At 59.0% G+C, this 113810-nt stretch carries 108 protein-coding genes, 2 tRNA genes, 3 rRNA genes and 3 pseudogenes (1 of these 116 cut by a window edge); 70 read left to right on the forward strand and 46 right to left on the reverse strand.

Annotated features, from left to right (window positions below):
• Positions 1-9 carry the 5' end (the start) of a hypothetical protein gene (locus LIX15_RS07090; RefSeq protein ID WP_227776789.1) on the reverse strand. 390 nt of this gene lie to the left of the window's left edge, so only the first 9 of its 399 coding nucleotides appear in the window; it begins with the start codon at positions 7-9; its stop codon lies off the left edge, out of view.
• A gap of 71 nt (positions 10-80) precedes the next feature.
• Between LIX15_RS07090 and LIX15_RS07095 the strand changes: the two genes are divergently transcribed.
• Positions 81-1139, forward strand: coding sequence for an ATPase domain-containing protein (locus tag LIX15_RS07095; protein WP_227776790.1), 1059 nt, complete (start codon positions 81-83; stop codon positions 1137-1139).
• A gap of 542 nt (positions 1140-1681) precedes the next feature.
• On the opposite strand, the gene LIX15_RS07100 is transcribed toward LIX15_RS07095, so the two are convergent.
• Positions 1682-3511 (reverse strand): hypothetical protein, encoded by a 1830-nt coding sequence (locus tag LIX15_RS07100; protein WP_227776791.1) that lies wholly within the window; start codon positions 3509-3511, stop codon positions 1682-1684.
• A gap of 227 nt (positions 3512-3738) precedes the next feature.
• Between LIX15_RS07100 and LIX15_RS07105 the strand changes: the two genes are divergently transcribed.
• Positions 3739-5415, forward strand: coding sequence for an outer membrane protein assembly factor BamB family protein (locus LIX15_RS07105; RefSeq protein ID WP_227776792.1), 1677 nt, complete (start codon positions 3739-3741; stop codon positions 5413-5415).
• 157 nt (positions 5416-5572) lie between these two features.
• Positions 5573-6757 carry an aspartate kinase gene (locus tag LIX15_RS07110; RefSeq protein ID WP_227776985.1) on the forward strand — a complete coding sequence of 395 codons (1185 nt, stop codon included), beginning with the start codon at positions 5573-5575 and terminating at the stop codon, positions 6755-6757.
• Between the two features lie 42 nt (positions 6758-6799).
• On the opposite strand, the gene LIX15_RS07115 is transcribed toward LIX15_RS07110, so the two are convergent.
• The gene (locus LIX15_RS07115) at positions 6800-7033 is read right to left on the reverse strand and encodes a hypothetical protein (protein ID WP_227776793.1); all 234 of its coding nucleotides are present in this window, start codon (positions 7031-7033) and stop codon (positions 6800-6802) included.
• Between the two features lie 112 nt (positions 7034-7145).
• Between LIX15_RS07115 and hemL the strand changes: the two genes are divergently transcribed.
• The 6 genes from hemL to recJ all read left to right on the forward strand — a co-directional run bounded on the left by hemL (position 7146) and on the right by recJ (position 13459).
• Entirely contained in the window at positions 7146-8486 is a 1341-nt protein-coding gene (gene hemL / locus LIX15_RS07120) for a glutamate-1-semialdehyde 2,1-aminomutase (protein WP_227776794.1), read from the forward strand.
• Between the two features lie 95 nt (positions 8487-8581).
• Positions 8582-9394, forward strand: a complete 813-nt coding sequence (locus LIX15_RS07125) for a DUF7847 domain-containing protein (protein ID WP_227776795.1) — start codon at positions 8582-8584, stop codon at positions 9392-9394.
• 55 nt (positions 9395-9449) lie between these two features.
• Positions 9450-9905 (forward strand): hypothetical protein, encoded by a 456-nt coding sequence (locus LIX15_RS07130; protein WP_227776796.1) that lies wholly within the window; start codon positions 9450-9452, stop codon positions 9903-9905.
• A gap of 222 nt (positions 9906-10127) precedes the next feature.
• Positions 10128-11273 (forward strand): hydroxymethylbilane synthase, encoded by a 1146-nt coding sequence (hemC, locus tag LIX15_RS07135; protein ID WP_227776797.1) that lies wholly within the window; start codon positions 10128-10130, stop codon positions 11271-11273.
• The gene (locus LIX15_RS07140) at positions 11270-12010 is read left to right on the forward strand and encodes a uroporphyrinogen-III synthase (RefSeq protein ID WP_227776798.1); all 741 of its coding nucleotides are present in this window, start codon (positions 11270-11272) and stop codon (positions 12008-12010) included. Before hemC ends, LIX15_RS07140 begins: the two co-directional genes overlap by 4 nt.
• A gap of 27 nt (positions 12011-12037) precedes the next feature.
• Positions 12038-13459: a RecJ family nuclease gene (recJ, locus tag LIX15_RS07145; RefSeq protein WP_227776799.1), complete on the forward strand. Its 1422-nt coding sequence runs from the start codon at positions 12038-12040 to the stop codon at positions 13457-13459.
• A 44-nt stretch (positions 13460-13503) separates the two neighbouring features.
• Here the strand turns inward: recJ and LIX15_RS07150 are convergent, their stop codons facing one another.
• Both LIX15_RS07150 and LIX15_RS32725 read right to left on the reverse strand, forming a co-directional pair.
• Positions 13504-14499 (reverse strand): YeiH family protein, encoded by a 996-nt coding sequence (locus tag LIX15_RS07150; protein ID WP_227776800.1) that lies wholly within the window; start codon positions 14497-14499, stop codon positions 13504-13506.
• Positions 14500-14503: 4 nt separating this feature from the next.
• Positions 14504-14626: a hypothetical protein gene (locus LIX15_RS32725; protein WP_265338416.1), complete on the reverse strand. Its 123-nt coding sequence runs from the start codon at positions 14624-14626 to the stop codon at positions 14504-14506.
• 170 nt (positions 14627-14796) lie between these two features.
• Between LIX15_RS32725 and LIX15_RS07155 the strand changes: the two genes are divergently transcribed.
• From LIX15_RS07155 to LIX15_RS07170, 4 genes are all read left to right on the forward strand, one after another.
• Complete coding sequence (locus LIX15_RS07155) at positions 14797-15123, forward strand: DUF5783 family protein (protein WP_227776801.1); 327 nt, start codon at positions 14797-14799, stop codon at positions 15121-15123.
• A 106-nt stretch (positions 15124-15229) separates the two neighbouring features.
• Positions 15230-15586, forward strand: coding sequence for a NifU family protein (locus LIX15_RS07160; RefSeq protein ID WP_227776802.1), 357 nt, complete (start codon positions 15230-15232; stop codon positions 15584-15586).
• A gap of 81 nt (positions 15587-15667) precedes the next feature.
• The gene (locus LIX15_RS07165; RefSeq protein WP_227776803.1) at positions 15668-17170 is read left to right on the forward strand and encodes a sulfatase; all 1503 of its coding nucleotides are present in this window, start codon (positions 15668-15670) and stop codon (positions 17168-17170) included.
• A 1-nt stretch (position 17171) separates the two neighbouring features.
• On the forward strand, positions 17172-18218 hold the full coding sequence (locus LIX15_RS07170; protein WP_227776804.1) for a lysylphosphatidylglycerol synthase transmembrane domain-containing protein: 1047 nt from the start codon (positions 17172-17174) through the stop codon (positions 18216-18218).
• Between the two features lie 12 nt (positions 18219-18230).
• On the opposite strand, the gene LIX15_RS07175 is transcribed toward LIX15_RS07170, so the two are convergent.
• Both LIX15_RS07175 and LIX15_RS07180 read right to left on the reverse strand, forming a co-directional pair.
• Entirely contained in the window at positions 18231-19124 is an 894-nt protein-coding gene (locus LIX15_RS07175) for a ketopantoate reductase family protein (RefSeq protein ID WP_227776805.1), read from the reverse strand.
• 64 nt (positions 19125-19188) lie between these two features.
• Positions 19189-19509, reverse strand: a complete 321-nt coding sequence (locus LIX15_RS07180) for a DUF7130 family rubredoxin-like protein (RefSeq protein WP_425556734.1) — start codon at positions 19507-19509, stop codon at positions 19189-19191.
• Between the two features lie 222 nt (positions 19510-19731).
• On the opposite strand from LIX15_RS07180, the gene LIX15_RS07185 reads away from it, so the two are divergent.
• The 4 genes from LIX15_RS07185 (at position 19732) to LIX15_RS07200 (ending at position 22006) form a co-directional block, all read left to right on the forward strand.
• Complete coding sequence (locus LIX15_RS07185) at positions 19732-20073, forward strand: PC4/YdbC family ssDNA-binding protein (protein WP_227776807.1); 342 nt, start codon at positions 19732-19734, stop codon at positions 20071-20073.
• A gap of 48 nt (positions 20074-20121) precedes the next feature.
• Positions 20122-20934: a prephenate dehydratase gene (gene pheA, locus LIX15_RS07190; protein ID WP_227776808.1), complete on the forward strand. Its 813-nt coding sequence runs from the start codon at positions 20122-20124 to the stop codon at positions 20932-20934.
• Between the two features lie 93 nt (positions 20935-21027).
• On the forward strand, positions 21028-21462 hold the full coding sequence (gene hsp14, locus LIX15_RS07195) for an archaeal heat shock protein Hsp14 (RefSeq protein WP_227776809.1): 435 nt from the start codon (positions 21028-21030) through the stop codon (positions 21460-21462).
• A gap of 91 nt (positions 21463-21553) precedes the next feature.
• Complete coding sequence (locus LIX15_RS07200; RefSeq protein ID WP_227776810.1) at positions 21554-22006, forward strand: peroxiredoxin; 453 nt, start codon at positions 21554-21556, stop codon at positions 22004-22006.
• Positions 22007-22174: 168 nt separating this feature from the next.
• Here the strand turns inward: LIX15_RS07200 and LIX15_RS07205 are convergent, their stop codons facing one another.
• On the reverse strand, positions 22175-22654 hold the full coding sequence (locus LIX15_RS07205) for a hypothetical protein (protein WP_345410619.1): 480 nt from the start codon (positions 22652-22654) through the stop codon (positions 22175-22177).
• 109 nt (positions 22655-22763) lie between these two features.
• On the opposite strand from LIX15_RS07205, the gene leuS reads away from it, so the two are divergent.
• The 6 genes from leuS to LIX15_RS07235 all read left to right on the forward strand — a co-directional run bounded on the left by leuS (position 22764) and on the right by LIX15_RS07235 (position 28203).
• The gene (leuS, locus tag LIX15_RS07210; RefSeq protein WP_227776811.1) at positions 22764-25610 is read left to right on the forward strand and encodes a leucine--tRNA ligase; all 2847 of its coding nucleotides are present in this window, start codon (positions 22764-22766) and stop codon (positions 25608-25610) included.
• 103 nt (positions 25611-25713) lie between these two features.
• Complete coding sequence (locus LIX15_RS07215) at positions 25714-25977, forward strand: hypothetical protein (RefSeq protein WP_227776812.1); 264 nt, start codon at positions 25714-25716, stop codon at positions 25975-25977.
• Between the two features lie 197 nt (positions 25978-26174).
• Positions 26175-27386, forward strand: a complete 1212-nt coding sequence (gene ilvA / locus LIX15_RS07220) for a threonine ammonia-lyase (protein ID WP_227776813.1) — start codon at positions 26175-26177, stop codon at positions 27384-27386.
• A 120-nt stretch (positions 27387-27506) separates the two neighbouring features.
• Positions 27507-27887 (forward strand): Rid family detoxifying hydrolase, encoded by a 381-nt coding sequence (locus tag LIX15_RS07225; protein WP_227776814.1) that lies wholly within the window; start codon positions 27507-27509, stop codon positions 27885-27887.
• A gap of 3 nt (positions 27888-27890) precedes the next feature.
• On the forward strand, positions 27891-28079 hold the full coding sequence (locus tag LIX15_RS07230) for a DUF7981 family protein (protein WP_227776815.1): 189 nt from the start codon (positions 27891-27893) through the stop codon (positions 28077-28079).
• Positions 28080-28121: 42 nt separating this feature from the next.
• Positions 28122-28203 (forward strand) — tRNA-Ser (locus LIX15_RS07235).
• Positions 28204-28285: 82 nt separating this feature from the next.
• Here the strand turns inward: LIX15_RS07235 and LIX15_RS07240 are convergent.
• The 3 genes from LIX15_RS07240 to LIX15_RS07250 all read right to left on the reverse strand — a co-directional run bounded on the left by LIX15_RS07240 (position 28286) and on the right by LIX15_RS07250 (position 29348).
• Entirely contained in the window at positions 28286-28489 is a 204-nt protein-coding gene (locus LIX15_RS07240) for a hypothetical protein (RefSeq protein ID WP_227776816.1), read from the reverse strand.
• 101 nt (positions 28490-28590) lie between these two features.
• Positions 28591-28821 (reverse strand): Lrp/AsnC ligand binding domain-containing protein, encoded by a 231-nt coding sequence (locus tag LIX15_RS07245; RefSeq protein WP_227776817.1) that lies wholly within the window; start codon positions 28819-28821, stop codon positions 28591-28593.
• Positions 28822-29162: 341 nt separating this feature from the next.
• A complete protein-coding gene (locus LIX15_RS07250; protein ID WP_227776818.1) occupies positions 29163-29348 on the reverse strand; it encodes an HVO_2922 family protein in 186 nt (61 codons plus the stop codon).
• 191 nt (positions 29349-29539) lie between these two features.
• Between LIX15_RS07250 and LIX15_RS07255 the strand changes: the two genes are divergently transcribed.
• Both LIX15_RS07255 and LIX15_RS07260 read left to right on the forward strand, forming a co-directional pair.
• Entirely contained in the window at positions 29540-30157 is a 618-nt protein-coding gene (locus tag LIX15_RS07255) for a CAP domain-containing protein (RefSeq protein WP_227776819.1), read from the forward strand.
• Between the two features lie 72 nt (positions 30158-30229).
• Positions 30230-30796, forward strand: a complete 567-nt coding sequence (locus tag LIX15_RS07260; RefSeq protein ID WP_227776820.1) for a DUF7344 domain-containing protein — start codon at positions 30230-30232, stop codon at positions 30794-30796.
• A 24-nt stretch (positions 30797-30820) separates the two neighbouring features.
• Here the strand turns inward: LIX15_RS07260 and rtcA are convergent, their stop codons facing one another.
• On the reverse strand, positions 30821-31837 hold the full coding sequence (rtcA, locus tag LIX15_RS07265; protein WP_227776821.1) for an RNA 3'-terminal phosphate cyclase: 1017 nt from the start codon (positions 31835-31837) through the stop codon (positions 30821-30823).
• 237 nt (positions 31838-32074) lie between these two features.
• On the opposite strand from rtcA, the gene thsB reads away from it, so the two are divergent.
• The 3 genes from thsB to LIX15_RS07280 all read left to right on the forward strand — a co-directional run bounded on the left by thsB (position 32075) and on the right by LIX15_RS07280 (position 35940).
• Entirely contained in the window at positions 32075-33724 is a 1650-nt protein-coding gene (thsB, locus tag LIX15_RS07270; RefSeq protein WP_345410629.1) for a thermosome subunit beta, read from the forward strand.
• Between the two features lie 180 nt (positions 33725-33904).
• A complete protein-coding gene (locus LIX15_RS07275) occupies positions 33905-34504 on the forward strand; it encodes a twin-arginine translocation signal domain-containing protein (RefSeq protein WP_227776822.1) in 600 nt (199 codons plus the stop codon).
• Positions 34505-34950: 446 nt separating this feature from the next.
• Complete coding sequence (locus LIX15_RS07280) at positions 34951-35940, forward strand: ornithine cyclodeaminase family protein (protein ID WP_227776823.1); 990 nt, start codon at positions 34951-34953, stop codon at positions 35938-35940.
• Positions 35941-35974: 34 nt separating this feature from the next.
• Here LIX15_RS07280 and LIX15_RS07285 read toward each other — a convergent pair whose 3' ends face one another.
• Positions 35975-36202: a DUF7535 family protein gene (locus LIX15_RS07285; protein WP_227776824.1), complete on the reverse strand. Its 228-nt coding sequence runs from the start codon at positions 36200-36202 to the stop codon at positions 35975-35977.
• Between the two features lie 155 nt (positions 36203-36357).
• Here LIX15_RS07285 and LIX15_RS07290 point away from each other — a divergent pair, with 155 nt between their 5' ends.
• Positions 36358-38700, forward strand: a complete 2343-nt coding sequence (locus LIX15_RS07290; RefSeq protein ID WP_227776825.1) for a DEAD/DEAH box helicase — start codon at positions 36358-36360, stop codon at positions 38698-38700.
• Between the two features lie 30 nt (positions 38701-38730).
• Here the strand turns inward: LIX15_RS07290 and LIX15_RS07295 are convergent, their stop codons facing one another.
• On the reverse strand, positions 38731-39390 hold the full coding sequence (locus LIX15_RS07295; protein WP_227776826.1) for an HAD family hydrolase: 660 nt from the start codon (positions 39388-39390) through the stop codon (positions 38731-38733).
• Positions 39391-39466: 76 nt separating this feature from the next.
• Between LIX15_RS07295 and LIX15_RS07300 the strand changes: the two are divergent.
• A pseudogene (locus tag LIX15_RS07300) lies at positions 39467-40215 on the forward strand (DUF91 domain-containing protein).
• A 392-nt stretch (positions 40216-40607) separates the two neighbouring features.
• On the opposite strand, the gene LIX15_RS07305 reads toward LIX15_RS07300, so the two are convergent.
• From LIX15_RS07305 to pheS, 3 genes are read right to left on the reverse strand one after another with little or no spacing between them, the layout of a single operon-like run.
• On the reverse strand, positions 40608-41078 hold the full coding sequence (locus LIX15_RS07305; protein WP_227776827.1) for a GNAT family N-acetyltransferase: 471 nt from the start codon (positions 41076-41078) through the stop codon (positions 40608-40610).
• Between the two features lie 48 nt (positions 41079-41126).
• Positions 41127-42839: a phenylalanine--tRNA ligase subunit beta gene (pheT, locus tag LIX15_RS07310; protein ID WP_227776828.1), complete on the reverse strand. Its 1713-nt coding sequence runs from the start codon at positions 42837-42839 to the stop codon at positions 41127-41129.
• On the reverse strand, positions 42839-44347 hold the full coding sequence (pheS, locus tag LIX15_RS07315; RefSeq protein ID WP_227776829.1) for a phenylalanine--tRNA ligase subunit alpha: 1509 nt from the start codon (positions 44345-44347) through the stop codon (positions 42839-42841). Before pheS ends, pheT begins: the two co-directional genes overlap by 1 nt.
• A gap of 1260 nt (positions 44348-45607) precedes the next feature.
• Between pheS and LIX15_RS07320 the strand changes: the two genes are divergently transcribed.
• Positions 45608-46237 carry a class I SAM-dependent methyltransferase gene (locus tag LIX15_RS07320; RefSeq protein ID WP_227776830.1) on the forward strand — a complete coding sequence of 210 codons (630 nt, stop codon included), beginning with the start codon at positions 45608-45610 and terminating at the stop codon, positions 46235-46237.
• 54 nt (positions 46238-46291) lie between these two features.
• The gene (locus LIX15_RS07325) at positions 46292-46765 is read left to right on the forward strand and encodes a hypothetical protein (protein ID WP_227776831.1); all 474 of its coding nucleotides are present in this window, start codon (positions 46292-46294) and stop codon (positions 46763-46765) included.
• 58 nt (positions 46766-46823) lie between these two features.
• Here the strand turns inward: LIX15_RS07325 and LIX15_RS07330 are convergent, their stop codons facing one another.
• The 4 genes from LIX15_RS07330 to LIX15_RS07345 form a co-directional block, all read right to left on the reverse strand.
• A complete protein-coding gene (locus LIX15_RS07330; RefSeq protein ID WP_227776832.1) occupies positions 46824-48422 on the reverse strand; it encodes a tryptophan--tRNA ligase in 1599 nt (532 codons plus the stop codon).
• The gene (endA, locus tag LIX15_RS07335) at positions 48419-49450 is read right to left on the reverse strand and encodes a tRNA-intron lyase (RefSeq protein ID WP_227776833.1); all 1032 of its coding nucleotides are present in this window, start codon (positions 49448-49450) and stop codon (positions 48419-48421) included. Before endA ends, LIX15_RS07330 begins: the two co-directional genes overlap by 4 nt.
• A 452-nt stretch (positions 49451-49902) precedes the next feature.
• Positions 49903-50961, reverse strand: a complete 1059-nt coding sequence (locus LIX15_RS07340; protein ID WP_227776834.1) for a quinone-dependent dihydroorotate dehydrogenase — start codon at positions 50959-50961, stop codon at positions 49903-49905.
• Positions 50962-51009: 48 nt separating this feature from the next.
• Positions 51010-51207: a hypothetical protein gene (locus tag LIX15_RS07345; protein ID WP_007982308.1), complete on the reverse strand. Its 198-nt coding sequence runs from the start codon at positions 51205-51207 to the stop codon at positions 51010-51012.
• 244 nt (positions 51208-51451) lie between these two features.
• Here LIX15_RS07345 and LIX15_RS07350 point away from each other — a divergent pair, with 244 nt between their 5' ends.
• The 8 genes from LIX15_RS07350 to LIX15_RS07385 all read left to right on the forward strand — a co-directional run bounded on the left by LIX15_RS07350 (position 51452) and on the right by LIX15_RS07385 (position 59861).
• The gene (locus LIX15_RS07350; protein ID WP_227776835.1) at positions 51452-51760 is read left to right on the forward strand and encodes a non-histone chromosomal MC1 family protein; all 309 of its coding nucleotides are present in this window, start codon (positions 51452-51454) and stop codon (positions 51758-51760) included.
• A gap of 882 nt (positions 51761-52642) precedes the next feature.
• Positions 52643-54114, forward strand: a 16S ribosomal RNA gene (locus LIX15_RS07355).
• Positions 54115-54237: 123 nt separating this feature from the next.
• Positions 54238-54309, forward strand: a tRNA-Ala gene (locus LIX15_RS07360).
• 222 nt (positions 54310-54531) lie between these two features.
• Positions 54532-57449, forward strand: a 23S ribosomal RNA gene (locus LIX15_RS07365).
• 134 nt (positions 57450-57583) lie between these two features.
• Positions 57584-57705 (forward strand): 5S ribosomal RNA (rrf, locus tag LIX15_RS07370).
• The 16S, 23S and 5S rRNA genes sit together here with 1 tRNA gene alongside, the layout of an rRNA operon.
• A gap of 524 nt (positions 57706-58229) precedes the next feature.
• Entirely contained in the window at positions 58230-58874 is a 645-nt protein-coding gene (locus tag LIX15_RS07375; RefSeq protein ID WP_227776836.1) for an outer membrane protein assembly factor BamB family protein, read from the forward strand.
• Positions 58875-58947: 73 nt separating this feature from the next.
• The gene (locus LIX15_RS07380) at positions 58948-59136 is read left to right on the forward strand and encodes a hypothetical protein (RefSeq protein ID WP_227776837.1); all 189 of its coding nucleotides are present in this window, start codon (positions 58948-58950) and stop codon (positions 59134-59136) included.
• Between the two features lie 104 nt (positions 59137-59240).
• The gene (locus LIX15_RS07385; protein WP_227776838.1) at positions 59241-59861 is read left to right on the forward strand and encodes a right-handed parallel beta-helix repeat-containing protein; all 621 of its coding nucleotides are present in this window, start codon (positions 59241-59243) and stop codon (positions 59859-59861) included.
• Positions 59862-59923: 62 nt separating this feature from the next.
• On the opposite strand, the gene LIX15_RS07390 is transcribed toward LIX15_RS07385, so the two are convergent.
• On the reverse strand, positions 59924-61132 hold the full coding sequence (locus tag LIX15_RS07390) for a glycoside hydrolase 5 family protein (RefSeq protein ID WP_227776839.1): 1209 nt from the start codon (positions 61130-61132) through the stop codon (positions 59924-59926).
• A gap of 216 nt (positions 61133-61348) precedes the next feature.
• On the opposite strand from LIX15_RS07390, the pseudogene LIX15_RS33130 reads away from it, so the two are divergent.
• From LIX15_RS33130 to LIX15_RS07415, 4 genes and pseudogenes are all read left to right on the forward strand, one after another.
• Positions 61349-61930 (forward strand): annotated as a pseudogene (locus tag LIX15_RS33130) (metal-dependent hydrolase).
• A 375-nt stretch (positions 61931-62305) separates the two neighbouring features.
• Positions 62306-62470: a hypothetical protein gene (locus LIX15_RS07405; RefSeq protein WP_227776842.1), complete on the forward strand. Its 165-nt coding sequence runs from the start codon at positions 62306-62308 to the stop codon at positions 62468-62470.
• Positions 62471-62583: 113 nt separating this feature from the next.
• Positions 62584-64947 (forward strand): cation:proton antiporter domain-containing protein, encoded by a 2364-nt coding sequence (locus tag LIX15_RS07410; protein WP_227776843.1) that lies wholly within the window; start codon positions 62584-62586, stop codon positions 64945-64947.
• 138 nt (positions 64948-65085) lie between these two features.
• Positions 65086-65850 carry a cytochrome b family protein gene (locus LIX15_RS07415; protein ID WP_227776844.1) on the forward strand — a complete coding sequence of 255 codons (765 nt, stop codon included), beginning with the start codon at positions 65086-65088 and terminating at the stop codon, positions 65848-65850.
• Between the two features lie 49 nt (positions 65851-65899).
• Here the strand turns inward: LIX15_RS07415 and LIX15_RS07420 are convergent, their stop codons facing one another.
• From LIX15_RS07420 to LIX15_RS07440, 5 genes are all read right to left on the reverse strand, one after another.
• On the reverse strand, positions 65900-66721 hold the full coding sequence (locus LIX15_RS07420) for a maleate cis-trans isomerase family protein (protein WP_227776845.1): 822 nt from the start codon (positions 66719-66721) through the stop codon (positions 65900-65902).
• Positions 66722-66749: 28 nt separating this feature from the next.
• Positions 66750-68378 (reverse strand): hydantoinase B/oxoprolinase family protein, encoded by a 1629-nt coding sequence (locus LIX15_RS07425; RefSeq protein ID WP_227776846.1) that lies wholly within the window; start codon positions 68376-68378, stop codon positions 66750-66752.
• On the reverse strand, positions 68375-70381 hold the full coding sequence (locus LIX15_RS07430) for a hydantoinase/oxoprolinase family protein (protein ID WP_227776847.1): 2007 nt from the start codon (positions 70379-70381) through the stop codon (positions 68375-68377). The genes LIX15_RS07425 and LIX15_RS07430 overlap by 4 nt, the downstream gene beginning before the upstream one ends.
• Positions 70382-71599, reverse strand: coding sequence for an Nramp family divalent metal transporter (locus LIX15_RS07435; protein ID WP_227776848.1), 1218 nt, complete (start codon positions 71597-71599; stop codon positions 70382-70384).
• A 177-nt stretch (positions 71600-71776) separates the two neighbouring features.
• The gene (locus LIX15_RS07440) at positions 71777-72325 is read right to left on the reverse strand and encodes a ribbon-helix-helix protein, CopG family (RefSeq protein ID WP_227776849.1); all 549 of its coding nucleotides are present in this window, start codon (positions 72323-72325) and stop codon (positions 71777-71779) included.
• Between the two features lie 299 nt (positions 72326-72624).
• Between LIX15_RS07440 and LIX15_RS33135 the strand changes: the two genes are divergently transcribed.
• Together LIX15_RS33135 and LIX15_RS07450 are read left to right on the forward strand one after the other, a co-directional pair.
• Positions 72625-73875 (forward strand): DUF2238 domain-containing protein, encoded by a 1251-nt coding sequence (locus LIX15_RS33135; protein ID WP_345410776.1) that lies wholly within the window; start codon positions 72625-72627, stop codon positions 73873-73875.
• Between the two features lie 90 nt (positions 73876-73965).
• Positions 73966-74565 carry an HdeD family acid-resistance protein gene (locus LIX15_RS07450; RefSeq protein WP_227776850.1) on the forward strand — a complete coding sequence of 200 codons (600 nt, stop codon included), beginning with the start codon at positions 73966-73968 and terminating at the stop codon, positions 74563-74565.
• A gap of 29 nt (positions 74566-74594) precedes the next feature.
• Here the strand turns inward: LIX15_RS07450 and LIX15_RS07455 are convergent, their stop codons facing one another.
• Both LIX15_RS07455 and LIX15_RS07460 read right to left on the reverse strand, forming a co-directional pair.
• Complete coding sequence (locus LIX15_RS07455) at positions 74595-76136, reverse strand: flippase (RefSeq protein WP_227776851.1); 1542 nt, start codon at positions 76134-76136, stop codon at positions 74595-74597.
• A 146-nt stretch (positions 76137-76282) separates the two neighbouring features.
• Entirely contained in the window at positions 76283-77713 is a 1431-nt protein-coding gene (locus LIX15_RS07460) for a sulfatase-like hydrolase/transferase (protein WP_227776852.1), read from the reverse strand.
• A 220-nt stretch (positions 77714-77933) separates the two neighbouring features.
• Here LIX15_RS07460 and LIX15_RS07465 point away from each other — a divergent pair.
• The 3 genes and pseudogenes from LIX15_RS07465 to LIX15_RS07475 all read left to right on the forward strand — a co-directional run bounded on the left by LIX15_RS07465 (position 77934) and on the right by LIX15_RS07475 (position 81688).
• A pseudogene (locus LIX15_RS07465) lies at positions 77934-80006 on the forward strand (heavy metal translocating P-type ATPase).
• Positions 80007-80079: 73 nt separating this feature from the next.
• Positions 80080-81366, forward strand: coding sequence for an MFS transporter (locus LIX15_RS07470; RefSeq protein ID WP_227776853.1), 1287 nt, complete (start codon positions 80080-80082; stop codon positions 81364-81366).
• Positions 81367-81478: 112 nt separating this feature from the next.
• Entirely contained in the window at positions 81479-81688 is a 210-nt protein-coding gene (locus LIX15_RS07475; RefSeq protein WP_227776854.1) for a hypothetical protein, read from the forward strand.
• A gap of 72 nt (positions 81689-81760) precedes the next feature.
• Here the strand turns inward: LIX15_RS07475 and LIX15_RS07480 are convergent, their stop codons facing one another.
• On the reverse strand, positions 81761-81991 hold the full coding sequence (locus tag LIX15_RS07480; protein ID WP_227776855.1) for a hypothetical protein: 231 nt from the start codon (positions 81989-81991) through the stop codon (positions 81761-81763).
• 266 nt (positions 81992-82257) lie between these two features.
• Between LIX15_RS07480 and trpS the strand changes: the two genes are divergently transcribed.
• From trpS to LIX15_RS07505, 5 genes are all read left to right on the forward strand, one after another.
• Positions 82258-83361, forward strand: a complete 1104-nt coding sequence (gene trpS, locus LIX15_RS07485) for a tryptophan--tRNA ligase (protein ID WP_227776856.1) — start codon at positions 82258-82260, stop codon at positions 83359-83361.
• Complete coding sequence (locus LIX15_RS07490) at positions 83361-83672, forward strand: hypothetical protein (protein WP_227776857.1); 312 nt, start codon at positions 83361-83363, stop codon at positions 83670-83672. Before trpS ends, LIX15_RS07490 begins: the two co-directional genes overlap by 1 nt.
• Before the next feature lie 242 nt (positions 83673-83914).
• The gene (locus LIX15_RS07495; RefSeq protein ID WP_227776858.1) at positions 83915-84712 is read left to right on the forward strand and encodes a creatininase family protein; all 798 of its coding nucleotides are present in this window, start codon (positions 83915-83917) and stop codon (positions 84710-84712) included.
• Positions 84713-84903: 191 nt separating this feature from the next.
• A complete protein-coding gene (locus tag LIX15_RS07500; protein ID WP_345410781.1) occupies positions 84904-86184 on the forward strand; it encodes an Nramp family divalent metal transporter in 1281 nt (426 codons plus the stop codon).
• 12 nt (positions 86185-86196) lie between these two features.
• Entirely contained in the window at positions 86197-86970 is a 774-nt protein-coding gene (locus LIX15_RS07505; RefSeq protein WP_227776860.1) for a sulfite exporter TauE/SafE family protein, read from the forward strand.
• 18 nt (positions 86971-86988) lie between these two features.
• On the opposite strand, the gene LIX15_RS07510 is transcribed toward LIX15_RS07505, so the two are convergent.
• The 3 genes from LIX15_RS07510 to LIX15_RS07520 form a co-directional block, all read right to left on the reverse strand.
• Complete coding sequence (locus tag LIX15_RS07510; RefSeq protein ID WP_227776861.1) at positions 86989-88026, reverse strand: DHH family phosphoesterase; 1038 nt, start codon at positions 88024-88026, stop codon at positions 86989-86991.
• 197 nt (positions 88027-88223) lie between these two features.
• Positions 88224-88880, reverse strand: a complete 657-nt coding sequence (locus LIX15_RS07515; protein ID WP_227776862.1) for an O-methyltransferase — start codon at positions 88878-88880, stop codon at positions 88224-88226.
• Positions 88881-88977: 97 nt separating this feature from the next.
• Positions 88978-89124, reverse strand: coding sequence for a hypothetical protein (locus LIX15_RS07520; protein ID WP_227776863.1), 147 nt, complete (start codon positions 89122-89124; stop codon positions 88978-88980).
• Between the two features lie 271 nt (positions 89125-89395).
• On the opposite strand from LIX15_RS07520, the gene LIX15_RS07525 reads away from it, so the two are divergent.
• Entirely contained in the window at positions 89396-89950 is a 555-nt protein-coding gene (locus LIX15_RS07525) for an HAD family hydrolase (protein WP_227776864.1), read from the forward strand.
• A 106-nt stretch (positions 89951-90056) separates the two neighbouring features.
• Here LIX15_RS07525 and LIX15_RS07530 read toward each other — a convergent pair whose 3' ends face one another.
• Positions 90057-90323 carry a hypothetical protein gene (locus LIX15_RS07530; protein WP_227773128.1) on the reverse strand — a complete coding sequence of 89 codons (267 nt, stop codon included), beginning with the start codon at positions 90321-90323 and terminating at the stop codon, positions 90057-90059.
• Between the two features lie 225 nt (positions 90324-90548).
• Here LIX15_RS07530 and LIX15_RS32730 point away from each other — a divergent pair, with 225 nt between their 5' ends.
• Both LIX15_RS32730 and LIX15_RS07535 read left to right on the forward strand, forming a co-directional pair.
• Positions 90549-90671 (forward strand): hypothetical protein, encoded by a 123-nt coding sequence (locus LIX15_RS32730; protein ID WP_265338363.1) that lies wholly within the window; start codon positions 90549-90551, stop codon positions 90669-90671.
• 194 nt (positions 90672-90865) lie between these two features.
• Positions 90866-91156 (forward strand): hypothetical protein, encoded by a 291-nt coding sequence (locus tag LIX15_RS07535; RefSeq protein WP_227773129.1) that lies wholly within the window; start codon positions 90866-90868, stop codon positions 91154-91156.
• A 59-nt stretch (positions 91157-91215) separates the two neighbouring features.
• Here the strand turns inward: LIX15_RS07535 and LIX15_RS07540 are convergent, their stop codons facing one another.
• Both LIX15_RS07540 and LIX15_RS07545 read right to left on the reverse strand, forming a co-directional pair.
• A complete protein-coding gene (locus LIX15_RS07540) occupies positions 91216-91590 on the reverse strand; it encodes a hypothetical protein (protein WP_227773130.1) in 375 nt (124 codons plus the stop codon).
• A gap of 222 nt (positions 91591-91812) precedes the next feature.
• Positions 91813-92082: a hypothetical protein gene (locus tag LIX15_RS07545; protein WP_227773131.1), complete on the reverse strand. Its 270-nt coding sequence runs from the start codon at positions 92080-92082 to the stop codon at positions 91813-91815.
• Between the two features lie 219 nt (positions 92083-92301).
• Between LIX15_RS07545 and LIX15_RS07550 the strand changes: the two genes are divergently transcribed.
• Both LIX15_RS07550 and LIX15_RS07555 read left to right on the forward strand, forming a co-directional pair.
• Positions 92302-92676 (forward strand): winged helix-turn-helix transcriptional regulator, encoded by a 375-nt coding sequence (locus LIX15_RS07550; RefSeq protein WP_227773132.1) that lies wholly within the window; start codon positions 92302-92304, stop codon positions 92674-92676.
• A gap of 63 nt (positions 92677-92739) precedes the next feature.
• A complete protein-coding gene (locus LIX15_RS07555) occupies positions 92740-93945 on the forward strand; it encodes an AI-2E family transporter (protein ID WP_227773133.1) in 1206 nt (401 codons plus the stop codon).
• Positions 93946-93993: 48 nt separating this feature from the next.
• Here LIX15_RS07555 and LIX15_RS07560 read toward each other — a convergent pair whose 3' ends face one another.
• A complete protein-coding gene (locus tag LIX15_RS07560) occupies positions 93994-94662 on the reverse strand; it encodes a helix-turn-helix domain-containing protein (protein ID WP_227773134.1) in 669 nt (222 codons plus the stop codon).
• Between the two features lie 127 nt (positions 94663-94789).
• On the opposite strand from LIX15_RS07560, the gene LIX15_RS07565 reads away from it, so the two are divergent.
• Positions 94790-95491 (forward strand): DUF502 domain-containing protein, encoded by a 702-nt coding sequence (locus LIX15_RS07565; protein WP_227773135.1) that lies wholly within the window; start codon positions 94790-94792, stop codon positions 95489-95491.
• A 20-nt stretch (positions 95492-95511) separates the two neighbouring features.
• Here LIX15_RS07565 and LIX15_RS07570 read toward each other — a convergent pair whose 3' ends face one another.
• Positions 95512-96741, reverse strand: coding sequence for a M20 family metallo-hydrolase (locus LIX15_RS07570; RefSeq protein ID WP_227773136.1), 1230 nt, complete (start codon positions 96739-96741; stop codon positions 95512-95514).
• A 187-nt stretch (positions 96742-96928) separates the two neighbouring features.
• On the opposite strand from LIX15_RS07570, the gene LIX15_RS07575 reads away from it, so the two are divergent.
• From LIX15_RS07575 to LIX15_RS07595, 5 genes are all read left to right on the forward strand, one after another.
• Positions 96929-97675, forward strand: coding sequence for an ABC transporter ATP-binding protein (locus LIX15_RS07575; RefSeq protein ID WP_227773137.1), 747 nt, complete (start codon positions 96929-96931; stop codon positions 97673-97675).
• Positions 97676-97735: 60 nt separating this feature from the next.
• Entirely contained in the window at positions 97736-98287 is a 552-nt protein-coding gene (locus LIX15_RS07580; protein WP_227773138.1) for a DJ-1/PfpI family protein, read from the forward strand.
• 95 nt (positions 98288-98382) lie between these two features.
• Positions 98383-99714: a tryptophanase gene (locus LIX15_RS07585; protein WP_227773139.1), complete on the forward strand. Its 1332-nt coding sequence runs from the start codon at positions 98383-98385 to the stop codon at positions 99712-99714.
• Positions 99715-99770: 56 nt separating this feature from the next.
• On the forward strand, positions 99771-100019 hold the full coding sequence (locus LIX15_RS07590) for a hypothetical protein (RefSeq protein ID WP_227773140.1): 249 nt from the start codon (positions 99771-99773) through the stop codon (positions 100017-100019).
• A 219-nt stretch (positions 100020-100238) separates the two neighbouring features.
• Positions 100239-101723, forward strand: a complete 1485-nt coding sequence (locus LIX15_RS07595) for a sulfatase family protein (RefSeq protein ID WP_227773141.1) — start codon at positions 100239-100241, stop codon at positions 101721-101723.
• Between the two features lie 54 nt (positions 101724-101777).
• On the opposite strand, the gene LIX15_RS07600 is transcribed toward LIX15_RS07595, so the two are convergent.
• Positions 101778-101990: a hypothetical protein gene (locus LIX15_RS07600; protein ID WP_227773142.1), complete on the reverse strand. Its 213-nt coding sequence runs from the start codon at positions 101988-101990 to the stop codon at positions 101778-101780.
• Between LIX15_RS07600 and LIX15_RS07605 the strand changes: the two genes are divergently transcribed.
• Positions 101970-102386 (forward strand): flavodoxin domain-containing protein, encoded by a 417-nt coding sequence (locus LIX15_RS07605; RefSeq protein ID WP_265338364.1) that lies wholly within the window; start codon positions 101970-101972, stop codon positions 102384-102386. The two genes, LIX15_RS07600 and LIX15_RS07605, sit on opposite strands and share 21 nt — an antisense overlap.
• Positions 102387-102501: 115 nt before the next feature.
• Here LIX15_RS07605 and LIX15_RS07610 read toward each other — a convergent pair whose 3' ends face one another.
• The 3 genes from LIX15_RS07610 to LIX15_RS07620 all read right to left on the reverse strand — a co-directional run bounded on the left by LIX15_RS07610 (position 102502) and on the right by LIX15_RS07620 (position 105036).
• Positions 102502-102981, reverse strand: coding sequence for a hypothetical protein (locus tag LIX15_RS07610; protein ID WP_227773143.1), 480 nt, complete (start codon positions 102979-102981; stop codon positions 102502-102504).
• A gap of 126 nt (positions 102982-103107) precedes the next feature.
• Positions 103108-103503, reverse strand: coding sequence for a DUF302 domain-containing protein (locus tag LIX15_RS07615; protein WP_227773144.1), 396 nt, complete (start codon positions 103501-103503; stop codon positions 103108-103110).
• A 300-nt stretch (positions 103504-103803) separates the two neighbouring features.
• A complete protein-coding gene (locus LIX15_RS07620; RefSeq protein ID WP_227773145.1) occupies positions 103804-105036 on the reverse strand; it encodes a permease in 1233 nt (410 codons plus the stop codon).
• A gap of 373 nt (positions 105037-105409) precedes the next feature.
• On the opposite strand from LIX15_RS07620, the gene LIX15_RS07625 reads away from it, so the two are divergent.
• Complete coding sequence (locus LIX15_RS07625) at positions 105410-107233, forward strand: S9 family peptidase (protein ID WP_227773146.1); 1824 nt, start codon at positions 105410-105412, stop codon at positions 107231-107233.
• A gap of 384 nt (positions 107234-107617) precedes the next feature.
• Here the strand turns inward: LIX15_RS07625 and LIX15_RS07630 are convergent, their stop codons facing one another.
• Positions 107618-108301, reverse strand: a complete 684-nt coding sequence (locus tag LIX15_RS07630; RefSeq protein ID WP_227773147.1) for a haloacid dehalogenase type II — start codon at positions 108299-108301, stop codon at positions 107618-107620.
• Positions 108302-108407: 106 nt separating this feature from the next.
• On the opposite strand from LIX15_RS07630, the gene LIX15_RS07635 reads away from it, so the two are divergent.
• Positions 108408-108740 (forward strand): SHOCT domain-containing protein, encoded by a 333-nt coding sequence (locus LIX15_RS07635; protein ID WP_227773148.1) that lies wholly within the window; start codon positions 108408-108410, stop codon positions 108738-108740.
• A 50-nt stretch (positions 108741-108790) separates the two neighbouring features.
• Here the strand turns inward: LIX15_RS07635 and LIX15_RS07640 are convergent, their stop codons facing one another.
• Positions 108791-109426, reverse strand: coding sequence for a hypothetical protein (locus tag LIX15_RS07640; protein WP_227773149.1), 636 nt, complete (start codon positions 109424-109426; stop codon positions 108791-108793).
• Positions 109427-109544: 118 nt separating this feature from the next.
• A complete protein-coding gene (locus LIX15_RS07645) occupies positions 109545-110519 on the reverse strand; it encodes an aldo/keto reductase (protein WP_227773150.1) in 975 nt (324 codons plus the stop codon).
• Between the two features lie 103 nt (positions 110520-110622).
• Between LIX15_RS07645 and LIX15_RS07650 the strand changes: the two genes are divergently transcribed.
• Positions 110623-112407, forward strand: coding sequence for a PAS domain S-box protein (locus LIX15_RS07650; protein ID WP_227773151.1), 1785 nt, complete (start codon positions 110623-110625; stop codon positions 112405-112407).
• 9 nt (positions 112408-112416) lie between these two features.
• Positions 112417-112728 (forward strand): sensor histidine kinase, encoded by a 312-nt coding sequence (locus LIX15_RS07655; RefSeq protein WP_265338417.1) that lies wholly within the window; start codon positions 112417-112419, stop codon positions 112726-112728.
• A gap of 8 nt (positions 112729-112736) precedes the next feature.
• On the opposite strand, the gene LIX15_RS07660 is transcribed toward LIX15_RS07655, so the two are convergent.
• Positions 112737-113771 carry an enolase-like domain-containing protein gene (locus LIX15_RS07660; RefSeq protein ID WP_227773152.1) on the reverse strand — a complete coding sequence of 345 codons (1035 nt, stop codon included), beginning with the start codon at positions 113769-113771 and terminating at the stop codon, positions 112737-112739.
• Between the last annotated feature and the right edge of the window lie 39 nt (positions 113772-113810).

A 113810-nucleotide genomic window follows, 5' to 3' on the forward strand; every position in this document is an offset into this window, starting at 1 on the left:
GACGCGCATAGGTGGAGTTCTCGTTCCCGCGCATTAAAACCGGGAGTAGCTTCATTTCGTTCGCGTTCTAATGCTTGTGTATGGATGGCACACCCGAGGAAACAGAGCAAAATTGGTGTGATTTCTGTCGTCTCCCGTGTCCGCAGGATCCAGTACTGTCGAAGTACGATTCGGATACCTACGAATTTTGTTCGGAGACATGTCGAGACGAGATGGCGGAAAACGATCGAGTGTTCACCGAATATCACGGATTTCGACAGGTCGCTACGGGCGTTTCGGGATTGGACGACCATCTTCCACAGGGGTTGCCGCGGAATTCTTTCGTCCTCGTGTCGGGCGAAGGCGGCACGCGGAACAGTGCGATTCAGGCCGAACTCGTCTGGCGAACCCTCGGCCGCGACGAATCCGCAGTCATCCTCAGTTTCACCGAACCGCCTGTGTCCGTGGTCGAGCAGTTTCTCTCGTTGGAGTGGAACGTTCTGCCGTATCTCGAAGCGGGCCAACTGCACATCATCGACTGCTTTACCTACCGGGTCAACGACCGTAAGCGGATGTTTGCCCGAATGGATGACTGGAACCAGTTTCTCCATCGCATCACCAGTTCCGCGACGACCACGGTGCGCGACCCGAGCGACACGAGCGAACTCCAGAACAAACTCGACAACTGCCTCGAATCGTTGTCGATGAGCGACTCCGGAGTCGTCGTCATAGACTCGTTGACGGAGTTCGGAACGCTGGTACAACCGGTGCAAGCGTACGATTTCGTGAAGGACGTGCGAGCGGACGTGTGCAAAGGCCGCTTCGTCCCGGTGTTTGCGGGTGCCACCTTCGCCGGGGACGAGGCCGTTTTCCCGCACGATATGGCTTACGTCATGGACGACCTCATCGACTTGCAGTTGAACGGGTCGGTCATCGAGGACGTGCTCGTCAAACGGATTCGAATCCGGAAGATGAACGGCGTCCTCACCATTCCCGAGTGGGTCGCTTACGAGTACACCGGCGGGGATGGGTTGGTTTCGTTCGACCCGCTCGAAGAGCTCGAAAAGTCGGAAGAGATGCTCGGAACACGGTCCGAATCCCCGCCCGACGACGGCCGCCCTGCCGCGGACGAGTCCTCGAAGATCGATGCGCCTGAGTGACTGACCCGACGGAATGGGCGATGCTGTGGCCGTCTGTTTAGGTGGAGCCTTCGAAGACACCATACCCAACCACTTCCGTGGTGTGGGCGGTTTCCGTATCGGCGCTTTGCTCCTCTGCACTTGGATGTCGACGCCGGTACTGGTCAGGTTTCGGTACCGGAGGCTTGCCGTATCATCACCGTTGAACGTTTGCATATCCGCAACGAACTGTGGGTCGTCGTACTGTTGTTCGAACGTGAGACGAGTCCACTCGTCGGTAATCGAGTTTCCGGTTTGCTGTACTTCGAACGGTTGCCCGTTGAGTTCTCCCGTTGCTTGTTGGAGCGCGATGTAACCGACCGATTCAGTCACGTGTTCACTGTTCGCCTCTTCCTCCTGAAGCAGCACGTCGAACAACTGGGTCGAGACGTTCGACACTCGCGTGACGATTGGGTCGTTGCCGTTGTACGTCTGAGATTGTGCCATAACCACCGGCTGGTTTCCGAAGAAGGAATCCAACGAAACGGTCGTTCCAGCGGTGGACGTCGATACCTGCCCGGATTTCACCTGATACGGAGACCCATCTCCGAGCCGTAGCTGGCGTTCACCCGGTTTCGCGGCGAGCGTATGATAGTTCTCGCTGACGTGCAGACCGTCCAGATACTCCCATTCTTCGAGTTGATACTCGAAGCCACCGTCGGTGACGTCTCTGATGCGAACGTGCACGGGCTGGTTGCCGTCCCAGTTCGGGGGCTTTGCAACGACGACGCCGTTCGGTGGCACGACCGACTCGGCTCGTCTCCACGTTCCTTGGTTGGCTGTGAGCTACTGTCGATGCTGTTCACCAGTAGTGCTTGCTCGCTTCCCGGTTCGTATACCTCCCCATCGACCGTCCATGTCGCCGGTCCGCTCCCCGATGTTTCGATGATTCCGCCGCTTACGTAGAAGACGTGAGATTGCCCCGCCGGAACCGTTCCGCTGGCGCGCGTCGAGTTCGGCGGTCGTCTCGCCGAAATCGTCAGTGCCCAACCCATGGCGATGGTTGCCCCGTCGTCTCCGCCGGGGAGAACGTGCGTTCCTCCCCTGATCGTGTAACTAGACGCCGAACTGTTGCCGGTGTTGTCGATACGAACGACCTGCGCGGATTGCATCGGGACGGTACCGAGCGACGGAGGACTCGGTAGCGGCGGCGTCGTAATCGGCGCGGTTGGATTTCCATTGGTGGTCATTCTGTTGCTGACGTACGAGGAGTTGGTTTGGGGCCCGCTCCCGCCGAGGACGCCCGAGACTGGCCCCCACGTGTCCGGTTCCTGTCCGATGAACACGGCGTACTCCGAATTGTGGTCGTTGCGGACGTGGACACCGTCAAGACGCAGTGTTTCGAGATTCACGGGAGTACCATCGTTCATCGTCCCTTCATAGGTGTAGATTGCGTCGTGATTCTTCGTGGAGGTGTAGCTGATACGGGTGTTCGCCACAATTATGTGGCGACAGGGAGCCGGTGCCGTAATCGCTCCGCCACAGCTCGAATCGTTGTATCGGTGATAGAAGTCGCTGTTTGTGACGGTCAACGTTCCGTTGTAACTGTCGATTTCTTGCTCAATATTCGTCGGCGCGTTGGCTTCCACGTTCACGCCCCGCTGGAGCGATCCGTTCGACCACGTTTGTCGCGGATGTTGGGCGTTCTTTATCGAGACGCAGTTGTTCACCTCGGAATTGCCGCCGAGACGCATGCCGTTTTGCGTATTGCGGAAGAAGCAGTTGTATAGTTTCATCGCTCCCTGCGGTTTCTTCGCGTATATCGTGTTCTCTCCCCACAGCTCGAACCAACAGCGATTGAAATAGAGCTGTCCGCTTCCGGATTCGACCAGTATCGCGCGGCGGTTGCTCGCTTCGCTCGGGGCGCATGACCCTTCGTGGAAGTAGCAGTCCTGTAAGAGCCCGCGCGTACCCTCGGCAGAGGACAACCGGAAATACGTTCGTGCCTCTCCCGAGCTGTTCGACCCGACGTTGCCATCCGTGGCCGCCCGAACCTTGCCGCGGGTGAAGAGTCGTTTGAGTTCCCAGTTCCCCGAACTGGTGTTCATCCGCACGAACGGCGGCACCGCCGTATTTCGCATGTCGAGCTCAAAGCCGTCCAACACGAATCCTCTCGAATACACGTCTATCCATCGGATGCTGTCACCCGACTGTCCGGGGACAAGGCGCGCGCTGTCCGGTGCGATGAGTTCGAGGTCGTTCGTCCCCGACGGAACGACGAGTTCGTTAAGTCTGTAGGTTCCCGACGGGAAAATAATGGTCGTGTTGCTGCCGACGAGGTCGCCGAGGACGGGATCAATGGCAGTTTCTCCGGTGTTGTTCGCACCTTCCTCGACGATGTTGTAGGTGGGCATTCAGATACCCCCTTTCGGTTGACGTTGTACGTCGGCCAATTCGTTGACATCGGTGTTTGCGCCGATAAGGCGCTTGGTTCGTTCCCGCTGCTTCGTTAATTTCTCTCGCCGCATACTTCTTGCAAACACCGTTTCGACCATTGTTATTCATAGCCTGGATGTAAAATAATATATTCGGGCGCACCATAACAATACTCTTGGATGGTGATTTTATCGACGAGGCATGAGTGAAAAACCATCGCACATCGAAGGAGGGGAACTCCCGGCGAACGTTCTTGAAAACCATCGGTATCGCAATGGGTGCGACGAGCTACGGCAGCAGCATTTCCATCGCCCGAAATGCGAACGGTCTCGACTGGAAACGACCGGGCGGCTGGATCGCCCCCCGGGCGGGGCCGAGTAGAACAGGCGTCACCGACCAAAACGGCCCGACGCCGTACGCCGTGACCGACTGGCGGATTGACTTGGACGGAAGCATGTACGACACCGACCCCGTGGTCGCGGATGAGACGCTCTACCTTTCCGTCACGACGAACAACACTCCGGGAGAGTACGGCGGATACATCGGGGCGTACGACGCCGAAACCGGTGACGAGCAGTGGAAGCGTCCCGACCTCCCCGCTCCGAAAACGCCCGCAATCGACGACCAAACGATTTATTTTTCCACACAGGTTCCTGAAACCCCTGACTCCGACGATATCGGATTTCATGCACTCGACGCCGATAGCGGCGACACAGTGTGGAACCGAACGGATCACAACCATTGGTCTCACCCGATCGTCACGGAAAACAAAATATACACGTCGAATCGTGACGCGACGTTCGCGCTCCACCGCGAGACCGGGGACACGATCTGGAAAGCGGGCGGCGTCAGCGGGTTCTCGGACGATGTCGGCGACGCGTTGAGTTACACCGACGGAACGCTCTTCGTCAGCGACGGAACCGCACTGGACGCAGAAGACGGTTCGACGAAGTGGGCGGTGTCCTCCGACGAGTGCACGCTTGGAAATCCGGCGGTTCACAACGGGATGATCTACTACACCCAAACCGAGCACATCGTCGGGGATGACGACCGAGTCAAGGTGCAGGCGCGGTCGGCGGAAACCGGGGAGGTCGAGTGGGTGCATCGAGAGGACGGAAACGCGTGGGACGGGCGACCGGCGATCACCGAAAACCACGTCCTTTTCGTCAATTCGAGCGACGGAGAGTCGATCGTAACGGCTCTCGATTCGACGACGGGAGAGACGGTGTGGGCGACGATGATACGAGGAACGTCTTTCAGCAGTCCAGTCGTGGGTAACGGGACGGTGTACCTCGGTGGTCAGTACGTTCCGGAATCCGATCCTTCGGCGGGTCGAGCCCTCATCCACGCGCTCGACGATGCGACCGGCGATCAACTGTGGTCGTACTTGCTCGGCAGCAGCGGCCTCGAAACGTCGCCGGAGGACCCCCCTGCCGCCGGAGCGCCCGTCGTGGCGGACGGAAAGATGTACGTCGCGACGTACCCAGCAGGTTCGACGTTGGACTATCAGTACGTCTACTACTCCAATTTCTTCGTCCTCGACTCGTGCGCCGTGCAACCGGACGAAGACCACCGACTTCCAGAAGAGGACGAATCGGACTGCGGAGACGACGCTCCTGACTTGGAGGCGTGTATCGAGGCGATTTCGGACGTCGATTGGAGCGACCTTAACGCCGGAGACGTCATCCAACTCATCGCCTCCTGTTCGACGAGAAGCGACCTCCGATACGAGTGGGACATCGACGGCGACGGTCGATACGAGGAGACCGGAAGTACGGTCAGTGTCACCGTTCCGACCTTCGATTCGATGACGGTTGGACTCAGAGTTACCGATTCGAACGGCGACACCGACACCACGAGCGTTTCCGTCTCGCCGAACTGATTTCCCCTCTCGAACCGACGTTCGGTACCGCATCGCGTTTTTCTTCGCCGAATTCGTTCCGCGACGAACAACTGGCAGAAATTCCGGACATGAAAGCAGTTATCTTGCCACCGTTGCTATGCCTGCGCATGAATTGCCGACCACGGACGGTGGTTCGGTGCGCGTAGTCGCCAAGTTCGGAGGCACCAGCCTCGGAAGCGGTGACCGCATCAACCGGGCCGCGGACTCCGTCGCCGCCGCAGTAGCGGCGGGACACGAAATTGCTGTCGTCGCCAGCGCGATGGGTAACACCACCGACGAACTGCTGGACGAAATCAAATTCGACGCGGACGAACCCGACCGCGCGGAAATCGTCAGCATGGGCGAGCGAACCAGCGTCCGAATGCTCAAAGCCGCTCTTTCCGCGCGCGGCGTGGACGCCCTGTTTGTCGAACCTGAGCGCGACGGTTGGCCCATCGTCACCGACTCGCGCGGTGAAGTGAACGCCGAGAAAACCAGAGCGCGCGCCACCGAACTCGCCGAAAAGATGGACGGTACCGTCCCGGTCATCACGGGCTTCCTCGCCGAAAACGAGGAGGGTGGCGTCACCACCCTCGGGCGTGGCGGAAGCGACACGACCGCCGTAATGCTCGGAACCTACATGGACGCCGACGAGGTCGTCATCGTGACCGACGTAGAAGGCGTCATGACCGGCGACCCGAGCGTCGTGGAGGGTGCGAGAAACGTCGGGCAAATCACGGTGGACGAACTCAGGAATCTCTCGTTCCGCGGGGCGGAAGTCGTCGCTCCGTCGGCCCTTTCGTACAAGGACGACGATTTGCACGTCCGCGTCGTTCACTACCAGCACGGCGACCTGCTCGCCGGCGGAACCAGCGTCACCGGCAAGTTCGAGAACTTAATCGACATGCGGGAGTCTCCGCTCGCCTGCATGACGGTGGCCGGGCGCGCGATTCGAAACCGCCCCGGTATCCTCGCCGACCTCTCCACCGCGCTCGGCGACAGCGAAATCAACATCGACGCCGTGGCCAGCGGAATGGACAGCATCACGTTCTACGTCGATACCGAGTACGCCGAACGCGCCGAGAACATCCTCCATCAGGAAGTTATCGGTGAGGATTCGCTTTCCAGCGTCACCGTGGATGACCCAATCGCGGTGATTCGAGTGACCGGTGGAGAACTCCCCAACCAACCCGGCATCATCCACGAACTCGTTCAACCGGTCGCGGACGCCCACATCAACATCCACGACATGATCACCAGCGCGACCAGCGTCGCGCTGTTCGTTGATTGGGACGACCGCGAGAAGACACTGGAAATTCTCCAAGACCACTTCCAGCAGTAGGGCGATTCAGTTCGCAGACCGCTTTTTTATTTCTACCCTCGATCAACTCTCGGCCAGCACTTTGTGCGCAATTGCGACAACTCCAGTGATGAATGCGACACCGCTTGCGAGGAGGAGGACGACTGCACCGAACTGCACAATCGGTTGTATCGATGTTTGCAACACGAACTGGGAGAAAAACACCAAAATCCACGAGCCGATGAGAACCCTGTAGAGTTTCAGCATCGCGTCGTTCGTCGCGTACAGGAGGGCGTCGCGGGCGGAAACTGTTGTCATAAAATCCAGTTCAAACCAACGACATATTCCGGTTTCGTACCGAGGATTTGTTCTACTCCGTCCCACGCTTTTCTCGACACAAACTTTACCCGGCAGTCCGAACCGGCCGACTATGAACCGCGAGTGCTCTCGAAACCTGTACGACCGTGCGCTATCAGTGACGCCGGGCGGCGTCAACTCCCCCGTCCGAGCAGTTCGACCGTACCCGTTCTTCGTGAAACGGGGCGACGGCGCGCACGTCATCGACGCCGACGGAAACCGCTATCTGGACTACGTAGGCGGCTACGGGCCGCTTCTGTTGGGTCACGATCTACCGCAATCCGTTCAGTCGGCGCTTCAGTCCCAACTCGCGGACGGCCCGATGTACGGCGCACCGGCCGAAGTGGAGGTCGAACTCGCGGAGTTCGTTACCCGTCACGTTCCGAGCGTCGAGATGATTCGATTCGTTAACAGCGGGACTGAAGCGACCGCATCCGCGGTTCGTCTCGCCCGAGGCTACACCGGACGCGATAAAATCGTCGTCATGCAGGGCGGCTACCACGGCGCACAGGAATCGACGCTGGTGCAGGGTGCGTCCGGCCGAACCTCGGAACCGAGTTCCAGCGGGATTCCGTCGGCGTTCGCGGAGGAGACCATCACGCTCCCGTTCAACGACGCCGAGGCAGCGCGCGAACTGTTCGAGGAGCGCGGCGACGAAATCGCCTGCATGATGACGGAACCGATTCTCGGAAACTACGCCAGTGTCCCGCCGGTGGACGGCTATCTGGAAACCCTGCGCGAACTGACCGAGGAACACGGCTCGCTTCTCGTTTTCGACGAGGTGATGACGGGATTCCGAATCGGTGGCTTACAGTGCGCGCAGGGCAAGTTCGGCGTCACGCCCGACGTGACGACGTTCGCCAAAATTATCGGCGGCGGCTTCCCCGTCGGTGCGGTCGGCGGCCGCGCGGACATCATCGAACAGTTCGCGCCGACCGGAAACGTGTTTCAGGCGGGTACCTACTCAGGCCACCCGCTTTCGCTGACCGCCGGACTGGAGATGCTTCGATTCGCGGCGAAAAACGACGTGTACGACCACGTCAACGGCCTCGGGGAGAAACTCCGCTCCGGACTGACCGACATTCTCGCCGACCGCGCGCCGGAGTACACCGTGGTCGGACAGGACAGCATGTTCAAAGTTATCTTCACCCGGGACGGACCACGCGACTTGAAAGGTCAATGCGAGGCCGGATGCCAGCAGAATCCGGACTGTCCACGATTCGACTACTGCCCGAAGGATAAAACCGACGTTGACCGGGCGGAAACCGAACGCTGGGAACGCCTTTTTTGGCCCGCCATGGTGGAACAGGGAGTCTTCCTCACGGCGAATCAGTTCGAATCCCAGTTTATCAGCTACGCCCACACCGAGGAGGATATCGAGGAAACGTTAGAAGCGTACAAAGAAGCGCTGTAGATAACGAATCTATCCTAACTATCAATTGAAAGTAACACGAGAACACTCCAAAAAGAGTCAGAAGGTTAATTAGTTTGATTTGGGAAGAATGACGTATGGCCGTCATCAGCGCATTTCGCACTGCCGGTGGAACAGTCCTCCGGAACCCCGTTATCCTCCTCGTTACCGCCCTCTTCGGGCTGATTCGACTCCCACAACTGCTCGCGCAGACTATTAGTCCGGTTATTGCAGGCCTGTTGTCGCTCGTTATCAGCTTCCTCATGATATTCGTCACCCCGTTCTTCCAAGCCGGTCTCATCGGCATGGTGAACGAGGGAATAGAAGGGAAGACACGCCTCGGGACGCTCATCTCGGAGGGCAAAGACCACTACGTGTCGGTGTTCGGCGTTTATTTGCTCATCATGGCCGTGAGCTTCGTGGTCGGTATCATGTTCGTCTTTGCGGCCTTCGTCGGATTTGGCACGGTACTCGCTACCAACGGAGAACCGAGTCTCGCAGTGCTCGGCGTCTTCGGATTCCTCGCGCTGCTCGTTTTCGCCGTATTCTTCCTCATGTTCTTCTTCCTTCAATTCTACGTGCAGGCCATCGTTATCGAAAACGTCGGTGCCATCGACGGATTGAAACACAGTTACCGATGCGTCCGCAGTCACCTCCTGAGTACGTTCGGCTACGTCATTCTCGCAACTGTCGTCGGTTCTATCTTCGGCGTCGTCGGTGCAGTTACGTCCATCCTCACGAACCCCTCCTCCCCATCCGCCGAGATGCCGATTGCGCTCCCCGAACCTTCGCTCGGGATTCTTCTCGCACTCGCGGCCCTGTTCGTCGTCATTTCCGGCCTTTTCGGCGGATTCATGACGACGTATTCGGTCGCGTTCTACCGCGAAATCCGGGTACCGGTATCGGGCTAGCCCTGCTGTTCCGCAGGCGACATTCGTTTTATCCCCCCGTGCTAACAGGGACGTAATGAGACGTCCACAGCTTTCCGGCGGCCGGGTGCAGTCGCGCTGGTGGTACTGGATTGCGGCGGTGCCCATCGTCTTCGGCTTTTGGCTGGTGACCGTCGCGTGGGTCACCTTCGCCATCTCGATGGAACCGGAGTTGCTGTTCGGCCCGGATAATCCGCTCGAACACGCGATGCTCGTCTCGATGGCCGCAATGGGGATTCCCTTCGCCGTCCTCATCGCTATTTTCCCGCTGGCGGTGTTTCAGGATACGGTCGCCATCAACCGCGCCGAAACGGGATGGGAGCCATCGAGCCAGAGCTTCGCCCTCGCGGGTTTACTCGGGCTCGTTTCCGCGGTTCTCGTCGGAATCTTCACTATCGACATCTCGCTCGCCCTCGTCGCCGGATTCGCCCTGAGCGTTCCCTTCGCGCTGTACTATCTCCGGGAACGTCACCGGAAACTCGGCGTTCCGTGAAGGTGGGACGTTTGTGAGACTGTCTGGCTTCTCCGTTCTCGATGGTTCGTTCTCGGAGGGTAGTTCACAGCGCCGCCGGACCTGTTGGCTCCAAAAAATCGCATGCGGGCATCTTCCGGTGCTTTGGGTCCAGATTCTGCCAGTGAGTGCGGTAGTGCCGCGCGAACGCAGCAAAAGGTGGGTGTCGAAGATGGTTTTACCGTCCGGTACGCAGAGATGGATATGAGCAATCGCGGAAAGGAGATTACATTGGCGACGCGGGGGTCTGACCTCGCCATCCAACAGTCGGGGGAGGTAAAGGCGGCGCTGGAAGACCGCCGATTTTCGGTCGAACTGGTCGAAGTGGCAACGACGGGTGACAAACTGGACGACGCGCTCATCACGGAACTCGGTAAGACGGGCGCGTTCGTCCGCGATTTAGACCAACGGGTGCTGGACGGGGAAGTTGACGGTGCGATTCACTCGATGAAGGATATGCCGACGGAACATCCGAGCGAACTCATCGTCGCGGGCGTCCCCGAGCGCGCGAGCGCGAACGACGTGCTCATCACGCCGGATGGGAAGCCCATCGACGCACTTCCGGAGGGTGCCGTCGTTGGCACGTCCAGCCTTCGCCGGAAGGCACAGCTGCTGAACCATCGCCCCGACCTGACTGTCGAACCCCTGCGCGGAAACGTCGATACGCGAATCGAGAAACTGCTCGCCCCGGTGTTGCAGGCGGAACACGAGGAACGCACCGAGGAGGAAAAGGAGCGAAAGGCTCACTCCGGGAAGAAAGACAGCTACGAATTCCCCTACGACAAACGAGTCGAGGAGTGGTTCGACGACCTTTCCGAGGTCAAACGCCGGGCGCTCGAACGCGACGTCGAGACGGAGTACGACGCAATCGTCCTCGCCGAGGCGGGACTCCAACGAAGCGGGCTCGCCCACCACGTCGAATACGACCGGCTGCCACAGAGCCAGTTCGTTCCCGCGCCCGGACAAGGTGCGTTGGCGGTCACGACGCTCGACAACGAGCTTTCTCGGGACATCAACACGGTGTTAGACCACCCGCGGACGCGAGTCGAAACGACCGTCGAGCGGACGATTCTCCGCAAACTGAACGGCGGTTGTATCGCCCCGATTGGCGTTCACGCCATCATCCAAGGCGAGAACGTCCACGTCGAAGTGCAGGTGTTCAGTCAGGACGGTTCGGAACTGATTTCGCTGAAACGCGACGTTCCGATTCAAACCCACGTTACGGGTGCGAAGAAAGTCGCAGAAGAACTCGCGGACAAGGGTGCCCGTGAACTCATCGCCGAAGCTCGCAAGGAAACCGAGGGGTCAACGACGGAAGAGAGCGCACAAAAGGACGGTGAGGGAAAATGAATGTCGCGGTTTTCCGGCCGAATGACGAGCGATTGGAGGACGCGGTCGAACTACTCGAATCACTCGATACAAAGCCGGTTCCCGACCCGATGCTTGCGATACACCCGACCGGGAAGAAACCGAACCACGCGGACTTCGTCGTCCTGACGAGCAAGACGGGCGTCGAACTGGCGTACGAGGCTGGTTGGGATCCCGGCGACGCTACGGTGTGCGCCATCGGCGAGGGCACCGCCGCAATCCTCCGCGAACACGACTACGAGGTCGATATCGTTCCCGACCAGTTCTCCTCGCGGGGACTGGTCGCGGTACTCGCCGACCGCGTTGACGGACAGCACGTCGAGGTCGCGCGAAGCGACCACGGGAGCGACGTTCTGACCGACGGCCTCGAAGACGCCGGTGCGGAGGTACACGAAACGATACTTTACGAACTCGTCCGACCGAGGGGGTCGGGAGAATCCGCCGAACTCGCCGCGAAAGGCGGCCTCGACGCCGCTCTGTTCACCTCGCCGCTCACCGTCGAACACTTTTTAGAGGTCGCAGAAGAGCGCGGGATTCGAGACCAGACGCTGGACAATCTCGACGGCGTGACCGTCGGTGCGATTGGTGGGCCGACACACGATGCGGCCCGCGACCACGGGATTCGGGTCGATGTCGTCCCTGAAACGGCCTCCTTCGACCGACTGGCGCGCGAAACGGTCGAACGAATTACCGGCGCGACTGACAAGGCGGAAATTTAAACGGGAAGACGAGTCAAAGATGTACCGATGAGTGCCCCGGTTCCGGAACTGAGAGAGCGTGCGACGGCCTGTGCGGACAGATTATGCGATGCTGACGAAGTTCTTCTCGCTTCACACATCGACGCCGACGGGTTGACGAGCGCCGCGATCGCCTCGTCCGCTCTCGCGCGCGCCGGAATTCCGTTCGAGACAGTGTTCAGTAAGCAACTTGACGTCGAGGAAATAGCGTCCATCGCGGCCACTGAGTACGAAACGGTTCTTTTCACCGACTTCGGGAGCGGACAACTCGACATCATCGCGGAACACGAATCCGCCGGCGATTTTACGCCCGTTATCGCCGATCACCACCAACCGGCGGACGCGGACACCAAATTTCATCTCAACCCTCTGTTGTTCGGTCTCGACGGTTCTTCCGAACTCTCGGGTGCAGGCGCGAGTTACGTCCTCGCGCGGGCACTCGAATCCGAAAACACCGACAATACCGATAATCGAGACCTCGCGGCACTCGCGGTCGTCGGCGCTGTCGGCGACATGCAAATCTCGGACGGCGAACTCGTGGGCGCGAACATTGGAATCGTCGAAGAAGGCATCGAGGCTGGCGTTGTCGAAACCGGAACCGATCTCGCGCTGTACGGAAAACAGACGAGACCGCTCCCTAAACTGCTCGAATACGCGACCGACGTGTACATTCCCGGCATTTCGAACAACAAAAACGGCGTCCTTCGGTTTCTCGACGGCGTTGGCATCGACTTGATGGAGAATGGCGACTGGCGGCGGTGGGTCGATTTAACCGACGAGGAGCGCCAAATCGTCGCCAGCGCACTGGTCAAGCGCGCGATGCGGAAAGGTGTTCCCGCAGCAAAAATCGAAGGGCTAGTCGGTACGTCCTATACCCTTGCGGCCGAGGAGAAAGGAACCGAACTCCGCGACGTGAGCGAATTTTCGACCCTGCTCAACGCAACCGCGCGGTACGAACGGGCCGACGTCGGACTCGCCGTTTGTCTCGGCGACCGCGGCGATGCACTGGAGCGCGCGCGAACATTGTTGACGAACCACCGACGCAACCTCTCGGAGGCAATCAATTGGGTGCAAACCGAAGGCGTCACGCGAGAAGAGAACGTTCAGTGGTTCCACGCCGAAGACCGCGTCCGCGAAACCATCGTCGGCATCGTCGCCGGAATGGCGGTCGGAGCGGACGGTATCGACCGCGGAACGCCCATCTTTGCCTTCGCCGACAAAAACGAGGATGAAGTAAAAGTGTCCGGGCGAGGGACGCCGGGACTCACGCGCGAGGGACTCGACCTCTCGGTCGTGATGAAAGAGGCATCTCGCGCAGTCGGCGGCGATGGAGGCGGTCACAACGTCGCCGCCGGAGCGACGGTGCCGAAGGGAACGGAATCGGCGTTTATCGAGCGTGCCGATGAAATCGTCGGCGAGCAGTTGGAGTAGATGGTTTCGGTTGCGTAGGCGGTTTTGTGCCGTTCCGCTCACAGTCACAAGACGATGTAGAGCAGTGCGAGTACGCTCCCACTAACGACCACGAAACTCACCAGCACGACGGCAATCGGTTCGAATCCGGTGGTACGCAGCTCATCGAGTCGGAGTTCCAACCCCAATCCGGCGAATGCGAGCATGAACAGCCAGTTCGAAGCGTGTTTCAGCGATGTGACGTGAGTTGCATCGACGACGCCGACGTTGGCCAGAATCATCACGAACAAAAAGCCGAAGACGAACTTCGGAAAAGTTTGCCAGAGATGGTTCGCTCTTCCCGTTGTCGCTCCGGCGGTGGAATTTCGCAGATAGTACAAGGCGTATCCGGTCGCGGCGATGCCGATGAGCGCGTTTCGGGCCAGTTTGACCAATACCGCCCACTCCCCCGCCGTATCCGAAATCGAAAATCCGACCGCGGTTGCTGGCCCGGTGCTGAACATAGTCAGTCCCGCCCAAATTCCGAACACCTTGTCGGGGATGGAAAGCGCGTGCCCGAACGCGGGATAGGCGATGAGCGTCAGAGTGTCGAACAGAAGGACGGTTCCGGCGGCGTAGGCGATTTGGTTTTCGTTGGCGTCGATACTGCCAGCAACCGCGACGACCGCCGATACGCCGCAAATGCTCGACCCGGCGGCGAGCAGTGACCCTGTTTTCTCGGTGATACCAAAACAGTGGCGCGCGAGCAGTTCGACCGAGAAGACGGCGATGACGACCGTTCCAACGACGAGTAAAAGGAGAGTCGCCCCGGCGCTGACGACGCGGTCGAAGGCGACGCTAGCACCCATCAGGACGATTCCCGCCTCCAACCACAGTTTGTGGGTCTCGATTCCCGATTTCGCCCACTCCGGTTTCCCGATCGTGTTTCCGACGAGGACGCCGACCAAAATCGTTGCGATGAGATAATCGAGAAACGGGAGGGCGAGGGAAATCGTTCGTCCGAGGACGCCGATTGCAAAGAGAAGGAGGACGCCGAGAAAGAGATTGCTTCCGTTTCTCATCGTTTTACCACGGAATCGTCCCGCCTGCTAGCACGAAACAGAGAAAAAAGAGGCTGACGAGTACTGCTTGCCAGTCCCGGTCGAGACTCGCGACCCACTGCTGTAGTGCTGTAAACACTCGAATCATGTATCTGTGTCCTTCACGGTCGTCTAACTATTGTGTACCCAATTCGTACCGCCACGAATATATTCCCTTTCGTGGCGGCCAACGAGTCGTGTCAGCGTTCCACCCACTGTGACGGGGGATTTTGCTTCCGAATAGTCCCATTTTTACCCGCCCCTCTCCACGTTTCTCCCATGACCGAGTTCGACCCCGAGAAGTTTGAAGACAAGTACGTTCATTACTTCAACGAACTCCAGCGAGCGTACAAAAACGCCTTCAACCACATGAACGAGGAGTACGACTCGCAAATCATCCACGCCATCGACCAGCAGGTGTTGAACGAGAGCGAACCGTTCTACGAGGGAAACGGCGATTTCCGCGTCGAACTGCCCGACGAGCCAGTTGACCGCGTGCAGGGGGTTCTCGTTGACGACGAGAAATTGGAAGAACTCCTCGATATCTACGTCGAGCGAATCGAATCGGAACTCACCCTCGTGTTCGGTCTTCAATCGAGCGACTAACGGTTGCGGCAAACGATGCGAAGACGCGGAACGACCGGCGAAAATCGCCGAATCCGATTCGTGGACAGTGGAAAGGCCTAAGGAGGCTGGAACCATACCACGCTATATGAGCACCGAAACTCAGGAAGACGGCGACGACCTCGAAGAGCGGGTCAGCAACTTCCTGCGCCGTAACTTCCCGCAGATTCAGATGCACGGAGGCAGTGCCGCCATTCAGCACTTAGACCGTGAAACCGGCGAAGTAACCATCATGCTCGGCGGCGCGTGCAGTGGTTGTGGCATCTCCCCGATGACGATTCAGGCCATCAAAAGCCGAATGGTCAAAGAGATTCCCGAAATCGAGAAGGTCAACGCCGACACCGGAATGGGCGGCGGCGGCGGCGGTGGCGGAATGAGTCCATCGTTCCCCGGCGAAACAAGCGACGACGGCGACGACGACGAAGGGCCGCAGGCTCCGTTCTAACACCAGTATTTTTAGTTTTCGGCCGATTCCACGTATGGAATCACGATATTTATCCCACCGGACGCTGTAGCAGGCGACAGTATGACGAACGACGACGCCACGGCGAAGAACGTGGTATTCGTTGTGATGGATACGGTGCGTAAAGATCACCTGTCCGTCTACGGATACGACAAACCGACGACGCCGGGCCTCGAACGGTTTGCGGAGGACGCGACCGTCTTCGAGCAGGCAGTTGCCCCCGCCCCTTGGACTCTGCCGGTTCACGCCTCGCTGTTCACTGGTATGTATCCCAGCGAACACGGCGCGAGTCAGGAAAATCCATATCTCGAGGGTGCGACGACGCTCGCAGAAACGCTCTCTTCCGCCGGATACGACACCTCCTGTTATTCCTCGAACGCGTGGATAACGCCGTACACCCATCTTACGGATGGCTTCGACGACCAGGACAACTTCTTCGAAGTGATGCCCGGCGATTTCCTCTCCGGGCCGATGGCGAAGGCGTGGAAGCTGATGAACGACAACGAGAAACTCCGCACCGTCGCGGACAAACTCGTCAGTCTCGGCAACGTCGCACACGAGTACCTCGCGAGCGGCGAGGGCGCGGACTCGAAGACGCCGCAAGTCATCGATCAGACCATCGAGTTCATCGACAACTCCGACGGGCCGTACTTCTCGTTCATCAACCTGATGGACGCCCATCTGCCGTATCATCCACCGAAGGAGTACCGCCAGCAGTTCGCGCCGAACGTCGATTCGACCAAGGTGTGCCAGAACTCGAAGGAGTTCAACTGTGGCGCGCGCGACATCAGCGACAAGGAATGGGACGCGATTCGCGGCCTCTACGACGCGGAAATCCGCCACATCGACGACCAACTCCAGCGACTGTTCTCGTGGATGCAAGCGAACAACGAGTGGGACGACACGATGGTCGTCGTCTGCGCGGATCACGGCGAACTCCACGACGAACACGACCTGTACGGCCACGAGTTCTGTATCTACGATCCGCTCATCAACGTGCCGCTGATGGTCAAACATCCGGAACTGGACGCCGACGTGAGCGACGAACAGGTCGAACTCATCGACCTGTACCACACCGTCCTCGACCATGCGGGCGTTTCCGGATCACACTCGACCCGACCGCTCGACGAAGCGCGGTCGCTCCTTAACCAAGACTATCGCTCCTTCGCGGAGGACGTGCCCGGCGACGGGGAGTGTGCCTTCGTGGAGTACTACCGCCCCGTCGTGGAGCTGAAACAACTCGAAGAGAAAGCCAAGCGCGCGAATATCACCCTCGACAAGGATTCGCGATTCTACTCGCGAATGCGTGCCGCCCGCCGTCCCGACGCCAAGTACATCCGTAACGAGCGAATCGCGGACGAATTCTACCACTTGGGCGAAGACCCCGACGAACTCCACAACGCTCGCGGCGAGGGGAGCGACGAGGAAGCCGAACTCGAATCGGCGCTCTCCGAGTTCGAAGAAACCGTCGGCGGCGAGTGGAACGAGGTCTCCGACGACGACGTATTGGGTGACATGAGCGACGACGCAAAAGACCGATTACAAGACCTCGGTTACATCGACTAACGTGACTGACGAGTCGGCACCGGACGGCGGCGAAGCGCTGTCCGAAGGTCTTTCGCAACGCTTGAGTACCGGAAAGCTACTGCTGGGGTTCATCGCCGCGGGTATTCTTCTGTACCTGCTCGTCGTCGTCGCCGGGTGGCGACGCGTCATCTCTGCTCTCCAAGGGGCGGATTACACGTGGGTTTGGATTGCCTGCGTCTCCACAATCGTCGGGTTGGCCGCGTGGGGAAAAGCGTGGCAAATCGTTCTCGCAGTGCTCGACATCGAAGTGAAGTTCAAACGTCTCGTCGTGACGTACTTCGCGGCGACGTTCGCCAACTACGTCACGCCGCTCGGACAAGCGGGCGGCGAGCCGTTCATCGCCTATATCCTGTCGCGGGATACGGAAGCGAGCTACGAGGATAGCCTCGCCAGCGTCGTGACGGCAGACTTACTCAACCTCCTACCGTTTTTCAACTTCGCGGCGCTCGGCTTGAGCTATCTCCTGTTGCAGGCGTCGCTCCCTGACAATGCGAAGACGCTCGCGCAAGGTCTCGTCGTGCTGGCGTTCGGCGTTCCGGCGATAGCCTACGCAGGATGGCGTTTCCGCGAGCGCGTCGAAACGCTCGTCCTTCGGCTTGCCCGTCCGTTCGCCACTCGCACGAACCGCATCACGGTCGACGGCATTCGGGCTCGAATCGAGCGATTCTACGCGTCATTGGAGCGAATCGCGGACGAACCACGCGAACTGCTGTTCGCGCTCGTGTTTTCCTACACCGGATGGGTTTTCTTTGCCCTGCCGCTGTACTTCGCCGGGCGGTCGCTCGGATTGCCGCTCAGCCTCCTACTGGTGCTGTTCATCGTTCCGGCCAGCACGCTGGCCGGATTGACGCCGACGCCGGGCGGACTGGCGGGTGTCGAAGCGGCGCTGGTCGTCCTCATCGTCGGACTCGCGCCGATTACGACCGGGTCGGCGGTCGCGGCGACCCTCATCTACCGTTTTGCGAGTTACTGGTTCGTTCTCGTAATCGGCGGTCTCGCGGCGCTGTTCGTCATCATGCGGTCTTGACGTCCTACTCTCTCATCCGTTCGTCCGTTCCCACGTTTTCACGAGTCCCGACAGCGTTCGGTTCACCGGCGTTTCGACACCGTATCTCTCTCCCCGAGCGACGACGTAGCCGTTTATCGCTTCGATTTCCGTTTTCCGACCAGCTTCGACGTCTTGATGCATGGACGAGACGTTCGAGACGGTCGCAGACGCGACCGTCTCGACGGCAGAAACGGTATCCTCGTCGGTGAGCTCGACGCCGTCCGCGCGAGCAACGCGCGCTGTTTCGCGGGCCGCAGTCGCGGCGATTTCGCTGGCGTCACCGGAAAGCACGGTACCGTTTTCCACCCGAGAGAGAGCAGTTACCGGGTTGATTCCGGCGTTCACCGCGAGTTTTTCCCACAGCCGTCGCGGCATGTCGTCTGCGATTTCCGTCTCGATTCCGGCGGTCGTGAACGCTTCTCCGATTGTTCGTGCTGTCTCGGAGTCGCCGCCCTCTCTCGCCCCGAGGGCGATTTCACCGACTCCCGTGCATTCGACCGTTCCGGGCTCGGTCAGCACCGCGCCGTAGCTCGCCGTTCCGGCGAGAATCGGGCAGTCGAGATAGTCGGCGAGAACATCTTCGTTACCCATCCCGTTCTGGAGCGAGAGCACGGCGTCGAACTCGCCGGTCGCCAACTGTCGGCCTGCGGTTTCCGTTTGAAACGCTTTGACGGTCACGATGGCGCAATTGGCCCGCAGTTCGCGCTCGTCACCGGTCGCGCTCGGATGGACTCGAAAATCGAACGCACCGCCGACCCGAAGGCCGGATTCGCGTACCTCCGTCGCGTGAGGGTCGCGGGCGACGAAGGTAACCCTGTGTTCTCGGGCGAGCAAACCGCCGATGAGACTTCCGAGACTTCCCGCACCGAACACGACGATTTCCATATCCGACCGAAGTGGTGGGAGATGAAAAACTCAGTCTTCTGTTCAGTACTCTTTCGTCGAGGATTCAGTCTTCTGTCCAGTAGTAGAGGTCTTCTTTCTGCACGCCGCAGTTCGGGCAGTTGTCGGGGAGACCGTCGTCCAAATCACCCATCTCGCCGCAGTTCGCGCAACGCCACATCAACTCCGCTTCGCCGAACTCGTGTCCGGAACGCGCGTGACTGACGGAGAGGGCTTCGTATCCCTCCCGCATCGTAACGTAAAAACCCCCTTCGTCGAAGCCGCGGATGGTTCCGAGTTTGGCTCCCTCACTATCGTAAATATCCTGCCCGAGTTCGATTTTTTCGATGTCCGTTTCCTCGTCCGGCCGCTCGCCAGAATCGCTCACCATGTGGAATAAATCGTCGTTCTTCGTCTTAAATCCGACCGCCGTACAATATTCAGCACTGAAAGCTCTGTTCTCTATCCCGCACCCGAAACATACACGACGGCCCTCATAGTTCACGTTAACCGAAACGATCCACGTCAACCGCAATTGTCCACATCTGCTTGCATTGGCAAGCATCAGGCTCAGGCACGCGTTTCTCTAACGGATTATTGCCAGAAGAATATGACGGATGCCAATCTCGATACGGAACACAGTCGAGTGACGACGAACCACCGGACTATCAGGCAGTGGGTCGAGAAAAACGACGGCAGTCCCGCCGTGGAAAAACCGGGAGGGAAGGGCATTACCATCCCTCGTATTCTGTTTCCAGGCGATTCGACCGATGAAAACTCTCCGGACAGTGCGAGTAGCGAAAGCGACAAATCGCCGGTTTCGTGGAGGCGGTGGTTCGACGCGTTCGAATCCGGCGACTTCGCGTTCGCCTATCAGGAACGAACCGCCGACGGCGATGCAGGTCGCTTTTACAAACTCGTCGATAGAACGACGGCTAGAGAACACGCTTGATTTGCCGCCCCCGACGCGCTTTTGCCCGCTGAACAGAGATTCCTCCGCATGAAGGCAGTTACACTCGGCCCGGCGGGAACCTACTCACATCGTGCCGCCCGCGCAGTCGCGGACGACGTTTCGTTCCGCGAATCGGTCACATCTATCGTGGAATCGGTCGCCGACGGCGAGTATTTCCGCGGCGTCGTCCCAATCGAGAACAGCATCGAAGGAAGCGTCACGACCACGCTCGACGCCCTCGCTGAAAACGACGTCGCCGTCGTCCGCGAGCTCGTGACGCCGATTCGTCACGCCTTGATTTCTCAAACCGGCGACTTCGAGACGGTCGCCAGCCACGCACAAGCGCTCGCGCAGTGTCGGGCCTACCTCGAATCGGAGCACCCTGACGCGAATCGGGAGGCGGTCGCCAGCACCGCTCGCGGCGTCGAACGCGCCCGCGAAGACTCCTCCGTGGCGGCGATTGCCCACCCGGACAACGCCGAGGAGCTAACCGTTCTCGCAGAGGACATTCAGGAACGAACTTCGAACTCGACCCGGTTTTTCGTCGTCGCACCCGAAAGCGAACGCTCGCGTGCAGGTGGCAAAACCTCGCTCGTTGTCTACCCCAGCGCGAACTATCCCGGACTTCTCCTCTCGCTCCTCGAACCGTTCGCGGAACGCGACATCAATCTTACTCGCGTCGAATCGCGTCCGAGCGGCGAACGTCTCGGGGATTACGTTTTCCACGTCGATTTCGAAGCGGGACTGTACGAGAGCCGAACCGAAGAGGCGCTCGCGGAAGTCGAAGCGCTCGCCGAACGCGGCTGGGTTCGAAAACTCGGCTCCTACGACACGGAACACGTCCTGTTCGGTTCCGAGTGACCGTTCGGTCGGGCGCTGTTCAAGTCGTCTCGCCGTTCGACTCGGCGTGAATTTTTAAGCGTTAGCGCGTTGAATGGATTCACAGGTGAGAGTATGTCACGACGAAAAAACCCGTTCGATGAATTAGAGGAGATGTTCGAGCGAATGAGCAGGCAGTTCGATGAGATGGGCGGACAGTTCAGCGGCGGAATGAACTGGCAAACCGGCGGCGTCTCCGTCGATGTGGTCGATAACGACGACGAGTACGTCGTCACCGCCGACCTGCCCGGATTCGAAAAAGACGACCTCGACATCACGCTTCAGGAGAATCGCCTTCGAATCTCTGCTGAACACGAATCGGAAATCGAGGAGGAGAGCGAGGAGTATCTCCGGCAGGAACGAAGTCAGCGGTCGGTCAGTCGCACCGTCTCGCTCCCCGACCCGGTGGACGAATCGAACGTTTCTGCCGAGTACCGAAACGGCGTGCTGACGGTGAGTCTCCCGAAAATCGGCGAAAGCGACGATTCGCACAACATCGAAGTCAACTAATCTCGACTCCGCAGACCGCGATTGTAACCCCCCATGATTTCGGCGACAGACAACCACAAACGGCTTGCCGCTTCGAGCGTAATCGCCGGATATGACGCTCGAAGCAGGTGACAACGCGCCCGCGGTGACCGCGAACAATCAGCACGGCGAGACGCTTTCGCCCGATTTCGAAGCGCCTACCGTCGTGTACTTTTATCCCCGCGACGACACGCCGGGGTGCACCGTCGAAGCGAAGCAGTTCGACGCGGAACTGGAGTCGTACCGCGATGCAGGCGCGACGGTGTACGGCGTTTCGACCGACGACGTGGAAAGCCACGAAGCCTTCGCCGAGAAGTTCGACCTCGGATTCGACCTGTTGGCCGACCCCGACGGTGAGATTGCCGATGCCTTCGGCGTGGAAGTCGAGAACGACTTTACCCCGAGGACAACGTTCGTTCTCGCCGACGGTGAGGTGGAAGCGGTTTACGGCAGCGTCGATCCGGACGGACACGCTCGGGAAGTGCTGTCGGATATGCTCGACGACGAACTCGTGGTTTTGGAGTAGGGGCGATTTCCTGAACGTTGTTTTAATCGGGTTCTAATACTGGCAATAGACCTCTTCACAGTAATCGCACCGACAGCAACGGCTAGTTGCACGGTACAAAATAATCCCTCGGAAATCTATCCCGAACGAAAAAATAACTCCCCCACGTCGCCCGAAAATCCCGCCTCATCAAACTCTCCGAACAATCTTCATCGCCGTCTCCTCCGCAACTGCTTCCCACTCCTCGGGCCACTCGCCGCCGCGTTTCGGCGGTTCGAGTCCGAAGGTTACCGGCGAAAACGACACGTGCTCGAAGGAGTCCGCGGCCAGGTCGCCAACGAACTCGGCGATTTCGCGCTTCGACGACACTCCACCCGAAGCCAAATCGTAATATCCCGTAAATACCTGAAACACCGATACTCGCTCGTACTCGTCCAATTTTCCCTCGTCCACGTAGTAGAGCAGTTTCGCGGTGTTATTCACCGGGTCGGCCCTGCGCCACTCCAGTTCGACCGCGACGAACTGGTCGTCGGTGTGACCGACTACGTCCACCGGCGTTCGCCGAATGCGGTGTTCAGTCTCCCAGACGAACCGCGACAGACGCTCGGCGAGCGTATCGCGGATGCGGTCGCGCGCGGCTTCGGCGAACGTGCCCACGAGCTGGCCCAACTCACCTCCGTCAAATCAGCCTTTCGACTAGTTGCAACAATTGCCACAACCTGACAGACCGAACAGTCTGGTCTGCTAGCTCTTTGCCCAACGAGAGCGGAAGAAGCGTATGGAGTACAACCCGCGGGAAATCGAATCCAAGTGGCAGTCCCGGTGGGCGGAAGACGGCCAGTACGAGGTTTCCCCATCCGACGAGGCGGCAACCTTCGTCACGGTGCCGTACCCCTATCCGAGCGGCGGAATGCACATCGGCCACGCGCGAACCTACACCGTTCCCGACGTGTGGGCGCGGTACCGTCGTTCGCAGGGCGACAACGTCCTGTTTCCCATCGCGTGGCACGTCACGGGAACGCCCATCGTCGGCGCGGTCGAACGCCTGGAAAACCGCGAGGAAAAACAGCTATCGGTTCTACAGGACTCCTACAACGTCTCCGACGAAGATTTGGCGCGGATGGAGACGCCGATGGAGTACGCCCGGTATTTCATCGAAAACAGCTACAAGAAGAACATGCAGTCGCTCGGTCTCTCGGTGGACTGGCGGCGCGAGTTCACGACCAACGACGAGGCCTACTCGAAATTTATCACGTGGCAGTACGAGACGCTGAACGAGCGCGGCCTGCTGGAGAAGGGCCTACATCCCGTTAAATTTTGCACGAACGAGAAAAATCCGGTGACGACCCACGACCTGCTCGAAGGAGAAGCGGCCGAGTTTCAGGAGTACACGCTGGTCAAATTCGGTTGGAATGCGGACGGTGAGAACGCGACGGTTCCGATGGCAACCCTGCGACCGGAGACGGTACACGGCGTGACGAACGCCTACATCGACCCGGAAGCCGAATACGTCGAGGCCGACGTGGACGGCGAACGGTGGGTCGTCTCCGAATCCGCCGCCGAGAAACTGGAACTGCAGGCTCGCGATGTCCGAATCCGCGACCGCTTTTCGGGCGAACGATTGGTCGGCGAGCGTGTCAAAAATCCGACTACGGGCGACGACGTGCCGGTCTTGCCCGCGAATTTCGTGGACGCCGACAACGCCACCGGAGTCGTGATGTCGGTTCCGGCGCACAGTCCCGACGATTGGGTTGCCCTGCGAGAAGCAAAAGAAGAAGACGACAGAATGGAGCAGTACGGCATCGACCCCGCGGAAATCGACGCCATCGAACCGAAAGCCGTCATCGACGTAGGGGGCTACGGCGAGTTCCCCGCGAAGGACGCCGTGGAAGAGTACGGTATCGAGGATTCCGCCGATTCGGCGCTGAAAGACGCAACGCAGGAAATCTACACCCGCGAGTTTCACGACGGAACGCTGCGCGAGATGTACGGCGGCTACTCCGGCGAAATCGTCGAAGACGTGCGCGATGGATTGAAAGCCGAGTTTCAAAAGCGGGGGTCGTTCGACGCGATGTACGAGTTTACCGAGAACGTCGTTTGTCGCTGCGGTGGCGCCGTCGAAGTTGCAGAACAGGAAACGTGGTTTCTCCGGTACGACGACGAGGAGTGGAAGCGAAAAGCGCACGAGGCGGTTGCCGAATTGAATGCGATTCCGGAGGCCACCCGCGAGCAGTACGACCACACCGTCGATTGGCTGAACGAGTGGCCGTGTATCCGCAACTACGGACTGGGGACTCGACTGCCGTGGGACGACCGATTCGTCATCGAACCGCTATCGGATTCGACCATCTACATGGCCTACTACACCTTCGCGCACCGTCTGTCCGATATTCCGCCCGAGGAGATGGACAGGGAGTTCTTCGATACGATGTTTTTCGACGACGGTGACGACGAAATCGCCCGCTCCCTGCGCGAGGAGTGGGAGTACTGGTATCCGGTCGATTACCGTTGTTCCGCCAACGATTTGGTCAGCAACCACCTGACGTTCTTCCTGTTCCACCACGCGGAGTTGTTCGAACCGGAAAACTGGCCGCGGGGAATCACGGTGATGGGTCTGGGACTGTTGGAGGGTGAGAAGATGTCCTCCTCGAAGGGGCACGTCGTCCTGCCGGAGGAAGCCATCGAACAGTACGGCGCGGACACGGTGCGTTTTTTCCTGATGAACAGCGCCGAACCGTGGCAGGATTACGACTGGCGGAGCGACCATGTCGAAAGCACCCGGAACCAACTGCGGCGGTTCTGGAACCGCGCGACCGAGGTAATCGAGTCCGACGAAGTCGATGACGGCAAACGCGACCTGCACCGAATTGACCACTGGTTGCTGTCGAAACTGCAAGAAACGGTGCGAGATGCCACTAAGGCGATGGATCGGTTCGAAACGCGAACCGCCAGTCAGGCCGTCTTCTACGGATTCGAAGAACACATAAAATGGTATCGCAAGCGAACCGACACCGATCGGCCGGGCGCGCGGTGGACTCTGCGCGAAGTTTTGGACGTTCGATTGCGCCTGTTAGCTCCGTTCGTCCCGTTCATGGCGAGTGAACTGCGCGAGCAGTTGACGAGCGAGCCAATCTCTTCCGCGTCGTGGCCGAAATCGAATCCCGAGTTCGAGAGCGTACTCACGGAAGCCGAGGAATCGCTGGTCGGGGGACTGACCGAAGACATCCGCGATATCGTGGCCGTGACGGACGTCAATCCGGAAACGATCCGGGTGTACGTCGCGGCGGACTGGAAGAGTAGGGTACTCGCCAAAGTCACAGAAACCGGCCCGGACGTGGGTGCAGCGATGAGAAGCATCATGCGGGACGAGGAACTGCGCGAGAAAGGCAACGAAGTGAACCAACTCGTGCAGAAACTGGTCGAGGATGTGCGCGAGCGACCGAACGATGAAGTGGACGTGTTGTCCGAGGTGGACGAACTATCGGTGTACGAAGATGCTCGGAACTTTTTCGAACAGGAGTTCGACGCGGAAATCGAAATTTCTCGTGAGGGTACTAACGCATACGACCCCGCCGACAAAGCTCGGCACGCGACACCGCTGCGGCCTGCGATCTACTTGGAGTAAAATACACCGTGGGTTTTCGACACTACGGACGTTCGTTGTATCGACCCCGCTTTTGTTAATCTCTATGCGGTTGGAGAACTAACAACCGAGCAGGTGCCCTCCAATGCTCCACCGAATCAGGTCGATTGCGGCCACGTCCGCATACCGACTTTTTAGCCTCGCACTTATCGGAATCGCATTTGGCGGCATGTACTACCTCCCGACACGGAACCTGCTTGCCCTCAAAATCCCGGTGTACATCGCGCTTTCGGCTGGTGTTTGTGCCGTCATCACGCTCTTTTGTGACCTCCTCGCCGCAGGGGAGCGTGCGATGTCGGACTCGGATTCGAACTCCATAACCGAAGTCACCGGTGAGCGACTGCGGTAGCGCGTTTACTTCGCCGCTGTCGTGGTGCCGGTTTCCTCGACGCCGCTGAATTGCTGTCCGTTGACCCTGTTTCTTTCACTTTCTTGCGTTCTTTTCCGGGGATATTTACTCGAAATAGGGTTCTCTCCCGAAAACTACGACCGATTTTACCGGTGTTCTTCCCAAACGATAAAGCGACCCGAAAACTACCGACCACCATGCTAGAACTAGAGGACGTGCAGGAGGCGCGCGAGCGCGTCGCCGAAACCTCTCGGCACACGCCACTCGACTACTCACACACTTTCTCTCGGATGACGGGCGCAGAAGTACACCTGAAACTGGAAACGTTCCAGCGAACGGGGTCGTTCAAAATCCGCGGCGCCACGAACCGAATCACGACGCTCTCGGAGGAGGAAAAAGCGGCGGGCGTCGTCACTGCCAGCGCGGGCAATCACGCGCAGGGAGTCGCACTCGCGGCCACCCGAAGCGGCGTGGATTCGAAAATCGTCATGCCCGAACACGCGCCGATTTCGAAGGTTCGGGCCACCGAAAACTACGGCGCAGAAACCGTCCTCCACGGCGAGGATTACGACGAGGCCGCGGAGCGCGCCCACGAAATCGAGGAATCGGAGGGCCGAACCTACGTCCACGCCTTCGACGACGAGATGGTGATGGCCGGACAGGGAACCATCGGGTTGGAAATCGTGGACGACCTGCCGAAGGTGGACACCGTGGTCGTTCCAATCGGCGGCGGCGGCCTCATCAGCGGCATCGCCACCGCAGTCAAGGGCCATAACCCGGACGTTCGAATAGTCGGGGTGCAGTCCGAGGGCGCGTCCAGCGTCGCCGATTCGCTCCAGAAGGGGGCGGTGCAGACCCTCGACAGCGTGGACACCATCGCGGACGGAATCGCTACCCGGAGCGTCGGGCAGAAGAACTTTGACATCATCGAATCCCGCGTGGACGAGGTCGTCACCGTCTCGGATTCGGAAACCGCGGTCGCACTCGCGTACCTCCTCGAACGGGGAAAAACGCTCGTGGAGGGTGCGGGTGCAGTCACCCTCGCGGCGACGCTCGAAGAGAAGTTCGACTTCGATGAGAACGAAGTCGTGGTTCCAGTCCTGAGTGGGGGGAACATCGACATGAACATGCTCACCACGGTCATCATGCGCGGACTGGTCGAAACGGGGCGCTACCTGAAAATCAAAACCGTTCTCAAAGACCGTCCGGGGTCGCTCCGCCAACTGCTCGACGTCATCGAAGAATCGCAGGCGAACATCTACGCCATCCAGCACGACCGCACCTCCCGCGACATCGCGATGAACGCGACGGAAGTCGAACTCGACCTCGAAACGCGCGGACAGGAACACGTCGAAGGCCTGCTCGAATCGCTTCGGGAAAGTGGCTTCGACGTGGAAGTTCTCGTTTAATCTCGACCGCGTTTTACTCCCCTCTTTCGTTTACACTTTAGCCTGATTTTCCGGTTGTCTTCGACTGTCTTTCGTCTCCTTTTGACGTAGGTTTAAGTTGTGGCGGGCGAACACACCGACATGAAGCGCGTTATTAGCACGCAGGACGCTCCCGAGGCGGTCGGCGCGTACAGTCAGGCAACCACGAACGGCAACATCCTGTTCACCGCCGGACAGATTCCGATGACGCCGGACGGCGACCTGCTCGACGACGAGGACATCACAGTTCAGACCCGCCAAAGTTTGGAGAACGTCAAGGGCATCCTCGAAGAGGAAGGACTGACGATGCAGAACGTGCTGAAGGTGACCGTCTTCATGGACGACATCGAGGATTTCGACGAGATGAACGACTCCTACAAGGAGTATTTCCAGGACAATCCACCGGCCCGGAGCGCCGTCGAAGTCGCCAACCTGCCGAAAGGCGTCGGCGTCGAAATCGAAGCCATCGCCAGCACCGAGTAAGCGATGAACCCCCGTGTCAAGGCGAGTCTCCTGTGGGGCGTCGTCGGCGTCCTCTCGTTTCTCGTTCTCTTGCAGGGGTACGAACTCCTCACCGAGTATCGGTACTCCATCGGACTGAAGGTCGGAACGACGCTCCTCGTCGGGGTCGGAACGGTGGCTCTCACCTACGCCGCCGACGAGTTTCTCGATTAGAACAGAAGGCTTTAAAAACTCCACCCGGTTACAAATTGGTAGGCCGGGATGGCCGAATGGCAAAGCGCACGCCTGGAAAGCGTGTTCCCTTATGGGATTCTGGGTTCAAATCCCAGTCCCGGCGTATTTTCGCGAACTAAACTGTGAGCACCGTAGAGCGTGTGCTCACGCCAGTCTAAATGGATAATCGCCGAAACCGGAATAAGCTATTCTTTCAATCGATATTTCGTCATCCCCTTCTCTCGCCGTCGTTCCACGCGCTGTTCGACCACCAACTCGCTCAGCGCACCTTCGACCGTGTCCCGCGAATCGCCCCTCACGAGCGAAACCAGCGACCGACTGGTGACCGGCCCCGGATACGCCCGTTCGAGTTCCTCCAATACCGCCCGTTTCGTCCGTTTTGATGCCATTGCACTCCCCTGATGACGTTCGATTCCTCGCGTCTTAGAACTTTTAGCGACAATCGGCCGAACGACCGCTCGCCGCGCCACCTACTTCACGCCGACGAAGTCTACTCCATAGCCATGTAGGTGTGCGTGTTTTCGACGCCGTTAACCGTCAGAACGCCGGACGTGACGATCTCTCTGACATCGGCGGGCGTCTCAACGTCGATTTTTGCGATAATATCGACATCTCCGGCGACGATATTGGTGGTAACGACGCCGTCGATTTCCGTGATCGCATCGCGTATTTGATCTACTGCTGGCACATTTGCTTTGATGAGAACGTATGCGGTGACCATCGTACTTCTCCCTCCTAACTAGACGTTTGCAACCAGCATAGCCTTCGCGACTACGGACGAAAGTTCGGCTTCCACGGTCGATTCAGTTCACCGAAACCCAGTTCCGCTCTTCGGCCACTTCCGCACCGTCGTGAAGATGCAGGCCGCACGGCGGCCTGCCCGGTCGCCTGCTCTTGCGGATTTTCGCGCTCACAGACCGTCAAAACCTCACCGCGCAATCGCTCGTTCGCACTCGCAACGTCGCCCACTGTTCCTGCGGAAATCTCCTCCAAGACATCGTCTACGCCGTCATCGACCCGTGAATCGGTTGCGGCCGACTACTCGAAAGTCGGTACCGCTGACTACTCCACAACGCTAATGTCGGAATCCGGCGCGTTCTCCTTCACGCTCTCGATCCCTTGCTCCGCGGTCGCCTGCCGTTGGTATCCCTCTCCGCTGTCCGCAATGATGTTACCGTTGTCGTGAACTAGTCTCCAGCGCCATTCCTCACGGGCGTCTTGATACAATTCGAAGGTTGCTTTGCTCATCGGCGACCGAAGATACGGCCGCAATCGACGTAATACCCGGTTTTCTGCCAGATTTCTGGACTATCGAGCTATCGAGTTCTCAATTTCAATCAAGATTTCCAATTCATTGCGTCTTCGATCGTGTGTCCAGTTCGACTTGAAACTGAAATCGGGCATGGGGTTCATCTTTCCCCGGGTCGAAGAGAAAGTGAATGCGTTCGCTCGTCCCTCCAATCCTTGCCTTCGCGGTACTGTTGTTTTTCGGCGCCTACTTCGTCGGCTATCCGGTTCCCGGCGCGGATACGCTCGATTCGTTTCAAGGGGCGGAGGTAATCGAAGTTCCCGACGACAATCCCGAAACGGTGACCGAACCGACCGACCCCGAGTTCCGCCGCTGGGTCGAATTCTACATCCATCGCTACGTGAACGAGGAGCGAACCAACCACGGGTTACAACCCGTCGAATTCGATACCGCGCTCCGCGACATCGCGCGCAATCACAGCGAGGAGATGGGTCGTGAGGGCTACTTCTCACACGTGTCTCCATCCGGGGAAAGCCCGAATGACCGCTATCGAAAAGCCGATTATCACTGTCTCCGGGGTTCGGGCGAAAACATCGCCTACACCTACTTCGACCGCCAGGTGCGAACCGAAAACGGCAGCGTCGTTCGCTATCGAACCGCTGACGAACTCGCCCGCGGAATCGTCACGCAGTGGATGAACTCCCCGAGCCATCGGGAAAATCTTCTCTCAGAAAACTGGGAACGGGAGGGAATCGGTGTCTACTACGCCGAAAGCGAGCGCATCTTCGCCACTCAGAATTTCTGTTAGGATAGCACAAAAAATTAAATACTTGTGGTGAAACGTTTCTGGAAAGAACATTCTTTCGGGGAATAACGACAGATGGGATGCCAGACCGGTGAATTAGAGCAGGTCGATGAATCGCTGTCCAGAGACGTTGTGTTCCAAATACTGAGTAATCAACGACGGCGATACACGCTTCATCATCTTCGCCAGCACGATCGATCGGTCGAAATCGGCGAACTGGCCACACAAATCGCGGCGTGGGAAAATGACGTTTCCATTTCCGACGTAAGCTCTCAACAGCGAAAACGGGTGTACAACACCCTTCAACAGGCGCATCTTCCGAAACTCGACGAAACCGGTTTCGTGGAATACGATCCCGCTCACGGAAACATTTCGCTGACCGAGAAAGCCGAAAAACTGACGGTGTATCTGGAGCTCGTTCCCGACAACGACCTGCCGTGGTCACAGTACTACTTCGTCCTCGGGTGTGTCAGCCTCGCCCTGGTCACCGGCGCGTGGTTGGACGCCGGGCCGCTCGGACTCGTTCCGGATTTCGGCTGGGCGCTCGGACTCGCACTGTTGGTCACGCTCTCCGGTGCAGTCAACGTGTATTATCATCGGAACCTCCATCGCGGGCACACGGAAGTTCCTGAACAGGGCTGAACCCAGTCTAAAACCATTTTAGTACTATTCACCGACCAGCATCGGATTCGGTTCACGGACCAGCGAAACGTCGTAGCCGAACGCGGACAGCAGTTCGAGGCTCGTTTCGATGTGCGCCGTCACTTCTGGAATCGCCACGCGCCCGCCCGCGAGGGCGAGAAAAACCAACAGCTGGTCGGCCATGTGTTCGTCCACGACGCCCACTCCGTCGTGAAACGCGGAAAACGCGCTGACGACGCTCTGTGATATTTCTTCCGCTGGTACGCCTCGCTCACCGAGTCCGTCGAATCCAACGACGGAAGTTCCGGAATTTCCGTATTCGGCACGGACGAGTAAACTGCTTCCCGTGGAGTGCGACTTCGCGTAGGTCGTCCGGCGTTCGAGGACGGAATGGCCCGCGGAACTGAGCCGGTCGTAGGAGGTTTTCAACTGCCGCTCCGCGACGTTTTGCTCGGCAAGCGACGTGGATGCTTTCGAGTAAATTCGGACGCCGGTGAGTTCCCCGCGTTCCGCGAGGTCTATCTCCGACAGCGAGGAAGGCGCGACCCAGAGCGTTGCTTCCCCGCCGCCTGCGGGATAGTAGCCGGTTCGAGCGACATCGACACCGGCCAACAGTCCGAACCGGCGACAGAGCGGGAGTTTCACCTCGCGAAAGTAGTCTATCGTCGGCGACCAGCGAACGTCCGTGCCGCCGGTGACGGTTACGGAAAGCGGTTCGTCGAGCGACACTGCGAGCGGTAACAGCGCGTCAAAAACCAGCGTCACGCTTCCGGCGCTTCCGACATCAATCGAGAACCAACCGCCGTCGGCAGTTTTCGGTCGGAAGGTTAGCGTTTCAGACCCGATCGTATTTCCGTACAGTTCCGCATTGCAGGCACGGGCGACGGCGTGCAGGGCAGCGAGATGCTGCGGCCTGAGACCGGGATTCGAGCGGGCCGCTCGAATCCCGGTCATTCGAAACGGTTCCCCGGAAAGGGTAGACAGCGACACTGCGGAGCGAAGAAGTTGCCCACCGCCGGACGACCCGTCGAGCGAATGCATTGGGTGGGGCTATGTGGTTCGACGTGAAAAGTGGGAACCATCGATCAATCTGGTATATAAATCCTCGTTCCAGCCCGATAAGTCGTAACAGAGATTCGTGTTAACTAGCGTCATGGAATGTATATACATCACCGCAGTCTTGCGATTCACCGCGTTCTTGGGTACCGACTTACAGTGTCATCCATACACATGAAATAAAGATTTATATAGAATCACAATCATAGTCGCTTCTGTACTATGAGTCAGCGCATGCAAGGTCAGCCGATGATCGTAATGTCCGAGGATTCCCAGCGCGTCAAAGATAAAGACGCGCAGGAGCACAACATCACCGCGGCGCGGGCGGTCGCGGACGCCGTACGCTCCACGCTCGGACCGAAAGGGATGGACAAGATGCTCGTCGATTCGATGGGTGACGTGACCATCACGAACGACGGCGTCACCATCTTGAAAGAGATGGACATCGACAACCCGACGGCTGAGATGATCATCGAAGTCGCCGAAACCCAAGAGGACGAAGCGGGAGACGGCACCACGACAGCCGTCGCGGTTACCGGCGAACTCCTCAAAAACGCCCAGAACCTCCTCGAACAGGACATCCACCCGACGGCGGTCATCAAGGGATTCCACCTCGCGAGCGAGAAAGCCCGCGAGGAAGTCGACAACATCGCGGAAAACGTCGACACCGACGACGAAGAGCTCCTCCGCAAGGTCGCGGAGACCAGCATGACCGGCAAGGGAGCCGAACTCAACAAGGAAGCTCTCAGCCAAATTATCGTTGACGCCGTGCAGGCGGTTACCATCGAGGACACCGTCGACCTCGAGTTCATCAACATCGAGACGCAGACCGGCCGCTCCGCGGGTGAGTCCGAACTCCTCGAAGGCGCGGTCATCGACAAAGACCCCGTCCACGACAACATGCCGAAATCGGTCGAGGACGCCGAAGTTCTCCTCCTCAACGAAGCTGTCGAAGTCGAGGAAACCGACGTGGACACCGAAATCTCCATCAACGATCCCGACCAGCTCAAAAACTTCCTCGACCGCGAGGAAGCACAGCTGAAAGAGAAGGTCGAGCAAATCAAGGAAACGGGCGCGAACGTCGTCCTCTGTCAGAAAGGTATCGACGACCTCGCCCAGCACTACCTCGCCAAGGAAGGAATCCTCGCCGTCCGCCGCGTCAAAAAGAGCGACATTCAGTTCCTCCGCGAAGTCCTCGGCACGGACATCGTCTCCGACCTCGACAGCGCCTCCGAGGACGACCTCGGCTCCGGTAGCATCACCCGGGACGACAGCGACGAACTGTTCTACGTCTCCGGCGGCGACGACGCCCACGGTGTGACCCTCCTGCTGCGCGGTTCCACCGACCACGTCGTTGACGAACTCGAACGCGGCATCACGGACGCCCTCGACGTCGTGGCCCAGACCGTCAGCGACGGTCGCGTCGTCTCCGGCGGCGGCGCCATCGAAGTCGAACTCGCCTCCCGACTCCGCGACTACTCCGACAGCGTCGAAGGCCGCGAACAGCTCGCGGTCGAAGCGTTCGCCGACTCGCTCGAACTCGTCCCGCGCGTTCTCGCAGAGAACGCCGGACTCGACTCCATCGACACGCTGGTCGACCTCCGCGCCGCACACGAAGACGGCGAGAAACGCGCTGGCCTGAACGTCTTCAGCAGCGACGTTGAGGACACCTTCGAGGCTGGTATCGTCGAACCGGCCCACGCAAAAGAACAGGCACTGTCCAGTGCCACCGAGGCCGCGAACCTCGTCCTCAAAATCGACGACATCATCTCCGCAGGCGACCTCTCCACCGACAAGGGTGGCGACGAGGGCGCAGGCGGCCCACCCGCAGGCGGCATGGGTGGCATGGGCGGTATGGGCGGCGCGATGTGAAGTTAGGAGTAACCTGACTTCCACGCCCAGTCCGACGAATCGTTGTCCAGCTAATTCACATCGTTTTTTGAAGACTCAACGGATAGCGGTACGCTTTCAGTACAGTCGTCAATACTAACAGTTCTTTTCGAGAATCGCGCCAGAATCGCTATCCTCGCGCCGTGATGATTTTCGATTGCTGTGCCTTCCCAGAAAGACACCTCGGACGATTCGGACGAGATGCATTCACACCGAACCAGTCGCCGCAACCTCCTCAAAGCCAGTGCCGGAGTCGCCGTGGTTTCCCTCGCGATTCCAACGCTCAGCAGTACCGCAATCGCACACTTCCCGAACGAACTCGACATCGACGTGAAACCGGACGACGATTCGAACGAAATCAATCTCGGCAGTCGCGGCGTCGTTCCCGTCGTAGTTCACCAAACCGACGAATTTGACCCGACCAGCGAGGCGGTTCGCTACCGATTCGGTTCACCCGCCACCGTTGCCGACGGCGGCGGAGCGTGCCCGATTCACGAGGGACACGCAAAAGATTTCGATGGAGATGGTAGCGACGAGTTGCTTTTCCACTTCCGAATTAAGGACGCCGGATTCGAAGAAGGAGCGACGGAAGCCGAACTTCGCTGGGAAAAGGACGATTCCGGCGAACACGGTCTTTCCGGACGCGATTCCGTGACGATTGTGGGAGGTGACCGCGAACACGACGGAGACGGCGATTCGATGAATACGGGTGAGAGTGGGCACCAGCACGAAGACGGACGGAAAGACGAAAACGAGTGCTGAGAGTCCGCAAACACGCCTGAGACGTTTTTCTCCTTCTTCCGCGATTTATCGTATCGCTCGACTGATTTCGATGAACGCACCGATGACAGCGAGAACGATACCTACAGTAAGAAGCGAGGTAGAACGGACGGCCCAACGGGGATACGTACTGCTAGCGTCGATGATAAGCAAACGAATGTTCGAATAATCGGAGCGCCATGCCGGGTCGATAGGCACTGGAACCCAGATGGGGATGTTAGCCGTTCATCGTTCAAAATATCAAATCTCGATAGACAATTTTGCGTTCTTTCTCGGCGGCCGAATAACGCTGGGGCAGTCGCGGCTTTCGCCGCACGACATCCAGCAAACGATTCTCGGAAAATACTCGAAACGCCACGACTCGCCGCGAAAGTGGCGCGAAAACCGCAAAAGATGGAACTAAGTGGGAACCACGTTTCCGAAAGAACATGGAAACACTCCTGCTCAATCAGGACGCCGTAGACGAGAACACGCAGATGCCCGAGCTCATCCGGGCCATCGAGGACGCCTTCGCGGCGTACGCGACCGGAGACGCACAGATGCCCGCGAAATCCTACATCGACCTGCCGCAGTACAATGGCGACTTCCGGTCGATGCCTGCCTACCTCGACGCGGACGACTGGGACGCCGCGGGAATCAAATGGGTGAACGTCCACCCCGACAACCCCGAGGAGTTCGACCTGCCGACCGTCATGGGGACGATGGTGTACAGCGATCCCGAAACCGCGTTCCCGCTAGCCATCATGGACGGCACCGAACTGACGATGAAGCGTACGGGCGCAGCGGCGGCGGTCGCAACCGACTACCTCGCCGTCGAGAACGCGACCAGCATGGGCCTCATCGGCGCGGGTGTCCAGTCCTACACGCAGTTGGAAGCCATCTCGGAGATTCGCCCAATCGAGGAAGTCGTTATCAGCGACCTGAACGAGGAAGCGGTCGCGGACTTCATCGACTACTTCGACGACGAGTTCGACGTTCGCGCCGGTTCGATTTCCGAGGCCGCGTCCTGCGACGTCCTCTCGACGGTCACACCCGTCGAAAGCCCGATCGTGTCCGCCGAGAATCTCGGCGAACACACGCACGTCAACGCCATGGGCGCGGACGCCGAAGGCAAACACGAACTCGCAGACGAAATTCTGCTGGACGCGAAACTCGTCATCGACGACCACGCGCAGACGACCCACTCCGGCGAAATCAACGTCCCGTACAACGAGGGCGTCCTCTCGGACAACGACATCCACGGCGATATCGGCGACATCGTCGTCGGTGATCTCTCCGGACGCACAGAGGACGACGGCGTCACCGTCTTCGACAGCACCGGACTGGCCATTCAGGACGTCGCCGCCGCTCACGTCGTCTACGAACACGCGAACGAGAACGACAACGGCTATCCGTTCGACCTCCTCGGCGTCCAGTAATCGTTTTTAGCGGCCGGGTTTCAGCGATCGATTGTTACTCTTCTTCGCCTATCGGTGCCTTCTGCGCGAGCGCCTCGGTCAGTTTCGAGATCGCCCACACGATGACCAAAAACGGCAACAGCGGCACCATCAGCACGAGCAATCCGAGAAACATGGCGATGCCGATGGCGTTCATTTCGCTGTCCGAATGACCGTGATACGGCGGCGTTACCGTTCGGAATGCTTCTTTTACTGGTTCCGTCCCCGAATTCCCCTGACTCATAGTATTGTAAAGAACTGCGAAAATGATAAGCGTTCTCACGGAGCGAACGTCTTTCACGGTGGATGTCCGTCCCTTCGCGTTAACTGGAAGAACAAAACCACCGTCGCGAGTGAGTACAGAAACGCCTTTCTGCCCCCCACCCCGCCTACGAAATGATGCAGGTCTCCGAGGCGGTTCCCGAGTTCGCGGAGGCGTTCGCCTTCGAGAAGTTCAACCGGATGCAGAGAGAGATGCTCCCCGCACTGCTCGACAGCGGGGAGAACGTGGTCGCCAGCGCGCCGACGGCGAGCGGAAAAACCGCCCTCGCGGAACTGGCGATTTGCAAGGCGCTCCGCGACGGCGGCACCGCGCTGTTCATCGCGCCGATGCGCGCGCTGACGAACGAAAAGGAGACCGAATGGGAACGCTTCGAGGAACTCGGCTATTCGGTGTACGTCGTCACAGGCGAGCGCGATTTGAACCCGCGGCGGGCGAAACGCGCCGACATCCTCGTGATGACGCCGGAGAAAACCGATTCTGCGACCCGGAAACACGACTCCGCACGCTACTCATTCATCACGAACGTGGACTGTTGCGTCATCGACGAGGTTCACCTGCTCGATTCCGACAAGCGCGGGAGCGTCCTCGAAGTGACCATCTCGCGCCTGCGTAGACTCTGTGACCCCCGCATCGTCGCGCTCTCCGCGACGATGCCGAACGTGAAGGATGTGGCGAACTGGTTGGATGCACCCCCGGAGACCACCTTCGAATTCGGCGACGACTACCGACCGGTGGATTTGCACGCCGACGTGAAAACGTACACCCACGGCGACAACTCCTTCGCGGACAAGTATCGCAGACTCTACCGCGCGCTCGACCTCGCGGAACCGCACGTCCGCGATGACGGGCAAGCGCTCGTGTTCGTCTCCTCCCGCCAGGACACGGTGCAAGCCGCGAAGAAAACCCGCGACGAAATCGCGGAGCGGGACATTCCGATCGGGGCGCGCGGCGATTATGATTTCCACACCGAAACGCAAGACCTCCGGAACGATACCCTGCGAAACTCCGTCCTCGACGGGGTCGCCTTCCACCACGCCGGACTGTCGAAAAACGACCGCGACATGGTGGAGGAATGGTTCAAATCCGGAAAGATCCAAATCCTCTTTTCGACCTCCACGCTCGCGTGGGGGGTCAACCTCCCCGCCAGATGCGTCGTCCTGCGGGATACTAAACTCCACGACCCTCTCGAGGGCGAGGTGGATATGAGTCCCCTCGACGTGCTCCAGATGCTCGGACGTGCGGGCAGGCCGGGATACGACGATGTGGGCTACGGGTGGGTCGTGTGTGACTACGCGGACGCTGACAAGTACCGAAAACTGCTCCGCGAGGGGAAGGAAATCGAATCCCGCCTCGCGGAGGATTTGGACGCCCATCTGAACGCCGAAATCGCTATGGGAACCATCTCGGATTTGGAGGACGTGATGTCGTGGCTCGAAACGACGTTCTACTACGTTCGGGCGCAGAGCAAGCCCGAGGAGTACGATTTCGAAGATATTCGTGAACGCGTTCGAACCACGCTCAAACGCCTCGTCTCCAGAGGATTCGTGGAGCGAGGGGACGACCTTTCCATCGACGGCACCGCCCTCGCCATGCTGACCTCGAAGTTCTACCTCGACCTCGACACGGCGGAACGATTCCGCAAACTCGCCCAAAAAGAGAAAATCGACACGCCCGCCATCCTCGAAGCGGTCGCCGGGGCCGCCGAATTCGACAGCGTGAACGCCCGCCAATCGGAGCGCGACGCCATCAATTCGGTTCTCGTGGGACAGGATTCGGGCGACCTGGAAGGCGGCGGACGAAAAGTGCTGGCCATCCTTCGTTCCAGCATGACTGGTTCGACGCCGGGCGAACTGCGAAGCGACGCGTGGGTCATCCAGCAGAACGCGGTTCGTCTCCTCGCCGCGCTCCGCGCATTCTTAAAACGACTCGACGGCCCGGTCGCCGCGAATCTTGCAACCCGCGTCGAAGCGCGACTGGAAAACGGCGTCGGCGAGAGCGCCGTCGGTCTGACCGCAATCGACGGCGTGGGCGCTGGTCGGGCGAGCAAACTGGCCAAGGATGGACTGGAAACGCCCGCAGACGTGTGCGAGGCCGGCGTCGATGGTCTCATCGACGCCGGCCTCTCCGAGGGCGTCGCCGAGCGAATCGAAAAGAGCGCCCGCGAACTTCCGAACGTCGAGATCGAATGGGGCGACTTCCCCGCCCGAATCGCTCGCGGGAAAAACGACATGCGAAAAGTCACCCTCCGAAATCACGGGGCGGGCGAGCAGGCCGCCGTCGAAGTCACCGTCAACGGTATCGAGATGACGACGAAATCGACCTATATCGACACCGACGCGACGATTCCCGTCGGCGTCTTCGGCGGCACCGACGACGAGATGGAGTTCGTTGTTCGGGTCGCGTTCCCCGACCTTCCGCTGGTTCCGATTACCGGTTCTCGAACCGTGCGGGTGGAGTGAGAAGAAGATAATTCACCGCAGGTCAATTGCTTAGTTAAGCAGTTCTTCTCGAAGTTTGGCGGGTGACGAGACGACAACGTCCGCCGCCGACAAATCCAGCTCTTTTGCACCGTTCGGATAGCCGATGCAGTACGTTCCCGCGCGAACCGCCGATTCGACGCCATTTTCGGAATCCTCCACTGCGGCGCATTCGTCGGCGTGTTTCCCGAGCAAGCCAGCGGCGTGTTCGAAAATCGCAGGTTCCGGTTTACCGGGTGCGTCGATGTCCTCGGCGCTGACGACTTCTTCGAAATCGAGGTCGAAACGGTCGAGAACGATGTCTATCCAGTGGTGCGGGGATGAAGAAACGAGGGCGATTTCGATTCCGTCTGTGCGAAGGTCGGCGAGAAGGTCGTGGAAGCCGTCCATCAGCGAGACGTGCTCGCCGTAAAGTTGCTTTGCGGCCTCGTCGTATATGGCGACGAACTCCTCTTTGGTCGCGGTCGTTTGGTACTCCGAATCGAGGTAGTCGTAGATTTCGCGGTAGTTCATCCCCGTGATTTCGTCCGCTGTTACGTCCTCTTCGACCACTTCGGGGAAGATGGTTTCCTCTTCGAGTTCGACCCAAAAATCCTCCGAGTTCACGATGACGCCGTCCATGTCGAACAGCACTGCGTTCGGTGTTTCGCCGTTCGGTTTTGTTCCGTCCATTTTCCCCTACTTCTCCCGTTTCCCCCAAAACCCTTCGCCCGAACGTTTAAATCCGAAACCACGACCATCCCAGGCCATGTCCGAGACGATTCGCGTGTTCGCAGGCGATTGCACGATTACCACGGACGGCGACACGAAACAGAGACGACGCGGTGAAATGGTCGCCATCCTGAAGCCCGACGATACGCTGCTCGTTCACGACGTGGACGGCTATCAGCCGGTCGAGTGGTTAACTCGCGCAGAAACCGCCCACGCGAGTCTCGACGGCGATTCCTTCACCCTCGTCGCGGCGACCAGCGACCGCAGAGTTCGAGTGGACTGTCACACCAGCTACGGATTTCCCGGTATCCAGGTTCAAAAGCCGGGATTCCGGTCGGCACCTGTCCGCACTGCGACGGCGCGCTCACGCGGACGAAAGGGAGCGTCTCCTGTCTCGGCTGTCGCCGGGAGTACAGCATCCCCCGCAGTGCCAGCGTCGTCGGAGATTCTTGTGACTGCGGTCTGCCGACCATGCGCGTCGAACGCGGCGAGGAGTTCGAACTCTGTCTCGACCGAAGCTGTGGCACCGTCCTCGACGCAGTTCGCAAGCGATTCGACCGCGAATGGCATTGTCTGGAGTGCGGTGCCGACCTTCGAATTTTGCGCAGGGGTGGAATCCTCGCGGGCTGTGAGCGCTATCCCGACTGTGAAACCGGGTTCGGGGTTCCCAACGGACGAATCGTGGATTCGTGTGTTTGTGGACTTCCCGTGTTTCGGACACGGACTGGGCGGCGCTGTTTGAACACTAACTGCGAGCAGTTTGAAAACAGCGATTTGGAGGAATAAATGTATTTCTCGGGGTCTGTGGGCAGTGATTCAATCACTGAATCAGCAGACTACCCAACGTATGAGTGGAGTCGGCAACTGCTAACGACGAGGTGGTTAGCAAGAAGCAAGTAGCAGTTGCTGACTCCAAACGAAGCCACCGGAAGAGCGAAGCTCTTCCGAGGCAGAGGTAATCGAAGATTACCCCGGCCCTCGCTCCCGCTGGCCGCTTGCCCTTTATCCACTGTCAGAGCAAGCTCTGACGAGCCCTCGCTCACGAGAACTTCGTTTGCGAGGACACCAAGGACAACGACCGCCGGAGTCCCCACTCCTTCCCGCCAGCGCAGAACTGCACTCGCGTCTCACTGTCGTTCGTCACTCGCGCGGGTGCGCTGGCGCACCCGTGTGGTTGGTCAGTACAAAGAGCGAGAGAGGGTCATGCGGAGGAATTCGTACTTCCCACCGTTCGTCTCCTGCATGAACGTCTCTTGAGGCTCAAATCCAACGTCCTCGTACACGGAAATCGCGCGCTCGTTGAACGTCGCCACGGCCAGTGAGAACGTATCAGGGTCGTACTCCTCCTTTGCAAATTTCAATCCAGCCTCGACGAACGACTTCCCGTGGCCGTTGCCGGTTAGCTCCGGATGCATACCTAGCCCGATTTCGAGCGTTTCACTGTCATCCAAGTTGAACGAGAAGAAACCGACGCGCTCCCCCGACGAATCGAAGACTGCGTACTTGTTATCCCAATTGTTCGGGTTCGTGAACAGCGCCAAATCCTCCGGATCGCTCTTCATATCGTAGAAATCGTAGGGCGGGTCGTAGTGCCACGAGACGATGCCGTCCACATCGTCGGCAGTGAACGATGAAAATTCGTACTCCATGCCCGAAAGTCGAGAAAGAGACCCTCGGTCGTTTCGATTCCGGTGTGCCTATTCTAACGCTTCAAGTCGGAACTCAAACCCGGCGACGGGCAGTTCCAAGTCGTGCTCGACCAGCACTTCGGGGTGGACTTCGCCGATGACACCCGCAGTCTCACCGTCCAAAACCACATCTGCCACGCGCCCCGAGATGAACGCCGGATGCTCCGTCGGCGGCGTTTCGAGGCTTACGTCGAAGTTCCGGACGATGGCTTGCAGGCGCGCCTTCGCGTCCTCGTAGGATGCGTCGTGGCGCGCGAGGACGCTAGCCACGGTGCGGTGTTCCGCGAGGCCCGTGTTCTCCGACTCGTCCACCTTCGCTGCCAGACCGATTTCCGCGAGGTCTTGCGGGTACGAACGATGGGTGTTGTTCTCCAGCACCATCAGCAGCGAGGGGAGCGCCCACGTCCGGAGCATGGTGTAATCCTCGCTGTAAGGATTTTTGATGGCAGCCGAAGTACCGCCGCCGACAACGTCGGTTTCGGGTTCCACACGCATGCGTTCGAAGTTCTCCTCCTCGCTAATCATGTGGAAGTTGAGCAGGTCTTCGAAGCCCAGACCGACCAGCACTTCCCGGGCCGCGTCTTCGAGCTGCGAGCGTTCGTGTCGCCCGCCGACCGTCCCCACGTCGGGGTAGCGCGGCGAGAGGTCGTTGAATCCATAGGCGCGCCCGATGTCGTCCACGATGTCCACCGGGTGAAGCACGTCCACGCGGTAGGGCGGAATCTCGACCTCGTAAACGACCGAATCGCCTTCCTCGCTCGCACCGCCCGACAGGCCGGAGCGCGCCAGCAGGTCGAGCACTTCGTCCGGCGCGAGGTCGATACCCAGCAGCGTCTCGATTCGGTCGTGCGTGACGGCTTTCGTCGTCACTTCCAAGTCGGGACGAACCAGCGTTCGGTCGTCGTAGTTAACTTCGACCTCCTCGATAGTCGCGCCTCGGGCGTCCAACGCGTAGCAGATGATGGTACACATCTTGTCGATGGTCCATTGGTCGGTGCCGGTGAGTTCGATGAACAGGTCGCGCGAGTCCGACGTTACCTCGGTTCGACGACCGTTGATCACCGGCGGGAACGAAAACAGGCCAATGTCGTCGTAGATGGCCGGGTATCGCTCGTCATCGGAAACGAGGTCGGCGTACTTCTCCCCGGTCGGATGCGCGCGCAGAACCTCTTCGGGCGTCATCTCGGCGTCCGAATCGAGCGGAACGAATCGGTCGCCGTCGGGGTCGACGCCGACGTACTGGATGCTGTTCCCACCTTCCTCGGTCGCCGACGACCCTTTCAGCATCGTCAGGTCGTGAATTCCGATTGCGCCTTTCGCGCGCTTTCGACCCATCGTCGCGTGGAGTTTCTCCTGCAGTTGGATGAGCGAGTCGAGCGCTTCCTCGCTGAGGTTCACGCCGCGCGCAATCGCGCCGGTGACGTATGGTCGCTCGTCGGGAACGCTCTCGTCTACTTCGATGGACCAATCGGGGTCGTTCGGTTTCGGGACGTAAATCCCACGGTCGTCGCCGTACTGGTAGCGGAGTGACCGCGCCACGCCCTCGATGGAGAGTCGGTCGAGGCGGTCAGGGGCGAACTCCAACTGCATGTCGCCCTCCTCCGTTTCGCCCTCGTACTCCAAGCCGAGCGCGAACATGTCGTCTTTGAGTTCCTCGTCGTCCTTTTCGTCGTGGCCGGTCAGTCGGCGCAGTTCGTCGGGGGAAACGTCTACGGTTGGCATCAGTGAATCACCTCTACGTCGCGGAGCAGTTCGAGGTCACACAGCGTCCCGTGAACGTCGCGGATGTCCTCGAAGCCGTACATCAGCATCAGCAGGCGTTCGAGGGCGAGCCCCCACGCCATCACGTCACATTCGACACCCAGCGGTTCCAACACTTCGGGCCGGAACATCCCACTGTTGCCGATTTCGATGAGTTCGTTCGTTTCGGGGTGGCGGCCGAACAGCTCGAAGCTCGGCTCCGTGTACGGATTGTAGTGCGGTTTGAACTGGATGTCCGTGATGCCGAACTGTTCGTAGAACTCCTCGAAGGTACCCATCAAATCGCGCACCGAGAGGTCTTCGGCCATCACCCAGCCCTCGATTTGGAAGAATTCGAGCAGGTGCGTCGGGTCGAGCGTGTCGTTGCGGTACACTTTCTCGACGCTGAAGAATCGCTGCGGCGGTTCCAGTTCCCCAACTGCGTTGCCGGAGAGGTACCGCATCGACAGCGACGTGGTGTGTCCGCGAAGCGCGATTGCGCGAGCGAACTCCTCGTCCCACGGGGAATGGTAGCCGTCGCTGTCCTCGCCGATTCCGTCGAGGTGCGCCCGACGAACTTTCTCCACCAACTCCTCGGGCAGGTCGTCGATTTCCGTCGGATTCGACAGGGCGAACCTGTCCCAGTGAGTTCGCGCCGGGTGGTCTTGGGGCATGAACAGGCAGTCGTTAATCCAAAAGTCCGCGTCCGCGTGCGGGCCGTCCATCTCTTCGAAGCCCATGCCGACGAGCACGTCCTTCACTCGGTTCGCCGTCTGACGCAGAATGTGAACCTTTCCGCCGTCGATTCGCTCCGCGTCGGCGGAAACGTTGTACTCCGCGAACTCCACGTCGCGCCACTCACCCGTCGTGAGCATTTCGGGCGTCAACTGGCCGACCGTCTCGGCGGCCTCGACGCCCTCCATCAGCGCCGTCACGCCGTCGTCGGTGAGCGTCACCGAGCGAACCGTCGCTTCGGTTCGCTCGACGAGGCCGCGACTCTCCAATTGGTCGAGCGTGTCGGCGTCCTCGACCGGTTTGCCGGAAGCGAGCGCGGCCAGTGCGTTCGCCTCCGCGTCGTTTTCGGGGTCGGCGTCCGGGTCGGCGACGATTTCGCCGCCGTCGATACTCCCGTAGCCCTTCCGGGCGTAGTTCGAGAGGGCGATGTTCACCTGCGGGCCTCCGAGGCCGGACTGGCCGATGGCTCGTCCCATCTCGACCGAGTTCTCGTCCCCGCCCGCGGCCAGGGCCGCCTCGTAGAGTTCGATTTCAGGCAGACCGTTCTCGGCGTACTCTTTGCCCTCTCCGGTCAGCGAGACGGATTCGTCGATTCGTTCCTCGACGGAGAGCAAGCCTTCGTCTTCGAGTTCGAAAACCGCACCCGTCGTCGTCTCGGGTTTTAGACCCGCCTCCTCGGCCAATTCCTCGATAGTCTGTGCGTCGTTCGCGCTCGCGGCTTTCAACACCGCGACCTGTGATTCTGGTACTTTCATCTCCACTCGGTAGTCGTTGGTCGTATGTCCCCGTCCGCCGGTTTAGCCCTTCTGAAGACCGTCGGACGACTGCGTGCGGTTTCGTCCTTCCATCGCGGGGGAGTCCGCCGTGCACTCACGCCGCGGTAAAAAAGCCGAATCCCGTCGCTGGTCGTGACTCGACTGCGATACTGCCACGCTGGGATTCGGATGGCATGGGTGAAGGATGGCCCAGAATCGACAAAAACGTTCCGGAGAATCGGCCGAATCGGTTCCGGAGCGGTCAGTACGCGATTCGGACTTAGTTTGCGTCGTTAGCGGAAGGAATCACCTGCTGTGAGGCGAAGCTTCCAACTAAACTTTCGTTTCCGGTCGGATGACCAACTCGTCTCGCAGGTCGCGTTGACCGACTGCGTTCCCGCGTAGCTTCCGTCCCATTGAACCCCATACGTGCCACTAGCACCGACCTTCGAGTCAGAGTCGAATCGGATGCGTCCCTGATTGAGTGGAATTTCGTTGCAAGATTATTAACGTCGGGCGACTGTGCGGAGACGGAAACGGGGCTAGATGACGTGTCGCTGTTCGGTGACTATGCTAACATTTCGTAGTCGTCATCGTCGAACCCGATCCGGGCGTCCAGATGGTCGAACGAAGGTGCGTCTTTCTGTCCGCTTGACCCAGACCGCGGAGGCCGTGCTGCCGCCCAGAGCCAGAATTGGTAGTGCTGACGACCATCCTCGCTTACTTTGTTCGAAATACGGTACAGAATCACAACACCGTCGAGAGTGGCCGTATACCTTGCTCATCGTTATTCTCGGGGATGGATTTGCTCACGTTCCAACTACCGACGTAGTCGAGACCGTGATCGGGTCCGTCCGAGATGTACCCAGATACCGGAGTTACCGTACAATTTTACTTTGTCCGACACGAACGCGCCCAGTTCGCTTTTCGACAGCGAAGGCGTACTGGAGTCGATTCTTTTTTCACTGGTAGTTTCGGTTGATGAGCGGAGAATTCCGCCACAGCCGGCTAGTGAGGTCATTCCGACAGTTGTGATTGCGACACCGATTTTCCGAAGGAATTGACGACAACTTCTGGCGTTATCCGAGATTCTACTGCTCTGGAGGGACCTTGTTGTATTGAGGGACTTCTTCATGCTCTAATTAAGCGTATTTTGATACTCGGTAGTTAATAAAAGACTATCTCGATTAGTTAATTCTTTTACAGCCTTGGCAGTAAGATTCCGAAGCGATTTCTCCCCTCGTCATCGAATTCTTCGATATGATGGATTGGGAGCGGTTCTACCGCCGCGCCGACTACGACCGCTGTGCCTACATCGGGGGCGAACGGATGGCCGACCTCGCGGAGCGATTTTTCGAGTGGCGGGGCGTACCCGACGATTTCGCGTCAGTGGGATGTGGCCCGGCAGTCGTTCCCTTTCTCCTCGCGGAACGCCACCCCGAAACGGAGGTTTTCGGCTTCGACCTCTCGGAGACGGTGGTTCGGGACAACGCGGAAAAAGCCGACGTACAGGGACTCGACAACCTACACTTCGCGGTGGATTCGCTTCCCGGCCTCGACACCGACCAAAAATTCGACGTGGTGTACTGCGTCGCCACGCTCTACTTCGTGGAGGAACCGCGACGTGCAATCGAGAGTTTGTACTCCCACGTGCGGGATGGTGGCCACCTCGTACTGAACTACCCAAACGAAACCAGTCGGAAGCAGTTCGATAGAGAGTTCGAGGGTCGAAAGCGCGAGTCCTTCGAGTTAGTACTGACCGGCGCGAACCTGATTAGCGAAGATGTGGTGCGGGAGGTGACTGGTGCCGAGACGCGGAACTACTGGGAACTGGTCGAGGACGAGGAGTTCGTGGATTCCGCGACGCCGTGCGTCGTCGTGGAAAAGTGAAATGTGAAATTCGGAGTTACGGGTTTTTGCGTGTTGGAACCGTAGTCATTCTGAATGGCCTCCATCGCAACCGAAAGCGAAGTCGTGTCGGCAACGACGCGGTGGCTCCGCGGACTGTGGAACTACTACCGAGAGTACACACACACCGCGGTTCACGCCGCCTCGGCGGCGGCGCTCACCGCGTTCGGTCTGCTCATCTTTATCGACCGACTGTTCGTAGTATTAGCGATTATCGCGTACATCGCCCCACCGCTCATCCTCTACAGCATCGGTTCCGACATCGGGAGGGAATCCGATGCGCGGGAAATCGCTACCGACCGACCCGTCCCGGCAAGAGGCACGGAGACCAATGCGAGCACCAACTCGGAGAGAAGCGACGGGGATACTGATTCGGACGGCGGCGATGGAGATACCGATTCTGATGGAGACATTGACTCGGACAGTGACGACGGGGACACGGATTCCGATAGCGACGACGGTGATACTGATTCTGATGGAACCGATACGGACACCGACACGGATAGCTAGCCACCGTAATATCTGTTCTCTCTTTTTCGAACAGTGATCGAATAGAGCGCGAACCGACTTATCGCCGCGACGATTTCAGCTGAATGTCCAACTCTTCTAACAACTCCTCCGCCTCCTCGCGCTTTTCCTGATGCTCTTCGAGGAACTCCTTCATCAACTCCGCCGCCTGCTCCTTGCACCCGCCGCAGAGTCGCTCCCCGCCGACGCACTCTTCGTACACCTTCGTGGCGAACTCGTCGTCGTCGCCCGAAAGCAAGTAGGCGTACAGTTCGTACACCGGACATTCGTCGGCTTTGCCACCCTTCTCGCGCTGGAGTTCGGCGGTTTCGCGTCCGCCAGTCGTTGCGGATTTGACTTTGTCGTAGCCATCCTCGGGATCGTCCATCAGACTGATGTGACTCGCCGGAACCGACGAGGACATCTTCCCGCCCGTCAGGCCGGTCATGAACCGGTGGTAAATCGAGGAGGGCATGATGAACCCGTAGCCGTCGTTTTCCATCTCGACTTCGCGAGCCAGTTCCTCGGCTTCCTCGCGCGTGAGGTCGAAGGCGTCGATGTGCTCGTCGAAGACGCGCTTTTCGCCGTCGATGGCCCCGATGAGGGCGTCAAAGGCTTCCTCCGTTGCGTTTCGGTCCAGGAACCGAACTCGGGGGCGAACCGGTTCCATCCCCGCTTCGTCGAGTTTCGCCTTCGCGGAGGCGACGGTTTCGGCGTCAACACCGAGTTCGTCCGGCGTCATTCCGTCGAGCGCCTGCGCGACGTGGACGCAACGAAGCGAATCGTCGTCGAAATCCGCCGGGTCGAGCGTCCGGTACAGTTCGGCGACGAGTTCTCGTTCTTCTTCGTCGAGTTCGAAACTCGCGTATGCTTTGGTCACGCCGAAAAACCGCATTCTGACCGCCAAGTCGCGGGCCAATCTGACGTGCGGGTCTTGGTCGGGGCCGACGGGGATGACGGTCGGTTTCGGTTCGTCCAGTTGGGGATAGAGGATGTCGGCCATCTGCGTGACGACGCTCTGGACGTGCGAAACGTTGGTTTCCCCGTCGAAGCCGTAGATGGACTGAAACTCCGAGAAGTTGGCTTTCGACCCGAGTTCGAAGGAAAGGTCTTGGAGTTCGCGGTTTTCGGACTGACGATACAGCGTTCCCTCCTCGGCGTCGAATCCGAGCGCGAGAAGCGAGAGCAGATAATCGCGCGAGTGTTGGTCTATCTCCGCCCACGACAGGCCGCGCGCGCTGTGGGCTTCGAGGTCGGCGATAAGACCGTAAGTATCCCCGCCCTGCTGTTGGTGCCAGATGAGTTCGTCGAACACCAGTTTGTGTCCGATGTGCGGTTCGCCTGTCGGCATGAACCCCGAGAGCGCGGCGAACGGTTCGCCGTTCCGCATCGCCTCGGCGACCCGGCGATAGCCGCGGTTGCCGAAGATGACCCCCCTGCGCATCAGGTAATGCGGGTTCGGAACCGACGGAAGCACGCCGTCGAACTCCTCGATGCCGAACTCCTCGAACAGTTTGCGGTAGTCGGAGACCGTCGCGGATCCCCACGGATCGAGCGCGACGTCGTCCTCGCCCGCGGCCGTTCCACCGTCGGACAGGAGCGCAGGCGTATCAAACTCGGTGCTAGAATCGTCACTGTCGTCTGTATCGTCTCGTGTCATGGTGTGAGTCGGGTGACCGAAAGCCAGTCTGTTATTCGTTCGTTTTCCGCGACGAGCGCAAAAATCATTTTCTTTCGTACCCCGTGGGCCAACCGCACGTCCAGCGCGAGGTCACGGGGGGAGAACGCGTGTCCGCCCCGAACCACGCGAATCAAAAACTCGGAGTGGCCCAACTCGTCCACCGACTCCACGTCCGCGTAGGTTCGGAAATCCGCGCCGAATTTGAATCCCGTTTTCGGAACCACGTTTTGTTCCCGAAGTTTGCGATAGACGTACAGTCGGCGGTCGAATCGCTCGCCCTCCACGTCTCGTCCGCGGGTGACGATTTCGTCGTATCCTCCAGAAACGGAGAGGTTCCCTTCCGCGACGAGATGTGCCGCCTCGACCAGCGACAGCTGCAACACTCCCGCCGGGTTGCGGCCGCCCATCGGTTGACCGTAAAACGATTCGCGATGCAGTTCGTCCGGCGCATCCCACACCAGCACTCGGTCGGCGAGAAGCGACCCCGAAATGTTGGTCGGCGCGTCGTGATTGGTGGTACCCGAAATCTCGGTGCGGTCGGTTTCGAAGTAGGTAATTTCGCTCTCTTCGTCCACGATTGCGAGCACCACGTCGCCGAGGCGCGACGCCGGAATCGTTTCCCGCTCGCTTGCCACTCGAAGGCGGTACAGGACTTCGTCGTCCCACGGCCCGCTTCCTCGCGGATAGACGACGAAATCGGAATCTGCGAGCGGGTCGGTCACCCACTCCGACCGGTCTGGCGAGAGGTAGAATCCGCGTTCTCGCAAGTCGGCGTAGACGAGGAATCGCGCGGCGAACCCGTCGCCGGTTGCCTCCTGTAGGAACTCGTGGAAGTTCATTTCCGCAACCGAATCGAGGTCGCCGCGAAGCAGGAGGTGGGCGGCTTCGACCCGCGAGAGAGCGATTTCGTTTCCGTCGAGCGGTCTGCCGTATCCCCGCGAATCGTAGTAGCGCTGGCGGGCGTCGCCGCCGACTACTACCTCGTCATCGCGTAGGCGTCCGTTCATACACACTGTGTAACGCGGGCCGTCAAAGGCACTGCGACTTTCGGGTGTATCCGTGGGGCAAAAGCGGGAGGTGAGAAACTTTTGTCCGCGAGCAAATCACGACTCCAAACGAAGCCTGCGGAAGACGGAGTTTTGCGCAGTATCGGAAAACCGGCGGTTTTCCGATACTGCGCAAACACGTTGGTTTGCTTACTCGCCCTCCATCCACCAAGGAACCGCAACAATTCTCCGTCTCCCCACCCGATTCCGTTCCTCACTTTGTTGCGATACCTGCGGGCCACGGCCGCAGGTCAGCAAGACGCGTCGCGTCTTGCAAGCCTCGTTCCTCGCGCGGCTTCAGTGATGGCGTCTCGGACGTGAAGTCCTCGACGCCACACCAGCGCGCGCCGCACGAAAAATATCTCTGAGCGATGTGGAAAAATTGGATTCGGCTGCTACAAAAACTACAGTACTTAGTCGAGGTCTGCGCCGATGGCGTCCTCGATGGTGTCGAACCCGTCGCGGTCGAGCAGTTCGAGCAGGCCTTCGTTGATTTCACGGGCGATTGCCGGGCCTCGATAGACGAGTCCGGTGTACAACTGAACGACGTGCGCCCCGGCGCGAATCTTCCGGTAGGCGTCCTCGGCGGTGAAGATACCCCCCACACCGACGACCGGTACGTCCACGTGTTCGGCGGTGAACCGAATCATCTCCGTAGCGCGCGACTGGATGGGTCGCCCCGACAGCCCACCCTCTTCGTCGCGGTACTGACTGCGGAGGTTGTCAGGACGTTCGGTCGTCGTGTTCGTGGCGATAACGCCGTTAAGACCGAGTTCGTTCACGAGAGAAAGCGCGTTTTCGATTGTGGGTTCCGGAAGGTCGGGCGAGAGTTTCACGAGGAGAGGACTCGCGCCCGCGTCCTGAAGCGTCGTTAGAATTCGTTCGAGATTTTCGCGGTTCTGGAGTTCACGGAGGCCGGGTGTGTTCGGACTGGAGACGTTCACGACGAAGTAGTCCGCGTGGGCGGACACTCGCTCGTAGGAATACAGGTAATCCTCCTCGGCGTGTTCGAGGGGCGTGCTTTTTGATTTCCCGATGTTCGCTCCGACCGGAACGTCGGGGAGCGACTGTGTGGCCATGCGCGCGCCGATTCTATCTGCTCCGTGGTTGTTGAACCCCATGCGGTTGATGATACCTTCGTCCTCGCGGAGGCGGAACATCCGCGGCTTCGGGTTCCCGTCCTGTGCTTCTGCGGTTACGCCGCCGATTTCGACGTGGCCGAAGCCGAGGCTGGCGAGTATGGACGGTATTTGTGCGTTTTTGTCGAATCCCGCGGCGACACCCACCGGGTTTGGGAACGACTGGCCGAACGCAGTGACGGCCAGTTCGGGGTCGTCGACTCGGTATTTCGCGCGGAGCAGTCGCTCAACCGGCGTCCCCTGCACTTCTTTGAGCAACGAGTGAACGGTTCCGTGAGCGGTCTCTGCGGGCAACTGAAACAATAGTGGTCTGACGGCGTCGTATCCGTACATCGTTTTACCGGTTGAGAAGGAAATTGCCTGCGGTTTCCCCGCGGCGAGTTAGAACTCGTGTTCGACCTCGTCTTTGTCCGCTTTTTGAATAATAATCTTGTCTTCTCGGACCCGGACGAAGACCTCATCACCGATTTCCATGCCAGCAACGGCCAGTTCATCTTCGTGAAGGTTGACGTGGACGTTGTGGTATTCGCCGTCTTCGTCTTTCGCGCCACTCGGGCTGAGCTTCTTTTTCCGTACCATCGCGGTATCTTATGCAGTCCTTCGCCGTAGCATCTACTTAAGTGTTTTCTACCGTACTGTTCTGATTCGCCGCTCTCATCGATTCCATATGCACTGAAGCCACTTACCTTGCTCGGCCTTCGTTCCTTCGCTCGAAAACCACGCGACGGCGAAACATGGTATATATATCTATCGACGAAAACCGCTCATATCGGCGATATATTTATAGTGGCCCCTGTGCTGGGTTGGCATGGAGGAGAAAACCATGGTACGTGACGATGGTAAGCGAAACTTTGCACTGCGCCAAACGGATGGAGATGAATCGAGTGTCTTCTCGGGCAACACCCCGCGACAGGCCGCGCTCAAAGCGGCGAGACGGCTCGACCCCGGAAGTTCCGAGGACGCAGCAGATCGAGTAGAACTGCGCCTTCGAGAGAAAGGAACCGACAAAGTCCACATCTACGAAGGGTGGGCGTGGCACGAGGACGCTCCCGACGACAAACCCGACTGGATGCCGGGAGAAATCACTGAAGCAAACGTTTCCAAGCAGGGTATCGAACACTTGGACGGGTGAACCGTTCTCGTTTTGATATTTGTGCCTTTTACGAGGCATTCACAAGTAAAATACAATTCTTCGCACGCACGCGAACACAGCTACAAAGATTTTTGCTTCCCCCCTGTAATGTTACGGACGCGCGCGGCACATCCGACCGGACTGAACGCACGATGCGTGGGATGACGGCTCGGCCTCCACTCGCGCGATACTTTAATTTCGACGAGCAGTCGGCTCGTTCCTCCCCTAATGCTAGTGAATATTCCCCAATGAGGTTGTCGTTCGACGGCCTTAAATGTATGCCTGCCATTCGTACAAATGCGAAGGTCGCACGGTGTTCTCCACCGGGTGGCCGCTCGACTCCCACGCCTCGCGGCTGAAAGTCGGAGTCGGGCGAAAGAAAACCCAATCCAACGCCCTTAAGTGTATGGGGGCATTCGGATGTAATGTCGACGGCGTCCCACGGTTCGGGACGACCAAAACACACTCAATCCGGTGCCTTTAAATAACTACGGCGATTCGGATTGGATGTAACACGCGCCCTCGGCGATACTCGCCAAGGGCGAGCGAAATCCGACGCCCTTAAATACAACAGGGGCCTCGGATATGAACGCGAAGAAAGACTCAACACGCGATCTGCGAGGCGTTCAAACCGTCTCGCAATCTCGGACAACAAAGGTTCGAAGGGTTTAATACTCTCTCGTACCTTTCGTCAAGTCCGAAGGAAATGAGGATTCCACCCCTGCGGTCAGCCGTACACGATGGAATCTGATGTTAGCCCTGGTAGTTCGGTGACACCCGTCCAGATAGTTGGTTCGGGGTCGTCGAACGACGGACACATAGCACACAATGCATTACGCATAGTGTCTCCGCCAGACCCACCGAGCTTTATGCTCGGAAACCATTCCGGTTGATCCTGCCGGAGGCCATTGCTATTGGAGTTCGATTTAGCCATGCTAGTTGCACGAGCTTAGACTCGTAGCGGAAAGCTCAGTAACACGTGGTCAAACTACCCTATAGACTGGAATAACCTCGGGAAACTGAGGACAATACCGGATAACGCCCCCACGTTTGAACACGGGGGGCCGGAAACGCTCCGGCGCTATAGGATGTGGCTGCGGCCGATTAGGTAGACGGTGGGGTAACGGCCCACCGTGCCGATAATCGGTACGGGTTGTGAGAGCAAGAGCCCGGAGATGGATTCTGAGACAAGAATCCAGGCCCTACGGGGCGCAGCAGGCGCGAAAACTTTACACTGCACGACAGTGCGATAAGGGAACTCCAAGTGCGAGGGCATATAGTCCTCGCTTTTGTGTATCGTAAGGTGGTACACGAATAAGAGCTGGGCAAGACCGGTGCCAGCCGCCGCGGTAATACCGGCAGCTCAAGTGATGGCCAATATTATTGGGCCTAAAGCGTCCGTAGCCGGCCGAACAGGTCCGTCGGGAAATCTGCTCGCTCAACGAGCAGGCGTCCGACGGAAACCAGTCGGCTTGGGACCGGAAGACCCGAGGGGTACGTCTGGGGTAGGAGTGAAATCCTGTAATCCTAGACGGACCGCCGGTGGCGAAAGCGCCTCGGGAAGACGGATCCGACGGTGAGGGACGAAAGCTAGGGTCACGAACCGGATTAGATACCCGGGTAGTCCTAGCTGTAAACGATGCTCGCTAGGTGTGGCACAGGCTACGAGCCTGTGCTGTGCCGTAGGGAAGCCGAGAAGCGAGCCGCCTGGGAAGTACGTCTGCAAGGATGAAACTTAAAGGAATTGGCGGGGGAGCACTACAACCGGAGGAGCCTGCGGTTTAATTGGACTCAACGCCGGACATCTCACCAGCACCGACAATAGCTGTGACGGTCAGTTTGATGAGCTTACTAGAGCTTTTGAGAGGAGGTGCATGGCCGCCGTCAGCTCGTACCGTGAGGCGTCCTGTTAAGTCAGGCAACGAGCGAGACCCGCACTCCTAATTGCCAGCAGCACCCTTGTGGTGGCTGGGTACATTAGGAGGACTGCCGCTGCTAAAGCGGAGGAAGGAACGGGCAACGGTAGGTCAGCATGCCCCGAATGTGCTGGGCTACACGCGGGCTACAATGGCCGAGACAATGGGTTGCAACCCCGAGAGGGGGCGCTAATCTCCGAAACTCGGTCGTAGTTCGGATTGAGGGCTGAAACTCGCCCTCATGAAGCTGGATTCGGTAGTAATCGCGCTTCAGCAGAGCGCGGTGAATACGTCCCTGCTCCTTGCACACACCGCCCGTCAAAGCACCCGAGTGAGGTCCGGATGAGGCCATCAGGCGATGGTCGAATCTGGGCTTCGCAAGGGGGCTTAAGTCGTAACAAGGTAGCCGTAGGGGAATCTGCGGCTGGATCACCTCCTAACGAACGAGACCAGGCCGATGGCCTGGCTCACATTAGGGTTTTTCGACGACCTCGACCACATTTCTGGTCGGGCACCTTTGAACTACCAGGGTTAATAAAGTCCCTCGCCATCTGGCGAGGTGGGCCCATAGCTCAGTGGTAGAGTGCCTCCTTTGCAAGGAGGATGCCCAGGGTTCGAATCCCTGTGGGTCCATTTCACGGATTGGTTCGAATCGCGTCCCTTAAGTATAAGGGGGCGAAACGAACTAATCCCTACAACCGATGCACCAACCCGTGAAAACGTGGTTGGGAAGGGTTCGACGTACGCACTCAGCGACCACTGTGTCGTGCGATGACAACCGTATGTACGTGCAATCCAGGCGTCCACTGGACTCACACACGTGTGAGTTATTACAGTGAATCCAATCCAATTATTATTACGTGGCTACTGTGCCACTTGGTGAATGGCTCGGCTCAAGCGCCGACGAAGGACGTGCCAAGCTGCGAAAAGCTGCAGGGAGTCGCACGGAGACTAAGAACTGCAGATTTCCGAATGGGAATCCCCACCGCAATTGCTTCGCGCAATGGGGAACGCCGAGAACTGAAACATCTCAGTATCGGCAGGAAAAGAAAGCAAACGCGATGTCGCTAGTAACGGCGAGTGAACCCGACACAGTCCAAACCGAAGCCTTCGGGCAATGTGGTGTATGGACTGACATTCATCAGTCGAACCTCTATCAGAAGTCTTCTGGAACGGAGCATGAAACAGGGTGACAATCCCGTACGATAGACCAGTACGCTGTGCGTCAGTTCCCGAGTAGCGGGGGTCGGAAATCCCTCGTGAATATCGCGGGCATCGACCGCGAAGACTCAATACGTCTTGAGACCGATAGCGAACAAGTAGCGTGAGCGAACGCTGAAAAGCACCTCGAAAAGAGAGGTGAAATAGGGCCTGAAATCAAGTGGCGATGGAGCGACAGGGCATACAAGGCCCAGCAAAAAACGAACCGGGTGCAAACCCCCAGTAGGAATTGCTGGGAGCCGATGTTCTGTCGTACGTTTTGAAAAACGAGCCAGGGAGTGTATCATAATGGCGAGCCTAACCCGAGTATCGGGGCAGGCACAGGGAAACCAATACGACCGCAGCGCTTTGCGCGAGGGTCACCGTCTTCAAGGGCGGGGAGTCATTGGGGTACGACCCGAAACCGGATGATCTACGCATGGGCAAGGCGAAGCGTGGCGAAAGCCACGTGGAGGCCTGCTAGAGTTGGTGTCCTACAATACCCTCTCGTGACCTATGTGTAGGGGTGAAAGGCCCATCGAATCCGGCAACAGCTGGTTCCAACCGAAACATGTCGAAGCATGACCTCCGTAGAGATAGTCCGTGAGGTAGAGCGACCGATTGGGAACGCCGCCTCCGAGAGGAGTCGGCCTCCCTGTCAAACTCCAAACTTACGGACGTTGTTGACGCGGGGAATCCGGTGCGCGGGGTAAGCCTGTGTACCGTGAGGGAGACAACCCAGAGCTGGGTTAAGGTCCCCAAATGTGAGCTAAGTGCGATTGAAGGTGGTCGCAAGCCCTAAACAGCCGGGAGGTGAGCTTAGAAGCAGCTACCCTCTAAGAATAGCGTAACAGCTTACCGGCCGAGGTTTGCGGCGCCGAAAATGATCGGGGCTCAAGTTCACTACCGAGACCTAGCGGCACTCTTGATCGAGTGATCCAGTAGGTTGGCATTCTGAATGGGTGGAAGTGCGGGCGAGAGTTCGTATGGACCGTTCAGTATAGAAAATCCTGGCCATAGTAGCAGCGTTAGTCGGGTGTGAACCCCGACGACCTAACGAGTAAGGGTTCCTCAGCAATGCTTATCAGCTGAGGGTTAGCCGATCCTAAGTCCCATCGCAATTCGAGTGGGACAACAGGGAAACTGGTTAATATTCCAGTGCTAACACCATTCAAAGTCGACGCCTCAGGAAACATCAAGCCGGGCTTTCGCCCGGTCGAATCATCAAAATCCGTGGAAGCCGTAATGGCAGGAAGCGGATGAATGTTGAGATAGCGCAAGTTGATGGTACCCGGGGCCCGTGAAAAGACGAGTGTGTTAATCGTACCGAGATCCGACACAGGTACTCTGGCGGTGAAAGCCAAGGTCTGTCGGGATCAACCGACGTTAGGGAATTCGGCAAGTTAGTCCCGTAAGTTCGCGATAAGGGATGCCTGCCCTGTATAAGGGCAGGCCGCAGTGACTCGGACGCTCCAACTGTCTAGTAACAACATAGGTGACCGCAAATCCGTAAGGACTCGTACGGTCACTGAATCCTGCCCAGTGCGGGTATCTGAACACCCAGTACAATGGGACGAAGGACCCGTTAACGGCGGGGGTAACTATGACCCTCTTAAGGTAGCGTAGTACCTTGCCGCTTCAGTAGCGGCTTGCATGAATGGATCAATGAGAGCGTCACTGTCCCAACGTTGGGCCCGGTGAACTGTACGTTCCAGTGCGGAGTCTGGAGACCCCCAAGGGGAAGCGAAGACCCTATAGAGCTTTACTGCAGGCTGTCGCTGGGACACGGTCGCTACTGTGCAGCATAGGTAGGAGCCATTACACAGGTACCCGCGCTAGCGGGCCACCGAGGCATCAGTGAAATACTACCCGGTAGTGACTGTGACCCTCACTCCTGGCGGAGGACACCGGTAGCCAGGCAGTTTGACTGGGGCGGTACGCGCTCGAAAAGATATCGAGCGCGCCCCAAGATTTCCTCACCCGAGTCGGAGACTCGGAGAAGAGCGCAAGAGCATAAGGAAGTCTGACAGTGTCCTACACAACGAGGGACGCTGACGCGAAAGCGTGGTCTAGCGAACCAATGAGCCTGCTTGATGCGGGCCATTGATGACAGAAAAGCTACCTTAGGGATAACAGAGTCGTCACCGGCAAGAGCACATATCGACCCGGTGGCTTGCTACCTCGATGTCGGTTCCCTCCATCCTGCCCGTGCAGAATCGGGCAAGGGTGAGGTTGTTCGCCTATTAAAGGAGGTCGTGAGCTGGGTTTAGACCGTCGTGAGACAGGTCGGCTGCTATCTATTGGGGGTGTTACGGTATCTGACGGGAACGTTCGTATAGTACGAGAGGAACTACGAATGGGTGCCACTGGTGTACCAGTCGTTCGAAAGAGCGCGTGCTGGGCAGCCACGCACCACGGGGTAAGAGCTGAATGCATCTAAGCTCGAAACCCACCTGGAAAAGAGATACCACCTGAGACCACTCGTAAAAGACGAGTTCGATAGGCTCGGGATGTACGCGCCGAGGCAACGAGGCGTTCAGTCCGCGAGAACTAACAGGTCAATGCCACACAATCATACCGCATATTGGAATTCACACGCACACGCGTGTGAGTCCAGGCGCAAACTGGATTGCACACACTACATACGGTTCAAATGAACCATCAACGATTGGTATCCACGTCACGGTTCGATTCCGTGAGTTGACGTTAAGGCGGCCACAGCGACAGGGCCACACCCGTACCCATCCCGAACACGGTAGTTAAGCCTGTCTGCGTTTCGATCAGTACTGGAGTGCGCGAGCCTCTGGGAAATTCGATTCGCCGCCTCCCACTCATACTCTCATTCATTACCCACCGATGAGCAGCAGCTCTCGGTGGGTTTTCGCTATTTATTAGAACTATAGAAAGCTGGGATTTCGTTATTTTTGTACGCTGTCACACCGCTTCAAGCAGTCATTACTATACCTCTCGTGCATACTCCCGAATTTCGGAGAGAAATTTCGCACCGACGCGCCGACGTTTCGGTACAGCGGTTATTTATCCTTCGTGATGTTTTTCACGTAACACATCTCTCGAGAACTATGAACGACGATAAAGCGTCGAACGGCGAGCGATGGTCGCGCCGTCGAGCAATCGTGGCGCTCGGTGGGATGGTAACGGTTGCGGGCTGTCTCACCGAGTCGAAACTAGGGTAGTCTCCGTCCACGCGGGACGCGACCATCGAATCAACGGGCGAGGGGGATTCGTGGCCGTGCTTCGGCCGCGATGCGGGAAATCACGGTTCGGCATCGACTGCGAGCGCTCCCGCGCGAAACCCGCGAGTTGAATGATTTTTCGACGCCGGAACGCCGACGATGAACAGTTCACCGGTCTTGGTGGACGACGTTGTTTACACGACGGAAACGGGCGACCACGGCGGTATCTGCGCGGTCGATACGAACACCGGCGAGCGAATCTGGAAGTTCGACACCGACGGGTACGTCTCGTCGGCACCTGCCGTCGTCGATGGCATTCTCTACGCCGGAATGTGGGGAAAGTGGTTCTACGCGGTGGACGTCGCGAACGGAAGTAAGCGATGGAAGGTCGATGTCGCTCACCGATTTAGTTCGTCCTCGCCGGTCGTCGCAGACGGGCGGGTTTTCGTCGGGACGGTAGGTGACAGTCCGCTCGTCGTCACCGACCCGGAGGACGAAGAGCAGTTCGAGGCCTGCGCTGTGCTCGCTTTCGATGCGAAAACCGGGGACGAATTGTGGCACTACGACGATTTCGGCGAATGCAACAGCGTCGAATCGTCGCCCACGGTCGCGGACGGCGTCGTCTACGTCGGGTGCAGACACGGCGTTTCGGCAGTGACGGTCGATGGCGAAAACGCGTGGCGACTCAATTTCAAGGGCGAGCGCGAGGACGACCCATACGTGGACTCGTCTCCAGCGGTTGCCGGTGGTCGCGTTTTCACTGGGGCGTCCGATGGCCAACTCAGAGCAATCAGTGAGAAATAGGCTGTCGAGTGTCGGTGCGTTGCTGTCGTGAACTGCGGTAAGTAGTGCTATGGTGGTTGGTGGTGCTGTGGATATGGTGCTGGACGCGGCATGCCGTCGCTCACTCCTTGCAGTCGTTCGCATTGTAATCCTTTCCGGGGTGGAGTATTTCCCTCGTCAAAAGAAGGCCAATCCGGACAGCATCGGTTCGTTTTGGTTGCGCGGTCGTCGAGGTCGGGTGCGCGTGCACACCGACCCGAAAAACACCACTGAAATACCATGATAATTTTGCATATATCCTCCGGCTTTCGGAGGACATAATAGCTTTCGATGCCGGTCGTAGCCGACGATATTTAATACGTAGAGCGAAGAACACTACCGGTAGGAATGGTCTCCATCGATTCGTCGTCTATCGGGCGAAAACTCCTCCTCGTCGCCCCGTTGATTCTCCTCGTTGCACTGACCCTCGCAGTTGGTTTCGTCGAACTACCGTGGAACGACGGCCTCGACGAGAAATCGGCCGAACCGACCGCGCTCGACCACTGCCGAACGATTTCCGAGCCCGGTGAGTACGTTCTCACCGACGATTTCGGCGGCACGACCGGATTGGCGAGCAGTTGCCTCGTCATCAATTCGAGCGACGTTCGGATAAACGGCTCCGGACACACCATGTTGGGGAGGGGGGTCACCGACTCCACGGGAATCGTGGTCGATAACAAATCCGGCGTCTCGAACGTGACGATTCATTCTGTTCGGGTCGAGCGGTGGAATCGCGCGATTCACCTCCGCAACGCTTCGGACGTGACGATTCGAAACGCGAGCACTGTTCGGAGCGCGACCGGAATCACGGTGTGGAACAGCACCGGCGTCACGGTGAAAAACACGTGGATCGCCCGCAATCTGTTCGGCGTCGTCGTTGACAACCGAAGCCAGCAGGTGAATCTCACGTCAGCTCGGTATCGCGATAACTCCGCCGCAAACAGCACGCGTGGGACGGGCGAAGTGTAGCACGTAGCCGCCATTCGAGTTGCTTTCGTCACTCGGGTCGTTTCGTTATTTAAGATATTTCTTTACTCGGGCTGTTCCTCTCCGGGTGCCTGCTCCGCTTTTTTCTTGATGATATCCGCCCAATCCGGGTACTCCTTCCGCTCTTCGCCCTCGTACTCGGGGTCGCCGGACATGGCCTTGATACTGCTCGCATCGTCCAAATCCCACACTGCGCCATCTTCGTGAAACAATCCGTTGAGAACGCCGTGTTCGCGGAGGTAGAGCGAGAACGCCGGTTTAACCATAAGCGACCAGAAGAAGTTCCCAATGCCGGATCGTTGAATCGTCGGCGCGAGTGAGGCATAGTCGGGAACCGCGGCCTCGCCAGACACCTCCGCGAAGAATGTATCGCCGGGACGGATTCGCTGCCACTCGGAAAGCCACACCGGGGCACCGATCTTGTCCTGAATGTGGTTCGCCTGCCGCAACACGCCCTCATAGAGGTCTGTCGTCCGGGCGAAGTTGTAGTGGAACTGGAGGATGTCCATCCCCCATTCGAGATAGTCGGCGTTGTTCGCCAAACTGGTCGAACCCATCGAAAGCGGGAGTTCGCCCTGATATAGGGTGAGCGTTTTTGACATCTGCCGGAAAAACCGAATGTCTTTCTCATTCCAACCGGGTTCGTTAGTCAGTTCGATGGCCAGCAGTCGCTCGTCGTTGCGATAGCGCTCCATGAACTCGACAATAAAATCGCGCGGATCGTCCCACAGTGATTTGCTCGCCATAGTTCTCGTCGAGGGTGAGAACGCCTGCACCGCGGTTCGCGGATCGTCGTTGATGAGATTTTCGTAGGTAGGTTCGCGCCCTACGCTGTCGAACAGGCCGAGCAGCACGCGCATGCCATAGCTGTCGGCGGTGGAAAGGAAGTGTTCGAGCGCCTCCCAGTGCTCGTCGGGATGTTCGAGCCAGTATTCGTAGCTCATCCACGTCCGAATGGCGTTTAAGTTGACGCTGTCGGCGTAACCCAAATCCCGTTCGATGATTTCGGGGTCGTAATCCCGCCACATCTGATATCGATTGAACGCCCGTGCGGGGATGTAAATAGCGCCGCGAACGTCCACTGGCGCGTCGGTTTCCGGCGGGAGGTTGACCGCGACGTGACGATTCTTCTGGTTTCCGGTTCGGTTCGAAGTGGAGGTCCCGAATATCGTACTTCCGGTGATTGTCGGGAGTCCGCCAGCACTCGCACCGACACCGGCGAGAAACTGACGGCGACCAACTCGTCTGCTCATACCTTGCGTTCACGCTCGAAGATGAACAAACTGTCCCTCGGTGACGGCTCCCTCGGGTTGAATCGATGAAATCTGTGTGGTCGTGACACACCGGAGTGTAACCGACATCACAACGGCGCGGAATACTTTCTCGTCTCGAAATCTATATTGTACCGCCGGAAGAGATATTCCAAACAGTCGGAACAAGTATCACTGCTCAATTCGTTCGATTTTCGCATGGTTGATGTAAGTGGGCATTTTGGGATGGCACTGTTGTTCGCCGGGCCAGCGTGGATCGTTTGGGGTCGGCGTGGGGCACTCGGATTTACGGCCTTCGCGCTGGTGACGGCGATGCTTCCGGACATGGATTTGCCCCTTCGGCACGTTCTTCTGGTCTCTCACCACGGTATCACGCACACGCTGTTGTTCGTCGGAATCGTAAGTATCCTCGGCGGAGCGGCCAACGCGCGCATTCTCACCGCACCGTTGAACGCAAATCGGTGGATACGAGCACCGATATTCCGCCCGAAACGGTATTCGTTTTCGTAACCAGTGGTCTCCTCACGGGCGGTATCAGCCACATCTTTGCGGACCTGCTTTCGGCACCCGACATCGCCGCCCGCTGTCGCCGTTCTGGCCGGTGTACAGCGACCCCGTCATCATCGACGTTATCTACTTGATTCGCCGTTCTGGAACTTCGGACTGCTCGCGGTGGCCATCGGGATACACTTTGTTCTCGCTGGAAATCGACGATACCCGCTCGACACGTGCTACCGACTGGGGGTTCCTGATGACGTCCCGAACATTCGCACGATTTAGGACGAACGTAACCCATTCATTTCGTTCATCGACGGTTCGCGTGCGTCGCAACCGGTATCGCGTTTCACCCATCAAATCCCCATTTTTCGCCGTCTTAGCTGGTTTCTAACCCGTTTCGACTGTTCGTGAACCGAAAACGGTCGATGGTGCTGATAAGGCCTGCCAGTACATACACGAGTGCGCCGATCCCGGCGCAAGAGAAACGAAACGACACACGACGCGAGAGAAACGAAACGACACACGACGCGAGAGAAACGGCGAAACAAAGCGACACAGTACGACAATGCGATTCGTCCGAGTTAGGAATTTGAGTCATCCGACCTGCCGACCTGAACTGCCGCAAAAACAGTCTCTTCCCCCCTTCGGCCTTCCACCATGAAAGTTACGCCACAGTTGCTCAAAGAATTGCTCACGATTGTCACTATGCTTACGACGTTCGTCAACACGATGACAGAGATGGCACATATCACGAACACGCGAATCGTCATCGTCGTTCTGCTGGCCTGCCTCCTCGGATTGACCTTGTTGATGCGAGAGTGAGTAACGAGTGAACGGCCGATGACGCACGAGCGAGAAAATCGAGCACCATCGACCGTCATGCCCACAAGAGTATTTCAGTCAGGTTGTCGAATAGGGTATCGGGAGGGGTGTCAGTGCTTATCATCGATTCGAGTAGCGTCGTTCCACCGCTCGCAGGCCACGAGCTGCTCTTTCTGTTCGGGCAGTTGTTCATTCTCCTATTCACGGCCCGCGTTCTTGGCGAAGTAGCTAGATACTTCGATTTTCCGTCGGTGTTGGGCGAACTGCTCGCGGGTATTGTCCTCGGACCGTCAATACTCGGAGCGCTCTTTCCGGGTCTTTTCGTAGCGTTGTTTCCGCCCAACCCAGCGCAGTATCACCTGATCGAAGCGGTTTCGTGGCTCGGGCTGCTCATGCTGTTGGTCGTCACCGGCTTCGAAACCGACCTCGACCTCATCGCCAGTCGGGCCCGCAGAGCCACCTCGATTGCGAGCGCGAGCATCGTTGTCCCGTTCGTCCTCGGATTCGGTATCGCGTGGGTGCTTCCGTCGACGTTCCTCACGGCGGACGGAAACCGGTTCGTGTTCAGCCTCTTCATCGCGACCGCGCTCTCCATCTCCGCGATTCCCGTCATCGCAAAAATTCTCCTCGACCTCGGTATCATCGAGCGCGAAATCAGCCAGTTGACCATCGCCTCGGGGATGATAAATGACACTGTCGGCTGGATTCTCCTCGCCGTCGTCGCCGGACTCGCGCGCGGCACCGAGGAAACGGCGATAACGACCGCGGGGACGACGATTATCTCCCTCGCTATTTTCCTCCTGTTGTCGTTTACCGTCGGCCTCCGCCTCGTTTCCCGCCTCATTCGCTGGGTCGATAGCACGTTCAACAGCGACCTCTCGCTCGTCACGACGGTTATGATTCTCGCGCTGGGCGTCGGGACGCTTACGCACGCGCTCAGGCTGGAGGCCGTCCTCGGCGCGTTCGTCGTCGGCGTTCTCGTCGGGCGGGTGAATCGGTTCGACCAAGGGGTTCGTCACGTCTTCGAAGTCATCACGCTGGGTATCTTCGCCCCAATATTTTTCGCCACGGCGGGACTCCGCGTCGATTTGACGGCCCTCACGACGCCGTCGATACTGCTCGTCTGTGCCGTCGTGTTAGCCGTCGCCATCGCCGGAAAGTTCATCGGCGCGTTCGTCGGTGCGCGCGGTGCTGGACTGTCGAACTGGGAAGGCATCGCAATCGGGGCGGGATTGAACGCCCGCGGTGCGCTGGAAATCATCGTCGCAACCGTCGGCCTCAGCCTCGGCGTGTTAACCGAGACGATGTATACGATAATCGTCGTCATCGCCATCGTTACTTCGCTGTTCGCGCCGCCGATTCTCCGCTTCGCCATCGATCACATCGAACTTTCGGGCGAAGAAGAGCGACGGTTACAGCGCAAACAACGAGATGAACAGAGCTTTTTGGGGTCGGTCTCGCGTGTCCTGCTCCCGACGCGCTGTAGCGTCCACGCCCAACTCGCCGCACAGTTGCTGGGGCACATCGGCCGAAATCGAGATATTGAAGTGACGAACATGTACGTCGTCGGCGCGAGCGAATCGAAAGGTAGTTCGATAGTCAGCCGAATACGCCGACGCCTCTCCAAACACGGTTCGAATACGCCCGATCCGCGGAGTAATGGTGGCTCCTCGGCTAGAAATCACACCGAAAACGCCGTCGCAGAGAACTGTCTCGACATCGCCACGCAACAGCTATCGCTTTCCGAGGAGATGGTTCACAATCGCGTTCGTCCCAGACGGGGGCCAGTCGGCGAGACCGTCACCCAGGAACTCCACCGAGGATACGACTTCTTGGTGCTCGGGATGGGAACCGAGAATGGCGAAGCCGGCCGCGAAACAAGAGACGGTGGAATGAAAACGGAGAATGGCGAAACGGGTCGTAGACCCGGGGATGGCAACGGACGACCGCTGTTCGACCTCGGTATCGAAGACGTGCTTCAAGCGACATCGACGCCCGTTATGGCCGTGAACGCCAACGTCGATAGCGGAAACGGGCCGCTCGACTCGGTTCCGATTCGACGAATTCTCGTCCCAACGGTCGGAACCGAATTCAGCCGTCACGCCGCCGAAATCGCCTTCGAAATCGCGCTCGACTGCAACGCATTGGTGGAAGTCGTGCACGTCATCGACCTCAGGCGACTCCAAGAACTGTTCGTCGGCGAGGCGGACGTGTCCGAGGCGGTCGAAATCGGCACTGAAATCGCCGATCGAGAAGCGATGCTCGGTCGGCAACTCGGTGCGAACGTGCTGACCGACGTGCTTATGGACGACCATCCGGAGCGCGCGATAATCAACCGAGCGACGACGAACGAGGTCGACCTCATCGTTCTCGGAAGCGAACTCCGGTCGCTCTCACAGCGCGCGTTTTTCGGCTATCACGTCGAATACGTGCTGAAAAATGCGCCCTGCTCGGTCGCGGTGGTAAGCTCCCGGTAGGACGCGAAACATTCGGCCGGAACGTTTCGGTCATCACCGTCGAGATTGAGATAATCGTTCCGCGAAGGGCATTTCTCGAAAAGATTCATACGCGAACAGCGACTCAAATCTAGTGCGAACTGAATGGGGGATGTTAGCATGGAGGATTCAAACGACACGGATGACGCACTTCGCACAGATGGTTCAATCATCGTTCCGCCGGACGATGAATCACCAACGTGGCTCGAACGCAAGCAACGAACGCAGGGACTAGCTCGCCTAACCTACGAATATTTCGAGCACGCGCGCTACGAAGACCAGCAGTTGCGACAGGACTCCAGCTACGTCGAGCGTGACGTGCTGGCGTTTCCGACGTGGCCCCACGAGATGATTCGCAACCTCTCCATCGTGAGCTTTTTCGTCGGAATGATTCTGTTTCTCTCCGCGACGCTTCCGCCTCATCTCGGCCCACCGGCCGACCCGAGTTCGACGCCGCTCATCATCCTTCCCGACTGGTATCTGTACTGGTCGTTCGGCCTGCTAAAACTCGGGCCGCTGAACCCGGAGCTCACCGTCCTCGGCGGGGATAAGCTGATGGCCGACCGAACCTACGGCGTCATCGCGAACATCGTCGTCGTCGGCGTCATCGCCATCGTCCCGTTCCTGAACAAAGGAAGCGCCCGGCGACCGGTCGAAGAGCCGTTCTGGGCCGCGGTCGGCGTGTTCGGCGTTATTTTCGCCATCACGATTAGCGCCTTCGCGGTACAGAACCTCGTCCCCATCGACGCGAACTTGCTCTTCGACCTCACGATGCTCCTTCCGTTCGTCGGCGGGCTCATGACCTACGCGATTCTCAAATCGATGCGCGAGGGATACATGTTCGAACTCAACCGACGCTACTACCGACTGCGCCCACCGAAGTGAGCGCGGTCGGGCGGTATCGTTGGAAAACCGACGGAAACCGAGCCTCCGCTCAGTCGATGGTACCCAAACGACCCGGCGCGCCTCCGGCGACGCCGGGTCGCCGAAGCGCGTCCCAGAGCGTCGCTTGATTGCTCGTTACGACCGGAATTCCGAGGTCGGCTTCGAGCGCTTCTATCGACGGAAACGTCCGGTAGTTCGTGCAGGAGACGAACACGGCGTCTACGGAGTCGGCGAGCGGTTTCGAATCGCCTGCCGACTCCGACTTCGAGTTCGAAGTCGGTTCAGAATCTGATTTTGAACTCGACTCCGACCGGGAACTCGAATCCGAATTTAGTTCGAGTTCCGAAACGACTTTCCGAACCTGTCGGTAGGTGTCTTCGGGTCGCAGCGTCCCGATTCCGATGTTCGCCTCGATTCCGCGTCCGTCCAGTTCGACCACGTCGAATCCGGCGTCGTTCAAGTACGATTCCTCGCGGTCGTTCAGTTCGTCGGTGTACGGCGTCACGACCGCGATTCGTTCGGCGTCGAGCGCCCGCAGCGCGCGTTTGACCGACAGCGCGGTGGCGACCGCGGGCACTTCCGCCGTCTCCGACAGCGACCGTTCGAGGTCGCCGTCGAATCCGCTTCCGTGCAGGAGGCTTCCGGTCGTGCAGGCGTAGGCCACCACGTCCACGTTCGCGTGGGCGAGTCGCTCCGCGCAGGCGACCGCATCGTCCGCCATCGAATCCAGCTCCGCCACGGTCACCGATTCGAGGGGCATCCGGGCCGCGTGAAGGCTCACGCCGTCGGGGAGCGCCCGCCGAAACTCGCCTTCGACGGTCGTGTTCGAGGACGGGACGACGACGCCGAGACGGGCGCGCCAGCCGAACATTATCGCCACCTCCGTTCCCGATTTTCGCTCATTCGTCCCGCTCCATTTTTTCGTCCTTACGGTCGCGTTCGATCTCCGCCGGGTCGCGTTCGTCGGCGAATCCGTGGCCGCCGCCGCCCGGCGTGGCGACGGTAATCGTCGTCCCGGAAGATACGTCGCGCGTCGTCTTCGCCGGAACGAGTTCGCCCGAAATGCGGTTCTCGCCCGGCTCGCCGTCCTCTCCGCCCGCGATGCCTCGCGGAGCGACTCGACGGCGTTCGGTCAGCAGGGACACCGTTGCGTCCGCTTCGACCGTAACGGAACGAACGACGCCGAGGCCGCCCCGGTGTTCGCCGCGCCCGCCGCTGTTTTCGCGGAGCCCGTACTCCTCCACGAACAGCGGATATTCGGCTTCGAGCGCCTCGACCGGCGTGTTCAGCGTGTTGGTCATCCCGACCTGCACGCCGTCCATGCCGTCCTTCGTCGGCCTGCCGCCGAATCCACCGGCGATGGTTTCGTAATAGGTAAAGCCGTCGTCGCCGCCGCCCCGACTTCCGATGGTGAGGTTGTTCATCGTTCCCTGCCCCTGCGCGGGAACGCGATCGGGTGCCGCCTCCGCGAACGCGGTGAACACCACGTCGGTTACGCGCTGGCTGGTTTCGACGTTGCCGCCGACGACCGCCGCGGGAGGCCGGGGATTCAGCAGCGACCTCTCGGGAACAGACACTGAAATCGGGTCGTAACAGCCCTGATTCGGCGGAATTTCCGGGTCGGTCACGCACCGGATGACGAAGTACACCGCGCTTTTGGCGACCGCCAGCGGCGCGTTCACGTTTCCGGCGACCTGTTCCGCGGTTCCGGCGAAATCGACCTCGATTCGGTCGCCGTCGACCGTCACCGACACCTCGATTGGAATCTCATCGTCCGTGACGCCGTCGCCCTCCATCACGTCGCGGGCGCGGAACTCCCCGTCCGGCAGGTCGGCGAGTTCCGCGCTGATGCGTTCGCGTGAGTAGTTCATCACCGCGTCGAAGGCAGAGACGACGCGGGTTTCGCCGTGTTCTTCCACGAGGTCGCCGAGTCGCTCTTCCGCCCGTTCGTTGGCCGCGATTTGCGCGCGGATGTCCGCCTTGCGTTCGCCGGGATTCCGGACGTTCGCGAGCAGGAGGTTCATCACGTCGTCGTTCACGTCGCCGCCCGTTACAAGTCGAACCGGCGGCAGTCGGATTCCCTCTTGATAGATTTCCCGCGCTCCGGCGGGCATGCTTCCAGGGGTCATCCCGCCCACGTCGGCGTGGTGCGCGCGGGAACCCGCGTAGCCGAGAATCTCACCGTCGATAGAAACCGGTGATACCATCGTCACGTCGGGGAGGTGGGTTCCGCCTTCGAACGGGTCGTTTAGCACGAACACGTCGCCGGGTTCCGGGTCGTACGAAAGCACCGTCGTCACCGCCGCGGGCATCGCACCAAGGTGAACCGGGATGTGTTCGGCCTGCGCGACGAGTCGCCCCTCGGCGTCGAAGAGGGCCGTGGAGCAGTCTCGGCGCTCCTTGATGTTCGGCGAGTACGACGACGTGATGAGCACGTGGCCCATCTCCTCGGCGACGCTCTCGAACTGATTGCGCATGATTTCGAGCGTCACCGGGTCGATGTCCGCCGCCGATTCAGTTCCGCTCATTCTCCATCACCTCCCGACAGCACGAGCGTTCCATCCGCTTGCACCGTTCCCGTCCACGCCGGGGGGACGACGACGGTGCTTTCTTTCTGTTCGAGAATTGCGGGACCTTCGACCGTTCGACCCTCACCGAGTCCGACCCGGTCGAAAACCGGCGTCTCGTGGCGCTGATCGCCGAAAAAGACCTCTCGGGATCCCTTTCTGGCTTCGCCCGCGGTTCGGTAGGAGACGGCGGGCGATTCGCGTTCGACGACCGCCGTCGCTCGCAGATTCACGAGTTCTATCGGATCGTCCATCGTGTAGCCGTAGGCGTTTTCGTGCGCCTCACGGAATCGCTCCGCGACCGCCTCGGCGTCGAACGATTCTCCGGCGGAAACCGTGAGTTCGAAGCTCTGGCCCACGTATCGTAGATCCGCCGCCCGACGAACCGCCGCGGTCTCGGGCTTTTCCACGTCGGAAAGCACGTCGTCCGTGAGTTCGTCGTAGGTCGATTCGACCGAATCCAGTGTGATTCCAGAAAGCTGGCTTCGCAGTGTTTTGACCGAATCGTGTTTCTCGTCCGCGGCGAGGAGGCCGTAGGCCGACAGCACGCCGCAGGCGTGGGGGACGACGACCGAGCTCATGTCGAGACTTTCAGCGAGCGCGGCGGCGTGCATCGGTCCTGCGCCGCCGAACGCGACGAGGCCGAACCCGCGCGGGTCGTGACCGCGTTCGACAGTCACGGCCCGAATCGCTCGCGTCATGTTCGCGTTTGCGACCCGGAAGACGCCGCGCGCGGCGTCGAGCGCGCTTTCGAGTCCCGCCTCGTCAGCGAGTCGGGAGAGGGCGTCGTGGGCAGCCTGCACGTCCAGTTCGAGCTCGCCGCCGAGAGCCGAACTCCCGCCGATGTAGCCGAGGACGACGTTCGCGTCGGTGACCGTGGGTTTTGTTCCACCGCGCCCGTAGCAGGCCGGGCCGGGGTTCGCGCCGGACGACTGCGGGCCGACCCGGAGCGCGTTTCCGGCGTCAATCCACGCGATTGAACCTCCGCCAGCGCCGACCGTGTTCACGTCGACCATCGGGGTTTTGATCGGTCGGCCGTTGATTTCGGCGTTCGTCGTTCGCTCGACCTCGCCGTCCCGGACGAGGCTCACGTCGCTCGACGTGCCGCCCATGTCGAAGGTGACCAATCCGTCGAGATTGCTCTGGTTCGCCGTTTCCGCCGCGCCGACGACGCCCCCGGCGGGACCCGACATCGTCGTCGTCACCGCGTGTTCGCGGACGGTTTTCGCCGGGGCGATGCCGCCGTTCGCCTGCATGATTCGCGGCACCGGCACGCCGAGGGTTTCGGCGCGCTCCTCCAACCGACCGATGTAGGCGTCGATGGCCGGAGTGACGTAGGCGTCCACGACCGTCGTCGATGTTCGTTCGTACTCACGGAACTCCGCGAGCACTTCGTGCGACGCGGAGACGGGAACGTCGAGTTCCTCGCGGAGGGTGTCGGCAACCAACTGCTCGTTTTCCGGATGCTGATAGGCGTGTAGAAGGGCGACTGCGACGCTTTCCGCGCCGCAGTCGCGGATGCGTTTCGCGACCTTTCGAATCTCGTTTTCGTCGGGCGAAGCCCGAACCCCGCCGATTGCGGTTCGCTCCGCGACTTCGAACCTGCGCCGCCGCGGAACGAGCGGCGCGGGTTTGTCCGCGTTCACGTCGTACAGGTCGGGGCGGGCCTGTCGCCCGATTTCCAGCACGTCGCGGAAGCCCTCGGTGGTCACGAGGGCCGTTTTCGCCCCGTTCTCTTCGAGCAGGGCGTTGACGGAAACCGTCATCGCGTGGGTGAAGGCGTCTACGTCGCTCGGGTCGATTCCGGCCTCCTCGCAGGCTTTTTCGATACCGGAAATGACGCCGACGCTCTGGTCGTCCGTGCTCGGAACTTTCGCCGTCACGAGTTCGTCGTCGGGCGGAAGGAGAACCACGTCCGTGAACGTTCCGCCAACGTCCACGCCGACGCGGGTGTTCCCGGCCATTCAGAACACCCCCAAACTCTGCGCAACGCCGTAGAGTGATCGGAATCCGAGCCAAACGACGACGAGCGTGACGACCACGCCGATGACGTTCTGGGCGGTGCTGTTCACGTACTCCCCGAGAATGTCGCGGTCGTTCATCACGTAGATGAGGAAGAGTGCGACGATGGGAAGAAGGATTCCGTTTGCGACCTGCGCGAAGACGATTGCCTGCACGGGCTGGAAACCGAGGGCGGAAAAGACGATGCCGACGAGCAGAATCGAACCCCAGACGGCGCGGAACTTCGTCGATTTGAGGTCGGTGTCCCAACCGAGCGCCCCGGCGGTGGCGTAGGCTCCGGCCAGCGGCGCGGTCGTCGCGCTCGTGAACCCGGCGGCAAATAGGCCGATGCTGAATAGAACGGTCGCCTGCGTCCCCGCGAGCGGTTCTATCTGTTCCGCCATCGTACTCACGTCGCTGATTTCGGTGCCGACGGGGAACACCGCCGCGGCGGTGACGAGGATGGCGATGGTAATTACGCCGCCGATGAGAATCGAGAGTATCGTGTCGGCGCGCGATTCCGGCAACTCGTCCGGCCCGGCCCACCGCTCTTGGACGCTCCCGGCGTGCAAGAAGAGGTTGTAGCCGACGACGGTGGTTCCGATGAGACCCGTAATGAGGAAGACGGAGCCCTCCGGAACGCTGGGGACGAATCCCATCGCCAGCGCGCCGAGGTCGGGGCCGATGATTATTGCGTTGGCGACGAACGCGACGGCCATGAGCGCCACGAGGCCGACGAGGGACTTCTCGATGAGTTTGTACCGACCGGTCCACAGCAGTACGCCGGCGCAGATTCCCATCAGCGGTCCCCAAACGTTCGCGCTGACACCCGTGATTCCGGCGAGCCCGGCGGCCCCGCCGAGGATGTTCCCGGTTTCGTAGGCCGCGGTTCCGACTCCGATTGCGCTCACAACGAGTGCGATGCTGACCGTCGAGAAAACGGGGTTGTCGAACTGGTCTTTGAGTGCCTCGCCGAGTCCGTTTCGCGATACGACGCCGAGACGGGCGCTCATCTCCTGCAACACGATGGTTGCGACGATTGAAAACACGATGGTCCAGACGAGGGCGTAGCCGAACTCCGCACCCGTTACGCTCGCGGTCGTCACGGTTCCAGGGCCGATGAACGCCGCCGCGACCATCGCGCCAGGGCCGATGGATTGTATCCTATCTATAATGTTCATGGTTGTTGACGTGCTATGTCGCCACAACCCATGGTTTGAACTTAAAACCCTCCTAAGAATGCCGTGTACTGCTTTCTACGCTACTGTGTGGTTGTTATGAAGTAGTATGAAACCGTATGTGGTGTTCACACGGTACCAAATTTTTCCCCCTTCCTTTCTCTCGTTCAAACTCCCCTCTCAGTCGTCTCGAATTTCCGTAATAAGCACCTTCGAAACCCCTTCCTCTACTTCCAGTTCGAACGGCAGCCGGGCCGTGCTCAACTCGATGAATCGCATCATGAACCATTTCACCGATTCGGTCGGGAAGACGACGTGGTAGGTGTCGCCCTCCGTCGCGCGAACGGTCAAAAATCCGCACAGCGACAGCCAATCGAGCAGTTCGCCGAGGCTGTCGAACCGGCGTTCGTACTCGCGAGCGTGGTATTCGGACACTTGGTCGGCCAGCTCGAGAAAATCGGAATTCGGTTCGCCCGTCTCGTCCTCCACGTAGTCCAGAAAACAGTGGAGAAAATCCACGTCGAGCAGAACGTGTTCGCCGCTCGATAGCATCTGGTGGTAGGCTTCCAGATTTTCCCCGGCGTCCGCCGTCGCGGCGTCGTAGTTCGCCGCGTAGAATGTGAGCGCCTGCCTGACGAGTTCGCTCTGGGCCTTGCCGGTCCGATTGACGAGGTTGTCGAGCGCCGTCTGTGCGTCGTCGTCAAGCGACACCGTAATGCGGTTCGTCATCTTGTCTCTACCTCTGGCGAGGAAGGTTATCGTTCTGTCCCCTTTTTCGAACTCGCGTTGAATTTTCGTACTGTTCCAGTGTTGATGCCGTTCGTTTCGCGCTACCGAGACTGGCTCTTTCTGGTAGGACTTTGAAGTAACCGAAGAGAAGCCGATAATATCACACTGTCCGCCACCAGGTGTCTCTCTCCTTTATTCCCAGCGCAAATATTTCGGACGTGTAACATCCACTGTCCGACGCACCGAGCCGGTTTCCACCACACTTCACATTTTAGCCGCTCCCCGGCGTATCCCCTTCCATGCCCGGGGCGGAGACGACCGACGGAAACTCCACGCAACGAAACCGAAACGCGCTGCTCGCGTGGGTTCTCGTCGCAAGCATGGCCATCGCAATTCTCACCAGCGCGCTCCGCGGCGATTACCTGTGGGCGGGATTCGGCGTCACGTCGATTCTCGTTGCGCTGATTCCGACGTTTGCCTTTCGCCGACCGACCGCGATGGTTCCGTGGGAATCGCTCCTCGCGGTTTCGCTCGGTCTCATCAGCGTCCCGCTCGGTTCGTTACTTCCGCGCTCACTCGCGACGTTCGTCGCCGTCGCCGGACTGGCGCTCGTGCTGGCCGTCGAGTTGGATACGTTCACTGCAGTCGAACTTTCGCCGTTCTTTGCGGTGTTGTTCGTCGTCGTCGCGACGATGGCCAGCGCGGGAGTGTGGGCCGTCGTGCAGTGGGTCGCTGACAGCACGCTCGGCACGCAAAACCTCCGAAGTCTCAACGACGTGATGTGGTCGCTTCTCGCGGCGACGGGGGCGGGCGTCATCGCCGGGGTTGTGTTCGCCGCGTACTTCCGACGCGTCGATACCGCGCGGTTCGGCTTCCGACCCCGCGACGGACGAAAGCAAGGAGAGGAGACGACGGCCGTAGGCGCGACCGACGGCCGGAACCTCTCCGAAACCCGCCAGCGACGGATCGTTCGGGGGTTCCAACTCGTCCTCATCGGCGTCCTGCTCTTCGGCCTATTCGAGCTGAACGTCGGCATTATCGTCAACACGGTGGTCGCGCTCGCACTGACCGAGGTTCCGGCCGTGCTCGAACGAAACTACGGCCTCCCGATGGATACGCGACTGACGCTCTGGATAGTCGTTCCCGTATTTTTGCACGCAATCGGGACGGTCGGCCTGTACCAGTCGATCGGCTTGTGGGATCAGTTAACTCACGCACTCTCGTCGTCGCTCGTTGCGGCGGCGGGCTACACGGTTGTTCGCGCGCTCGACGTTCACGCGGACTCCATCTACCTCCCCGCGGAGTTCATGTTCGTCTTCATCCTGCTTTTCACGCTGGCGTTCGGCGTTCTGTGGGAATTGCTGGAGTTCGGACTCGATGGGGTTGCGTCGATGACCGGAACCGAAAGCGTCCTCGCGCAGTATTCGCTCGACAACACGATGTTCGATTTGGTGTTCGACACCGTCGGCGGCGTCATCGTCGCAGTTTGGGGGGCGAGATACCTCTCGAACGTCTCCGATGCGCTCGCGTCGGAGACGTTCGATTCGTGACGAATTCGCGCCTTCCATCTGCAAATACCGCCATCCTGCCACTGCTGTTATACTCATCCGTGTTGCATGAGTGTCGGGGGAGAAATCGAAATGAGTACCGTCAGTACGCGGGACGATGAGGAGATAGCGAACACAGTACAGGACACGTGGCGACTGCTCATGGGCGTCGGCGTCGTGCTCACCGTCGTCGGATTGGCGGCCATTTTCACGCCGCTGTTTACCGGTATCGCGCTGTCGTTCTTGCTCGGAGCGTATCTTGTCCTCGGAGGTGTTGCACACTTCGTTCACGCCTTTTCCGGACGGGGATGGACGGGAGTTATCGGCCAGACGATTTTGGCGCTCGTTTTCGTCGTGGCCGGTATCGCGTTCCTGTTGAATCCTCTCGTCGGACTGTCGGCGTTGACTCTGCTGCTAATCACCTTTTTCCTCGTGGAAGGGCTGGTAGAAATTGGTATGGGACTCCGCCTGCGTCCGGCGCGGGGCTGGCTCTGGGTCGTCGTCAGCGGCGTCGTTTCGCTGGCCGTGGCGCTGTTCGTCTGGCTAGAGTATCCGAGCTCCGCCCTGTGGGCGGTCGGACTTTTGTTCGGTGTCGGCCTCTTAACGAGCGGTCTGTCGATAGTTGCAACTGCGATGGGTGGACGAGCGGTTGCGAAGGAGGCGGTCGGCGAAAAAGTCGGGGAGGTGGGGTAGTCAGTTTTCGCTTCGGATCGTCCGATTCCTTAGGTCGGAAGATTATCCGCGAAGAAGTCCCGGTCTTCCTGCTCGATTCCGAGGAGGTACAGCACACCGGCGAACGCGGCGAGCCCGAGGACGCCGCCGACGGCACCGTGAATGAATGCGACGACCGCGTTGGAACCCAGTCCAGTAACGTAGCCTTCGAGAACCGTTTTCGTGCCGACCATTACGGCCGCCGAGATGGCCCCGGCAAACACCGGTTTGAAGTACCGTCTGGAGTAGGGAAACAGCCGTTCCGTGTACCAGACTTGGATGATTCGAAGAGCGTTGATGGAGACGATGGTGGTCGCAGTTGCGATTGCGGCACCGATGAGTCCGAACTGCTGAATGAGCAGGTAGTTCATGACGACGTTACAGACGCCGAGTAGCCATTGATTGACGAGCGTGAGATAGTGGTGGTCGGTCATCATCAGCACGTATCCGGACGGCCCGACGCTCGCGTTCGCGAATTGGGCGACGACCAACAACAGCAAGACGGACGTTCCTTCCTGTGCGAACGAGTCGCTGAACAGAACCAGCAGTTCGTGCGCGTAGATGGTCGCACCGATTGCCGGGAACAGTCCCAGTGTAAACGTCCAGCGGGTGATTCGACGGTACAACGATTCGAGGTCGTCCATCTTCCCGTTGTTGTATAATCGGGATGCGATGGGAGGAAACAGTTGGCTGAACGCGCTCAGGGGAAGGAGGAGTATTCCTGCGAGGACGGTAGCAATCTTGTAAATACCCACCGCGTCTTGGGTCGTGATGTACGCTCCCGCTAAAAATCCGACCATCAGCAGGTCAACCTTGCTTGCAAGAACCTGCCCGGTTTGAGTGGCGGTGAGCGGCAGTGAAAAGTCGTAAAACTCGACCAGTTCCTTCCGTGATGCGCCGAGTTTCGGTTTGAGGCCAGCTTTCTCTACTATCAGCCACACGGCAAGACAGAACACGATGACCGTAGCGACGACCGTCGCGGCCACCGTTCCGATGACGGCGAATCCGAGCAGAAGCGCGACGCTGACGCCGACGACGCGGAGGAGTGGCGTCAGGATGTTCCGGATAAAGACTTGATACTCCGGCATTTCGAGACTCTTGAAGAGGCTCCCGAAACAGCTAATGAGCGTATCGAGGGGGAGGAGAAACGCGAATACGCGCAGAACATCGGTGAAGTACGGTTGGTACTCCGGGTCGACGAACTGCGTAATCCACGGGGCAGCTATGTAGATTCCCACCCCGACGGTGACTCCACCGACCAGCGAGGTTAGATAGGAGAGTCCGAGCATTCGCCGACGTTTCAGCGGGTCGTCGTTGTACTTTGGAACGAACTTCATGATGGCTTGGTTCGTCCCGAGATTGGTGAACACCTGTGCGAAGGTTAGAATAACCAGCCCAAGCGTGTAGACACTGAACAGCATCCCGCCGAGTCCCCGAACGAGCACCCAGTTCAGCAGGAATCGAAGGCCGTTGTCGAGACCCTTTCCGGCCATGAAAAAAGACGCACCGCGAGAAACGGATTGGAGCGATGAGTCCGACGATTGGTCAGCCATTATCTTAGAGTAGGGCTATACGATTAGAGCCGATTATCTTTTGCGCTTTTATCCCTGTATGCGAGCACATGTGTCGCACGGACGAATACAATGTCGGACGAACGAACTGAATATCCGTCAGAACGAAACCGGATTAATACGCGATGTTACAGGTACCCTAGCTCTTCGAGGCGAGACTCGGTCGCCGAATCTATCTGTATTTCGTCACTTCCGTTCGCCGCTGCAGTCGCCTTTGCTTCCTCGATTGGCGTGTCGAAGAAGTCGGTTTCGACTTCGGGTGTCCCCTCGTCCGTCTCGACTTTCTTCTGCCACGATAACCGGCTCGGGTCGATTTCGTATTCGGTTCGGGTTCCGAGCGAATCCCACACCGTCTTCGTCGTTCCCTCGTACACGCAGCGAATCATTCTGTCCCAGTACTCCCATTCGGATGGCGGTTCCGGCCCGGCGCTCATCCCGACCAGTTCGGCGGGGAGTCGGTCGCGGATTACGTCCGGAGTTTCCCCGTTCGCCAGTCCAACGACGAGGTCTCCAAAGTCGAGGTGGGATACGTATTCGTCTTCCTCCTTGTCGTAGCCTTCCGGCGGATTGATGAGCAACAGTGGAACGTGAATCAATCCTTCCGAGAGACTGCTCTTGTGGTTTGCGAGGAACTCATCGGCTTCGTTAGCGTGATTTTCGCCGTGGTCGGCGGTAATAACGATGGTTGTTTCTCTGTCTGCGGCATCGAGAACGTAATGAATGAATTCCGCGAGAATCCGGTCTAGATAGTCGATGGTCGCGCCGTACACCTGCTCGCGGTTTCGCCAATAGCCGTCATAGTCGCCCCGCTCGTTTTCCAACAACTCCCAGAAGTTGAACTCGTTCGATGTCCACGAGAGTGGAACGTCCTCTAAGTTGCCGTCGTACTGTAGACACCGCTGAAGCGGCGTATGGGCTTCCATCAGATTACAGAAGCCGAAGTACGGAGACTCGGCCTCCTTCACCTGTCGTTTCGCGGCCCGAACCACTCCGGCACTCCCGTCATCGACCAGTTTCGGTACCGGGCCCGTGTTCGTGAGGTCGTTGGCGTAGCCGTACGCCGTGTTCTTCAAACTCAAGAGCGGATGGTCGTCTCTCAGCGCTGACCGCAGGAACTCGACGTACTTCTCCGTCCCCTCCCTCCCCCGACTGACTTCGTTGAGACTCGTCGCTTCCGGATAACGGTGTCTCGGTTCGACGACGTCGAACTCGTCGAACCACGAATCGAACCCGTACGTCGGATTTATCCACGAGTTCGCGCTCACGCCGAACGTGGCGTAGCCGTCGAGCTCGGCGAGAAACGTTTCCTCGCGCTCGATGCTGTCGAATCGCCGGTTGTGGGTGTGAACGCCGTGTTCCGACGGCAGTTCTCCGGTAAACATACTCGCGTGACTCGGGACGGTCCACGAACTCACAGCCCGACATCGCGTGAACGATACGTCCGCGAGACGCTGGAGTCGCTTCGCGTACTCCGCAAAGAAATCCGCACGCACCGTATCGAGGCAGACGACGACCACGTTTCGCGGGGACGTCTCTGTGTCTTTTTCAGCAGGGGGCATTAGTACTGCAAATACACAACCGAGGTAAAACGATGACGGCCACATATTCAAAAAATGGTGTATTTGCCGAATAGAGCCCTTTCACGACCCTTCCGGACGCTGTTCCTCGGTTCACTGGTCACGAGGAGTACTCGATTCGCCGTTTCTCCCATCCCTTCCGTCCGACCGTGCAGAGCAGACTGAAGTGTCTATCCCGCCTACTACGTTCGGGTTGGGGAGAATGACCGATACACGCGAGGAGAGCTACGACCGCACGAAACGACCGATTACGCACGAGCGAGACGACTCCGAGCACGGAGACGGCCATCGCGCCCACGTCGACCACCATGGACACGAAACGATGTTCCGGCGGCGATTTTGGGTCTGTCTCGTTCTCTCGATTCCGGTTCTGTACTTCAGTTCATTTATTCAGGAAACGTTCGGCTACACGGCAATCTCGTTTCCCGGCAGTACGTGGGTGACGCCCATTTTCGCGGTCGGTATCTTCGGCTACGGTGGGGTGCCGTTCCTCCGCATGGCTCGCGTGGAGGCGAAAAACCGCGAACCGGCGATGATGATGCTCATCTCGCTCGCCATCACTGTCGCCTTCGTCTACAGTATCGGGGCGTTTTTCTTCCTTCCCGGCACGATGAGCTTCTTCTGGGAACTGGTGACGCTCATCGACATCATGCTCCTTGGCCACTGGCTCGAGATGCGAAGCGTTCGGCAAGCGTCGGGCGCGCTTTCCGAACTGGCGAAACTGATGCCCGACACCGCGGAGCGAATCGCCGAGGACGGGACAGTCGAGGAGGTTTCTGCGACCGCCCTCCGCGAGGGCGACCGGGTTCTCGTCCGACCGGGCGCGATCGTTCCGGCGGACGGCGTGGTCGAAGAGGGCGATTCGACTGCGGACGAATCGATGATTACCGGCGAATCCCGTCCGGTGGACAAAGCTCCCGACGACGACGTTATCGCCGGAACCATCAACTCCGGCGACGGGAGCCTTCGCGTCCGAATCACCGCGACCGGCGAAGAAACGACGTTGGCCGGAATCATGCGGCTCGTGGAGGAAGCCCAAGGGAGCAAATCCAGGACGCAGGTGCTGGCCGACAGGGCCGCCGGGTGGCTATTTTACATCGCACTCTCCGTCGCCGGAATTACGGGAGTCGCGTGGATTCTCGCGACCGGATTCGACATCGCGGTCGTCGAACGAGTCGTCACCGTCCTCGTCATCGCCTGTCCGCACGCGCTCGGGTTGGCGGTTCCGCTGGTCGTCTCCATCAACACCTCGATGGCGGCGCGAAACGGCGTCCTCGTCCGCGACCGAATCGCCATGGAGGACGCCCGACACCTCGATACGATAATTTTCGATAAAACCGGGACGCTAACGCGCGGCGAACAGGGCGTCGTCGGCATCGAAACCGTGGATGGTTGGGACGACGAGCGCGCGCTCGCGCTCACCGCCAGCGTCGAGGGCGATTCGGAACACGTAATCGCGCAGGCGATTCGCCGCGAAGCGGACGAAACGAGCGTTTCCCTCCCCGAAGTTACCGAGTTCGAGGCCATCTAAGGTCGAGGCGTTCGAGCGACGGTCGAAGGCCACGAACTGTTCGTCGGCGGGCCGAACCTGCTCCAACTCGTCGATGCAGACCTCCCGGCGACCCTCTCGGGGTTCGCCGACAGAGCCGGGTCGAATGGACAGACGGTCGTCTACCTCGTCTCCAACGGTGACGTCGTCGCGGCGCTCGCCCTCGCGGATGTCATCCGCGAGGCGAGCAAACGAGCCATCGACGTCCTCCACGGGATGGGTATCGAAGTCGCCATGTTGACGGGCGACAGTGAAGCAGTCGCCCGATTCGTCGCTGACGAACTCGCCATCGACACCTACTTCGCCGAAGTGCTTCCCGACGAGAAGGACGAAAAAGTCATCGAACTTCAAGAACAGGGAAAACTGGTCGCCATGGTCGGCGACGGCGTCAATGACGCACCCGCCCTGACGCGCGCCGACGTGGGAATCGCAATCGGAAGTGGCACCGACGTCGCAATCGAGTCCGCGGACATCGTTCTCGTGGAAAATGACCCGCTCGACGTGGTGAAGCTCGTTCAGTTGAGCCGCGCGAGCTATCGAAAAATGCAGGAAAATTTGGTGTGGGCAACCGGCTACAACGTGTTCGCGCTCCCGTTGGCGGCCGGAATCCTCGCTCCGATTGGCATTCTGCTCTCGCCAGCGATCGGCGCGGTGTTCATGTCCGCGAGCACGGTTATCGTGGCAATCAACGCCCAGCGACTTCGGAACGCCGACCTATCCGCGTAGGCGAACGATTGCCGGAAACATTGGGTGGCACCCACTCGTTTAACACCCCACCACACATCGTGCGAGCCATCCGATGTCGTCCAGTCGCCGGTCGGTCACGAGTCACTTGCAAACCACGGTTCGCGGATTACGCGGCGACGGCCGCGGCTGGGTTCTCACTGCGGTCGCCCTCGGGTGGGCGTTCACCCTCGGCTTGCGATTTCTCGTCCCCGCGCTTTTGCCACAGATAAAATCGGCGTTCGAAGTCACCAACGCGACCGCCGGACTCGCCATCACCGCGCTTTGGGTCGGTTACGCCCTGATGCAGTTTCCCGCCGGAGTGCTCATCAACCGCGTCGGCGAGCGAACGCTGCTGACGACGAGCCTCTGTCTTTCGGGAATCAGTCTGTGCCTGATTGGACTCTCCCCGGTGTTCGTCGTCTTCTTCGCCGGAAGCACCGCGTTCGGCCTCGGTTCCGGGCTGTACGGGCCGAGTCGCGGGACCGTCCTCTCGCGGACCTACACGCGGAACGCTGGTGCGGCGTTCGGCGTCACACTCGCTGTCGGAAGCATCGGTTCGGCAGTTCTACCGAACCTCGCAACCTCCATGGTTGATGCGGTCGGGTGGCGGCCTATTCTCGCCTGTCTCTCGGTTCCTTTCTTCGTCGTCGCGGTGCTGGCGTGGCGGGTCATCCCCGAGCGCGAGCGGGGGACGACCCGCGGAAAATCTGAATCCATTGATGGTGGAACTCGAGAATCCACTGACGGCGGAAATTCTGGCTCCGAATCCACAAAACTTCTTGACCGTCGCGCGCTCCGCGACATCGTGCGAACGCTTTCCGACCGCTCGATTTTCCTCGCGGTCGTCGCCATGGCGCTCCTCCTGTTCGTCTTTCAGGGTCTGACCGCGTTTCTGCCGACGTATCTCCAGACGAAGGGAATGAGCCAGCAGACCGCCGCCCTGCTGTTCGGCGTGATGTTCATCGCAGGTGCGATTTCGCAGGTCGCCGCCGGAAGCGCCGCAGACCGATTCGGCGTCAAACCCGTGCTTCTTGTCGTCACCACAATCGGCGTCGTTACTCCGGCTGTTCTCACGGTCACGTCGGGAACAGTGGTTCTCGCCATTGTCGTTGCCATCCTCGGCTCCCGGATGGCTATTGCCCCCGTCACGAACGCGTACGTCGTCGGGGCGCTTCCGGAACACATCGAAGGGTCTGCGTGGGGATTCCTCCGAACTGGATTTTTCCTGGTGGGTTCGACCGGTTCCACCTTTGTCGGCTATTTTGCGGATGCAGACAGATTCGATTTCGCGTTTCTCGTGCTCGCGGGGCTATCGGCCGTCGCGCTCGGGTTGTACGCGATGCTTCCGGATAACGAGTAGAGAACCCGATTCTGGTGCTGGCGGATAACTACAAAATTCCCTTCAGTTTCGGAAAAGTCATAACACAACAGATGTAGACGATTTTTAATATCTCCCTTCTATTCAGTTTTCTATGGATGAGTCTCACCTCCAGAACCAACTTTCTCGAATACGGTTTCGACAGTACCTCATCCTTACCTTGCTTATCATTCCCGACTTGTACATCATCGCCGAGGTAATCGGATTCTGGTCTGCTGGCGTTCTCGGAACCATGTTCGCGCTCGGCGTATTCGCAATGGTCGTCGTCAACCACAGAAGCAGTCGAACCGCGGCAGGGCGGTAGGCTGTAATTGGTGCTTGATTCTTACACTAATTGTGTAACCGATTACAGCGGATTGCAGAGCGCCCACTGTTTTCACTCCTCCATTTCCGTTTTGACCGAGAGCCACCACAGATGCCCTCGGTCACGAGCCTCCGTATGTTCGAGGACGTCCTCCTCGACCAGTTCGGCGAGTCGGTTCTTCATCGGTTCAAGCGAGGTGTCGAACTCGTCTGCGAGGTACCGCGTGTTCACGACCGGCGCTGGCGCGTCTCGAATCGCGGCGACGATGTCCGCGGTTTCGATACTCGGTTCCTCGGTGGCCATGGTTTCACTCCGTCACCGAGTCGTATGTTCGGTTCGGCCGTCCAGACGGCCGAACCGAACTCAGTCGGACTCCACACCTGCTGACCAGATTCACCAGACTGCTGTCGTCCGGACGAAACGTTTTTGTCCGCTACCGCCGGAGTGAAAACCGGCATGTACCCATCTGCCACTGCCGGTGGTCGATTTTGGCCGACCGCGGCACACTAAGACGTCTTCTGCTGTATCGATAGAGCAACTGCGCAGTACCAGGGAGGTGAGCGAGAGCGATGCCTAAAATCGACCCGTGGGGCGACGTCGAAATAACCGACTACGAGGCGACGATGGAGCAGTTCGGCATCGAACCGATTGCCGACCTCGAAGACCGACTGCCGGACAACCGCCTCGTCCGCCGGGGTATCGTCTTCGGGCACCGCGATTTGAACACCGTGCTGGACGCCCGCGACGAGGGCGATTCGTTCGCCATGATGACTGGCATCATGCCCTCTGGCGTCTTTCACTTCGGCCACCTCGGGGTGGTCGAACAGGTGCTCATGTTTCAGGAGATGGGCGCACAGCTCACGCTCTGTGCGGCTGACATCGAATCCTATGCGACGCGAGACATGTCGCTCGAAGACGCCCGCGAACTGGTGGTCGAAGAGTACCTGCTCAACTACGTCGCGCTGGGGTTAGACCTCGATTCGACGGATTTTTACTTCCAATCGCAGGCGGGCAACGACCATCAGGTTCGGAGCAAGCTGTTCGCCCGGCACGTCACGCAAAGCGAGTTCGAGGCGACCTACGGCAACGCCGACCCCGGAAAGATGGTGTCGGCGCTGACCCAGTATGCCGACATCCTCCGCCCGCAGTCGCCGGAACGCGGCGGTCCGAAACCGACCGTCGTTCCGGTCGGCATCGACCAAGACCCGCACGTCAGGCTGACGCGGGACGTGGCGTCCCGCTACCGCGATGCGCCGTACCTAAAGCCCGCGAGTACGTATCACCGATTCATGCGGGGATTGCAGGGTGGGAAGATGAGTTCGTCCGACCCGAAAAGCTACATCGCCCTCACCGATTCGATTGCGGACGCCAAACGCAAAATCGACGAGGCGAAAACCGGCGGCCGGGTTAGCGTCGAGGAACACCGCGAAAAGGGGGCGAACGTCGAGGAGGACACGGTGTTCGAACTACTTGCGTACCACCTCGTCGAGGACGACGACGAACTGCGCCGGATTCGAACCGAGTACGAGTCCGGTGCGATGCTTTCGGGCGAGTTGAAGCAAATTGCAAAAAACCGACTGGAACAGTTCCTGCGAGACCACCAACAAAAGCGCGAGGCGGCGCGTCCGAAAGTCGAGCAGTACGTCGCGGAACACGCCGAGGCAGTTCGCTGATGCGAATCAGGCGACTCCGTGCGACCGAATTCGTCTCCTTCGTGGACGACCTTTTGTTGCCCTTCGCCCGCGAGATGGCGATACTGGACGAGTTCGACACCCTCGCTGACCGCGGCGTCCGTGCCAACGTTTTTTCGTACGTCGAAGACCGGCACTCGGGCGACGACACCGTCACGTTCGTCGCCGCCGACGGGGACGAATTGGTCGGCCACGTAACTGTCGAAAAGCGGGCCTCTCCTCGGTGTTCGTCCGCGGCCCGCGGGGATACATCGGCGCCTTGTATGTCGTTCGAAGTCGCCGGGAAAGCGTAAACGCCACCCGACTGCTTTCACGCGCCGAATCGTAGGCGCGGAATTGGGGCTGTGAGTGCCTCTCGCTCGACGTTCACGCCGCCAACGAAATCGAACAATCGCTGTGCCTGCGGGACGACTTCGAATTCAAACGACATCGGATGACGAAGAGATTGTAGCCGTCTCGGAGCCTTGCTTCTCCTAACGAAATTCGATTTCCGCCGAGTGGAATTTTATGCTCTCTCCCCCACACTCTCCTGAGCATGTACCTCGCCGACGAGACGTGGCCGGAACTGGGCGATTACGTCGCAGAAGAATCGGTCGCCGTCGTTCCGCTGGGTTCGACCGAACAGCACGGGCCGCACCTACCGCTCGCGACCGACCACCTCATCGCGGAGGCGTTGGCCCGCGAGGCCGCGGATCGAGCGGGCTACCTCTGTACGCCGACGGTAAACATCGGCGTCAGCCCCCACCACAAGCAGTTCCACGGGACGATGTGGGTGAACGCGCAGGCCTTCCGCGACTACGTCGAAAGCTTCACGCGAAATCTCACCTACCACGGCATCGACCGCATCGTGTACGTCAACGCCCACGGCGGGAACATGCACCACCTCCGAGAAGTGGGGCGGCGACTTCGCGAGGATGAAGTCACCTTCGCGGTGGAATGGATGTGGGACGAGTCGATACCCGACCTCGTAAACGACCTGTTCGAGTACAACGGACCCCACGGCGGGCCAAAGGAGACAGCGATGATTATGCACATCTCGGGCGAGTTGGTCAGTTCTGACCAACTCGCCAACGCTCGGGACGGAGGACTCCCCGACCTCAGGGACGGGAGTTTCACGATTCACGGCGCGCGCAACTACTACGACGCGATAGACAACACCGAAAACGGGGTTCTCGGCGACCAAACCGACGCAACGTCGGAAAAAGGCGAACAAATTTTCGAAGCGGCGACCGACCAACTCGTGAAACTGCTCGACTGGGTGGACGACGCGCGATTTTCGGATTTGATGGCGAAACCGCACGTTGACCCGCAACCCGGCAGTCGGCGGGAGTAGGAAGTCGGGCTTTTGACAACTGATGTTATTCCGAGTTCATCGCTATCTCCCTTATTGCCGACGTTTCTGACATCAAACTAGTTATATTCTGAAACAGCCACAACAGTTTTAAAATTACTGTTGATCATAAAAATAGCTTGCATAGACAGCCATGCCAAAATAACCCATAACGCCCCATGGCACAAACAGTAATGGAAACGAAATCGGCGCACAGTTCGTATGGAAGTCGACTCCGCGATACCGCGAGCGGATTCTTCCAAAAGTATGGGCTGGGGTTCGTGATGGTTGCGAGCTACTTCGGTTCGGGGTCGGTGTTCATCGCGAGTTCCGCCGGGGTTCGGTACGGCTACAGCCTGCTCTGGGCCGTCGTCGGCGCGGTGCTGTTGGGGTTCATGGCGCAGGATATGAGCGCCCGACTCGGAATCTTCGGCGAATCGCTGATGACGTTCGTGCGCCGAAAAATCGGTTCGACAGGGGCGACGGTACTGGCCGTGCTCCTCTCCATCGGGTGTGTCGCGTGGACGCTCGAACTTACCGCCGCAGTCGGAAAGGGTGTCTCGATTCTCCTCGACGGAGCTATCGGCTGGCAACCGCTGGCGCTGGTTACCGGCGTGCTCGCAATCCTCATCGGCGTGCTGAACTACGATGGTGTCGAGCGCATCATGACTGCCATGATGCTCATCCTGCTCGTCATCTACATGGGTGTCGCGGGTGTGAGCAGCCCGTCGATTGCCGACGTGGCGGGCGGGTTCGTTCCCTCGGTTCCCGCTGGCGGCGCGCTGACGCTCGCCGCCGCCATCATCGGGACGACTGCGCTGTGGCCGAACTTCTTCCTCGAATCGAACCTCGTCTCACGGAAAGGGTGGGTCGATGAAGAGGGCGTCTCTGAGATGCGGCGTGACCTCGGCATCGGCTACCTCGTCGGCGGCCTAACGACGGTGGCAATCGTGGTCGTCGCCGCGGCGGTTCTGCGCCCCGCGGGGTACACCGAACTGGAGTCGTTCATCACGCCGGGCCGGGCACTTGCCGACGTGTTCGGCGAGTGGGCGATGGTCGTCTTCCTCCTTGGAACCCTTGCGGCGGCGTTCAACAGCATCATTCCAATAATGTGGACGCCCGCCTACCTGTTCCAGAACGCGCGTGGCCGAGTCGCAGACAGCGCGAGCAAGGAGTTCAAAATCATCTACGCGGTTGGCGTCGGCATCGGAAGCCTTTCGCCGCTCGTCCACCAGTTCGCAGGGCTGAGCGTCATCGACATGATACTCCTGTTTCCGGCGTACAACGCCATCGTGGGGCTGCCGATTACGGCGGTGCTACTGTTCTGGGCGGTCAACGACAAGGATACGATGGGCGAACACCGAAACGGAATCGCGCTTATGGCGCTCAACTTCCTGCTCATCGTTCTTTCGACGTATCTCGCCGCGACATCGCTCCCCGGGTTCATCGATGCACTGACATCGGGTGGGCTTTGATAGCCGAAACAAATGCTCCCTGAACCGACGATACTGGCGGTACTAATCGTTATCGCCTTCTTGTCCGGCATCGGAATCACCGCCGTTGGGCCGGGTGGGATTTTCATTACAGTCGCCCTCTTTGCGCTCACCGACGTTTCGTCGTCGGTCGTCGCTGGAACCGCGATGACGACGTTCGTCTTCACGGGCATACTCGGAAGTCTCACCTACCTCCAGTCCGGCGAACTCCGCTCGTCGTCGGGGCGACGACTCGCGATTCTCGTAACGGTTCCGAGCGTCGTCGGCGCTGTCGTCGGGGCACTCGTTAACACGATTCTCTCCGACGGCCTGTTCGGACTCATGCTGACGGGGTTCACCATGGTCGTCGGCGCGAGCATCGTCTATCGGGAACGACAGGGAATTGGTTCGAAATGGTCGTTTCGCGCTGATTCGACTGTCGGCGTGGTCGCCTTCGGCACGCTCGGCTTCGCCATCGGCGTTTTGGGCGGCCTGCTCGGCGTTGGCGGGCCGGTGATCGCCGTCCCACTCCTCGTCGTGTTGGGCGTCTCGATGCTCAACGCGCTGGCTGCCGCGCAGGTGCAGTCAGTGTTTCTCTCCGCGTTTGCGGCCTCGACGTACTTACTGCAGGGTGCAGTGTCGATTCCGCTGGCCGTCGCCATCGGCGTCCCCGAACTCGTCGGCGTTGTCCTCGGTTGGCGAGTCGCACACCACATCGAACCGGCACGGTTGAAGCTCGCACTCGGCGGGGTACTCATCATGGCCGGAGTTGCCCTTCTTCTTCCGTAATTTCCGACGACGTGCGTACTACGCCGCGATGCAGTCGAAAAATCGCTCCGTGAGCGCGTCGGCGAGCAGGGCGACGAGTTCGTCGTCGTCGTCCAACTCGCCGAAAACTCCGAGTGGGACGACGCCACCCGCCATATCTCGGTGGCCCCCGGCGCTCCCGAATCCGTCGAACGCCGCGATCAGTACGTCGCCGATGTGAATCCGCGGGTCGCGGGTTCGGGCGCTCAAATGCACCGTATCATCGATGATTCCGAATACGAACGTTGTCGTGACGCCTTCCAGATTGAGGAGGTAGTCCGCCGCCTGCGGAAGGGTATCTCGTTCGTCGGTTCGTCCCGTATGGGTTACGAGATAGGAGCCTCGAACCGTCCGATTTTGAATCGTTTCCCCGAGCGAATCGAGCATTTCGTGCGTGAACAGCGAATCGGAGAGTTCGCGGAGCAGGTTGATGTCTGCGTGCGGATGTAAAAATCGGGCGCTCGTGTACTCCGCCGGAGTGGCGCTCCGCGTGAACGCGAGCGTTTCCCGGCGGATGCCGAACAGGAGCGCCGTCGCCAATCGGGTGTCGAGTTCGATATCGAGGCAGGTGAAATAGTCGGCGAGGATGGATGCTGTCGCACCGACACCGACCCTGTGGTCGATGTATCGGGCATCTATCTCCGAAACCGGGTGATGGTCGATGACAATGTCGGGCGTCGTCCCTTCTGGAACTGAGTTGTTCACGCCGGGTTTAGCGTGGTCGACGAACGCGACGAGCGAGGAGGCACGGAGACACCCCTCGGTGAATCGGTGAAGGTCTACGTCGAGAACGTTAACCATCGCGCGGTTCTGTTGATGCGTAATCTCGCCGCCGTAGTAGAGGGTGACTTCTTCGACGCCGACCGAGTCTGCGATAGTCGAGAGAGCGAGTGCGCTACTGATGGTGTCGGGGTCGGGATTGTCGTGACAAACAATAGCGAGCGAGTTGTTGTCATCCAAAAGTTGAAGCAGGGAATCGAGACGGTTCTCGGTCTGACCCAGTCCCGAATCGTGCGTGACCTCCGTTCCACTGCTCATAGCTTTTCTCTCGACTGTACTGATGTGAGTAATACATTCCTCACCGAAAAACAGTTTCGGCCATTTTACTAATTCTACGAGAAAAGAAATAAAATTTATAACTAAAAATCAGTATTGGGGAAAAATATCAATGATATTGAGAATTCCATCGAAACGGGGACGGATATTCCGAAATTGCTCATTTATCTAATTGCCAATCACCGTCGGTAGCTCACCGCGATTCCCTCTCCAAGAGGAATGACCGAGGTTTCGAACGCCTCGTCCTCGCGCATCGTCAGCAGGTACTCCGCGATGCCGCGACTGTCTTCGTCCAATTCGGGGTCGTCCCCCTCCAGCGCGGCGAGAATTGCGTCGAAATCCTGTATGCCGCTGACCATCGCGTTGTCGGCAACGATAACGCCCCCGGGAGCGACTTTGTCGCGGACTGCTTTCAGCGCCTCGGGATAGCCATCTTTGTTGTGGTCGATGAGGACGACGTCGAACGGCCCGTCGTGGCGCTCGATCGTGTCCATGGCGTCGCCGTTTTCGAAGATGGCACGGTCTGCGACTCCTGCAGATTCGAGGAACTGTCGGGCTTCGTGCAGTTCGTCCGCGTCGTACTCCGTGAGGACGATTTCGCCGTCCTCCGGGAGTGCATCGGCGAACCAGTACGCCGAGTAACCGAACCCCGACCCGAATTCGAAGATTCGCTCCACGTCCACGGCGTGCGCGAGCAATCGCAGGAACTGCCCGACTTCGCGCCCAACAGTCGGAAACCCTTCTCCACGTTCCTCCATCGCTTTCTGCGTCTCGCTCGCTTCAGGGAGTGCAGCGCGCACAAACCGTTCCGTCTCCTCCGGCAGGATGTCCGTCATACCTTACGAAACGATGGCAGTGTGGTTAACGTTCGGTGTTTGGTTGTGAACACGACTTTCATTTTTTGAGCTATCATCCCGCGGACTCGGGACTCTGTCATCTGTGTGCCCGTCTTCCGAGGACGAACAGTGCAATCGTGAGCAGTATCCAGAGAGAGACCATTCGGACGCCCGCTTCCGCCGTTTCAGCCGGTTGTGCGGTTTCCGCTTCACCCGCCTTCGTCTTCGGTTTCTCCGTTCGCATGGACTCTCGAAACGGCCAGAGCGAGAATAAAGATGATGGGCGGAGGAAAGCGGAGCAGATTCTATAGTAATGGCTTTCTGCATGTGAATGCAAGAGTTCTAATACAATCATCAGGTAAATAATGATCTGGAACAGATCGAGGCAATCCTGTTTGACCTCGACGATACGTTAGTGCAGTATGAGAGATCTCCCGGTGAGGTGCTACGGTCGTCCTTCGAAATCCTAGACAGTGAACCACTTTTCTCGGTTGCGGAGTACTATGCCCGATACGATGAGTTCGCAGAGAAATGCGAATCCATGGAAAAACTTCGCTCTGAATGTTTCGCAGCGCTTGCTGATGAGAACGGGTACGAACAGCAGCGTGGACGAGACGTTGCGGATACATTCAGTGATGCTCGCGATCAGACAGATAAACGTCAAGTTACTCCCATCAGTCACCCGTGTCTTGAACGAGCTCAGCCAAGAGCACCGGCTTGCGATCGTGACGAACGGAGCACCGAATGCACAACAGCAGAAGATCAACGCTGTGAATCTCGAACGTTGGGTTGATGCGATTGTTATTGCGGGTCACGATATACCGCCGAAACCCGACCCAGAACCGTTTGAACGAGCGATTCAGTTACTCAACGCAACATCCGCTACCACAGTACACGTCGGTGATTCACTGGAAACATATATTGCTGGTGCATCTGCTGCCGGACTCGATTCCGTCTGGCTTTCCGACAGTGATAATATCACGGAATATACTCCGACTCATCAAATAGAGTCTATTGTCGATCTTTTGTCCTTCCCGTGGATAGAGGAGTCGCCATCCAATTCTGGGTAAAGTGTCGCAGCTGAACGAATTCGACGTCGGGTTCGCACGCGAACCCGACAACCTCAATTTCTCGAACACTATCCGAAAGGATGCTCTCGGTTGGCGGACTCGTTGCTCAGTCGGCCATTCCTCGTCGCTCGACGACCACTTCCTTCGTCTTCTTCGCGTCGATACCGAACAGAAATCCGGAGATGAAGAGGAGTTCGTTCCCGACGTAGTACCGCTGGACGATGTAGTCCACGAGCGGAAGAACCGGGTCGGGAGTGAGCTGCAGGACGACGAGAATCAGCGCGACGAACGCGGCAACTCCCGCAAACCAGCGTATCACAGTCCCGGAGATAAATCCGGCGACGAACACGACGACGGCCATCATGAGGCTCATACCCCTCTCTCGGGTCCGATTGCGTTTTAAATTGACGGGGAAAAATCCCGATACCTTCCGAATATCCACGAGTAGGTGTCGATTACACCACGGAAGGCTGGTCATACCAAAGTGGGTTTCGAGCGTTTTTCGCTGTGAAGAAAAACCCATGTCCACCGTGAACCACGCACGATACGGAGTTGAGAATTGTCCCACGACCATCTGTGACCACTACGGGGCCGTCTGATGACGCAAGAGCCGACCTGCGAAATGGTCGTTTCCGAAACCGGCTGGATAGAGATTCGAAATCCCGACGAAACCGACGACGAGTGGTTGCTGTCGGATACGGCGGTCGAAGTTCTCCAATAGCGCTTCGAAAGTGGATATCGCCGGTAGATTACTCGTTGGATATATTCCGAAAAAATGGAAAAATAATGCCGTCAGACACGCGCCTGACTGACTTTCTTGTAGGTGGATGTCATGGGTCGTGATATGGTACTCGTACCTGTCGCACCCGTTTTCGGGGCCGACACAGCGGACGCGACAGTCGCTGGTGAGCCTGTATGACCGAGCGAAGCGTTTGCATTGAAGTGCTAATCGCGGATTCGCCGGAGGACGCCCCAGCCGTCGAAGCTGACTCCCGCGTCGATGTTTCGGTAAATGGGCAGATGTATCCGACTGCGAAACTCGTAGACGGCCGATACGTGGCTTGGTGGTTCGAGACGGCGGCACCCGCTCCTGACTCTAGCGTGACGACCGAGTGGGTCGCCGCACCGACGCGCTATCTGGCCGCCGCGACGCTGGACGAACTCTGGGAGAATCCGGCATCGTTCGACACGCTCACGGAAGCGTAACTGTCGAAACGGATACGAACGTCGGTTCTCGTTTCAAATTCCTCATCGGCGGTCGATTTCTACAACCGGTCGATTCCCCTTTGCGAATCGCGTGACCGTCGCTGGTGGGTGTCCGTCCGCACCGCTCGCGTCCATCCGTTTCGTATCCGCCGTTGGCGGCGGTCTCTGGGATGTATTTTCACGCTCGAAAGAAGCAATCGGCCGACGAACGCCGTCAAACAGAGATTGAACAACACCACCAGCGCGATGTCCGCGGTTACGAATGCAACAAACAGCGCAGTCAGTATCGCTCGAACGCCCAGCCCCACCGCGCTGACCGAACAAACAGTGCGAAGGAGGGCGCTTGTCCACCCGTAATCGCGCCGCATATCGCCCTTTTTGTAGTGAATCGGCGAACGCTCGACACTCCACGCGAGTAGTTGCCCTACGCTCACTCTGGGTCGTCCGGTACTTCGAAACGACACCACGGCTGACCCGTAGCAGTGCGCTAACGATTCCCGATTCCGCCGACCTCCTCGCGCCATCGTCGGGTACTGACGTTCGCATCCCTTTTCAAACCGCGTCAGACGACGGACTGACACCGTTTTTTTAGCGCCCTCGGCGTAGCAGACTCCGTTTTGCGGTGTCTTCGAGGAAGAAAGAACCGTGCCGAGCACCTACAGTCGTTTGACTTTGATATACTGATTCACGGCCTGAAATTCCCTGTCGAACAGCGTTGCGAACGATTCGTTCGGGTCTGCACGAAGTTGTGCGAAACAGTCCTGACACAGCGTTGATGCGGCGGGTGAGGGCTTTTGAACCGGGTGGGAGGCTCCGTCTATTGCGGTTCGAACGACCCGAAATATCGCGTCGCTTCGACAGCGTTTGCAGGATTCCCGACCGCGAGGCAGGTGCTCGCTTTCGGTTTCGATAGTGTTTCGATTCATCGACGTTCGAGTTCGAATCACGTTCGTCCGCGGTAAGAGTATATGTGGATTGTGTGGCTGTAGTTCCCCCCTACCGGATTTGCGCCCGACGAATCAACGACCCACTGCGTCGGGGTGATCCCCGCGCATCTCGTTCGATACGAACATATCCGATTACTAGTCAAAATTGAGTTACCTAAGGTACTGCTATGCCCGTCGGCCGACTACAGACAGAGTGGGATGACAGAGACGCTCAACCAACTCCACGTGTGGTGTCAGGGCGAGGAGTGGTGTCCGATTACTTCCACGACGACACTCATCGGGAAGAAGTGGCACCCGGTAATCATTCACCGGCTGCTCGAATACGGCCCGAGCGGGTTCAACGAGTTGAAGCGGGCCGTCGATGGCATTTCGAGCAAAGTTCTTTCCGATAGCCTCGAAGACCTCGAATCGAAACAGCTCGTGTCGCGCGAAATCGTCAACGAAAAACCGGTTCGCGTCGAATATTCGCTCACGAAGCACGGTGAATCGCTTCGCCCGGTCATCGTCTCCATGCGCGATTGGGGAACGGAATATCTCGCTCCTGCGGACAACCCGGAATCGTCCCTCGTGTGATGCACATTCTGCTCCGAATGCATTATCTTCGTTCCACCCGTCTTTTCTGAGGGGGGACTTGGAGTGAAACTCTGGGACGAACGCGATTCAGACGGCGTCGGAATCGGCTGGTGGCTGTTCGGAATCGCGCTAGCGGTCGTTCTCGTCGCCTCGCTCGATACCTATATCGGCTGGGTAGTGTTCGGTTTGTTTCTGTACTACGTCGCCCGGCCGATTGCCAGACGGCTTCGGAACCGAGGCGCGTCGCCCGGGCTCGCGTCGTTGCTCACGCTCGCACTCATCATCCTCCCGTTCGTGGGACTGCTCGGTGCCGTCGTCGTCATCTCGGTCGGGCAGTTGTCGGCAATACGACTCGCCGACATCGAGCAGATCGCGCGAACCCTCTTTCCCGGCTTCGAGACTGGAGCGATTCCGACCGACCCATCGCGGTTGTACGACGCCGCCACGCAGTTGCTCCGCGACCCGTCGGTCAGAAACCTGCTCGGCCAGTTCGGAGCCTTCGTCGGAACGTTCGCGACGCAGGCGTACAACCTCTTTCTCGCGCTCGTGTTTGTCTTTTTTCTGGTGCGCGACGAAGACCGGATTTCGGGTTGGTTCCAAACGACGGTGGCCGAGCGAGGAACGACGACGTACGAGTATCTCGACGCGGTTGACCGCGGCCTGAATTCAGTCTTTTTCGGCTACACGCTGACCATCTTCGTCATCGTCGTCACCTCCGCAGTACTTTACAACGGTCTGAATCTCATCGCGCCGCCGGGAATGGACATCCCGCAGACGATGCTCGTCGCGGTTGCGACCGGACTCGCGACACTGATTCCGCTCGTCGGCCGCTCCATCGTCTACCTCTTCGTCGTCCTCTATCTCGCGGTTATCGCGGTGCGAACCGACCCGACGCAACTCTGGTTTCCAATTCTGTTCTACGTTCTCATGGGGTTCGTGTTCGACAACGTCATCCGAACGTACGTTCGTCCGTATCTCTCCGGCCGCATGTTTCACACCGGACTCATCATGTTCGCTTACCTTCTCGGACCGCCGGTTTTCGGCTGGTACGGCATCTTCCTCGGCCCGCTCATCATGGTTGTCGCCATCCAGTTCCTCTGGGTGGTGTTCCCGGCTATGCTCCCCGGCGCGTCGGGCGCGCCCGACATGGGAGAAGAGGACGATTCGTTGGGGACAATCGACTCCGGAGACGACGGTTCCGACGACAGGGAAACGAGAGGTGACGGACGCGATCACGATGGTTCTGAACGCGACGATTCCACTGTATGATAATTTTACGACGCGGCGTCGCGCTCGTGTCGTAAAATCACACCACAACTATCGCAGTTCGTTTTCGCCGACGACGAGCGCGTTCGAAATGAGATTTTTGTAGGCTCGTCGCAGGCGCTCCGAGAGCGCCTGATGCGAGATGCCGAGGTCGTCGGACAATTCCTCGCCCGAAATTCCCCGCGGGATGTCGTAGTATCCCGATTCGAGCGCGGCCACGAGCGTTTCGTACTGCTCTTCGGTGAGTCCGTACTGGCCTCGTCGGGGGGATTCGTCCAACTGGTATATCTGCTCTATTTCGATTGGAATGTCGTTCGTTTCGCAGAACTCGTAGGTCGCGGAGAGGGCGTCTCGGTTGGGAAACAGGATTCTGAGTTGCCACTCGTCGTCCTTTCCGTTCGCGTCGATGATGGTGCCGCTTTCCTCGACGAGGATATGGATGGCGAACGTGGTTTGGCCGACCCACGACATTCGGTACAGCCATTCTTCGTCCAAATCGACGAGCAGTTCTACGTCTTCGGTCGTCGGATCATCTTCGAGTGCGCTTTGAAGGGATTCGAACTTCTCCGGTTCCGCCGCCGCCCAGATGTACGGCATCACTCGCTTGGCTTCCGAGGCGACGACGCGCTCGACTTCGAATGTGGCTCCGGGAACCCGTTCGAGCGTCGCCTGCAGTGCGAACCCGTCGGCGGGGAGTCGCATGATGGCGATTGTACTCATACACCGTCTTAGGGCCTTCTCACGGATGACTCTGCTGGCGAATCTGATTGACATCTCGGGAGGCTGGCACCTCTGCTGGCGTAAGCAGGCGATACGCTCTTTATGTAGCGTCCGAGTTCCCTGAACGATGGATGACTCCGAGAATCTCTCTCCACTCGCTGTACTTCGGGAGGCGGCGCTGACCGGCATCACCGTCGTCGTTCCATTGCTTATCACGGTGTACGTGCTCGTCGTGTTGCTCGATTTCGTCGCAACGGTACTCCGACCGCTGCTTTCGTACGTCTCTATCGATTCGATATACGTTTTGGGTGGGGTCACCATGGCGACCGTTTCGGCGCTGATTCTCGTCGTCGGGTTCATCGCCCACTCGCCGATGGGCGAACAAGCGATCGACGGCTTCGACCAAGCTATCAGCCAGCTTCCCGGACTCGGAACCATCTACCGGAGTTTCCGGCGAATGGGTGACGCCATGGTCGAGAGTGACGCCGACCATTTCCGCGACGTGAAACTGCTCGAATTTCCGACTGACGGAACCTACACCTTCGCGTTCGTGACGGCGGACACGCCGGACGGCATCCAAAGCGCGCTCGACGAGGGCCCCATGACGACTGTTTTCCTTCCGATGGCTCCGAATCCCGTCATGGGTGGATTCGTCGTCAACGTCCACGAGGACGACCTCGTGGACGTTGACCTCACGCTGGAAGAAGCGTTCCGCGGAATCGTGACGAGCGGCGTCGGACTCGACGAGATGAACGCGGATGCGGACGGTCTCACCGAAGACGAACTCCGGCAGTTGACGGGCTACGACGCCGTCAAGCGGAAGAATTGAAACTTAAACCAAATCGGAATTCACCGTGCCAACGACGCGAGCGCGCCAGCTAACACCTGGGTCGCGGCGGCGCAGTCTTCCCACGTTGTCCATTCTTCCGGATTGTGTGAAATGCCATCCCTCGACCGCGCGAAAAGCATCGCCGCGTCGGTCACATCCGCGACGTGCATCGTGTCGTGAGCCGCTCCCGAGTGCATTTCGAGGAGTTCGATATTCGCCGCGTCTCCGGCGTCGTGAACCGCTCGCCGACAGCGGTCGCTCATCTCCGTCGGCTCGAGGTCGAACTCGCGGGCGAAACTCGTCTCCACGCCGCGCTCCGATTCGAGGCGGGAAAGAGAGTCTCGCGCCAGCGAGACGAGTTCATCCATCGCATCGTAGGACACATCACGAATATCGACGCCCATCTCGACCGTTCCCGGAACGACGTTCGTCGCGTTGGGACGAACGTTGAGTTTGCCGACTGTGCCGACGGTGGTTTCGCCAACTTCGTTCGCCCCCTCCTCGACATCCCGTACGAACTCGCTCGCGGCCACCAGCGCGTCGGTTCGTTCCGGCATCGGGGTCGCTCCCGCGTGGTTCGCCTCGCCTAACACTTCGACAGCGCAGTGCGTTATTCCGGTAATCGTGGTCACGGTGCCGACCGGGAGGTCGGTGCGTTCGAGTCGCTTGCCCTGTTCGACGTGGAGTTCGAGCCACGAATCCCACTCGCTCGCGTCGAGTCTTCCCTCGCCATCGAATCCCATCGTTTCCAGCGCGTCCGCGAGCGTTGTCCGGCCGTCAGTCAGCGCGAGCGTCTCTTCGACTGACCGTTCTCCGACAGCGACGGACGACCCGAGGAGTCCGTCGGCAAATCGCTGGCCTTCCTCCTCCGTGAACGAAACGACCTCTATCGGGCGACTCGGTTCGACGCCGGAGCCTCGCATCGCCCGAACCGCTTCGAGCGCCGAGTAGACGCCGAGCGGACCGTCGAAAATTCCGCCCTCCGGCACCGAATCGAGGTGGCTCCCGGCGGCCACTGGCTTCGCATCGCGGGGCGCGCTCTCGGGCGTCCAGCGCCCCGCGATGTTGCCGACCGCATCCACGCGAACGTCGAGTCCGGCGTCTTCCAATCGCTCTACGAAATACTCGCGCGCCTTTCGGTTCGCTTCCGTTCCGGTGATGACGGTTCGTCCGTTCCCCTCCACGTCGAGCGCCCCAAACTCAGCGTTCGCTTCGATGTCCTCCCGCAGCCGTTCGCCGTTGATTTCCATGCGTGAATGGTGGTCTGCCGAGGGCAAGAAGTTCGGGGTGGCGGTTCCGGATTGCCAATGGCCACGAACTCCCGATTGCCGCCTGTTGATTGCCGCGCGTTACCGCTCTCCCTTTCGGCTTATTTTCCGACGTCCGACGGTCGTGCTATGGGGCAGGGTTTAGGCGATTCACGTGGTACCTGTGGGTATGGCCGCCAGTCACTCGGTGACGAAGTCCGACGAGGGGCCGGGGGACGCCGTGACACTGACCAACGTTCGGAAGACGTACCATCTTGGAGAGCCGGTACATGCGCTGGACGGCGTGACGCTGTCGATTCCACGAGGGTCGTACTCCGCTGTCATGGGACCGAGCGGGTCGGGAAAGAGCACCCTACTCAACCTCATCGGCTGTCTCGACACGCCGACCGAGGGAACAGTTCACGTCAACGGACGGAAGGTGACCGGACTTTCGGAGAGCGAGCGAACGTCGGTTCGCGGTGAGGAAATCGGATTCATCTTCCAGACGTTCAATCTCATGCCGCGACTGACCGCCCGGGAAAATATCTCCCTCCCGCTCGTCTTTCAGGGGATTTCCCGCTCGGAGCGACAGGAGCGGGCCGACGACCTTCTTTATAAAGTCGGCCTTCGAGGCCGAGGAGACCACCGCCCGAACGAACTATCGGGCGGCCAACGCCAGCGCGTCGCCATCGCGCGAGCGCTGGCGAACGACCCTGCCATCCTTCTGGCCGACGAACCGACGGGCAACCTCGACAGCGAAACCGGCCAACAAATCATGGGCCTGTTCGAGGAACTCAACGACGATGGCCACACCGTGTTGATGGTGACTCACGAGCGCGACATCGCGGAACACGCGGAGCGAATCGTCCACATCCTCGACGGTACCATCGAGAGCGTGGAGGAAATCGAGGCTCCGCGTCGGGTCGAAGAAGCGTGATAAGCAGTTTTGAGGATTCCGACGCCAACAGTCAAGCAGTCCCCTTACGAACGCTTCTTCATGGACATCGCGTTCGTCGCGTACGACGGCATGACCGCGCTCGATTTCGTCGGTATTTACGACCCGCTGACCAGACTCGATACGATGGGGTTCCGCGACGACATGACGTGGGATGTGTGCGCCCGATCCGAGCGCGTCACCGCGAACGCGGGACTCGAAATCGTTCCCGATGTGGTGGACGAGTCCCTTTCCAACTACGACATGTTGGTCGTGCCGGGCGGGTTCGTTGCCCGTGAACTCGCCGAGGACGACGAGTTTATGCCGTGGTTGGCAACGGCGGATGCGGAATGGACTGCCTCGGTCTGTACCGGGTCGCTCCTGCTCGGTTCGGCAGGATTTTTGGACGGCAAGCGGGCGACGACGCATCCCGGCGCCTACGAGCGACTGGCGGAATACTGCGACGTGGTCGAGGAGCGAATCGTCGTCGATAGACGGGTGGCGACAGCGGGCGGCGTCACGTCGGGCATCGACCTCGGTTTGTGGCTCTGTTCAGAACTGGAAGACGAGGAAACTCGCGAAGCTATCAAAAATCAGATGGACTACCCCTACTAGCGATGGCCAATTCCGCCCCCTAACGCCCGGAATCGCTCGTTTTCCACCGACGTTATCTCAGCAGGGTTAAGAGCGACGCCGTCGCGTTGGTGGATATGCGAGCCTATCGGGCGAAAGTCGTCGAACCGATTCACCTTCCCGACCGAGACGAACGCGAGGCCAACCTCGAATCCGCGGGATACAACGTGTTCAACCTCGACTCGGAGGACGTTTTCATCGACTTGCTGACCGACAGCGGGACGGGGACCATGAGCGACGAGCAGTGGGCCGCGATGATGCGCGGCGACGAGGCGTACGCTGGCAGTGATAGCTTCAAACGCCTCCAAGACAGCGTTAGTGACGTGATGGGTTTCGAAAAAATCGTCCCGGCTCACCAGGGCCGCGGTGCCGAAAACGTCCTCTACGGCGTCCTCATCTCCGAAGGCGACTACGTCCCGAACAACACGCATTTCGACACGACCCGAGCGCACATCGTGAACAACGGCGGGACACCCGTCGATTGTCCGATAGACGTTGCCGACGACGACCCGTTCAAAGGTAACCTCGACCCCGACAAAGTTCGGGACTTGGCGGGCGACGTCGGCGCTGAAAATATCCCCGTGCTCGTCGTCACCGTCACGAACAACTCGATGGCTGGCCAACCCGTGAGCGTCGAGAACATCCGCGAGGCGCGCGACGTTGCCGACGAAATCGACGCCACGTTCGTCATCGACGCCTGTCGATTCGCCGAGAACGCGTACTTCGTCCAACAGCGAGAGGACGAGTTTTCGGACGCGAGCGTCGCCGACATCGCCCGCGAGGAACTCTCTTTCGCCGACGCAATCGTCATGAGCGGCAAGAAAGACGCCCTGTCGAACATCGGCGGATTCGTCGGCGTGCGCGACGACTCCTTGTTCGAGGCCACCAAACAGCGCGGCATCCTCTACGAAGGGTTCACGACCTACGGTGGACTCGCCGGGCGCGACTTGGAAGCCATGGCTGTCGGTCTTCGGGAAGCCGTCACCGAGAGCTACATTGAATCCCGCGTCGAACAGGTCGCGGAACTCGGCAATCTGCTTCAGGAGGCGGACGTGCCGATTTTCGCCCCGACGGGCGGCCACGCGGTGTACGTGGATGCCGAGGAGTTCCTCCCCGAAATCCCCCGCGAGCAGTTCCCCGGGCAGGTTCTGACCTGCGAACTCTATCGAGAAGGCGGCGTTCGCGGCGTCGAACTCGGCGAGTTCGCCTTCCCCGGCGAAGACCGCCCACAACTCGTTCGTCTGTGTCTCCCGCGTCGGTCGTACTTCCGCGATCATCTGGAGCACATCGCGGAATCGTTCGAGAAGGTCGCCGAGCGACGCGACGAACTCAGGGGGCTAACAGTCGTTTCCGAACCGGAAATGGAGGAACTTCGCCACTTCAGTGCGGAACTCGAACCGGTCGAGTAAAAACTAACAGAGGCGGAGAAACGATTATACGTTCCGGACGTGTTTTCTTCTAGAGAATGATGGACGAGGTCGATAATCTGGGATTCGTTGCGATGAGCGTCCTAGGGGTTCTCATCGTTTCTGAACTCGTCAGTATCGAGGTTACACTCGGTTTGTTCTTGCCGTCAGCCTCGCTACCGGATTCGTTCGCTATCCATGCGGTCGAAAGTGGTGGGCGTCCGGATGGCTGTTGTTTTCACTTTTCGTTTCCTCGCTTCCGTTCGTTAACAGCAGATCGGTCGCCCTCGGCGTGTTTTTCGGCGTAGTTGTTTCGGTGGTGACACTCCTGTTTGGCCAATTGGGACTCATCGAGCGGTTTTCGCTGCCGCCGATTCGTAGTAAAAGCAGTTGAAAACGCTCTATTTTAGAGCATTGCGGAATACAGCGTCCTATTGAATCTCCTTCGATAATATTGATCGTTTGCGCAAAAAGTATTTCACCCTCGTGACGAATTTTCGAGTAGCGGAGTCATCGTGTCCGACAGAATGAGCGTAAACGACACATCCGTGACAGTGCTGTTCACCGTCGATTCACTCCGAGCAGACGCTTTCACGTCCGACGGTGTCATCGCTACTCTCGGTGAACGGGGAACCGTCTTCGAAAACGCATTCGCTCATGGAAACTGGACGCCGTTCTCGTTTCCGTCGATTCTCGGTGCGAAACCGGTGTTCACCGATTCGCAGAACATCGGTGTCGCCGATGCCCCGACGCTGGCCGAAACGCTCTCTGATGCGGGCGTTTCGACCGCTGGTTTCAACGGTGCAAACGGATTTTTAACCGAACATTGGGGCTACGACCGGGGATTCGACGAGTTCGAGACGTTCACCTCCGGAACGGGCGACAGCCTCTACAGTAAATATCTCACCGCCCATCCAACCGTGCAGGCGTGGCTTCAAGTCGCGGCGTCGCCGGTTCGGCGACTCCTCGGGAAGGAGGGCGGCGCGCAAAACGTCTCACGAATGCTCGATCTGGAACGCAAAGCCATCGACTTCGTGGAACGGGCGGAACCGCCGTTTTTCCTCTGGGTTCACTACATGGACGTTCACACACCTTATGTCCCCGCCCCGAAGTTCGTCCGCGACGAAACTGGCGCGAACGTCGGGTCGTTGAAGATGCTTCGCGCCCACCTCCGGGCCGGATTGGGGCGCGAAGTCGGCGACGACACGCTCTCCGACCTCGAATCGCTGTACCGGGCCGCGGTTCGGCAGGTGGACGCCAGCGTCGGTCGAGTGCTGTCAGCACTCGACCGACGCGGATTTCGCGACGATGCTTGCGTCGTCCTCGCGGGCGACCACGGCGAAGAGTTCATGGAACATGGCCATCTGGCGCATTACCCGAAACTGTACGAGGAACTGACCCACGTCCCGCTTATGGTTCAGCACACAGACGATGAGACAGAGCGCGACGACACCGACACGAAGCAAACCTCCGATGAGAACGGGGTAAAGCAGGCGGTCGGTCTGGCGTCGATCCCGGCGACCATCTGCGACGCAATGGGCGTCGAGCACGACTTTTCCGCCCCTAGTTTGCTCGACACCGCCGTCGAATCGAAATCCGAGTCGGAAATCGAATCCGAACCCGAGTGCGAAACCGAACTACAACTCGACATCGAATCCGAGTTCGATTTCGCCTCTGCGCCGGTCACCTCGGTTGCGGTTCGCGGTGAGCACGTCACCCGCCAACCGATTCCGCGCCGCCTGGACGACGGTGAACTTCTCGTGAGCGCCCGAACCGCCGACTGGTCGTACATCTACCACACCGAATCCGAAAATCGAGAACTGTACGATAGACGCCGCGACCCGACCGAACAGGAGAACCAATGGGACGACCATGAAGGATCCGAACTCGCAAGCCGCCTTCACGATTCGGTCGAAACGCGAATCGAACGAATCGAAACCGACGAGGGCGACGAATCGGGCGAAGTACCGTCCGACGTGACGAACCAGTTGAAGGCGCTCGGCTATCAGTGATTTCTCGGTTTTGAATCGTTTTCACAACTCACGGCGATTCGACTGCCGGACGTTTTAGTCGATAGCCGACGATGCTGATTCGGGGTGGAACGATGGTAGCACACGATACCCAGCCACGTCGAAATCGGTGGCTATGGCGCGGTTCGAATCGTGAACGTCTCGGGGGTTACGACTGATGGCGCGGTGCTCGTACTCTACGGTTCGACCGAGGGCTAAACCGCGACCATCGCGGAGCGAATCACCGAGATGCTGGACTCCGCGGGTCACGCCCCGACACTGATTCACGGCAAGCGCGTTCCCGATGGATTCCGGCTGTCGAAGTACGACGCCGTCGTCGGTGCGTCGGTTCACAGGGGAACCCATCAGCAGTTCGTCACTCAGTTCGTTCGAAACCACGCAGAGGCGTTGAATCGACTGCCGTCGGCCTTCATCTCGGTGAGTTTGACCGCCGCGGAGGATACCGACGCGGTGCAGGCGACGGCCAAAAATCTGGTCGCGGAGGTTCTCGCGGATACTGGCTGGCATCCCGATAGCACGGCGGTCGTTCCGGGCGCGCTCAAATACAGCCAATACGGGACGCTCACGAAACTCGTGATGAAGTACGTCGCAATGAAGATGGGCGGTGGAACGGACTCCTCGCGCGATTATGAGTACACGGACTGAGATGATATCGAGGAGTTCGCAACAGCCTTTGCTCGTTCCCTCGATTGACAAGCGTGTGAAAAATAGACGATAAACGGATGGAAAATCGTTTTCTATCCGTTCTCCGTCCCTCGTTTTAGTTTGGGCTTCGAACCGTAGTACTCAGCAGATTGAGTTCGCTACTGAAGACGGTTGCATCCCCCGAGAACCGCCGTCGGTCGCCCTGACTGAAACTCGCGTCCCGCGAGAACATTATCGCCGTGATTGCGGCGACCGATCCACCGAGGTCGTAGCGGATGACCCATCCGCTGTAGTCGTCCGGTTGGCTGATTTCGTCCACGCTGCCGCCACCGGGGCGTTCAAGCAGTCGCACCGTGGTCGACTGATCGAGCGCGTTGGTGACGCGGAACGGCACGTTGGGGTGGTAAGCGTACGTGTAGACGAGTACGCTATCCGTATCCTGCGCGGCAGCGGTGCCAGCACTCCCGAGACCGAGCGCGAGCGCACCTGTTGCGAGCGCGCCCTTTTTCATGAACGTTCGGCGTGACTCGTCTGCAAAGACGCCCCCTGCGTCCTCTCCCGAGTCGTCTGTGTCTATTTTTTCACTCTCTTCCATATTCGACCGCACTTTGGAGATTGGTCACTCATATACATAAGGACATAGTATTGTTGTGCTTTTAGACAAATCCTCCCTCCTCCTCTTCCCTCGTGCTCTCTCCAGCGAACCGCGCCGAGCGAATGGCTAGCTCGCAGAAAGCGTATCGAGGACGCGGTCGAAACGCGCCCGAACGTCCCCCGCGATATCGTCCAACTCGGGGTTGTCCACGACCGAGAGCATCGTTTCCGGATCGACCATGCTGACGACGACGCCGTCGTCGGTTTCGTAGACCACGACGTTACAGGGTAAGAGCACGCCGAGGTCGTTTTCGGCGTCCAATCCCTCCTTCGCTAGCAGCGGGTTACACGCGCCGAGAATCCGGTATTCGGGATACGATTCGATATCAAGCTTTTCCTCGAACGCTTCGCTCACGTCGATGTCGCTTAGGATGCCGAATCCCTCGTCGCTGAGGGCGTCCGTGGTTTTTTCGACGACTTCCTCGAACTCGCCATCGACGTGTCGCTTGTCGTAGTAGGCCATCGCCACGAACTACACGGTGGGAGTAGTTAGTAGTTGAGGTCGTTTCATGCAAACATCCATCGGGCGCTGAAACCGACACTGCAACTGGAAGCGGTGCATCCGTAATTACACTTGGGATTGTATTGCTCATCTCACACAATACATATGGATAAAAATCGACTAGCTGTTTGTGAACGAATCCGACGACACGTGTGACAGGAACGAGGAGCCCGACAGTCACTCCTCGTCGGTCGAGAGGTACTCGGTTGACTAAACGAGGTGGACGCAAACGGAATGATTTGGTGAGCGACTACCCCTCGCTTAGTCCGCGTGGGCGGTCGCTTCCTCCTGCTCACCGCTCGACTCGAAGTAGGTCACATACACCTGTGCGACGAAAACGGCAGTGAAAACGACGTTGAGAACCGTCGTGTAGGCGTTTGGTACGGTTCCACCGGCTTGTCCCTGGTTCGGAATCAGGTTAACCGCGCTCCACGCGAAGTGGGTGGCGATTCCGGTCAACGTCGCCACGGCGAAGATGGAGCAAAACAACGCCGCCGCCAGTCGCTTGCCGTAGTATTTGCGGTACATATCTACGATGTGCGGAACGATGAGGTCAGCGTAGATGAACGACATGACACCGCCAAACGGGATTCCGGCGTTCCACAACACGAGTGCGAAGGGGACGTTTGCCACCGAGCAAACGAAGGTGATGACGCCGACGAACACGCCGATTGCGGAGCCGAGGACGACCCACGCGACGGTTCCCTCTGGCGCGAGTGTGAACAGTTGTGCCCACCACGACCGGGGCACGAACGCGGCGAGGAGCGAGGCGACGATAAATCCCGCGACGAGGTCGTCCCAGAGCATTTCCCACTCGCTGATTGCGTTTCGGAAGGCGTTTTTCCACCCCGAAGTAGTGAACAGTTTGTCTTTCCACGTCCGATTCTTTTGTTGATTTAGGTAGGTCTCCTTGCACGATTCCGAGCAGAAATGCTCGGTTCCACCATTCGTCTCGACGCTCAGAGTGTCCGAGGAATCAGGGTCAACTTCCATTCCGCAGATAGGGTCTCGAACTGCGTCGTTCCCCTCGTCCGATTGCACGTGCTCGCGGGCCGCCTCGAACCACGTGTCGGGAATCGCATACTTCGTGATGCCTGCAAGCAAGAGAATCATTAAGACTCCCCCGAACACGTCGGCGGCGACAAACTGCCATCCGAGGAGAATCCACATCACCAGACCGATTTCGATGACGAGGTTCGTGCTGGCGAACTGGAATCCAGCGAACGAGGATTCCGGCGATGCTCCTTTTTTGAACAACGATTTCGTCGTCGCAACCGCCCCGAACGAACAGCTGGACGAAAGAAAGCCGAAAACACTGCCGAGTCCGACTTCCTTCAATCCCCTTCCGCCGAGCAAGTTCGTCATCCGTTCTTCGCTGACGAACGCCTGTACTGCTCCCGCGATGGTAAATCCTAGCACCAACGCCCACCACGTCTTCCACGTCATCTCGCCGAGAAAGGTTCCAGCATCCACGAGATTTTGGACGACGTTCATGGAGGACGCTAAGGGAACGATGCTTTCGGTCGTTGTGGTTAAGAAAACGAAACTCGGAAAGTGGGTTTAACACCGATTACAGCCCATGTGTTGCCTATCCCGTAATTCGGACTATCACCAGACGCGAAAGTGGCCAAATCGAGCTAAACTGAGCCGAGTAGAGAATAATATTCAAAGCCGAGATGGATGAGTTTCTTGAGAAAAATTCGAGCGTCGATCCCAACGCTGTGCCGATGGAAATAGTCTCAACGTGAACGACATTCCGTCATCACGATATCCGCGCTAATCACGTTCCCTTCTTCCGTCGGATGAGTACCGGGGAAACACGCACCCCAGCCGAATCCTTTTGCCGTCCCCGTTCTTCGACCACAGCATGTCCGAACCACGGTATTCAGTCGCACGCTATTTGAGTATCGACAGCACCGAGTCGCCGACGATTTCGGTCGATGGCGACCTCGTCTTTCTTTCTGACACGACCGGTACGCCGCAGGTCTGGTCACTCGACGCGCCGGGCGCCTATCCGTCTCAGCTCACCGCATACGACGAACGGATTTCGTTCGTCTCGGCCTCGCCGACCCGTCCGGAGGTCATTTTCGGTATGGACGAGGGGAGCAACGAACACGACCAACTGTTCCGGTACGACCTGCACGATGGTGCCGAAATCCCGCTCACGGACGACCTCAGTTCGATTCACCTCTGGGGCGGATGGAGTCCCGACGGCGACCGGTTCGCTTTCACAGCGAATCGCCGCCAATCGGACACCTTCGACGTGTACGTGCAAGGTCGAAACGACGCGAAGGCGACGCTCGTCCACGAGGGGGAAAGTGGTTTCCTCAGCATCGAAACGTGGGGTGAACCCGGTATCGTCCTCTCGAAAGCGCACGCCAGTTTCGACTACGATCTGTTTTTGCTGAAGCCGGAAACGGGAGAGCACCGCCGATTGAGCGACGGCACTGAAACACGCTACGGAAACGTCCGGTTCGGATTTGACGATCGACTGTACTGCGTGACGAACCACGACTCGGACACGGCCGGTATCGCTCGAATCGACCTCGAAGACGGAACGCACGAAACGATTCAGGCGGGCGGCGACTGGAACGTCGAAGGGTTTGCGCTCCACGGGGAAACGGGACGAATCGTGTGGAGTCGCAATGTTGACGGCTACTCCGAGGTTCACGCCGGGCGCCTCGTAGACGGCGAAATCGAACCACTCGAAGACCCCGCTGACCCGGGCGACCCGTCCGACTCCGACAACCTCGACCTTCCGAAGGGTGTGGCTTATGACCTGACCTTCGGCCCGGACGGCCAGCAGTGTACGCTTTCGCTCAGCCGAAGCGACGACCCGAGAAGCGTGTTCGTCCTTGACGCCGAAACTGGCGAATCGGAGCGCTGGACGAATCCCGGAACGCTCGGTGTCCCCAAAGAGAGCCTTCTCGAACCGGAGACGATTCGATACGAGACGTTCGACAGACGGGAAATTCCCGCCTACTGGACGCTTCCCGAGAACGCATCTCCCGGCGACACACCCGTTATCGTGGATATTCATGGCGGGCCGGAACACCAGCGCAGACCGTGGTTCTTCCCGACGAAGCAGTACTTCCTCCAGCAGGGGTACGCAATTTTCGAGCCGAACGTCCGCGGGTCGTCGGGCTACGGCACGGAATACACGCATTTGGACGACGTAGAAAAACGGATGGATTCGGTCGCCGACATCGAATCCGCGGTCGAGTGGCTCCACGACCACGAGGCGGTGGATTCCGATCGAATCGTCGCGTATGGTCGCTCTTACGGCGGATTCATGGTTCTCGCGGCGATTACGGAGTATCCCGACCTGTGGGCCGCCGCGGTCGATTTCGTCGGCATCGCGGACTTCAAAACCTTCCTCGAAAATACAGGAGAGTGGCGGCGTTCGCACCGCGCACAGGAGTACGGTTCGTTAGACGACCCGGAACTCCTCGAACGAATCAGCCCGATTCACAAAGCCGACCGGATTTCCTGCCCGCTGTTCATCCAACACGGCGCGAACGACCCCCGAGTTCCGGTCGGGGAGGCCGAACAAATCGCCGAAAAGGTTCGAGAACGCGGCGTTCCGGTCGAGATCTGTATTTTCGATGACGAAGGCCATCACACGACCTCGCGGGAGAACCTAATCGAGGAGTTCGAACGCATCGGGAAATTTTTGGAAACGCACGTCTGAAACGAGGTCAGCGGTTGGTTTCGGATTGTACGGTTTTGTCGTGTAATTCGAACTGAATCTCGTATCTATTCGGTGCAGACGATGTACTGCATGAATGGGATTGTTTGTGTTGACAAGACTATTACAGACGCCGACTGTAAGCCACGGACGAAGCGTGGGGGCGAGCGACTGCAAGGAGCGAATGACGAGCGAGGTCCGGAGAAAATCTTTGATTATTACGGGTGAACAAACGCTTTGCGTCTGCGATCGACGAAAAGCCGCTGGTTTTCCGGTACCGCGAAAGACGGAGTCTCTCACAGGCGTGGCCTATTGCTAGCATTTGTGGTTCTCGTATTAGAATCATCTTTCAACTAAAATACGAAACGAAATCTTTTGACTCCAACCTTACACTCCCAACTCGTCTGCCAGTTCGTAAAACGATCGAATCGACAAATCCGGCTCCTCACCGAATGGCTCCCACGGCGCGGCTTTCCGGTTCACCCACACGCCCTGCATTCCGGCGTGTTTCGCGCCCTGTACGTCGAACCACCCGGCGGTGACGTGCGCGATTTCTTCGATTGGGGTTCCGGTTCGCCCCGCGGCGTGGCGGTAGAGTTCGGCGTCGGGTTTGAACGTCTCAATCTCGTCCGCGCTGATGGTGTCCGCGAGGAGGTCGCCGATGTCGGCGTGTTCGACCATCGAGTCCAGCATTTCGGGATTGCCGTTCGAAAGGACGTAGCAGTCGTAGCCGCCGTCCCGGAGTCGTTCGATGCCGTCGCGCACGTCGTCGAACACGTCGAGTTCGTGGTAGACGGCGAGGATTTCGTCACGCTCGTCCTCCGAAATATCAGCGTCGTGGGCCGACAGCGCGTACTGGAGGGCGTCGCGGTTCATCTCGTAAAACGGCTGATAGGAATCGGTGTGATTGGCGACGAAGGTGTATTCGAGCGACCGGGCCCGCCAGAGTTTCGAGACGGGCTCCGGATTTTCCACGCGCTCCGCGAGGGCGTTTTCGGCGGCGTCAACGTCAACCAGCGTGCTGTAGGAGTCGAACGTGAGGGTCGTCACGCGGTCGGAATCGAAGGCCATGATATGCGGAGTTGGTTCGGAACGAAGTTAGTCGTACGGGCGAACGCAACGGCTTTCGGTTCGGTGCTGAACAACGGTTATCCTACTGCAAGTAGGAGTTCTCAGTATGGCCACGACAGACAACAACAGCTCCCTGACACGAATCGTGTTGATCGTACTCGTCGTGTTGTTGGCGGTTCCGATGCTGATGATGGCCTTCGCGTTCCCGATGATGGGCGGATGGATGACGGGTGGATACGCCGGAGGAGTCCCCGTCTGGGGATGGTTCATGATGCTCATTCCTCTCGTCGTCATCGTCGCGCTTGGCTACCTCGCGTACCGGGAGCTCGCTGGCGACGAATTTGGTGGCGACCCGGCGCTTTCCGAACTGCGGGTGGCGTACGCTCGCGGCGATATCTCGGACGAGGAGTTCGAAACCCGGCGAGAGCGTTTGCAGTAATTCCTCGATACTCACGCCGTGGGTCGCTCTCGCTGGGAAATGGCAGAGCGCTAGCCGTTCTGGGATGCGCCCTGCAACCGTATCGTGTGCCGCTTCGCTCCGCTCGGTTCGTCCACATCGGAAAGCGGACTTCCACACGAACTCCGTGTTTCGGACGGTGTAAAGTACACCTCGAAGCGCGAACTGCATCCCATCCGTCCCCACGATTCGACGACCGTCGCTCCGTCCGCCGATTCCGGCTTTTCTTTCAGCGTGTAGAGCAACTCGCCCTGCTCAGGCGTCCCCTCCAGCAGAAACGAGTGTGCGGAACCGGGCCGAATGGTGTACTCGCGGTCGAAAATCACGTTGCTCCCCGGTTTGATTTGGCTTGCCTCGGCTTGCACGAGTACCGAAAACGGGAAGTCAGAACCTCCTTCCTCGTCTCCGAGTTCTACCGTCTCCGTTTCTCCGTCTCGGTTCGTTATCCGATACGTCGAAATCGGGCGGCTAGACACCGAGAGCGAGAATAGGTGCGGTTGTTCCGTCGGATTCTCCACGAGAAGCCGGTTTCCGGTCGAAGACTGCGAGCCGTTTCCCGTCGAACTCGTCGTTCGCTGTGCAACTCCCGATGCGATTGCTCCCGTGAAAAGGACTGTCCCCCCCGCGAGCAGCTGTCGTCGTGATACGTGGTCTGTCAGGTGACCCATGATACCCCCATAGAACACTGTCGTTCCTCAGCACTTTCAAGGCTATGGTCTATTTGAAATATATCGGGGTAATCTGGCAGCGTTCGATTCTGTTCAGAACGTTTGTTTCGGAACGCCGTTACTGGTGTCCCGAAACGTGAACTGGTTCGTAGGGTTCTTCGAGATACGCCATGTCACCCGACGAGAGGTCGATATCCAGCGCTTCGACGGCAGCCTCCAGATGTTCGATGCTGGTCGTGCCGACGATTGGCGCGTCCACCCGCTCCTTGTGGAACAGCCACGCCAACGATATTTGCGCCATCGTCACGCCCTTTTCGGCGGCGAGTTCCTGCACGCGCTCGTTGATTTCCGCGCCTCCGTTGTCGGCGTAGGGATGCTCGTGGGCGTAATCGTCCGTTTTACCACGAGTCGTATCCTCGAACTCTACGTTCGGTCGGGTGAGATAACCTCGCGCGAGCGGACTCCACGGGATGACGCCGATTCCCTCTTTTTCACAGAGCGGGAGCATTTCGCGTTCTTCCTCGCGGTAGACCAAGTTGTAGTGATTCTGCATCGTCGCGAACCGGTCGAGTCCGAGGCGTTCGCTCGCGTGAAGTGACTCGGTGAACTGGTGTGCCCACATCGAACTTGCGCCGAAATATCGCACTTTCTCGCGTCGAATCGCGTCGTCCAACGCTCGCAGAGTTACCTCGATCGGCGTCTCCTCGTCCCAGCGATGGGTCTGATACAGGTCTACGGTGTCCATCCCAAGTCGAGAGAGTGATTTATCGAGTTCCTGCTCGATTGCCTTCCGCGAGAGACCGCCCGAGTTGGGGTCGTTTTCGTCCATCTGGAAGTACCCCTTCGTGGCGACGACCATCTCGCCTCGCCGACCGTCCAACGCTTTTCCGAGGATTCGCTCGCTCTCGCCGCGCGAATACATGTTTGCGGTGTCGAAGAAGTTGATGCCGAGGTCGATTGCCCGTTCGAGTATCGGCATACTTTCGTCCTCGTCTAACACCCACTCGCGCCAGTCGCTCGACCCGAAACTCATGCAACCGAGACAGATGCGACTAACCTCCATTCCCGTGTCTCCGAGCGTCGTGTACTCCATACCTCGGTTCTCGCGTGCTGAGGGCAAAAAGCTACGGCAGGAGACCGTTTCTGTTTTTACCTGTGGGATGGGTCGCGACCCTCGACTTCGGAATCTCCACACCATGGGAAGATTCGCGGACTGCGGTTCAGCGCGCTACAGAGATGGAATCGCGCTGTCGGAACGAGTGCGCAACCGATTCCCGGACATTCCGTTCGTTCTCTGTACCACGTCCGGAGCCGAGAAAATAGCGGGTACCGCCTTCGAAACGGGTATCGACGGCTATGTTCCGACTGAAACGGACGAATCGCGCGCCACCGAACTTTCCGAGACGATTACGCGCGTCACCACCGACGCTCGCCGTCCCCCCGAGCGATTCAACCATTATCAGTCCATCGTACAGGCGATGGGCGACGGCGTCTACACGCTGGACACCGAGGGCTACGTCACTGCCGTCAACGATACTCTGCTGGATATGTCTCGGTACGACCGTACCGAACTCGTCGGCGAACACATATCGCTCCTCTTAGACGGCGTGGACGTTTCGCGGGGTAACCGATTTATCAAACGACTGCTTCAGGGTGACGAGGACGTTGGTAAACTTCGATCGAAACTCAAAACCGCGGACGGGAAGGGAATTCTATGCGAAGCCAGAATCGGTCTGCTGACACATCGCAACGAATTTCGTGGCACCGTCGGCGTCCTCCGGAGCATCGAAGACCACGAACGAATCAAAACGGCGCTCCGCGAGCAGAAGGGAAAAATCGAGGATCTTCACGAAATCGCCTCGGAGATGATGGCGTGTCAAACCGCAGATGAAATCTGTGAACTAACTGTCGATGCTGCCGAGAGCATTCTCAAATTCGACATCTGCGGTGTCGACCTCGCGGAAGACGGCTACTTCATTCCGAAGGCCATCTCGACGGGGATGACCGACGACGGCTACACCAAACTCCGAACCGACCAGGGCGTTGCGGGGCGCTCATACCAGAACCACGAAACGTGCGTGTTGGACGACGTGCGTGAGGAGGCCGACGCGGCCCCGGTACAGGCCGAATATCGGTCGCTGTTGAGCGCCTCGATAGGCGAGGAAGGGATATTTCAGGCAGGATCACGGGACGTCGGCGCGTTCGACCGCGACGATGCGGAACTGGTCGAATTGCTTCTTTCACACACCACGGAGGCGCTCCGTCGAATCCACTCGCAAACCGCGCTCCGCGAGAGCGAGGAAAAGTACCGAACGTTGGTCGAACAGAGTCACGACGCGATTTACATCTACCGCGACGACAAGTTCGCCTTCGTCAACCGGCGGGTTTGTGAACTCATCGGTTACGACCGAACCGAACTCACCGAAATGAATCTCTGGGAGTTGATACACCCCGACGAGCGCGAACGGGTCAAACGCATCGCAAGGGAACGCAGTCGCGGCAACCATCCGCCGCATTACGACGCGCGCGTCGTGACGAAAGACGGCGACGTTCGATACGCGGAGTTCAACGTGCGCGAGATCTCGTACGAGGGGGAGGCGGCGCAACTCGGTTCGGCCCGCGACGTGACGGAGCGGAAACAGCGAAAGCAGGAACTCAAACGCCAGAACGAACGGTTGGAGGAGTTCGCGAGCGTCGTCTCGCACGACCTCAGAAACCCGCTGAACGTCGCGCAGGGCCATCTCGAACTCGCCAGAGAGCGCGGCGACGAAACCCACTTCGAGAAGGCGGGAAGTGCCCTCGACCGAATGGGCAGTCTCATCGCCGATCTGCTGGCGCTGGCCCGACAAGGATTGGTCGTTAGCGACACCGAACCGGTCGAGTTGGAAACCGTCGTCCGACAGGCGTGGGCGAACGTCGAAACGGAAGAAAGCACGCTCGTCGTCGACACCTCCGCCGAAATCGAGGCCGACAGAGGGTGACTTCAAGAACTGTTCGAGAACCTGTTTCGCAACGCCATCGAACACGCAGGGAGTGAAACGACGGTTCGCGTCGGCGAGACGCCCGGTGGGTCGGCGGACGCTGAAGACGACGATTTTTCGGGGTTCTACGTTGAAGTCGACGGCGACGGAATCCCTCCCGTCGAGCGCGAAGCGGTGTTCGAGCACGGCCACACGATCGCGGACAGCGGATCGGGGTTGGGACTGTCAATCGTGAAAGGCATCGCCGAAGCGCACGGCTGGTCGGTTTCGGCAGTCGAAGGGAACGACGGCGGTGCGCGGTTTCACATTCGGTCGGAGTGACTCTATTTCTACCGAAACCCTTCGACGCTCGGCGCGTCCAGTGGACTCGATGGAAGGCCTTCGGTCGGTTCTGGGTCGTTGTAGCCGCGCGGAGCCACGTCGTTCGGAGAATCCGGGTAAAACAGGGATGCGAGCAGTTGAATCTGCTCACGGCCGATGCTCAGCTCGAACTGGCCGCCGCCGTACATTCGAATCCCGCGGCGGTCACAGTGTTCGAGCGTGTCGAACAGCGATTTCACGCTTCCGAACCGCGAGGGTTTGATGTTCAACCAGTTCGGTTCGAACGGAAGCGACTCCACGCTCTCGACGCCAGTAATCGGAACGTCCCACGAAATTCGCTGCCGAGCGGCGTCGAGAATCGGCGCGGTTTCGTCGGTGTACACCGGGTCTTCGATAATCGCGCCCGGGATCCCGTCCCGAACGCGACGGTAGAGGTCCGGGTCCGCCGACTGGCCGACTTCGGCGTCCTCGTACTGGGATTTTAAATCCACGATTCGGACTGTTTCGGTGTCGGCGAGCTCCGAAATCAGGTCGGCGGTCCACTCCGGCGTCGGATCGAGTTTGAAGGTCAGAGACGGGTCGATGTCGAGCCATCGCGTCACGCGCTCCGCGCTCGGCGGGTCGCCCAGCCGCGTGCTCATCACGAACGATACCGGAGACGGCTTGCGACCCAGTGCGGTCGGCAGGTCGGTGTCGGTCTGTCGAAGTGCCAAGTCTAGTGCCGCGCTCTCGAAACCCCACTGCCGGTAGTGGCGGAAATCCTCGCGCGATGGCGCTTTGGGAAACAAATCGAGGTCGGCGACTGTCGCGGAAAACTCGGCGAACGTGTGCTCGCCGGACAGGTCGAACTCCGCTTCGGCCAGCGCGTATTGGTCGTCGGCGTCGTAGGTTACGTCCTCGCCTCTGCCGGTTTCGCCGGCACCCCGCAGGACGATTTCGGTCGTGACGCGCGTGAACTCGCTCGACGTTTCGCGTTCGTGAGTTTCGTACTCGCAGGATTCGATGGAGAGCGGGAGGTCCGCGACTTCGTCGTAGAGCGCCATAGGCGGAAAACGGTGGCACGAGGGATAACTGTCGGGGCC

The sequence above is a fragment of the Haladaptatus pallidirubidus genome (assembly GCF_020700235.1).
Taxonomy (GTDB): domain Archaea; phylum Halobacteriota; class Halobacteria; order Halobacteriales; family Haladaptataceae; genus Haladaptatus; species Haladaptatus pallidirubidus.

Bases quoted from the DNA above. Each gene is read 5' to 3' on its own strand.
- LIX15_RS07095 (WP_227776790.1), top strand. From the start codon at position 81: ATGGATGGCACACCCGAGGAAACAGAGCAAAATTGGTGTGATTTCTGT.
- LIX15_RS07100 (WP_227776791.1), bottom strand. From the start codon at position 3,511: ATGCCCACCTACAACATCGTCGAGGAAGGTGCGAACAACACCGGAGAA.
- LIX15_RS07115 (WP_227776793.1), bottom strand. From the start codon at position 7,033: ATGACAACAGTTTCCGCCCGCGACGCCCTCCTGTACGCGACGAACGAC.
- hemL (WP_227776794.1), top strand. From the start codon at position 7,146: ATGAACCGCGAGTGCTCTCGAAACCTGTACGACCGTGCGCTATCAGTG.
- LIX15_RS07125 (WP_227776795.1), top strand. From the start codon at position 8,582: ATGGCCGTCATCAGCGCATTTCGCACTGCCGGTGGAACAGTCCTCCGG.
- LIX15_RS07130 (WP_227776796.1), top strand. From the start codon at position 9,450: ATGAGACGTCCACAGCTTTCCGGCGGCCGGGTGCAGTCGCGCTGGTGG.
- hemC (WP_227776797.1), top strand. From the start codon at position 10,128: ATGAGCAATCGCGGAAAGGAGATTACATTGGCGACGCGGGGGTCTGAC.
- LIX15_RS07140 (WP_227776798.1), top strand. From the start codon at position 11,270: ATGAATGTCGCGGTTTTCCGGCCGAATGACGAGCGATTGGAGGACGCG.
- recJ (WP_227776799.1), top strand. From the start codon at position 12,038: ATGAGTGCCCCGGTTCCGGAACTGAGAGAGCGTGCGACGGCCTGTGCG.
- LIX15_RS07150 (WP_227776800.1), bottom strand. From the start codon at position 14,499: ATGAGAAACGGAAGCAATCTCTTTCTCGGCGTCCTCCTTCTCTTTGCA.
- LIX15_RS32725 (WP_265338416.1), bottom strand. From the start codon at position 14,626: ATGATTCGAGTGTTTACAGCACTACAGCAGTGGGTCGCGAGTCTCGAC.
- LIX15_RS07155 (WP_227776801.1), top strand. From the start codon at position 14,797: ATGACCGAGTTCGACCCCGAGAAGTTTGAAGACAAGTACGTTCATTAC.
- LIX15_RS07160 (WP_227776802.1), top strand. From the start codon at position 15,230: ATGAGCACCGAAACTCAGGAAGACGGCGACGACCTCGAAGAGCGGGTC.
- LIX15_RS07165 (WP_227776803.1), top strand. From the start codon at position 15,668: ATGACGAACGACGACGCCACGGCGAAGAACGTGGTATTCGTTGTGATG.
- LIX15_RS07175 (WP_227776805.1), bottom strand. From the start codon at position 19,124: ATGGAAATCGTCGTGTTCGGTGCGGGAAGTCTCGGAAGTCTCATCGGC.
- LIX15_RS07185 (WP_227776807.1), top strand. From the start codon at position 19,732: ATGACGGATGCCAATCTCGATACGGAACACAGTCGAGTGACGACGAAC.
- pheA (WP_227776808.1), top strand. From the start codon at position 20,122: ATGAAGGCAGTTACACTCGGCCCGGCGGGAACCTACTCACATCGTGCC.
- hsp14 (WP_227776809.1), top strand. From the start codon at position 21,028: ATGTCACGACGAAAAAACCCGTTCGATGAATTAGAGGAGATGTTCGAG.
- LIX15_RS07200 (WP_227776810.1), top strand. From the start codon at position 21,554: ATGACGCTCGAAGCAGGTGACAACGCGCCCGCGGTGACCGCGAACAAT.
- leuS (WP_227776811.1), top strand. From the start codon at position 22,764: ATGGAGTACAACCCGCGGGAAATCGAATCCAAGTGGCAGTCCCGGTGG.
- LIX15_RS07215 (WP_227776812.1), top strand. From the start codon at position 25,714: ATGCTCCACCGAATCAGGTCGATTGCGGCCACGTCCGCATACCGACTT.
- ilvA (WP_227776813.1), top strand. From the start codon at position 26,175: ATGCTAGAACTAGAGGACGTGCAGGAGGCGCGCGAGCGCGTCGCCGAA.
- LIX15_RS07225 (WP_227776814.1), top strand. From the start codon at position 27,507: ATGAAGCGCGTTATTAGCACGCAGGACGCTCCCGAGGCGGTCGGCGCG.
- LIX15_RS07230 (WP_227776815.1), top strand. From the start codon at position 27,891: ATGAACCCCCGTGTCAAGGCGAGTCTCCTGTGGGGCGTCGTCGGCGTC.
- LIX15_RS07240 (WP_227776816.1), bottom strand. From the start codon at position 28,489: ATGGCATCAAAACGGACGAAACGGGCGGTATTGGAGGAACTCGAACGG.
- LIX15_RS07245 (WP_227776817.1), bottom strand. From the start codon at position 28,821: ATGGTCACCGCATACGTTCTCATCAAAGCAAATGTGCCAGCAGTAGAT.
- LIX15_RS07250 (WP_227776818.1), bottom strand. From the start codon at position 29,348: ATGAGCAAAGCAACCTTCGAATTGTATCAAGACGCCCGTGAGGAATGG.
- LIX15_RS07255 (WP_227776819.1), top strand. From the start codon at position 29,540: ATGCGTTCGCTCGTCCCTCCAATCCTTGCCTTCGCGGTACTGTTGTTT.
- LIX15_RS07260 (WP_227776820.1), top strand. From the start codon at position 30,230: ATGGGATGCCAGACCGGTGAATTAGAGCAGGTCGATGAATCGCTGTCC.
- rtcA (WP_227776821.1), bottom strand. From the start codon at position 31,837: ATGCATTCGCTCGACGGGTCGTCCGGCGGTGGGCAACTTCTTCGCTCC.
- thsB (WP_345410629.1), top strand. From the start codon at position 32,075: ATGAGTCAGCGCATGCAAGGTCAGCCGATGATCGTAATGTCCGAGGAT.
- LIX15_RS07280 (WP_227776823.1), top strand. From the start codon at position 34,951: ATGGAAACACTCCTGCTCAATCAGGACGCCGTAGACGAGAACACGCAG.
- LIX15_RS07285 (WP_227776824.1), bottom strand. From the start codon at position 36,202: ATGAGTCAGGGGAATTCGGGGACGGAACCAGTAAAAGAAGCATTCCGA.
- LIX15_RS07290 (WP_227776825.1), top strand. From the start codon at position 36,358: ATGCAGGTCTCCGAGGCGGTTCCCGAGTTCGCGGAGGCGTTCGCCTTC.
- LIX15_RS07295 (WP_227776826.1), bottom strand. From the start codon at position 39,390: ATGGACGGAACAAAACCGAACGGCGAAACACCGAACGCAGTGCTGTTC.
- LIX15_RS07305 (WP_227776827.1), bottom strand. From the start codon at position 41,078: ATGGAGTACGAATTTTCATCGTTCACTGCCGACGATGTGGACGGCATC.
- pheT (WP_227776828.1), bottom strand. From the start codon at position 42,839: ATGCCAACCGTAGACGTTTCCCCCGACGAACTGCGCCGACTGACCGGC.
- pheS (WP_227776829.1), bottom strand. From the start codon at position 44,347: ATGAAAGTACCAGAATCACAGGTCGCGGTGTTGAAAGCCGCGAGCGCG.
- LIX15_RS07320 (WP_227776830.1), top strand. From the start codon at position 45,608: ATGATGGATTGGGAGCGGTTCTACCGCCGCGCCGACTACGACCGCTGT.
- LIX15_RS07325 (WP_227776831.1), top strand. From the start codon at position 46,292: ATGGCCTCCATCGCAACCGAAAGCGAAGTCGTGTCGGCAACGACGCGG.
- LIX15_RS07330 (WP_227776832.1), bottom strand. From the start codon at position 48,422: ATGACACGAGACGATACAGACGACAGTGACGATTCTAGCACCGAGTTT.
- endA (WP_227776833.1), bottom strand. From the start codon at position 49,450: ATGAACGGACGCCTACGCGATGACGAGGTAGTAGTCGGCGGCGACGCC.
- LIX15_RS07340 (WP_227776834.1), bottom strand. From the start codon at position 50,961: ATGTACGGATACGACGCCGTCAGACCACTATTGTTTCAGTTGCCCGCA.
- LIX15_RS07345 (WP_007982308.1), bottom strand. From the start codon at position 51,207: ATGGTACGGAAAAAGAAGCTCAGCCCGAGTGGCGCGAAAGACGAAGAC.
- LIX15_RS07350 (WP_227776835.1), top strand. From the start codon at position 51,452: ATGGTACGTGACGATGGTAAGCGAAACTTTGCACTGCGCCAAACGGAT.
- LIX15_RS07375 (WP_227776836.1), top strand. From the start codon at position 58,230: ATGAACAGTTCACCGGTCTTGGTGGACGACGTTGTTTACACGACGGAA.
- LIX15_RS07380 (WP_227776837.1), top strand. From the start codon at position 58,948: ATGGTGCTGGACGCGGCATGCCGTCGCTCACTCCTTGCAGTCGTTCGC.
- LIX15_RS07385 (WP_227776838.1), top strand. From the start codon at position 59,241: ATGGTCTCCATCGATTCGTCGTCTATCGGGCGAAAACTCCTCCTCGTC.
- LIX15_RS07390 (WP_227776839.1), bottom strand. From the start codon at position 61,132: ATGAGCAGACGAGTTGGTCGCCGTCAGTTTCTCGCCGGTGTCGGTGCG.
- LIX15_RS07405 (WP_227776842.1), top strand. From the start codon at position 62,306: ATGAAAGTTACGCCACAGTTGCTCAAAGAATTGCTCACGATTGTCACT.
- LIX15_RS07415 (WP_227776844.1), top strand. From the start codon at position 65,086: ATGGAGGATTCAAACGACACGGATGACGCACTTCGCACAGATGGTTCA.
- LIX15_RS07420 (WP_227776845.1), bottom strand. From the start codon at position 66,721: ATGTTCGGCTGGCGCGCCCGTCTCGGCGTCGTCGTCCCGTCCTCGAAC.
- LIX15_RS07425 (WP_227776846.1), bottom strand. From the start codon at position 68,378: ATGAGCGGAACTGAATCGGCGGCGGACATCGACCCGGTGACGCTCGAA.
- LIX15_RS07430 (WP_227776847.1), bottom strand. From the start codon at position 70,381: ATGGCCGGGAACACCCGCGTCGGCGTGGACGTTGGCGGAACGTTCACG.
- LIX15_RS07435 (WP_227776848.1), bottom strand. From the start codon at position 71,599: ATGAACATTATAGATAGGATACAATCCATCGGCCCTGGCGCGATGGTC.
- LIX15_RS07440 (WP_227776849.1), bottom strand. From the start codon at position 72,325: ATGACGAACCGCATTACGGTGTCGCTTGACGACGACGCACAGACGGCG.
- LIX15_RS33135 (WP_345410776.1), top strand. From the start codon at position 72,625: ATGCCCGGGGCGGAGACGACCGACGGAAACTCCACGCAACGAAACCGA.
- LIX15_RS07450 (WP_227776850.1), top strand. From the start codon at position 73,966: ATGAGTACCGTCAGTACGCGGGACGATGAGGAGATAGCGAACACAGTA.
- LIX15_RS07455 (WP_227776851.1), bottom strand. From the start codon at position 76,136: ATGGCTGACCAATCGTCGGACTCATCGCTCCAATCCGTTTCTCGCGGT.
- LIX15_RS07460 (WP_227776852.1), bottom strand. From the start codon at position 77,713: ATGCCCCCTGCTGAAAAAGACACAGAGACGTCCCCGCGAAACGTGGTC.
- LIX15_RS07470 (WP_227776853.1), top strand. From the start codon at position 80,080: ATGTCGTCCAGTCGCCGGTCGGTCACGAGTCACTTGCAAACCACGGTT.
- LIX15_RS07475 (WP_227776854.1), top strand. From the start codon at position 81,479: ATGGATGAGTCTCACCTCCAGAACCAACTTTCTCGAATACGGTTTCGA.
- LIX15_RS07480 (WP_227776855.1), bottom strand. From the start codon at position 81,991: ATGGCCACCGAGGAACCGAGTATCGAAACCGCGGACATCGTCGCCGCG.
- trpS (WP_227776856.1), top strand. From the start codon at position 82,258: ATGCCTAAAATCGACCCGTGGGGCGACGTCGAAATAACCGACTACGAG.
- LIX15_RS07490 (WP_227776857.1), top strand. From the start codon at position 83,361: ATGCGAATCAGGCGACTCCGTGCGACCGAATTCGTCTCCTTCGTGGAC.
- LIX15_RS07495 (WP_227776858.1), top strand. From the start codon at position 83,915: ATGTACCTCGCCGACGAGACGTGGCCGGAACTGGGCGATTACGTCGCA.
- LIX15_RS07500 (WP_345410781.1), top strand. From the start codon at position 84,904: ATGGAAACGAAATCGGCGCACAGTTCGTATGGAAGTCGACTCCGCGAT.
- LIX15_RS07505 (WP_227776860.1), top strand. From the start codon at position 86,197: ATGCTCCCTGAACCGACGATACTGGCGGTACTAATCGTTATCGCCTTC.
- LIX15_RS07510 (WP_227776861.1), bottom strand. From the start codon at position 88,026: ATGAGCAGTGGAACGGAGGTCACGCACGATTCGGGACTGGGTCAGACC.
- LIX15_RS07515 (WP_227776862.1), bottom strand. From the start codon at position 88,880: ATGACGGACATCCTGCCGGAGGAGACGGAACGGTTTGTGCGCGCTGCA.
- LIX15_RS07520 (WP_227776863.1), bottom strand. From the start codon at position 89,124: ATGCGAACGGAGAAACCGAAGACGAAGGCGGGTGAAGCGGAAACCGCA.
- LIX15_RS07525 (WP_227776864.1), top strand. From the start codon at position 89,396: ATGAGTTCGCAGAGAAATGCGAATCCATGGAAAAACTTCGCTCTGAAT.
- LIX15_RS07530 (WP_227773128.1), bottom strand. From the start codon at position 90,323: ATGAGCCTCATGATGGCCGTCGTCGTGTTCGTCGCCGGATTTATCTCC.
- LIX15_RS32730 (WP_265338363.1), top strand. From the start codon at position 90,549: ATGACGCAAGAGCCGACCTGCGAAATGGTCGTTTCCGAAACCGGCTGG.
- LIX15_RS07535 (WP_227773129.1), top strand. From the start codon at position 90,866: ATGACCGAGCGAAGCGTTTGCATTGAAGTGCTAATCGCGGATTCGCCG.
- LIX15_RS07545 (WP_227773131.1), bottom strand. From the start codon at position 92,082: ATGAATCGAAACACTATCGAAACCGAAAGCGAGCACCTGCCTCGCGGT.
- LIX15_RS07550 (WP_227773132.1), top strand. From the start codon at position 92,302: ATGACAGAGACGCTCAACCAACTCCACGTGTGGTGTCAGGGCGAGGAG.
- LIX15_RS07560 (WP_227773134.1), bottom strand. From the start codon at position 94,662: ATGAGTACAATCGCCATCATGCGACTCCCCGCCGACGGGTTCGCACTG.
- LIX15_RS07565 (WP_227773135.1), top strand. From the start codon at position 94,790: ATGGATGACTCCGAGAATCTCTCTCCACTCGCTGTACTTCGGGAGGCG.
- LIX15_RS07570 (WP_227773136.1), bottom strand. From the start codon at position 96,741: ATGGAAATCAACGGCGAACGGCTGCGGGAGGACATCGAAGCGAACGCT.
- LIX15_RS07575 (WP_227773137.1), top strand. From the start codon at position 96,929: ATGGCCGCCAGTCACTCGGTGACGAAGTCCGACGAGGGGCCGGGGGAC.
- LIX15_RS07580 (WP_227773138.1), top strand. From the start codon at position 97,736: ATGGACATCGCGTTCGTCGCGTACGACGGCATGACCGCGCTCGATTTC.
- LIX15_RS07585 (WP_227773139.1), top strand. From the start codon at position 98,383: ATGCGAGCCTATCGGGCGAAAGTCGTCGAACCGATTCACCTTCCCGAC.
- LIX15_RS07590 (WP_227773140.1), top strand. From the start codon at position 99,771: ATGATGGACGAGGTCGATAATCTGGGATTCGTTGCGATGAGCGTCCTA.
- LIX15_RS07595 (WP_227773141.1), top strand. From the start codon at position 100,239: ATGAGCGTAAACGACACATCCGTGACAGTGCTGTTCACCGTCGATTCA.
- LIX15_RS07605 (WP_265338364.1), top strand. From the start codon at position 101,970: ATGCTGGACTCCGCGGGTCACGCCCCGACACTGATTCACGGCAAGCGC.
- LIX15_RS07610 (WP_227773143.1), bottom strand. From the start codon at position 102,981: ATGGAAGAGAGTGAAAAAATAGACACAGACGACTCGGGAGAGGACGCA.
- LIX15_RS07615 (WP_227773144.1), bottom strand. From the start codon at position 103,503: ATGGCCTACTACGACAAGCGACACGTCGATGGCGAGTTCGAGGAAGTC.
- LIX15_RS07620 (WP_227773145.1), bottom strand. From the start codon at position 105,036: ATGAACGTCGTCCAAAATCTCGTGGATGCTGGAACCTTTCTCGGCGAG.
- LIX15_RS07625 (WP_227773146.1), top strand. From the start codon at position 105,410: ATGTCCGAACCACGGTATTCAGTCGCACGCTATTTGAGTATCGACAGC.
- LIX15_RS07630 (WP_227773147.1), bottom strand. From the start codon at position 108,301: ATGGCCTTCGATTCCGACCGCGTGACGACCCTCACGTTCGACTCCTAC.
- LIX15_RS07635 (WP_227773148.1), top strand. From the start codon at position 108,408: ATGGCCACGACAGACAACAACAGCTCCCTGACACGAATCGTGTTGATC.
- LIX15_RS07640 (WP_227773149.1), bottom strand. From the start codon at position 109,426: ATGGGTCACCTGACAGACCACGTATCACGACGACAGCTGCTCGCGGGG.
- LIX15_RS07645 (WP_227773150.1), bottom strand. From the start codon at position 110,519: ATGGAGTACACGACGCTCGGAGACACGGGAATGGAGGTTAGTCGCATC.
- LIX15_RS07650 (WP_227773151.1), top strand. From the start codon at position 110,623: ATGGGAAGATTCGCGGACTGCGGTTCAGCGCGCTACAGAGATGGAATC.
- LIX15_RS07660 (WP_227773152.1), bottom strand. From the start codon at position 113,771: ATGGCGCTCTACGACGAAGTCGCGGACCTCCCGCTCTCCATCGAATCC.